General features: G+C 38.2%; 88 protein-coding genes, 8 tRNA genes, 2 rRNA genes and 2 riboswitches. Of the genes, 85 read left to right on the plus strand and 13 right to left on the minus strand.

The genetic code is table 11. From position 1 onward, the window contains the following. Nucleotides 1–7: 7 nt before the first annotated feature. The 11 genes from rrf (at nt 8) to glmM (ending at nt 5,352) form a co-directional block, all read left to right on the plus strand. Nucleotides 8–122: ribosomal RNA gene (gene rrf, locus NXS11_RS08730) — 5S ribosomal RNA — on the plus strand. A gap of 11 nt (nt 123–133) precedes the next feature. After that, nucleotides 134–208: transfer RNA gene (locus NXS11_RS08735), tRNA-Asn, on the plus strand. A gap of 4 nt (nt 209–212) precedes the next feature. Then, nucleotides 213–284 (plus strand) — tRNA-Glu (locus NXS11_RS08740). Between the two features lie 5 nt (nt 285–289). Beyond that, nucleotides 290–365, plus strand: a tRNA-Val gene (locus tag NXS11_RS08745). A gap of 21 nt (nt 366–386) precedes the next feature. Next, a tRNA-Tyr gene (locus NXS11_RS08750) sits at nt 387–470 on the plus strand. A 4-nt stretch (nt 471–474) separates the two neighbouring features. After that, nucleotides 475–549, plus strand: a tRNA-Gln gene (locus NXS11_RS08755). Between the two features lie 3 nt (nt 550–552). Beyond that, a tRNA-Lys gene (locus tag NXS11_RS08760) sits at nt 553–625 on the plus strand. 628 nt (nt 626–1,253) lie between these two features. Next, nucleotides 1,254–2,159, plus strand: coding sequence for an arginase (gene rocF, locus NXS11_RS08765; protein ID WP_259200607.1), 906 nt, complete (start codon nt 1,254–1,256; stop codon nt 2,157–2,159). Between the two features lie 81 nt (nt 2,160–2,240). Further along, nucleotides 2,241–3,047, plus strand: a complete 807-nt coding sequence (cdaA, locus tag NXS11_RS08770) for a diadenylate cyclase CdaA (RefSeq protein WP_259200608.1) — start codon at nt 2,241–2,243, stop codon at nt 3,045–3,047. Beyond that, a complete protein-coding gene (locus NXS11_RS08775) occupies nt 3,048–3,980 on the plus strand; it encodes a CdaR family protein (RefSeq protein ID WP_259200609.1) in 933 nt (310 codons plus the stop codon). A gap of 22 nt (nt 3,981–4,002) precedes the next feature. Continuing rightward, on the plus strand, nt 4,003–5,352 hold the full coding sequence (glmM, locus tag NXS11_RS08780; protein ID WP_259200610.1) for a phosphoglucosamine mutase: 1,350 nt from the start codon (nt 4,003–4,005) through the stop codon (nt 5,350–5,352). 293 nt (nt 5,353–5,645) lie between these two features. Here glmM and NXS11_RS08785 read toward each other — a convergent pair whose 3' ends face one another. From NXS11_RS08785 to NXS11_RS08800, 4 genes are all read right to left on the minus strand, one after another. After that, nucleotides 5,646–6,749, minus strand: a complete 1,104-nt coding sequence (locus tag NXS11_RS08785; protein ID WP_259200611.1) for a mannitol-1-phosphate 5-dehydrogenase — start codon at nt 6,747–6,749, stop codon at nt 5,646–5,648. Beyond that, complete coding sequence (locus tag NXS11_RS08790; RefSeq protein WP_259200612.1) at nt 6,749–7,183, minus strand: PTS mannitol transporter subunit IIA; 435 nt, start codon at nt 7,181–7,183, stop codon at nt 6,749–6,751. Before NXS11_RS08790 ends, NXS11_RS08785 begins: the two co-directional genes overlap by 1 nt. 13 nt (nt 7,184–7,196) lie before the next feature. Further along, complete coding sequence (locus NXS11_RS08795; protein ID WP_259200613.1) at nt 7,197–9,236, minus strand: BglG family transcription antiterminator; 2,040 nt, start codon at nt 9,234–9,236, stop codon at nt 7,197–7,199. A 369-nt stretch (nt 9,237–9,605) separates the two neighbouring features. Further along, nucleotides 9,606–11,123 (minus strand): PTS mannitol transporter subunit IIBC, encoded by a 1,518-nt coding sequence (locus NXS11_RS08800; RefSeq protein WP_259200614.1) that lies wholly within the window; start codon nt 11,121–11,123, stop codon nt 9,606–9,608. 595 nt (nt 11,124–11,718) lie between these two features. Here NXS11_RS08800 and glmS point away from each other — a divergent pair. From glmS to NXS11_RS08815, 3 genes are all read left to right on the plus strand, one after another. Beyond that, nucleotides 11,719–13,521, plus strand: coding sequence for a glutamine--fructose-6-phosphate transaminase (isomerizing) (gene glmS / locus NXS11_RS08805; RefSeq protein WP_259200615.1), 1,803 nt, complete (start codon nt 11,719–11,721; stop codon nt 13,519–13,521). An 89-nt stretch (nt 13,522–13,610) separates the two neighbouring features. Further along, nucleotides 13,611–14,399 (plus strand): ABC transporter ATP-binding protein, encoded by a 789-nt coding sequence (locus tag NXS11_RS08810; RefSeq protein WP_259200616.1) that lies wholly within the window; start codon nt 13,611–13,613, stop codon nt 14,397–14,399. A 68-nt stretch (nt 14,400–14,467) separates the two neighbouring features. After that, nucleotides 14,468–15,331 (plus strand): HAD family hydrolase, encoded by an 864-nt coding sequence (locus NXS11_RS08815; RefSeq protein ID WP_259200617.1) that lies wholly within the window; start codon nt 14,468–14,470, stop codon nt 15,329–15,331. 62 nt (nt 15,332–15,393) lie between these two features. Here the strand turns inward: NXS11_RS08815 and NXS11_RS08820 are convergent, their stop codons facing one another. Further along, a complete protein-coding gene (locus NXS11_RS08820; protein ID WP_259200618.1) occupies nt 15,394–16,260 on the minus strand; it encodes a hypothetical protein in 867 nt (288 codons plus the stop codon). A gap of 298 nt (nt 16,261–16,558) precedes the next feature. Here NXS11_RS08820 and NXS11_RS08825 point away from each other — a divergent pair, with 298 nt between their 5' ends. The 6 genes from NXS11_RS08825 to rbsK all read left to right on the plus strand — a co-directional run bounded on the left by NXS11_RS08825 (nt 16,559) and on the right by rbsK (nt 22,563). Then, entirely contained in the window at nt 16,559–17,257 is a 699-nt protein-coding gene (locus tag NXS11_RS08825; RefSeq protein ID WP_259200619.1) for a FadR/GntR family transcriptional regulator, read from the plus strand. A gap of 58 nt (nt 17,258–17,315) precedes the next feature. Then, a complete protein-coding gene (locus NXS11_RS08830; protein WP_259200620.1) occupies nt 17,316–17,549 on the plus strand; it encodes a hypothetical protein in 234 nt (77 codons plus the stop codon). A gap of 98 nt (nt 17,550–17,647) precedes the next feature. Further along, nucleotides 17,648–19,012 carry an EVE domain-containing protein gene (locus NXS11_RS08835; protein ID WP_259200621.1) on the plus strand — a complete coding sequence of 455 codons (1,365 nt, stop codon included), beginning with the start codon at nt 17,648–17,650 and terminating at the stop codon, nt 19,010–19,012. A 686-nt stretch (nt 19,013–19,698) separates the two neighbouring features. Further along, on the plus strand, nt 19,699–21,072 hold the full coding sequence (gene nhaC, locus NXS11_RS08840; RefSeq protein WP_373319403.1) for a Na+/H+ antiporter NhaC: 1,374 nt from the start codon (nt 19,699–19,701) through the stop codon (nt 21,070–21,072). Between the two features lie 202 nt (nt 21,073–21,274). Next, nucleotides 21,275–21,658: a thiol-disulfide oxidoreductase DCC family protein gene (locus NXS11_RS08845; RefSeq protein ID WP_259200623.1), complete on the plus strand. Its 384-nt coding sequence runs from the start codon at nt 21,275–21,277 to the stop codon at nt 21,656–21,658. A 14-nt stretch (nt 21,659–21,672) separates the two neighbouring features. Next, nucleotides 21,673–22,563: a ribokinase gene (gene rbsK / locus NXS11_RS08850; RefSeq protein WP_259200624.1), complete on the plus strand. Its 891-nt coding sequence runs from the start codon at nt 21,673–21,675 to the stop codon at nt 22,561–22,563. Nucleotides 22,564–22,634: 71 nt separating this feature from the next. Here rbsK and deoD read toward each other — a convergent pair whose 3' ends face one another. After that, nucleotides 22,635–23,345 (minus strand): purine-nucleoside phosphorylase, encoded by a 711-nt coding sequence (gene deoD, locus NXS11_RS08855; RefSeq protein ID WP_259200625.1) that lies wholly within the window; start codon nt 23,343–23,345, stop codon nt 22,635–22,637. A gap of 355 nt (nt 23,346–23,700) precedes the next feature. On the opposite strand from deoD, the gene NXS11_RS08860 reads away from it, so the two are divergent. Beyond that, the gene (locus NXS11_RS08860; protein WP_259200626.1) at nt 23,701–25,002 is read left to right on the plus strand and encodes a pyrimidine-nucleoside phosphorylase; all 1,302 of its coding nucleotides are present in this window, start codon (nt 23,701–23,703) and stop codon (nt 25,000–25,002) included. Nucleotides 25,003–25,015: 13 nt separating this feature from the next. Next, nucleotides 25,016–25,369, plus strand: a complete 354-nt coding sequence (locus NXS11_RS08865) for a DoxX family protein (protein ID WP_259200627.1) — start codon at nt 25,016–25,018, stop codon at nt 25,367–25,369. Nucleotides 25,370–25,482: 113 nt separating this feature from the next. On the opposite strand, the gene NXS11_RS08870 is transcribed toward NXS11_RS08865, so the two are convergent. Then, nucleotides 25,483–25,950 (minus strand): S-ribosylhomocysteine lyase, encoded by a 468-nt coding sequence (locus tag NXS11_RS08870; RefSeq protein ID WP_259200628.1) that lies wholly within the window; start codon nt 25,948–25,950, stop codon nt 25,483–25,485. 180 nt (nt 25,951–26,130) lie between these two features. Then, nucleotides 26,131–26,235: riboswitch (SAM riboswitch) on the plus strand. A 101-nt stretch (nt 26,236–26,336) separates the two neighbouring features. On the opposite strand from NXS11_RS08870, the gene NXS11_RS08875 reads away from it, so the two are divergent. The 3 genes from NXS11_RS08875 (at nt 26,337) to NXS11_RS08885 (ending at nt 29,516) form a co-directional block, all read left to right on the plus strand. Next, nucleotides 26,337–27,518 (plus strand): M20 family metallopeptidase, encoded by a 1,182-nt coding sequence (locus tag NXS11_RS08875; protein WP_259200713.1) that lies wholly within the window; start codon nt 26,337–26,339, stop codon nt 27,516–27,518. Continuing rightward, nucleotides 27,515–28,714, plus strand: coding sequence for an L-aspartate--L-methionine ligase LdmS (gene ldmS / locus NXS11_RS08880; RefSeq protein ID WP_259200629.1), 1,200 nt, complete (start codon nt 27,515–27,517; stop codon nt 28,712–28,714). The genes NXS11_RS08875 and ldmS overlap by 4 nt, the downstream gene beginning before the upstream one ends. 130 nt (nt 28,715–28,844) lie before the next feature. After that, complete coding sequence (locus tag NXS11_RS08885; RefSeq protein ID WP_259200631.1) at nt 28,845–29,516, plus strand: DUF2750 domain-containing protein; 672 nt, start codon at nt 28,845–28,847, stop codon at nt 29,514–29,516. 53 nt (nt 29,517–29,569) lie between these two features. Here NXS11_RS08885 and coaW read toward each other — a convergent pair whose 3' ends face one another. After that, nucleotides 29,570–30,367, minus strand: a complete 798-nt coding sequence (gene coaW / locus NXS11_RS08890) for a type II pantothenate kinase (RefSeq protein WP_259200632.1) — start codon at nt 30,365–30,367, stop codon at nt 29,570–29,572. 627 nt (nt 30,368–30,994) lie between these two features. Here coaW and NXS11_RS08895 point away from each other — a divergent pair. The 4 genes from NXS11_RS08895 to glpT all read left to right on the plus strand — a co-directional run bounded on the left by NXS11_RS08895 (nt 30,995) and on the right by glpT (nt 36,043). Next, entirely contained in the window at nt 30,995–31,855 is an 861-nt protein-coding gene (locus NXS11_RS08895; protein ID WP_259200633.1) for a GNAT family N-acetyltransferase, read from the plus strand. Between the two features lie 147 nt (nt 31,856–32,002). Beyond that, nucleotides 32,003–32,539, plus strand: coding sequence for a DNA-directed RNA polymerase subunit delta (rpoE, locus tag NXS11_RS08900; protein ID WP_259200634.1), 537 nt, complete (start codon nt 32,003–32,005; stop codon nt 32,537–32,539). Nucleotides 32,540–32,865: 326 nt separating this feature from the next. Further along, nucleotides 32,866–34,473: a CTP synthase gene (gene pyrG, locus NXS11_RS08905; protein WP_259200635.1), complete on the plus strand. Its 1,608-nt coding sequence runs from the start codon at nt 32,866–32,868 to the stop codon at nt 34,471–34,473. Between the two features lie 211 nt (nt 34,474–34,684). Continuing rightward, nucleotides 34,685–36,043 carry a glycerol-3-phosphate transporter gene (glpT, locus tag NXS11_RS08910; RefSeq protein ID WP_259200636.1) on the plus strand — a complete coding sequence of 453 codons (1,359 nt, stop codon included), beginning with the start codon at nt 34,685–34,687 and terminating at the stop codon, nt 36,041–36,043. A gap of 148 nt (nt 36,044–36,191) precedes the next feature. Here glpT and NXS11_RS08915 read toward each other — a convergent pair whose 3' ends face one another. Continuing rightward, entirely contained in the window at nt 36,192–36,713 is a 522-nt protein-coding gene (locus NXS11_RS08915; protein ID WP_259200638.1) for a DUF2529 family protein, read from the minus strand. A gap of 230 nt (nt 36,714–36,943) precedes the next feature. On the opposite strand from NXS11_RS08915, the gene fdaB reads away from it, so the two are divergent. The 27 genes from fdaB (at nt 36,944) to fabZ (ending at nt 61,142) form a co-directional block, all read left to right on the plus strand. After that, nucleotides 36,944–37,816 (plus strand): class IIb fructose-bisphosphate aldolase FdaB, encoded by an 873-nt coding sequence (gene fdaB / locus NXS11_RS08920; protein WP_259200639.1) that lies wholly within the window; start codon nt 36,944–36,946, stop codon nt 37,814–37,816. Between the two features lie 496 nt (nt 37,817–38,312). Continuing rightward, on the plus strand, nt 38,313–39,575 hold the full coding sequence (gene murA, locus NXS11_RS08925) for a UDP-N-acetylglucosamine 1-carboxyvinyltransferase (RefSeq protein ID WP_259200640.1): 1,263 nt from the start codon (nt 38,313–38,315) through the stop codon (nt 39,573–39,575). A gap of 34 nt (nt 39,576–39,609) precedes the next feature. Beyond that, complete coding sequence (locus tag NXS11_RS08930) at nt 39,610–39,939, plus strand: winged helix-turn-helix transcriptional regulator (protein WP_259200641.1); 330 nt, start codon at nt 39,610–39,612, stop codon at nt 39,937–39,939. A gap of 200 nt (nt 39,940–40,139) precedes the next feature. After that, complete coding sequence (locus NXS11_RS08935) at nt 40,140–41,567, plus strand: aldehyde dehydrogenase family protein (protein WP_259200643.1); 1,428 nt, start codon at nt 40,140–40,142, stop codon at nt 41,565–41,567. Nucleotides 41,568–41,833: 266 nt separating this feature from the next. After that, nucleotides 41,834–43,159 (plus strand): transcription termination factor Rho, encoded by a 1,326-nt coding sequence (gene rho / locus NXS11_RS08940; protein ID WP_259200644.1) that lies wholly within the window; start codon nt 41,834–41,836, stop codon nt 43,157–43,159. Nucleotides 43,160–43,280: 121 nt separating this feature from the next. Next, the gene (locus NXS11_RS08945; RefSeq protein ID WP_044359146.1) at nt 43,281–43,535 is read left to right on the plus strand and encodes a type B 50S ribosomal protein L31; all 255 of its coding nucleotides are present in this window, start codon (nt 43,281–43,283) and stop codon (nt 43,533–43,535) included. 168 nt (nt 43,536–43,703) lie between these two features. After that, a complete protein-coding gene (locus NXS11_RS08950; RefSeq protein WP_259200646.1) occupies nt 43,704–44,306 on the plus strand; it encodes a thymidine kinase in 603 nt (200 codons plus the stop codon). Next, nucleotides 44,306–45,382 carry a peptide chain release factor 1 gene (prfA, locus tag NXS11_RS08955; RefSeq protein WP_259200648.1) on the plus strand — a complete coding sequence of 359 codons (1,077 nt, stop codon included), beginning with the start codon at nt 44,306–44,308 and terminating at the stop codon, nt 45,380–45,382. Before NXS11_RS08950 ends, prfA begins: the two co-directional genes overlap by 1 nt. After that, the gene (prmC, locus tag NXS11_RS08960; protein WP_259200651.1) at nt 45,372–46,217 is read left to right on the plus strand and encodes a peptide chain release factor N(5)-glutamine methyltransferase; all 846 of its coding nucleotides are present in this window, start codon (nt 45,372–45,374) and stop codon (nt 46,215–46,217) included. The genes prfA and prmC overlap by 11 nt, the downstream gene beginning before the upstream one ends. Before the next feature lie 88 nt (nt 46,218–46,305). Next, nucleotides 46,306–47,349 (plus strand): L-threonylcarbamoyladenylate synthase, encoded by a 1,044-nt coding sequence (locus NXS11_RS08965; RefSeq protein ID WP_259200653.1) that lies wholly within the window; start codon nt 46,306–46,308, stop codon nt 47,347–47,349. Then, on the plus strand, nt 47,349–47,774 hold the full coding sequence (locus tag NXS11_RS08970; RefSeq protein WP_259200655.1) for a low molecular weight protein arginine phosphatase: 426 nt from the start codon (nt 47,349–47,351) through the stop codon (nt 47,772–47,774). The genes NXS11_RS08965 and NXS11_RS08970 overlap by 1 nt, the downstream gene beginning before the upstream one ends. A gap of 108 nt (nt 47,775–47,882) precedes the next feature. After that, nucleotides 47,883–48,413 (plus strand): TIGR01440 family protein, encoded by a 531-nt coding sequence (locus NXS11_RS08975; RefSeq protein ID WP_259200656.1) that lies wholly within the window; start codon nt 47,883–47,885, stop codon nt 48,411–48,413. 17 nt (nt 48,414–48,430) lie between these two features. Then, nucleotides 48,431–49,672, plus strand: coding sequence for a serine hydroxymethyltransferase (gene glyA, locus NXS11_RS08980; protein ID WP_259200657.1), 1,242 nt, complete (start codon nt 48,431–48,433; stop codon nt 49,670–49,672). Between the two features lie 18 nt (nt 49,673–49,690). Beyond that, entirely contained in the window at nt 49,691–50,320 is a 630-nt protein-coding gene (upp, locus tag NXS11_RS08985) for a uracil phosphoribosyltransferase (RefSeq protein ID WP_259200658.1), read from the plus strand. A 23-nt stretch (nt 50,321–50,343) separates the two neighbouring features. Then, on the plus strand, nt 50,344–51,483 hold the full coding sequence (gene wecB, locus NXS11_RS08990) for a non-hydrolyzing UDP-N-acetylglucosamine 2-epimerase (protein ID WP_259200659.1): 1,140 nt from the start codon (nt 50,344–50,346) through the stop codon (nt 51,481–51,483). A gap of 156 nt (nt 51,484–51,639) precedes the next feature. Further along, nucleotides 51,640–51,990, plus strand: coding sequence for an ATP synthase subunit I (locus tag NXS11_RS08995; protein ID WP_259200660.1), 351 nt, complete (start codon nt 51,640–51,642; stop codon nt 51,988–51,990). Nucleotides 51,991–52,027: 37 nt separating this feature from the next. Then, on the plus strand, nt 52,028–52,747 hold the full coding sequence (gene atpB, locus NXS11_RS09000; RefSeq protein WP_259200661.1) for a F0F1 ATP synthase subunit A: 720 nt from the start codon (nt 52,028–52,030) through the stop codon (nt 52,745–52,747). 44 nt (nt 52,748–52,791) lie between these two features. Beyond that, entirely contained in the window at nt 52,792–53,004 is a 213-nt protein-coding gene (atpE, locus tag NXS11_RS09005) for a F0F1 ATP synthase subunit C (RefSeq protein ID WP_044359165.1), read from the plus strand. Nucleotides 53,005–53,156: 152 nt separating this feature from the next. Further along, nucleotides 53,157–53,672 carry a F0F1 ATP synthase subunit B gene (locus NXS11_RS09010; RefSeq protein WP_259200663.1) on the plus strand — a complete coding sequence of 172 codons (516 nt, stop codon included), beginning with the start codon at nt 53,157–53,159 and terminating at the stop codon, nt 53,670–53,672. Next, complete coding sequence (locus NXS11_RS09015; RefSeq protein ID WP_259200665.1) at nt 53,672–54,211, plus strand: F0F1 ATP synthase subunit delta; 540 nt, start codon at nt 53,672–53,674, stop codon at nt 54,209–54,211. The genes NXS11_RS09010 and NXS11_RS09015 overlap by 1 nt, the downstream gene beginning before the upstream one ends. 26 nt (nt 54,212–54,237) lie before the next feature. Continuing rightward, nucleotides 54,238–55,749 carry a F0F1 ATP synthase subunit alpha gene (gene atpA / locus NXS11_RS09020; protein ID WP_259200666.1) on the plus strand — a complete coding sequence of 504 codons (1,512 nt, stop codon included), beginning with the start codon at nt 54,238–54,240 and terminating at the stop codon, nt 55,747–55,749. Nucleotides 55,750–55,780: 31 nt separating this feature from the next. Then, on the plus strand, nt 55,781–56,647 hold the full coding sequence (gene atpG / locus NXS11_RS09025; protein ID WP_259200667.1) for an ATP synthase F1 subunit gamma: 867 nt from the start codon (nt 55,781–55,783) through the stop codon (nt 56,645–56,647). 23 nt (nt 56,648–56,670) lie between these two features. Beyond that, a complete protein-coding gene (gene atpD, locus NXS11_RS09030; RefSeq protein WP_259200668.1) occupies nt 56,671–58,083 on the plus strand; it encodes a F0F1 ATP synthase subunit beta in 1,413 nt (470 codons plus the stop codon). A 22-nt stretch (nt 58,084–58,105) separates the two neighbouring features. Further along, entirely contained in the window at nt 58,106–58,510 is a 405-nt protein-coding gene (locus tag NXS11_RS09035) for a F0F1 ATP synthase subunit epsilon (protein ID WP_259200669.1), read from the plus strand. Between the two features lie 140 nt (nt 58,511–58,650). Continuing rightward, nucleotides 58,651–58,881, plus strand: coding sequence for a DUF1146 family protein (locus NXS11_RS09040; protein WP_259200670.1), 231 nt, complete (start codon nt 58,651–58,653; stop codon nt 58,879–58,881). A 459-nt stretch (nt 58,882–59,340) separates the two neighbouring features. Next, the gene (murA, locus tag NXS11_RS09045) at nt 59,341–60,606 is read left to right on the plus strand and encodes a UDP-N-acetylglucosamine 1-carboxyvinyltransferase (RefSeq protein ID WP_259200671.1); all 1,266 of its coding nucleotides are present in this window, start codon (nt 59,341–59,343) and stop codon (nt 60,604–60,606) included. Nucleotides 60,607–60,701: 95 nt separating this feature from the next. Continuing rightward, nucleotides 60,702–61,142 carry a 3-hydroxyacyl-ACP dehydratase FabZ gene (gene fabZ, locus NXS11_RS09050; RefSeq protein WP_259200672.1) on the plus strand — a complete coding sequence of 147 codons (441 nt, stop codon included), beginning with the start codon at nt 60,702–60,704 and terminating at the stop codon, nt 61,140–61,142. 73 nt (nt 61,143–61,215) lie between these two features. Here the strand turns inward: fabZ and NXS11_RS09055 are convergent, their stop codons facing one another. Then, nucleotides 61,216–61,650: a YwpF family protein gene (locus NXS11_RS09055; RefSeq protein WP_259200673.1), complete on the minus strand. Its 435-nt coding sequence runs from the start codon at nt 61,648–61,650 to the stop codon at nt 61,216–61,218. 189 nt (nt 61,651–61,839) lie between these two features. On the opposite strand from NXS11_RS09055, the gene NXS11_RS09060 reads away from it, so the two are divergent. The 5 genes from NXS11_RS09060 to yidC all read left to right on the plus strand — a co-directional run bounded on the left by NXS11_RS09060 (nt 61,840) and on the right by yidC (nt 65,882). Beyond that, nucleotides 61,840–62,193: a single-stranded DNA-binding protein gene (locus tag NXS11_RS09060; RefSeq protein ID WP_259200675.1), complete on the plus strand. Its 354-nt coding sequence runs from the start codon at nt 61,840–61,842 to the stop codon at nt 62,191–62,193. A gap of 318 nt (nt 62,194–62,511) precedes the next feature. Then, nucleotides 62,512–62,611: riboswitch (TPP riboswitch) on the plus strand. Nucleotides 62,612–62,686: 75 nt separating this feature from the next. Continuing rightward, a complete protein-coding gene (gene thiD / locus NXS11_RS09065) occupies nt 62,687–63,493 on the plus strand; it encodes a bifunctional hydroxymethylpyrimidine kinase/phosphomethylpyrimidine kinase (RefSeq protein ID WP_259200677.1) in 807 nt (268 codons plus the stop codon). Between the two features lie 2 nt (nt 63,494–63,495). Beyond that, the gene (gene thiM, locus NXS11_RS09070; protein ID WP_259200680.1) at nt 63,496–64,299 is read left to right on the plus strand and encodes a hydroxyethylthiazole kinase; all 804 of its coding nucleotides are present in this window, start codon (nt 63,496–63,498) and stop codon (nt 64,297–64,299) included. Then, nucleotides 64,289–64,927, plus strand: a complete 639-nt coding sequence (thiE, locus tag NXS11_RS09075) for a thiamine phosphate synthase (protein WP_259200682.1) — start codon at nt 64,289–64,291, stop codon at nt 64,925–64,927. Before thiM ends, thiE begins: the two co-directional genes overlap by 11 nt. An 88-nt stretch (nt 64,928–65,015) precedes the next feature. After that, nucleotides 65,016–65,882: a membrane protein insertase YidC gene (gene yidC, locus NXS11_RS09080; RefSeq protein ID WP_259200684.1), complete on the plus strand. Its 867-nt coding sequence runs from the start codon at nt 65,016–65,018 to the stop codon at nt 65,880–65,882. 57 nt (nt 65,883–65,939) lie between these two features. Here yidC and NXS11_RS09085 read toward each other — a convergent pair whose 3' ends face one another. Both NXS11_RS09085 and cls read right to left on the minus strand, forming a co-directional pair. Continuing rightward, entirely contained in the window at nt 65,940–66,590 is a 651-nt protein-coding gene (locus tag NXS11_RS09085) for an HD domain-containing protein (RefSeq protein ID WP_259200686.1), read from the minus strand. Nucleotides 66,591–66,610: 20 nt separating this feature from the next. Continuing rightward, nucleotides 66,611–68,101 carry a cardiolipin synthase gene (gene cls / locus NXS11_RS09090; protein ID WP_259200687.1) on the minus strand — a complete coding sequence of 497 codons (1,491 nt, stop codon included), beginning with the start codon at nt 68,099–68,101 and terminating at the stop codon, nt 66,611–66,613. Between the two features lie 141 nt (nt 68,102–68,242). Here cls and csoR point away from each other — a divergent pair, with 141 nt between their 5' ends. From csoR to NXS11_RS09115, 5 genes are all read left to right on the plus strand, one after another. After that, the gene (csoR, locus tag NXS11_RS09095) at nt 68,243–68,530 is read left to right on the plus strand and encodes a copper-sensing transcriptional repressor CsoR (protein ID WP_259200688.1); all 288 of its coding nucleotides are present in this window, start codon (nt 68,243–68,245) and stop codon (nt 68,528–68,530) included. Between the two features lie 12 nt (nt 68,531–68,542). Next, nucleotides 68,543–68,764 (plus strand): putative copper chaperone CsoZ, encoded by a 222-nt coding sequence (gene csoZ / locus NXS11_RS09100; protein WP_259200689.1) that lies wholly within the window; start codon nt 68,543–68,545, stop codon nt 68,762–68,764. A 1-nt stretch (nt 68,765) separates the two neighbouring features. Then, complete coding sequence (locus NXS11_RS09105; RefSeq protein WP_259200690.1) at nt 68,766–68,972, plus strand: cation transporter; 207 nt, start codon at nt 68,766–68,768, stop codon at nt 68,970–68,972. A gap of 119 nt (nt 68,973–69,091) precedes the next feature. Next, nucleotides 69,092–71,269 carry a heavy metal translocating P-type ATPase gene (locus tag NXS11_RS09110; RefSeq protein ID WP_259200691.1) on the plus strand — a complete coding sequence of 726 codons (2,178 nt, stop codon included), beginning with the start codon at nt 69,092–69,094 and terminating at the stop codon, nt 71,267–71,269. Between the two features lie 85 nt (nt 71,270–71,354). Continuing rightward, nucleotides 71,355–71,495: an Lmo0850 family protein gene (locus tag NXS11_RS09115; RefSeq protein ID WP_259200692.1), complete on the plus strand. Its 141-nt coding sequence runs from the start codon at nt 71,355–71,357 to the stop codon at nt 71,493–71,495. Nucleotides 71,496–71,566: 71 nt separating this feature from the next. On the opposite strand, the gene NXS11_RS09120 is transcribed toward NXS11_RS09115, so the two are convergent. Further along, the gene (locus NXS11_RS09120) at nt 71,567–72,772 is read right to left on the minus strand and encodes an FtsW/RodA/SpoVE family cell cycle protein (RefSeq protein ID WP_259200693.1); all 1,206 of its coding nucleotides are present in this window, start codon (nt 72,770–72,772) and stop codon (nt 71,567–71,569) included. Nucleotides 72,773–72,928: 156 nt separating this feature from the next. Here NXS11_RS09120 and NXS11_RS09125 point away from each other — a divergent pair, with 156 nt between their 5' ends. The 19 genes from NXS11_RS09125 to NXS11_RS09215 all read left to right on the plus strand — a co-directional run. Beyond that, entirely contained in the window at nt 72,929–74,002 is a 1,074-nt protein-coding gene (locus tag NXS11_RS09125; RefSeq protein ID WP_259200694.1) for a D-alanine--D-alanine ligase, read from the plus strand. A gap of 10 nt (nt 74,003–74,012) precedes the next feature. Then, nucleotides 74,013–75,374, plus strand: coding sequence for a UDP-N-acetylmuramoyl-tripeptide--D-alanyl-D-alanine ligase (locus tag NXS11_RS09130; protein ID WP_259200695.1), 1,362 nt, complete (start codon nt 74,013–74,015; stop codon nt 75,372–75,374). A 262-nt stretch (nt 75,375–75,636) separates the two neighbouring features. Beyond that, nucleotides 75,637–77,124, plus strand: coding sequence for a degradosome RNA helicase CshA (gene cshA / locus NXS11_RS09135; RefSeq protein ID WP_259200697.1), 1,488 nt, complete (start codon nt 75,637–75,639; stop codon nt 77,122–77,124). 395 nt (nt 77,125–77,519) lie between these two features. Then, nucleotides 77,520–77,987 carry a PH domain-containing protein gene (locus NXS11_RS09140; RefSeq protein WP_259200699.1) on the plus strand — a complete coding sequence of 156 codons (468 nt, stop codon included), beginning with the start codon at nt 77,520–77,522 and terminating at the stop codon, nt 77,985–77,987. Beyond that, complete coding sequence (locus NXS11_RS09145; protein WP_259200700.1) at nt 77,980–79,476, plus strand: PH domain-containing protein; 1,497 nt, start codon at nt 77,980–77,982, stop codon at nt 79,474–79,476. Before NXS11_RS09140 ends, NXS11_RS09145 begins: the two co-directional genes overlap by 8 nt. Then, entirely contained in the window at nt 79,466–80,038 is a 573-nt protein-coding gene (locus tag NXS11_RS09150) for a PH domain-containing protein (RefSeq protein ID WP_259200701.1), read from the plus strand. Before NXS11_RS09145 ends, NXS11_RS09150 begins: the two co-directional genes overlap by 11 nt. 5 nt (nt 80,039–80,043) lie before the next feature. After that, nucleotides 80,044–80,397, plus strand: a complete 354-nt coding sequence (acpS, locus tag NXS11_RS09155) for a holo-ACP synthase (protein WP_259200702.1) — start codon at nt 80,044–80,046, stop codon at nt 80,395–80,397. Nucleotides 80,398–80,461: 64 nt separating this feature from the next. Further along, the gene (gene alr, locus NXS11_RS09160) at nt 80,462–81,610 is read left to right on the plus strand and encodes an alanine racemase (protein ID WP_259200703.1); all 1,149 of its coding nucleotides are present in this window, start codon (nt 80,462–80,464) and stop codon (nt 81,608–81,610) included. 89 nt (nt 81,611–81,699) lie between these two features. After that, complete coding sequence (gene mazE, locus NXS11_RS09165) at nt 81,700–81,870, plus strand: type II toxin-antitoxin system antitoxin MazE (RefSeq protein ID WP_259200704.1); 171 nt, start codon at nt 81,700–81,702, stop codon at nt 81,868–81,870. Continuing rightward, a complete protein-coding gene (locus NXS11_RS09170; RefSeq protein ID WP_259200705.1) occupies nt 81,871–82,224 on the plus strand; it encodes a type II toxin-antitoxin system PemK/MazF family toxin in 354 nt (117 codons plus the stop codon). It begins immediately after the preceding gene. A 390-nt stretch (nt 82,225–82,614) separates the two neighbouring features. Beyond that, nucleotides 82,615–83,619, plus strand: a complete 1,005-nt coding sequence (locus tag NXS11_RS09175) for a SpoIIE family protein phosphatase (RefSeq protein WP_259200706.1) — start codon at nt 82,615–82,617, stop codon at nt 83,617–83,619. A gap of 78 nt (nt 83,620–83,697) precedes the next feature. Beyond that, nucleotides 83,698–84,024, plus strand: coding sequence for an anti-sigma factor antagonist (locus NXS11_RS09180; protein ID WP_259200708.1), 327 nt, complete (start codon nt 83,698–83,700; stop codon nt 84,022–84,024). Nucleotide 84,025: 1 nt separating this feature from the next. Continuing rightward, complete coding sequence (gene rsbW, locus NXS11_RS09185; RefSeq protein ID WP_259200709.1) at nt 84,026–84,508, plus strand: anti-sigma B factor RsbW; 483 nt, start codon at nt 84,026–84,028, stop codon at nt 84,506–84,508. Further along, complete coding sequence (sigB, locus tag NXS11_RS09190) at nt 84,480–85,250, plus strand: RNA polymerase sigma factor SigB (protein WP_259200710.1); 771 nt, start codon at nt 84,480–84,482, stop codon at nt 85,248–85,250. The genes rsbW and sigB overlap by 29 nt, the downstream gene beginning before the upstream one ends. 183 nt (nt 85,251–85,433) lie before the next feature. Further along, on the plus strand, nt 85,434–87,587 hold the full coding sequence (locus NXS11_RS09195) for a Tex family protein (RefSeq protein WP_259200711.1): 2,154 nt from the start codon (nt 85,434–85,436) through the stop codon (nt 87,585–87,587). After that, complete coding sequence (locus tag NXS11_RS09200; RefSeq protein ID WP_259200712.1) at nt 87,580–88,035, plus strand: SprT family protein; 456 nt, start codon at nt 87,580–87,582, stop codon at nt 88,033–88,035. Before NXS11_RS09195 ends, NXS11_RS09200 begins: the two co-directional genes overlap by 8 nt. A gap of 320 nt (nt 88,036–88,355) precedes the next feature. Beyond that, nucleotides 88,356–88,438, plus strand: a tRNA-Leu gene (locus NXS11_RS09205). 33 nt (nt 88,439–88,471) lie between these two features. Next, nucleotides 88,472–88,545, plus strand: a tRNA-Gly gene (locus NXS11_RS09210). A gap of 135 nt (nt 88,546–88,680) precedes the next feature. Beyond that, nucleotides 88,681–88,751: ribosomal RNA gene (locus tag NXS11_RS09215) — 16S ribosomal RNA — on the plus strand; the annotation flags it as partial.

Here is an 88,751-nt window from a genome sequence, read left to right on the forward strand (position 1 = left end):
AACTTTATCTGGTGCCTATGGCAAAGAGGTCACACCTGTTCCCATGCCGAACACAGAAGTTAAGCTCTTTAGCGCCGATGGTAGTCGGACTTACGTTCCGCAAGAGTAGGACGGTGCCAGGTAATTTTATTATTCCACAGTAGCTCAGTGGTAGAGCTATCGGCTGTTAACCGATCGGTCGTAGGTTCGAGTCCTACCTGTGGAGCCATTAAGGCCCCTTGGTCAAGCGGTTAAGACACCGCCCTTTCACGGCGGTAACACGGGTTCGAGTCCCGTAGGGGTCACTTTTGGAGAATTAGCTCAGCTGGGAGAGCATCTGCCTTACAAGCAGAGGGTCGGCGGTTCGAACCCGTCATTCTCCACCATTTCTTTTCAAACACATATTTGGAGGGGTAGCGAAGTGGCTAAACGCGGCGGACTGTAAATCCGCTCCTTCGGGTTCGGCAGTTCGAATCTGCCCCCCTCCACCATCATTGGGCTATAGCCAAGCGGTAAGGCAACGGACTTTGACTCCGTCACTCGCTGGTTCGAATCCAGCTAGCCCAGCCATATGAGCCATTAGCTCAGTTGGTAGAGCATCTGACTTTTAATCAGAGGGTCAGAGGTTCGAATCCTCTATGGCTCACTTGTTAACCCTATCTCAATCGAGGTAGGGTTTATTTTATATGCTGTTCAGCTTCTAAGGACCTCGTTTTATTTATAATATCATTCCAGCTAAGTTGAAAAAGCTGTCTTCATTTAGCGTACAGTCCATTGCGATTGTGCGCTTTTTGAATAGTATCGCGTTTCTTGATTGTTTCCTAATGAATAAATAGAAATGCAAGGTAAGACTGAGAAAGATTTAGCAGCCTTATCATACATTTATTAACCTAGAAAGCTGACCACGAGCTTCCACATCTTCAGCAATATGATCTATTTGAATATTCATCTTTAATTTTGAGACATTTTAAGATACCATTACATATAGGCGCATCATATCTCTTTTAATTTGGGTTTCGGCACTTAAAATGATAGAGGCATGAGCGCTTTTTGCATACTTGAAAGAAAAGGGAAGAATGATTCATTCATGCTATTCCACCATAAAAGATGTAGAATCTAAAACTTAGATTTTAGCGATTTAGATAAATCCTGATGGCTCATCATATGTATAGTGCTTGATTTTATATTGTAAAATGATTATTCTGACAATAATATGGTTGATTGTTTTGAAGGGGACTTTACAACCATAATATATAGATAAAGGGGATAAAAAAATGAAGAAAAAGATAGAATTAATAGGGGCACCGGTTGCCTTTGGACAACAAAAGTTAGGTGTAGATTTTGGCCCGGACGCCATACGTTACGCTGGGGTCGTGGAACGGCTAAAACGAATTGGTCATGAAGTGATTGATAGTGGGAATATTGCATTACCACGCTTAGATATAGAACGTTTTCAAAGTGATCAATCAGGCTTGAGAAATTATGAAGAGATTTTAGCTTACAATGAAGAATTAAGGCGTCGTGTTTCAAAAAGTATTGAGGCCGGTCATTTTCCAGTGGTGCTTGGAGGCGATCATTCTTTAGCGATAGGCTCGATATCAGCTGTAAGTCAATACTATCAATCATTGGGTGTGATTTGGTATGATGCACATGGTGATTTGAATATTCCTGAAGAGTCGCCATCAGGCAATGTGCACGGTATGTCATTAAGAGTGCTTGCAGGTGAAGGGAATCAACAATTAGTTGAATTAGGCGGGTTTACACCCAAAGTTACCCCTGATCGAATAGTATTGATAGGTATGCGTGACTTGGATTATGGAGAGCGAGCATATATCAAGAAACATCACATCAAAACATATACGATGGCGGATGTGGATGCATTAGGTATTCATCAAGTAATACAAGAAAGTATTGCATATTTAAAAGATCGAACAGATGGCGTACATTTGTCATTGGATGTAGATGCGTTAGATCCGCATGAAACACCTGGAACAGGGACGAAAGTATCGGGTGGTCTCACCTATCGCGAGAGTCATTTTGCTTTGGAGCTTTTACAACAATCTGGATTGATTACTTCTATGGACTTAGTTGAGGTGAACCCATTGTTAGATCAAGGTAACCATACAGCTGAACAAGCGGTAGCATTATTGGGATCTTTTTTCGGTGAAACATTATTATAATCTGGACAATTGATATATGACAAAATACAATAATACTTGTTATAATAGATTTTATGGGAATAGATTACCGGAGGAGATGCTATGCATATTTCAAATCTCTTTGCAAACTTAAGTACGCTTGAAGTTGTCACTGGTATTCTAGATTTATTAATTGTTTGGTATGTCATTTACTTATTGATTGTGGTCTTTAAGGGGACAAAAGCGATTCAGTTATTAAAGGGAATTGTATTCATTCTAATCGGTAAAGCCGCTAGTGAATTCTTACAGTTAACAACAACTTCAAGATTATTTGATTTAGTCATGCAATGGGGCTTTTTAGCAATCATTGTTATCTTCCAACCTGAGATTAGGAGAGCGTTAGAGCAATTAGGGCGTGGAAGTTTCTTTAAACGTTATACACTGACATCTTCTGAGGAGGTACCTAAGCTCGTTGAAGCTGTATCTAAGGCAGTTCAATATATGGCGAAACGACGCATTGGGGCATTGATCGTTTTTGAAAAGGAAACAGGCTTACAAGATTATATCGAAACAGGGATTCCAATGCATTCTGATATCTCACAAGAGTTATTGACGAATGTGTTTATTCCGAATACACCACTTCATGATGGTGCGATGATTATTCAAGGAGATAAGATTGCGACAGCAGCAAGTTATTTGCCGTTATCTGATAGTCCTAAAATTGCTAAAAGTTTAGGGACACGTCATCGCGCAGCTGTAGGTATTTCAGAGGTATCTGATGCGTTTACGGTGATTGTCTCAGAAGAAACGGGTTCTATTTCGGTAACTTTTGATGGTAAGTTGCGCAAAGATATTTCAGTGGAAGTATTTGAAGAGTTATTGTCTGAACATTGGTTTGGAACACACTTTGTGAAGAAGGGTGTGAATTAAATGTTTGAATCAAAATGGGGCTTGCGTTTTTTTGCCTTGATATTAGCAGTGTTACTCTTTTTATCGGTTAACAATGTACTTGGTGATTCATTTTCATCAGACAGTATTGCTAAAGATGGTCATAAAACGATAAAAAATGTACCTGTAGAAGTTATCAACAATAATAAGGATTTGTATGTGACGGGTGCACCTGATACGGTAGATGTTGAATTGAGCGGACCGCAATCTAAGGTGGTACAAGCACAGAAGGTAGAAGACTATAAGGTCACGTTAGATGTGACTGATGCAAATATAGGTGAACAAACAGTTGCATTTCAGGTGCGTGGTTTAGACAAAGATATTAATTATCGTGTCTATCCAAAAGAAGCCACGTTATCGATTGAGAAAAAAGAAACACGTGAGGTTGTTGTAGAACCGAATATTAGTCGATATGCGATTGACCCAAACTACCAGATTTCCAATGCGGAAGTAGGCGTTCATACAGTTAAGGTCATAGGTGGCAAAGAACAATTAGACCGCATCGCTTTTGCGAAGGCAAGTCTTAGAGAAGACTTACAAATTACTCAAAAAACTACTGCTAAAGCAAATGTTGCTGTTTTTGATAAAAATATGAATAAGCTTGATGTGGAAGTAGATCCATCTACTGTCGATGTAACGGTAGATGTCGAACCATATCATAAAAAAGTAAAGGTTAACTTAACGAAAAAGGGGACACCTGCTGATGGCTACCAAATCAGCAATGTCACTCTAGATAAATCTCAAGTAGAAATTTATGGTAATCGAGAAGCGTTAGAAGATATTGATGAAATAACTGGAGAAGTTGATGTCAATGGTGTGGCGGCTCATACGACAAAGACGGTAAAATTGAACTTACCGAACCAAGTGTCGTACGCTAAACCAGCAGAGTTAACAGCTACTATTTCAGTTGAATGATGATATAAAGGAGATATGAATTATGGGTAAATATTTTGGGACAGACGGTGTCAGAGGCGTTGCCAACCAAGAATTAACACCTGAGTTAGCTTTTAAATTAGGGAGATATGGTGGTTATGTTTTAGCACATAATGCACATACAGAACATCCGCGTGTTTTAGTGGGGAAAGACACACGTGTTTCTGGTGAAATGTTAGAAAATGCCTTAATTGCCGGTCTTGTGTCAATCGGTGCGGAAGTAATGCGATTAGGCGTTATTTCTACGCCAGGTGTTGCCTATTTAACGCGTGAGATGGAAGCTGAGTTAGGTATAATGATATCTGCATCGCACAATCCGGTGGCAGATAATGGTATTAAGTTCTTTGGTTCTGACGGTTTTAAGTTGTCAGATGAACAAGAACAAGAAATCGAAGCGTTATTGGACGATACGGAAACAGAACTCCCTCGTCCAACAGGTACGGCAATTGTTCATACTTCAGATTACTTTGAAGGTGCACAAAAATATTTGAGTTATTTGAAGTCAACAGTAGATGTGAATTTAGAAGGCTTAAAGATTGGATTAGACGGTGCACACGGTTCAACAGCTGCACTTGCACCATTCTTATTCGGTGACCTTGAAGCAGATACAGTAACGATTGGTTGTAGCCCAGATGGTTATAACATCAATGAAGGTGTAGGTTCGACACATCCTGAGCCATTAGCTCAAAAAGTTGTAGAAGCAGGTTGTGACTTTGGTTTAGCCTTTGATGGTGATGGTGACCGCTTAATTGCTGTTGATGAAGCGGGTAATATTGTTGATGGTGACCAGATTATGTTTATTATTGGACAAGAAATGGCGAAAAACCATGAGTTGAATGAAAATATGATCGTATCTACTGTTATGAGTAACTTAGGCTTTTACAAAGCATTAGAAGTAGAAGGTATTCAGTCGAATAAAACAAAAGTTGGCGACCGCTATGTGGTTGAAGAAATGCGCCGTGGTAACTACAACTTAGGTGGCGAACAATCGGGACATATCGTATTGATGGACTATAATACGACGGGTGATGGTTTGCTAACAGGTGTACAATTGGCAGCGGTTGTGAAACGTTCAGGTAAGAAGTTAAGTGAATTAGCCGCACAAATGAAGAAATATCCGCAATCACTTGTAAATGTAAGGGTTACTGATAAATATGGTGTAGAAGACAATGATGCTGTCAAAGAAGTGATGGCACGTGTTGAAGCGGAAATGAATGGTGAAGGACGCATTTTAGTACGTCCATCTGGTACAGAGCCACTTGTACGTGTCATGGTTGAAGCGAAAACAGATGAAGATGCATTACGTTTTGCCCAAACGATTGCAGACGTTGTAGAAGAAAAAATGGGCTTATAGAAGTGATGGTATAGAAGAAAGAACCCGTGATCTGATAAAAGGTCACGGGTTTTTGAGTGCGCCCGTCATAGGCAATGGTGAAAGTCCATGTTACGGGCTTGGTAGTAGGAACTGTTAGAGATTGATCAAATACTGCTTTTAGGTTGAAACATTAATAAAAATATTATCTAACATAAGAAAAATAGTGTAAGTAGCAGTAGCTGACTGGAGTAGGGAACACGGAATCTTTTTTGAAAAATGAGATGCTTGTCCTACTCCCAGTACATCAATTATGTTACATTCCTTTCTGATTGTTATAAAGCTTGGTATATACGATTGATAGCTTCAGCAGTGGTTTTGTCAACATGTGAATGATTTTGTAGAAATACTGTAGCACCTTGGTCAGCGAGTTGCTTATCTTTTTCTATTGTTTCAGCGTCATGTTCATCTTGATAGGCAAGCGCAAATGCAGCTAATTTTTTCAATTCGTCATGTGGCTGTCCTGTTTGTACAAGTACATTTAACGGTTTCATAATTCGATCTTCTGGACCGAGTTTACGCAATACGCCACGTCCTACACGTACAATATCATCTGATAAGTTTGGATTATAGAAACGTTCAATGATTTTTTTGCGATATTGTGCTTGTGTATTAATGTCAATATCAAATTGAGAAGTGATATAATGACTTGTCTCACTTAGTACACGAACTAAGCCTTCCGTAACACGTGTATCTTGGGTTGCTTCTAGAATCGTTTGATGATTGTAATATTGTCCGGCATAAGCGAGATAGGCGTGTCCAGTGTTGACAGTTAACAATTTACGTTCGATATAAGGTGCTAAATCATCAACATAGGTAACATCTGCAAGTTGTTTGCCATACCAAGTAGGTGCTTCAATGGCCCATTCAAAAAATGGCTCAACTGTAACGTCTAGTATATTGTCATGGGTTTGTGCAGGCACGATTCGATCTACAGCGGCATTGGAGAAGTGTATATTTTCTGGAAGATCCCCTACAAGGTCACGTATTGCTGCTGCGAGTCTATCTGTAGCATTAATGGCATTTTCACAGGCAACAACATTGACGTGTGTTGTACGTTTTTTTAGGATAGGTGCCAAAGTTTTAGCAACAATTGGTAAGATATTTACGCCAACAGCCGTTGTAATCAAGTCGGCAGATTCAATTGCTTTTTCAAGGTCTTGTTGATCTTGAATAGAATGTAAACCTGTAACATTCGTAACAGTTGTCGTTGTCTGTTCAGGGTTGGCAAGGGTAACATTGAATTGTTGTTGTGTTTTTAAAGCATCAACAACTGCTTCGTTAACGTCAGCAAAGGTAATGTGATAGTTGTTGTTTGAGAGAATTAAACCGATAAAACCACGACCGATATTACCGGCACCAAAATGAAGTGCTTTCATTATACATCTGCCTCCTCAAGTATACGTCTAATCTCTTCAGCTGTTTGTGCATTGACAATTTGTTCGACATTGTCTTCATCACTAAATGCAATGGCAATTTGAGATAATAGCTCTAGATGTGTACCATCTTTTCCAGCAATACCAATAACGACTTTGACTTCTTCGCCATTCCAATCTAGACCATCAGGAATTTGAAGGAGAGATAAGCTTGAATCAAGAACGGCAGATTTCGCTTCATCTGTACCATGTGGGATTGCTAAGAAGTTCCCCATATAAGTTGATACGATAGCTTCACGATTTAACATGGCTTGAATATAGTCTTCTGTAACAGCACCACTTTGAACGAGTAATTGTCCTGCTTGTTTAATCGCTTCTTCTTGTGTCTGAAATGATTGATTCAGTAAAATATTTTCTTGGCGTAATAAGTTTTCCAATATAATTCAACTCCTATATTATTTGTTTAATGAATGTTAAAATTTGTTGTTTCAGTGTGTTTTCGACATCTAATGGCTGTTCAAGCCATGTGGCAATAGCATCTAAATGTTCTGTAACAATGCTATATAATTGACTAATTAATGGCTTGAGTTGGCTATTTTGAGGTAACATTGCACAAATGACATAACGAATCTCGGACTGATCACGTGTTGTGATAGGATGTTGTAATATTCCGATGCTAAAATGTGGCTTGATAATGTGCTCATTTGTCAGATGTGGAATAGCCACGGGAAAAGGTGATAATGAAAAACTTTGTGTATGGTCTTGCTTTATTAAGAGTGTTCCGAATCTTGTAACATCTTCAATGACGCCTTGTTCACTTAAATACTGCGCAAGTGAGTTTCCCAAATCATAATAATTTACAGATGAGACAGTTAAGTTATCGCACAGTGTAAGACATTCATTGATCAGACAAAATTTTTGACTGACATCATCGATTTGTGATGGCTCATTACTATGTGAGGTTGACTGCTGCTTGTTTTGTGTAAACAATTGTTGGCGTTTGTTAGATAATTGTTCTTGTAAAAAAGTCGATGTCTGAGTCAATTCATGTTCAGGAAGCAGTGGACTAACAGTTAAGTAGGGTGCTGATATATCTAGCTCAATTGTTGAAATAATGGCATCATATTGTGTTAAGTCTTCTGCTTTTAATGTACTTACAGAAGCTTGAACAATCTCATCTATCATTGGAAAAGATTCATGGAGACGATTGGCTAAGATACGGCTGGTACCAATACCACTGCTACATACGACGAGAATCTTTACGGCTTGCTTATTTCGGGGAAGTGCTCCGCCAAAATGCAAGACGAGAAAGGCAATCTCATAATCCGGAAATATTAAGTCAGGTAATTCACGTTCAAGGCTTTGTGCAATTGCTGTGTATAGTGTTGGATAAGAGTCACGAATACGTTGCGTCATTGGATTATGTGTTTTAATATTGGCGCGGATACGGTTGATGGCAGGTGGTAAATGTAACAATAAGCCCTCTTCTAGTTCTGAACGTGCATCAAATTGATAGGATGTTTGTGCGATAACGGCATCTATCAAGCGATTAACGAGTACACTATTGGCTTCTTGTGTTGGAAGATTTTTGTCATCACGACGTTTTGCCCCGCGCAAATGAATCGTCATAAACGTCACTTCTGACTGATCGAAAGTTACGCGATATTGCTGACTAAGCCGCTCTGCAATGTTACTTGCAATTTGAAATTCAAGTGTGTCTTGAACTTCAGCAACAATATTGGCTTCAACTGAAACGTATTGCTGGTGTTTCATGCGTTCGATGCTGAGTACGATATGAACGATAAGTGCCAAATAACTGGATTCTGTTAAGGTATAGGGTAGTTGTTCTAAGTCATCCATTAAGAGGCGTTCAACTTGGAATATGTCTTTCATGTCTACCATTGGTAATCTTTCTTGATTTAATGTTTGAAAGACAAAATGGTTCTCAATGACAGAATAAACACTAGTACTGTTAAGCCTCTCCATCATTAATTGGCTTAATAAGGTGCGTTTTTGCATTTCACTACCAATAATTGATATCCCTTCGCCTCGTTTACGTATAAGTTTGAGATGAAATTGATGCAGGTCTACGGCTAAGTCATCAAGAACTTTAGAGAGTTGTAAACGTGAAGCGCCAATTTCTGAAGCTAGACTAATCTGTTTGACAGGTTCGTTACTTTGGATTAAGGCATATAATACAATGACTTTTTGTTCCTCATGTGTCAGATCAACAACTTCTAAAGCATTTAAAGATTCTATGAGTTTTTGAAATGAAGCCTCATTTCCTTCGAGCAACATGCCTTTGTTTTTGATACGTTTTAATGTGATTTGAAACGAATGAAGTGTTGTATCGACATTTTTAAGCTCTCGATGGACGGTGCGTGAAGAGACAGCTAATTGTTGGGCGATATCGAATATGTTGACAGGATAGCCTCTGTTTTTAAGTAAAATTGTTAAAATTTGTCGTTCTCTCATCCCCATGTAAACCATTGTGATCCCCCCTTAGTTGTTATAGGTGAAATATGAGATTGAGCACACTGCGTCCTAGATATGACGCATCAGTATCATATGTTACTTCATGATGTTGGTCGGTAGGATCCGGAACAGGGTAAACCGATGTTAGTGTTTGAGAAGCAAGGCACTCGATAGAGCTTAGCGCTACAGAAATCGCATGTTAGTAAAGTGTGACCTAGAAGTGTGAAATAATTGTATAAGTACATTCATACTTCAGTCTGTTAACAACAGTGTTTCGTGTTTTAGTTGTTTCTTTCATAACTTCGATACAATGGTGCGCCAATCTTTTTTCTGGTTCGTTCTCGTCGGTAAATCAGATAGTGCCTCAGCTTCAGAACTATTTGCTTAGAGTTGTTGATCCGTTTTGATTTGTTCGATTAATGCTTCATAACGTGGTGAATTCAAAAAGTTGTCAACGGATAAATGAATGGCATGTGGAACTTGTTTAATTGCACGATCAGTTAATTTTTTCTGTGTAATAATGAGTTGTGCATCGTCAGTCAGTTGATTAATCGCTTTATTAATAACTGTGACGTTTTTAATACCTGCTTTTTCAAACTTTTTGCGCAACATGCTGGCACCCATTGCACTTGAACCCATTCCTGCATCACACGCAAAAATTACTTCTGTAACATGATGATATTTATGTGCACTGACATTTTCCGTGTCGTAGCGATTTAATAATGTTTCTGCGTCAGTTTCATCAGTTGATGGTGTGTTATCTTTGTCTTTTAATGCACCGCTAACAGTTGATTTTTTGCCTTTTGTTGCTTCCATTTGTGCAGTTGCATCTGAAAGACTCTTCGTTGGATTTTTAGTGAATTTTAAGATGATACTAGCAATGATGAATGTTACAAGTGTGGATAAGAACACGCCGAGTAACATGATGAGATAGCTACCTTTAGGTGTAACAGCAAGATAAGCAAAAATGGAACCAGGTGATGCTGGGCTTGTTAATCCAAAATTAAATAAGCTAAATGTTGTAACACCTGTCATACCTCCTGCAATTGCAGCTAAGATAAGTAACGGACGTGCTAATACATATGGAAAGTAAATTTCGTGAATACCACCCACAAAATGAATAAAGGCAGCACCATATGACGTAGCTTTTTCAGTTCCTTTACCAAAAACCATGTAAGCAAGTAGAATGCCGAGACCTGGACCAGGGTTAGATTCTAAAGTGTATAGAATTGATTTACCGGCTTCACTGACTTGATTGGCCGCTAATGGCGTTAATACACCATGGTTAATGGCATTATTTAAAAAGACGATTTTGGCAGGTTCAATCAATATGCTGACTAATGGCAATAAGTGCTTCCCAATCAAGAAATCAACGCCCATGCCTAAGATATGCATAAGCCCAGAAACAACTGGTGCGAGTGCTTTGAATCCAAGAATTGTCATGAAAAATGCTAAGAATCCTGCTGAGAAGTTGTTGACGAGCATTTCTAAGCCATTAGGTGTACGTGGTTGTAAATATGCATCGACTTGCTTCATGAGCCAACCGACAAGTGGTCCCATAAGCATTGCGCCGATAAGCATAGGTGTGTCTGGAAATGCGGCGATGACCCCCATAGTTGCTGTTGCCCCAACGATACCGCCACGAATATCATGTACAAGTCGACCACCACTAAAAGCAATGAGTAATGGAATCAAAAACTTGATCATTGGATCGACCATTGTAGCAAGCGCTTCATTTGGGTACCATCCATCAGGGATAAACAACGCTGTAATGAGTCCCCATGCAATAAAAGCCCCAATGTTAGGCATAATCATACTGGACAGAAAAGAGCCAAATGCTTGGATATTACGCTGAATACGTGCTTTCATTGGCTGGTGTGTCGTTGTATTATTTTGCGACATAGTAGTTATCATCCTTTCATATTTATAATATGTCGTTCTAACTTCATCATAAGTTCTGGATATGGAAGTCTACAATGAATAGAAAGTACTGAATTGGCAGGAAGAAAGTGACAAAATATAGTTTGCGCATAGCAACGGGAGTTCATGACGAAAATATGGACATTTTTATTGTGTTTTATGCTGAAAATAATAGTTTTATTTGCATTGATTGTTTTTATCGGTGTACAATGAGATAGATTCTAAATAAGGAGGATTGTGAGGTAGAAGTTAAAGCGCCAGTACAAGCTAGAGAAGTTGATTGTGGACATATGCATTAGAGCAGAATGTGTATCGAAATGGACTTTGGAGGTTTGTAGACGAGGAGGATAGTGATCGAATTAGATCGGCGGATGCTATCCCGGATGTGGCTCATTCGTTAGCTTATTGATTAAAACAGAAGGGCAACCTTTTGGACAAAGTTAATAAGATCGCCAATCAATTAAAAAATAAGAAAAGCGATGCACAAAGTGTGTTTAAGCGAGACATATTGTAATAGAATGTACGCATGAAAAATACAGTTTGAGGTACCGTTATTTTGTAATGGAGGAAAAGACTTATGTGTGGAATTGTAGGTTATATTGGTCATGAAAAAGCGAAAGAGATTTTATTACGCGGATTAGAAAAACTAGAATATCGTGGTTATGATTCGGCGGGTATTGCGACACGTGAAGATAAGGATGTTACAGTGACTAAAGCAAAAGGACGTATCGCAGAATTGCGCAAGGCTGCTGACAATGATATTGATGGTTCAGCAGGTATCGGACATACGCGTTGGGCAACGCATGGTGTGCCAAGTTATGAAAATTCTCACCCGCATCAATCATCAAGCGAACGTTATACACTTGTACACAATGGTGTGATTGAGAACTATGAGGAATTAAGAGACACGTATATTCCAGATGTGGCATTCGTGTCAGAAACAGATACAGAAGTAATTGTACAATTAGTGGAATACTTTGCGAACCAAGGTATGACAACGGAAGCTGCATTTACAAAAGTGGTTTCATTATTACATGGTTCATATGCACTTGGATTGTTAGATCGTGAAGATAAGGACACTATCTATGTAGCGAAAAATAAATCACCATTGCTTGTAGGTATCGGCGACAATTTTAATGTTATTGCATCAGATGCGTTGGCGATGATTCAAGTAACAAGTGAATACAAAGAACTAAAAGACCAAGAAGTGGTGTTAGTACAACGAGACCAAGTGGTTATTAAAGACTTAGCAGGCAACGTGGTTGAAAGAGATAGTTATACAGCTGAAATTGATGCTTCAGACGCTGAAAAAGGGGTTTATGCCCACTATATGTTAAAAGAAATTCACGAACAACCAGCTGCAATGCGCCGTATCATTCAATCATACCAAGACGAACAAGGTAACTTGAACATCGATCCAGAGATTGTTAAAGATGTACAAAGCGCTGACCGTATCTATATTATTGCAGCAGGGACAAGCTATCATGCAGGATTAGTTGGTAAAGAATATTTAGAAAAATGGGCAGGCGTACCGACAGAAGTGCACGTATCATCAGAGTTTGTATACAACATGCCATTGTTATCAGAACGTCCATTGTTCATTTACATCTCTCAATCAGGTGAAACAGCGGATAGCCGTGCCGTGTTAGTAGAAACAACAAAGTTAGGACATCGTTCATTAACAATCACAAATGTAGCGGGTTCAACGTTATCACGTGAAGCAGATCACACGCTATTATTACATGCTGGACCTGAGATTGCAGTAGCTTCAACAAAAGCTTATACAGCACAGATTGCGGTATTATCTATTTTGGCACAAGTAGTTGCGGCAGAACGTGGTCGTGAAACAAATGTTGATTTGTTACCTGAGCTGGCAAAAGTTACAGCAGCCATTGAAACCATTGTTGATGACGCACCAAAAATGGAACAGATTGCAACAGACTTCTTAGAAACGACACGCAACGCATTCTTTATTGGTCGTGCAGCTGATTATAATGTCAGCTTAGAAGGTGCTTTGAAGTTGAAAGAGATTTCATACATTCAAGCAGAAGGTTTTGCAGGCGGTGAGCTGAAACACGGAACGATTGCGCTTATTGAAGAAGGTACACCAGTCGTGGCGTTAGCAACACAAGAACATGTAAACTTGTCTATTCGAGGTAACGTGAAAGAAGTTGTAGCACGTGGTGCGCATCCATGTATTATCTCAATGGAAGGTCTTGAAAAAGATGGTGACACGTATGTGATTCCGCATGTACATGAATTATTGACACCATTAGTATCAGTTGTGGCATTACAATTAATTTCATACTATGCGGCACTTCACCGTGACTTAGATGTGGACAAGCCACGTAACTTAGCCAAGTCTGTAACAGTTGAATAACTTGCAGAACCAATAAAATAACAACGTTTAGCTGATTTCATTGTACAATGAAATCAGCTTTTTAATAGCAGGATAAGGGGAGACAATAAATGATTTATTTAACAGAAATGGTAAAGCAAAAAGGGGGAAAGCCGTTACTTCATGGAATTACATGGCATATTCAATCTGGGGAAAAGTGGTTAGTTTACGGCATGAATGGTGCTGGTAAGAGTACACTATTGAATATTATCACTGCATATGATTTTGCTACACAAGGCGATATATGTTTGTTTGGCATGACACCCGGGCAGGAAGGTTATTCTGCGCAGTGTGTACGAGAACAGATTGGGTATGTATCCGGAAGTTTGCGCGATCGTTTCGCAGAGGGAGAGATTGTTCGTGATGTTGTGTTGAGTGGAATCTATAAGTCGATTGGCGTGTATCAAACACCGTCTGATGAGGATATTAAGCTTGCTAAAGACATACTTGAGCGTTTTGGTATGTCGCATTTTGAAGATATGTACTTTGGTCACTTATCTACTGGAGAACAACAGCGTGTGTTGCTAGCACGTGCATTGGTGACTCGTCCGCGCTTATTGATATTAGATGAGCCGTGTAATGGTTTGGATTACGTTGGACGTGAACAGTTGCTAGATATGTTGATGAATATGCATGATGATTACCAAGACATGGCGGTTATCTATGTGACGCACTTTGTTGAAGAAGTGACAGCAGACTTCACACATGCACTCATCTTGAAGCAAGGGGCAGTTCATGCGATAGGAGCTATAGAAGACACGTTGACCAGTGCACAGCTGACAGAGCTATTCAGTATGCCGGTACAGCTACAATATCAGCAAGGAAGATATCAACTGATTCGTCGCTCAAAAGGGTTTTGATTGCTTTTATCAAGAGAAAATGACACACTTTAGAAGATAGGACTTCTGATAGAAAGGAACAGTCGCATATGCAACATGTTAAAGCAATATTTTTAGATATGGATGGTACGATACTGCGTGAAAATAATCGTTCTTCTGATTATACAGCAGAGATTATTGCGCAATTAAGAAAGACTGGTTATAAAGTCTTTTTAGCAACAGGGCGTGCAAAAGAAGAAATTTCCTTGTTAGTCCCTAAAACAATGATTTTTGACGGTATCATTTCCTCAAATGGTACAATTGGACATGTTGGAGAAGAGGTGTTATTTCAGCATGGTTTAGCTGAAGCGAGTGTACGTTCAATAGTTAAAAAGGCACAGCAAGAAGGTATTTACTATGAAATCTTCCCATTTAATCAGTCACGTTTTTCTTGCAAGGCAGATCAATCATGGATGTTAGAACTAATAGCAGGAGATAAGCCGCAATCGGTTGGTGCAAGTGAATGGCTGTCAAGGCATGAAGCGGTTGAGGGGAAACTTACGTGGTATGATGCCATTCCAGCAGGTTTGAAGTATTCTAAAATATATATGTTTCATCCTGATTTAGACAAAATAGCTGCATTTCGTCAAATGATTAAAGAACAAATGGAAACTTTGAGAATCGAAGTATCACAGTCCACACCAAATAATGTTGAGACGATGGCATATCAAGTGAATAAAGGGACGGGCATTGAAGAGATGTGTCGTCACTTTAATATTGATATTGCTGATACACTGGTTATTGGTGACAGTGACAATGATCGTTCGATGTTTAAAGTAGGTGGTGTAACTGTAGCGATGCGCAATGCAAATGACAGTATTAAAGCATTGACAGCTTATGAAACACGTGTGGACAATAATCATGATGGTGCAGCACGTTTTCTCGCAGAAGCACTATTAAAACATCAACTATAAGAATAGAAAAACATACTAAGGTTATGCTTCATCACTAATCTTAGTATGTTTATATTAAGCAATTATGCGTTTTTACGACCTTGTTGATGATAGTACGTTGTGATTGTACCAATCATCAAGAAGTAAACAGTATAGCGGATAATAAAGAATATCACATTAACCACCCACAAAATAATCTGCGCTGCATTCTGTGACATATGGGCAAGGTTCATTTGCACAAGATTAAGCACAGGACCAGCAACGATCAATAATACAAGGTTAATCAACAAGATACCGATGTAGAATGTAAAAAATGTTTTTTGTCCATTTCTGATTGTACGCCATGAAGTTTTTAGGTATGTGCGTATTTTGTCTTCGGGATGCTTGATAAATGTAATAATCATATTAATCAAGAATACAGCCATAAGCCAAATATAAAGGCTGGATATAACAGAAATGACAAATGATAGCATTATCATGGCGGTGTCATTTGTCGCTAATGACATGAAAGCATTACGTAAGCCCATTGTTATAAAGTAATCAACAATGAACAATAAGAACATGAATAAAACAGTCGTCAATCCAACGAGTAGACTTTTACGCCAAATCTTGCCTTTAAATGTAGAAAATAGATCTTTCCAATTAACTGGCTCATGTTTCGACACTGCATGGTATATCGAACGCACACTTCCTGTAAAGAGTGGGAACGTAATCATCAAGAAAATCAATGCAATGAATAACAGTGAACCAATCGTCATCAGAATAAGCGCAGTTGAATTTCCTTGACCTGTAAAAAATGCCATTGCCCACAAATTAAAAACGAGCCCGATAGGCAAAACAGATACGCTAAGCAGTAGTAACATTAAGACAAAATTGACTAAGTTCATACTGTATAACTTTTTACGTTGTGATTTTGTACTGTGTAAAAACTTGCTTGTAAAATTAAACAATCGAGAGCACTCCTTTCGATATATACTCCACCTTAACAAAAACGAACAGATTTGGAAATCAATATGATATAAAATGACAGATGATTTATCACTGCATGTCTATATTGTACGCAATAGATATTTGGATAGTATAGCATTATTTTATGATTTATATCTGTGTTAAATAGAATAGGAACCCATTATAAAAGAAATCGATGGATATAACATATATTGCGATTATATTACATAATAGAAAATCCATTCAATCAGTGCTACATAATTTGATACAATAATAGAGATTGTGACAAGGAGGGACAAGATGAAGATATCAAGCCCAAAAATTTATGAGCAAATTGCAAATAGATTAATTGAACAAATAGAAAATGGTGTGTTACAAGAAGGAGAACGCCTGCCTTCAATTCAAAATTTGGCAAAAGAATATGGCGTGAGTAATGCTTCGGTCAGAGAGGCATTGAACGCTTTACGCATTATTGGACTTGTAGAAATCAAACATGGCTATGGAACATTTGTTAAACAGAAAACACCACAATTGTTTGACTTTATCTCACAAACTCTAACACCGAAACGCGTCAAAGAAATTTTAGAATTGCGTGAAGTTGTTGAACTCTCTACAGTACGCTTTGCAGCAGAACGTCGAACGGATGAATTGCTGAATGAGATGCGCTTAGCATTGGACGAAATGACGCAGGCGATGCGTAAACATAAGTCTGGAGAAGAAGCGGACTTGCGTTTTCATCTGGCAATAGCTAAAGCTTCAGACAATGAACTATTGTATGAACTGCTTCACAATATTTCTGATTTGGTTCAACAGACTATGAAAGGCACGCGCCACATTTATTTGTACAATCGTGAAAAGACAATGGAGCGCTTGCTGGATGAGCATATTGCCATTTTGAATGCTGTTGAGCAGCAAGATTCAGCCTTAGCGGAGCACAGAATGACTTGTCACTTGGCAGAGGTTCGTCAAACTTTAGTTGAACATTACATTGTGGAGTGATTCAAGTAAGCGCATTCAAAAAACAATAAGAAATATTCAACAAAGAAAGGGACAATAGATGAAAATAGGTTTATATATTGCATTATTATGTGGCATCATATCAGGTGCATGTATCTTTTTTAATGTTACAGTGTTTCCATCACTTGTTGTCCCAGTCATCATCGGGGTGATTGGGATAATTGCTACATTGTGGACACTGCCAAATTCAAACATTAGCACCATGCTGAAACTTGGCGGTATTTTGGTGAATGTTTTTCCAGTGATAGCTGGTTTGATGCAAATTTTGGGATAAAGTTGTGTGACAAGAACCTCATGAAAAGCTATTGTTGTTCACGACATAAACATTTATAATGAACAAGATAAATATATGACGAAGGAGATTCATATACCATGGCAGCAGAAACAAATTACTTTTGGCTAAATTGTGGTTATAATAGATGGAATCACAATGAACCGTTAGTAGGACAAACCACTGTCTTTGAATCAGGCGCACAATTTAATCCTACACAAGGGTTTCGTGCGTTTAAGCAAGCACAAGTAGGAGATAAGGTCATTTTCTACCAAGTTCAAACTGATGCTGGATTACTTGGTTGGGGTGAGATTACAAGTGTGATGACAGGCGCACAGAATAAGATTCATGTGCAATTCAAGTTTAATGAAACGTTTAAACCATTGACAACAGAGTATTTAAAGCGCAGCGAAGCACTCGAATTCCGCATGAACAATATGAAAGAAACGTTGTTCAATAAAATATCATATGACGAGTTTGAGTTAATCAAAGGGCTTGGTACAGGAGATGTAACCATTCCACGTTACTTCTTTATGTCAGAAACAGACACATATGAACCGAATGAGACGTACACGATATATACACATACACGAAATGGTATTAAGCGTAACGGTTATCATCACTATACACAGCTGGAAATTGGTGACCAAATTATTGTATATAATAAGCATATGAACCAGTCTATTGTGGGTCGTGCAGAAGTGGCACATCATATACATACGCGACCACCTGAAGCGGGAAGAACGAATAGTACCGCTATCGAGATTCGATACTTAGAAGACATTCATCCCATTAGCTTAATGACTTTGAATAAGCATCCAAAACTTAAAAATCTGTATTTCTTGCAAGAAAATGCGAAACAAGCAATTGCGAGCTTAACACCGACACAATATCATGCCATGATGGAAATGAGTGAAAATGATGGTTTGAAAGGACAATTTGAAACGGTTAAATCTGATTATGAATTGCCCAAAGAAGAAGATGTAAAGCCATTTATTTTATTGTTGGCAGATGATAAGGCGGAGGGGCTTAAAGCAGCAACATCACTGGTTGAAAAAGCCAATGCCACGCCTGTAATGACAGTGGGTCACCCAGATTTTATGGAAGAAATGTTATACGGCAGATATTTACCAAACGAAGCGGGTGCATTATACTATCGTGAAGGATTTATTACAGATTTGATGCCAAAAACAGATCGACAATATTTAGTGATCGATCAATTTGAACGTATTGATCCAGATATTTTTCAAACATTTATCAATGTGTTAGAAGGTTATGAGATGACATTACCTCGTTACAATAAAGATGGCAGTATGATTAAATGGAGTCGTAATAAAGATTCATTTTATCGCTTCAATCCAAACTGGCATATCGTAGGGGTGACTTATCTAACACCGCAAGAAGTGAAAGAAACTTACTCAACGCAGATGTTAAAATATACGCGTATTATCCAAGTGAAGAAATAAAATATAGCTATTAAAAAATGGAAGGGGTACGAATCTTATTTTTCTAAAAAGATTCTGTACCCCATGCTCTGGCAAGGCTGTTATGAGGATGTAAAAGGGACCCGGATACTGCGCAACAAAATCGCTTTTTGATTTTGCCAAATCTAGACAGTAGCTGATTGATATATGACGGCATGTTCGGCTCACTACATAGTTCATCACCCTTGCAGGGGCATTGCTATGAAATACTTACAAATTTTTCTGTTGTGTTCACTAGGCTTACACCCCCTCTTGCTTCTTGAACGTTAATAGTAGGAGTAAAAACATTAAAAGTATATTTATGCGCTCTCCCAGTCATTGTCTTCTACATTTTTTTATTTTAGGAAGTATTTTTTATTAATTATTCCAACCGCATGTTTTGATGCATATTGGGTTGTGATAATGTTATAAAATTTGTGAAGATCTTGTGATGTGATTACTTTTATCGGATATTTAACTTGTCGCATGGCATAGGTATTATTCAATGTATAAAGGGATAGCAAAACAAAATAGTATACGCGAAAAATATTCTGAAAATTCTTGCGGGTTATTTTCAGAAATAGTATGATGTTTTTAACCGCTTATGTTTAAGTGAAGGGGAGGGGTTAAATTTGAACATTAAAAAACGAGAAAAGAAAGAAATCAATATTTGGTATGCGCTTTTGACGATGGTCATTATGATTTCTGCTATGTTATTCACGGTTGTAAAATTAGATCAAGCGCCACATATTCCATTACTTATCGGAACGACTGTGGCAATTATTGTAACATTGTGCCATGGTTATGAATGGGATGAAGTGGAAGAAATGATGTACAAGGGAATTAAGCATGCTTTGCCAGCAGTTGTCATCATTATGCTTGTCGGCTTGATTATTGGTGCGTGGATAGGCAGTGGCGTTGTAGCAGCAATGATTTACTATGGTCTGAAGCTGATTTCACCAACTTTCTTTTTAGCAGTAGTTGTTGTCATATGTGGTATTGTTTCGTTAGCGATTGGAAGCTCATGGTCAACGATGGCAACAGTTGGTGTGGCATCGATGGGGATTGGTATTAGCATGGGGCTATCACCTGGTATGGTTGCAGGGGCAGTTATTTCTGGGTCATATTTTGGAGATAAAATGAGCCCACTTTCTGATACAACGAACTTGGCATCAGGTCTTACTAATGTTGATTTATTTGATCATATCAAGCATATGTTCTATACAACAATTCCAGGTTTAATCATTAGCTTGGTTGCTTTTTTTGTTCTTGGTCAGATGTATGGAAGTAATCACTTGAACCAACAACGCATTAACAATATTATGAATGCGATTAATGAGTCGTTCTTTATTACACCGTGGCTACTTATTATACCGCTTATCGTTATTATCGCTGTTGCATTAAAAGTACCAGCTATCCCATCAATAGTGCTCGGTATTGTTTTAGGCTTTTTTGCACAAATCTTTGTACAAGGAGACTCTTTAGCAACAGCAGTGCAGTCATTGCAAACAGGTTATGTATTAGAATCAGGAAATGAGACGATTGATAAATTATTCAACCGTGGTGGTCTCGAATCAATGTTTTACACGATATCACTAACACTCGTAGCAATGACGTTTGGTGGTTTGCTTGAATATTCAGGTATGTTAAAAGCATTGATTTCTGTCGTATTAAAATTTGCGAAAAATACAGGTAGTCTGATTGCATCTGTCATTATCTCGTGTTTTGGTACAAATTTATCATGTTCAGAACAATATATTTCTATTATTGTACCGTCACGTATGTATGTATCGACTTTTATCGATAAAGGATTACATCCGAAAAACTTATCGCGTGCACTTGAAGATGGTGGGACATTAACTTCGGTGTTTGTGCCATGGAATACGTGTGGGGTGTTTATTTTAACGACCTTGAATGTACACGTATCTGAATATGCGCCATTTGCGATATTGAATTACATAGTACCGATTATTTCGATTATTTATGGTTTTACCGGTTTTAAAATTATAAAGTTAACGCAAGAAGAAAAAGTTTATTTCAAAGAACAAAATGCGATGCAGTAAATATAGCTGTATAGGCAGCAATTTCCTTTGTAACAAGGGTTGCTGCTTTTTTAGGTGTTTGACAATAAATAGGTATTAACACATTGTGAAAAATACGCGTAAATGTTTTCAATAACTGTATGCTTTTTGTAAAATAACGGTGAGTTATTTTATTTAAGTACATTGATTTTTTAGTCCTATTCAGAAAGATGAGGTGAGGATAATGCCGATCATTTATTACGATCACAAATGTGTGTATTGTTATAATTATGCGATATGGTTGATTCGTCATGGCTTGCCACGTAACTATCAATTTGTACCGTTGAAAAGCGACGCAGGACGTTTATTAGCAATGAAGCATCCGGAAGTCGCATCGAAAAATAGTGTTATCTTACAATATGGTGAACGGTTAATGTTTGAATCAACAGCAATCGTTCATATGTTGTGCGCATTAAGACACCATAGATGGTTAGGCGTGCTGTTATGGAGCGTGCCTAAACCATTGCGAGATGTGGGATATCGTTGTTTTGCGAATAATCGTGATAAGCTATGGTCAACGACGTGGGCAATACCTACTGCGCAAGAACAATCATTTTTTATAGAATAGAGAGGTGTTTAGTTATGACACACAAAATTATTGTAATCGGTAGTGCGTCTATGGATTTGACGGTGCAGACGAAAGTGATTCCTGAACAGGGAGAAACTGTACTAGGTGATACGCTGTTGATGGCACCGGGTGGAAAAGGCGCAAACCAAGCAGTGGCTGCTGCACGTTTAAAACGCAATCAAGCCGTTTATATGATTGGTGCAGTCGGTGATGATGCATTTGGGAAAACAATTATGGATAATATGAGGCAGTATGGTGTGAATACGACATATATGCAGACGATTACAGGTGAGCATTCAGGGACAGCACATATTACGTTATATGACAAAGATAATCGGATTATCGTTGTACCCGCAGCTAACAATTACATTTCACCTGAAGTGGTATTACCGATATTACAGAAGTTTGAGCGTGGCGATATTATTATAATGCAACAAGAAATTCCTGCTGAGACAGTTGAAGCAGTGATTGAGGAAGCGACACAGCTTGGTTTACAAGTCATATTAAATCCTGCACCATATCGCTTAATTGACAACAAGTTGCTCGAACAAGTTACTTATTTAACACCGAATGAGAGTGAGTGTCGACAACTATTTGATGGTGAGATAAGTGATGTGATAGCACGGTACCCTAGGAAGTTGATTGTGACGCTTGGTGCAGAAGGTGCGATGTATTTTGATCAGACACAACGCATCGTACCTGCATATCCATGTGAGGTTGTAGACACAACAGGCGCAGGCGATACATTTAACGGTGCGTTAGCTGTGGCACTAAGTGAAGGGCAATCACTTGAGTCAGCGTTAGAGTTTGCGAACATGGCGTCTAGCTTTGCTGTAAGAAAGATGGGCGCACAAGGTGGAATTCCGACACGCGAAGCAGTTGATCAAGCACTTATGGAAAATTAGCGACAAAAAATCCCCATAACTGTTGGCAGCGTACGCCTAATGATTATGGGGATTGTAACTATAACGAATGATTATTCTGCAATTTCAAGTGCAACTTCCATCATTTGTGTAAATGAGTTTTGACGTTCTTCTGCTGTTGTTGCTTCATCACGTAATAAGTGGTCTGATACTGTAAAGATACCGAGCGCTTTTTTGCCTGCTTTCGTAGCATTCAAATAAAGACCAGCTGACTCCATTTCTACACCTAAGATTCCCATATCCGTCCATTTTTGATTGAAGTTTGGGTTGGCATTGTAGAAAGTGTCTGAAGATAAGACATTACCAACATGTGCGCGGGCACCGATTGCATCAGCTTTTTCTTTTGCTTTAACGATTAAATCAAAATCACCTAGTGGCGCAAAATTACCAGGAATTTGGTATTGATCTACAAAGTTTGAGTTAGTAGAAGCACCTTGTGCAATGATGATATCGTATAGTTGAATATCTTCTTGCATGGCACCACAAGAACCGATTCGGATAATTGTATCTACATCAAAAAAGTTGTATAACTCGTATGAATAAATACCGATGCTTGGAATCCCCATACCAGAACCCATCACAGAGATTTCTTTCCCTTTATATGTGCCTGTGTAACCAAACATATTACGCACTTCATTGAACTGTTCTACATTTTCTAAAAAGTTATCTGCAATATATTTTGCACGTAATGGATCGCCTGGCATTAATACCGTTTTAGCAATTTTTGTTCCGTTCGGTTGAATATGTGGTGTACCTTGTGTCATAACAAACAGCTCCTTAATTTTATATTTATGTATTACCTTAAAGATAACAGACCGACACGCAAATGTCGATGAGATACACTAGCACAGTTTCATAGTTTAGTCATACATTTATAGATGGTTCAAAAGATAAAGTGAACTTTTACGATTTATCACTCATAATATTTATCAAATAGTATAGAATGATTTATAATGTAAGAGAAAAGGCTTACAAATGAAACTGGGGAATGATTAAAAATCCCCTATCCTTGAGAAATGATGTGAACGGTAGTAGGTAATCGGAGAAAAGGTCTTTTTCAAGCTTTTTTATTTCTACTGCCAAGATTCGACAATGCGACGAGAGAAGAGGAGAAAAATCATGAGAATGGTAGACATTATCGCAAAAAAAAGAGACGGACATGCACTGACAACGGAAGAAATTAAGTTTTTTGTGAATGGATATACGAAAGGGGATATTCCAGATTATCAAATGTCGAGCTTAGCAATGGCGATTTTCTTCCAAGATATGACAGATGAAGAACGTGCAGATTTAACGATGGCGATGGTTGAATCAGGTGACCAAATTGATCTTTCGGGTATTAAAGGGGTCAAAGTTGATAAACACTCAACAGGTGGTGTGGGCGATACAACAACACTTGTATTGGCGCCATTAGTAGCAGCACTGGACATTCCAGTTGCGAAGATGAGTGGGCGTGGCTTAGGTCATACAGGTGGTACAATCGATAAATTAGAAGCGGTTGAAGGGTTCCATGTTGAAATTCCAGAAGATGACTTTATCAAATTAGTGAATAAAGATCATTTGGCAGTTATTGGACAAACAGGGAATTTAACACCTGCTGATAAGAAAATTTATGCCTTACGTGATGTAACAGGCACAGTTAACTCTATTCCATTAATTGCTTCATCTATTATGAGTAAAAAGATTGCTGCGGGTGCAGATGCAATTGTCCTTGATGTGAAGACAGGTAATGGTGCGTTTATGAAGACTGTTGAAGAGGCTGAACAATTAGCACATGCAATGGTAAAAATTGGTAATCAAGTTGGTCGTAATACGATGGCAATCATCTCGGATATGAGTCAGCCACTTGGCCGTGCAATAGGTAATGCACTGGAGTTGAAAGAAGCTATCGATACGTTAAAAGGTGAAGGACCAGAAGATTTAACGGAACTGGTTTTAACACTTGGTTCACAAATGGTCGTATTAGCGCAAAAAGCTGAGAGTTTAGAGGAAGCGCGTAAAATGTTACAAGGCGTGATTGAGAATGGTCAAGCACTTGAGAAATTTAAAGTATTTTTAAGTAATCAAGGTGGGGATGCATCTGTTGTGGATGATCCATCTAAGTTACCAACTGCCAAATACACGTTTGAACTACCAGCGAAACAATCAGGTGTAGTGTCTGAAATGATTGCTAACGAAATTGGAATTGCTTCTATGATGTTGGGAGCAGGACGTCAAACGAAGGAAGATACGATTGATTTAGCGGTCGGACTGGTATTAAATAAAAAAGTTGGCGACTCTGTTGAAGAAGGTGAATCATTGTTAACAATCTACGCGAACCAAGAAGATGTTGAACAAGTGAAAGCGAAATTATATGACAATATCACGATTAGTAATCACGGAGAAGTCCCAACATTAATTCATGAAATTATTGCAAAATAAAGGATGTTATAGTATGAAATGGATTAGTCGACAATTATTAGCAATCTTGTTTACAGGTGCGGGTTATTTACATTTTAAGCGCGAGCGTAATTTCCGCAATATCGTCCCGCATTATTTGCCATTTAAAAGGGAAATTGTATGGATGACAGGTGTGATGGAGTTAATATTTGGTATCGGTTTAGCATTGAAACGTCCAGGCTATTGGTTTAAACATGTAATAATCGCTTTTTTATGGGCAGTTTTTCCAGCAAATATTTATATGGCACGCCACCAGCTGCCACTTGGTGATAAAACGCTCTCTAAGTCAGTACTGTACGGTCGATTGCCTTTACAGTTTGTCTTAATGGCTTGGGTGCGCAAATTATAAAGTGCTCACAAAAACACGGATGCTTCACTTGCATCCGTGTTTTTGTGATAATGGGCGTTAAGACTGAAAAGCGGTTTTGCTTCAATTCAAAAGGAGCTTTTCACAACCTTTATTTAACCCTCACCAAAGACATCATGCCATTGCGCGCGTTTATCTAAAAATGCTTGTGCAATCACTTTTGCGCCTTCTAACGAGTGAGAAGCAGCCCAACCACATTGTACTTCATTACATGCAGGCACTTCTGTTGCATGAAGTACATCATGGATTGTTTTTTCTACGATGTCTAATACTTCTTCATAGTTATCGTGATTGATGAATGACACATAAAAGCCAGTTTGACATCCCATTGGACTTAAATCAACAACCTTATCTGAATGGTTACGAATATTTTCTGCCATTAAATGCTCCAAAGAGTGCAAACCAGGCATATCCATATGCTCCTTATTAGGCTGCTTAAAGCGGATATCGTATTTATGAATTTCATCTCCATTTGTACCTGTCATCTTTCCAGCTAAGCGAATATATGGTGCAACCACCTTTGTATGATCTAAGTTAAAACTTTCGACATTCATTTTTGGCATAATCATCAGCGCCTCCTTTGTTATTTAACGCTATTTTATCATATTCAATAAAAAGTAAAAGACACGTGTTTAATTGAATTACGTAGATAAATAATAGTTGCTTAATAAAATTTTGAAAATATAGACAAAATCACATGACAAATCATCATAAATCCGATAGAATGAGTAATAATTGAATACAATTTATCAAGAGCGGTGGAGGGACTTGGCCCTGTGAAACCCTGCAACCTCATCGGAGACGATAAAGGTGCTAAATCCAACAGCGAGAAAGCTGACAGATAAATGACATGGACAGGATGTTATCAACTTTGAACATACCGCACTTGATATAAATGTTGCGTTGAGTCAAAGTTGATAATTTTTTTATGAAAGGAGTTTTTTTCTTGATTTCGGTAAAACAACAAATATTAGACTACATTGATAATCATCGGCTTGATTATTTAGATATGAGCCATCAAATACATGAACGTCCTGAATTGGGGAATGAAGAACTATTTGCTTCAAGACTGTTGATTGATCATTTGAAACGCAATGATTTTGAAGTGAAACGTGATATTGCAGGTCATGCGACAGGCTTTATTGCAACATATCAATCAGAAAAACCAGGCCCTAAAATTGGATTTTTAGCAGAATATGATGCGTTGCCAGGTTTGGGGCATGCATGTGGTCACAATATTATAGGAACATCGAGTGTACTTGCAGGTGTGGCATTGAAGCAAGTCGTCGATGATATCGGTGGGACTGTTGTTGTATATGGCTGTCCAGCAGAAGAAGGGGGAGAAAATGGTTCGGCTAAAGCATCATATGTAAAAGAAGGACTTATCGATGTGGATGTTGCTCTGATGATTCACCCTGGCAATGAGACATATCCAACGATTCATACATTAGCAGTGGATGTATTGGATATTAAATTTTTCGGACGGAGTGCACACGCATCTGAAAATGCTTATGAAGCACGCAATGCATTGGACGCAATGCTTAGCTTTTTCAACGGGGTAGCACAACTACGTCAACATATTCAGACATCTGAACGCGTCCATGGTGTGATATTGGATGGTGGAAAAGCAGCCAATATTATTCCGGATTTTACACATGCCCGCTTCTATACAAGAGGTACAACGCGTAAATCTTTAGATATTCTTACGCAGCGTGTTCATAATATTGCCAAAGGTGCAGCATTACAAGCAGGGTGCAATTATGAGTTTGGTCCCATTCAAAATGGGGTTAATGAGTTTATTAAAGCACCATTATTAGATAAATTGTTTGAAGCATATGCAGAAGAACTTGGGGAAGAAGTCAGTCACGATGACTTTGGATTTGGTTCTACAGACACTGGCAATGTAAGTCATGTCGTACCTACCATTCATCCACATATCAAAATTGGCCCGCGTAGTTTAGTTGGACACACGCATCGATTTAGAGAAGCGGCAGTGAGTCCAATGGGAGACAAAGCACTTATAAAAGGTGCAAAGATTATTGCTTTAATGGGAGCTAGATTAATTGAAGATAAGGCGCAACTTGAGAAGATTCAACATGAGCATCAAATTTTAAGGGAGCAATTATTATGACCGATGTAAAAACGGATTATCCAGATGTCACAATGGCGCAGTTGTATGAAGAAGATGTGGTGTATTCTTCTCGCCCTTCTTATATCTCAAACCCATGGTTAGAACCGGATGAACACCAATCTAACTTCCTATCAGCAAGAGAGCTATTAATCGCAGATATGCCTGTCATTGTACATGAAGCAAGCGTTACGGATAAACTACGAGAACTCTTTGCACTTGTAAACCGTACCATTCCAGATAATTTGTATTATTTCAAAGACCAAGACTCATACGAACAACTGTTACAGCGCTTGTCGAAAGAAGAAGGATACAAAATTTATTTTCAATATGTTCATGGAGATAATCTTGTACCACCACAACAATATGCGATGGATAAACAGCTATTCGTGGATTTGAATAACAAATCTAAAATTCCAGAGTGGACAGATGGCAAATACTTGCCACGTCGAGAAGTGGTTGCTTTTGATAACTTTGAGCAAGCTGTACGTCAATGGACTTTACCAATTGTAATTAAGCCTGGTGATGAGTTACCGACAGCAGGTGGTTATGGCGTGATGATTTGTTATACACAAGAGGAATTGGAACAAGCAATTCAACGTGTGCAAAAAGCTTCGGAAGCGACAGAAACATTGATTATCGAACAATGTGTTGAGGCAGTTAGTAACTATTGTGTTCAATTTGCGAAACATCCTGATAAAGGGATTATTTATCTCGGCGCTGCGAAACAATTAACGAATGAATATGGTTTCTATCAAGGCAATGTGAATGCCCAACATGTACCACAGAAAGTAATTGATGCAGGTTATGCGTTGATGGAGAAAGCGGTTCAACTTGGTTTTATTGGTATTGCAGGATTTGATATTTTAGAAGATGCCGATGGTGAAGTGTACGCGATTGATTTGAACTATCGTCAAAACGGTTCGACGAGTATGTTGTTACTCGCTTCAGAATTGGCAGCATCGCATCATAAATTTTATAGTTACGTTGCCAAAGGAGATAATGAACGCTTTTATGAAGCTATCAAAACTTTTATCCAAAAGGGTGTTCTGTATCCATTGTCATATTACGATGGCGATTGGTATCAAACAGTACATGTTGATTCGAGGTTCGGTTGTATTTGGTCTGCAGAAAGCGATGAGGCAATCGCAAAGTATGAGCGAGAATTTCTAGAATTAGCAGGTCTTATGACTGAGTAATGGTAGTATAGGATTATCTTTAGCAGTACATGTGGGTTATTGTGCTTCTCTTATGCAAGATGCTTAAAGTATGTTATAGTCTAACTAACTAGACTTAATCAAGAGAATGAACAAGTGAAGGAGCTATAGCATGTCTTATAAAAGTGAACGTTTTTATAAAGATATATTAACGAACGAGCAGTTTTTTATTGCGGTTAAAGATAAAAAGATTATTAAACATACCTATCAAAATCGCGCATACTTCTGTTTTTGGACACGTGAATCTCTAGCAGAAGAATATTTGCAGAAGTTTGAAGTGCCGTACGACAAGCTTGTAACGATGGATATCGATCGTTTTGCGACATATGAACTTGATGATATGTTTGATGATAAAGACGAGGCACTCGTAAATGTAACTCAGAATGCTGCTGGTCACGAGATTAATATTGTTAAGGCAATGAATGAGATTATGACCGACTTGGATAATATTCGTATTCGTGAGTTTGTACAAGATGTTGCAAAGTCTGACACGGTATACGGTCTTACACAAAAAGGACTCAAGCAGTTTGCGGTAGTCTATGATGAAAATGATAACTTTGAACAATCGCACTTTATGCCGGTATGGAGCTTGAACAAGCGTGCTGAAAAAGTAGCAGAAGAGGATTTCGAATCATTCGAGCTGATTGATGTAGAAGGAGAAGTGTTTGCAGAGTGGTTAGATGAACTCCGAGATGACAATCGTTATGTTGCTATCGATGTCAAACCAGGTGTAGTAGGAACAATCGTTTCAGCACAGAAATTGGCGAATGAATTAACATTTTAAATATATCAAAAATGGGAAAGCCCTTGTGTGTCAAGGAATGCTTTCCCATTTTTTTAGAGGTAGAGTGTACCTAAAGCACCTGAAAAGGCACCGTTATCTAGATAATGTGGTTTGAAGCCACGCAAGATTGTATAATCTGTCACGACTTGTTGAAGTAATGGGTTGTTATGGAATGATGAACCGATGTAGACAACATCTTCAGCCTGATGTTCGCGTGCAACATGGATGGAGACAGTTGTAATACTTTCACCTACAACGCCCATCACAGAAGCAAGTTTATCGGCATCTGTAAAAGTTTGGTCTAAGTTGTGTAGGACATTCCCAAAGTTTGCCGCTGTTAACTCGCCAGAAATGGGTGGTGTGTCATTTTTATAGATATGCTTGACTTTTAAATCAATAATATCACGATTACCTTTCTGTGCTAGATTGGTTAAGGTTTCATAATCGTTAATTTCTGTTAATAAATAACCAAGTCCACGAATCATACCACCGCCTGTACCAATGCCACCTACACGCTGTTGTCCAGTTGGATCAGATAAATGGATAGATGTACCTGTTCCAACATTCGAAAAAATATAGCGTTCTATGTTAGTCCCTTGTTCTTTGAGTAAAATTTGAACACCTTTTGCTGCAGCATCAAATTCAATATAGGTCTGAGCTTCACAGTTGAGTAAATCATTAAGCATTTTAGCTTTACCACCTGTAATGTGAATATCTTGGCACGGCTGACGATTGAGCCAAGCCGCCACTTCCTCTAGTTGTGTAGACAAATACGTTTGATATGTACGCTGCTCATCTTGTTCGATAACTATTTTAATCAATGTCCCACCGGCATCAATACCGATTCGCATGACACGTCACCTCTTCATATATATTTACAATGTATATCATAAATGAAAATGTAACAAATGAATAGCGTGGAAGTTTGGAAATTTGTTTTTGTATGTAGATTACAAAACTTGAAAAATGCGGATAGACTATCAGCAGTAGTAAATCTGCGCAATTAAGTTAAAAATAACAGTCATTTAATAAAAGTGATAGCTGAACATCATTAACCGAAGAATGGTTTACTAGTAAAATTACGCACAACGTATTTTCCTTTGCATTGAGTTTGGATACGTAAGACTATCTTCAACGAGTATAGAGGTATTTTTGTGCTTGAACTCAATTTATAGAGAATGTTTTAGGGTAATAAAAAGTTAAAAAATTTAACGTGACACTCGTGATTTTTTAATCGTTTAGGGAGTGTGACAGTAATATCGTTTTCTAAAAAAGTTTCTGTTGCCCACACCGGTAAAGCTGAGCAGGGATAAAAAACTTGTAAAAGCGTATTTTAACGCTAGTCAGCTATTGCCTACTACATGAAATATCAAAATTAAATTAATATCCCAGCTTCTTATGTTCATTGTGTTTGAAACAGACTGAAATAGTGTATGATAACAATAAAGTAAATTAAAAATAAGGGATGGATGTTTCCAATGACTAAAAGTAAACACTTTGATGATATAACGATACAACCATATGACACGCAATACCGAGAGGCGCTTGCACAATTTGCATTAAGTGAAAGACAACGTATCTATTCTTCTCTGCCATTAGAAGTACTGGATGATGCTATAGAAGATGAAAATCGTGTGCCGAATGTAGTACTGAATACGCAACAAGAAGTGATTGGTTTTTTTGTCTTGCATAAACATTATCAGCATGAAGGTTATGATACGCCAAACGAGGTCGTTTACGTGCGATCGCTATCTGTCAATGAACGCTATCAAGGTCATGGCTATGGTACGAAGATGATGATGGTGTTACCGCAATACGTTCAAGAAGTGTTCCCAGATTTTAATCATTTATATTTAGTTGTGGATGCGGAAAATGCAGCAGCTTGGAATGTTTATGAGCGTGCAGGATTTATGCATGCAGCGACGAAAGAAGAAGGACCTATTGGCAAAGAACGTCTTTATTATTTGGATTTAGATGCCAAGTATGTTTCTTCTCTTAAACTTCAGTACAATGATGATTCAACAGTGGGTACAATTGATATTGTTGATTTAATGTTGAATGGCACAAAAGCAGGTTTTATTGCGCTTGAACAATTTGACGAGCGTCTCATTATACGTTCGGTATATGTTTTTGAAGCGTATCAAGCGGCGGGGGTAGCACAGAATGCTTTGAGGCAGCTTGCTACTTATGTGCGCAAACAATTTCAAGGCGTTAAAGTCATCGAAGTAACATTATTTGGACAAAATCATCAGTTGAAACCATTATTTGAAAAAAGTAACTTCGTTGAGACCTTAACGACAGAGGATTATTGTACATTTGAGAAGTACATCAATTACTAACAAAAGAAAAGTAAAAAGAACTTTGTAAAACATTGCGAAATGCGCTACAGTCATTTATAATCTAATTTTGTTATGGTTATTAGCAGCCTTATTGTAGGTAGTAGATGGAATAGAATAAATGCGAATCTTTGAAAGGAAGATATGCTGATGAAATTACAAGATTATACACAAGAAATGATGGACGAAAAGTCATTTATTGATATGGCTTATACATTGCTTAGTGAACAGAATGAAACAATGAATTTGTACGATATTATCGATTCATTCAAACGCATCGGACATTATGAAGATGAAGATATTGAAAATCGTGTCGTCCAATTTTACACAGATTTAAACACAGACGGTCGTTTTTTAAGTGTAGGAGATAATGTTTGGGGATTACGCGATTGGTATTCAGTAGATGATATTGAAGAAAAAATTGCGCCGACGATTCAAAAATTTGATATTTTGGATGAAGAAGACGAAGAAGACCAAAACTTAACATTGCTAGGTGAAGATGATTCAGAAGGTGATGTTAACATTCCAAACCGCACAGATGATCAAGAAGAGTTAGATGATCCAGAAGATGAACATGTTGAAGATGAGATTGAAGAGTCTGATCTTGTCGTTGAAGAAGATGAAGCGGACATTGACGAATCATATGATGATGACGAACTTGAAGAAGATGACTTAGAAGAACTATAGTCAAGTGAAGCAATAGAGAGACACAATCCTTTAAGACAAATTTCACTTTAAATCATATCGGAAGTTTATTGACTTTTCGTTTCAAAGTGATAAAATTTTATTCGGGCTCCTTTAATTAGGACGATTGAATAAACGGATACGTCAGAAGTTGAATAAAATTAACTTCTACATAAATATAACTGTGTACAGCGCAGTCGACGTGATGTTCCCCCTTGCAAATTAATCATTGTGAGAGGGAACTTTTTTATTTTAACTGTTGTTGAATGAACCGATTACTTTGATAAAGCGTATTGTAAGTACTGAAAATTGTTGAGGAGGATTTTTTCATGACTAAATTTATATTTGTAACGGGTGGCGTTGTGTCTTCACTCGGAAAAGGGATTACTGCTGCGTCACTTGGACGTTTGTTAAAAGATAGAGGGCTTGAAGTAACGATTCAAAAGTTCGATCCATACTTGAATGTTGACCCAGGTACGATGAGTCCATATCAACACGGTGAAGTATTCGTAACAGATGATGGTGCGGAGACAGATTTAGACTTAGGGCACTATGAGCGTTTTATTGATATTAATTTGAATAAGTATTCGAATGTCACAGCTGGTAAAGTTTATTCACATGTTCTACAAAAAGAACGTCGCGGTGATTACTTAGGTGGTACAGTACAAGTCATTCCTCATATTACGAATGAAATCAAGTCACGCTTATTGCTAGCGGGTGAAAGTACGAATGCAGATGTTGTTATTACCGAAATTGGTGGTACAACAGGAGATATCGAATCATTGCCATTCATCGAAGCAATTCGTCAAATTCGTAGCGACTTAGGTCGTGAGAACGTCATGTATGTGCACTGTACACTGCTACCATACATTAAAGCTGCCGGTGAAATGAAAACAAAACCAACACAACATAGCGTGAAAGAATTGCGTGGTTTAGGAATTCAACCAGACCTGATTGTCGTGCGTACAGAATATGAAATGACACAAGATTTGAAAGATAAAATTGCGCTATTCTGTGATATCGATAAGAAAAGTGTGATTGAATGTCGTGATGCAGAATCATTATATGAAATCCCATTACAACTTAGTCGTCAAGATATGGATGATATCGTAATTGAGCGTTTAGGATTAGAAGTTGAGCGCGATACACAATTAGATGAGTGGAAACATTTGCTTGATGTTGTGAATAACTTAGAAGGCAAAGTGACAATTGCATTAGTTGGTAAATACGTTGCGTTACAAGATGCATATTTATCCGTTGCTGAAGCGTTAAAACATGCGGGATATCAATTTATGAAAGACATTGAAATTCGCTGGATCGATTCAAGTGATGTGACAGATGACAATGCTGCTTCTTACTTCCATGATGTAGATGGTATTCTTGTACCAGGCGGTTTTGGTTTCCGTGCAAGTGAAGGTAAGATTTCTGCTATTAAATATGCACGTGAAAATAAACTACCATTCTTCGGTATTTGTTTAGGTATGCAACTTGCAACAGTAGAGTATGCACGTCACGTCATTGGCTTAGCAGATGCACATTCTGCAGAGTTAGATCCGAATACGCCACATCCAGTAATCGACTTATTACCTGAACAAAAAGACATTGAAGATCTTGGTGGTACGTTGCGTTTAGGTTTATATCCATGTGAGATTAAGGCAGGTACATTGGCTGAAAAAATTTATGGTCAAACTAAAATTGAAGAGCGTCACCGTCATCGCTATGAATTCAATAACGAATACCGTGAGCGTTTAGAGGAAGCAGGTATGATTTTCTCAGGAACGAGTCCGGATGGGCGTTTAGTAGAAATGGTAGAATTAGCAGATCATCCATTTTTTATCGCATGTCAATTCCATCCAGAGTTCTTATCACGTCCAAACCGCCCACAAGCTATTTTCAAACACTTTATTGAAGCGTGTGTGACATTGCAAAATAAATAAATTGCTTCCAAGCTGGGAATGCCCGATTCATGTAGGGGTATTTCCAGTTTTTTACTTTGGCAGAAAACTTTAATTTGAAATCAAAATTAAATTTCCAAAATGTGTAATCGTTTACAAAAATGGTCCAATTAATATTGACAAACATTTTAGCAATATTTAAAATCTATATGAATTATTGTTTACAATATTTATAATCGGAGGGCTTTTGTACATGTTCAATTTTTTGAAACCACCAAAACCTGCTCAACCAGTAGCAGATCAACATGTAGACGAAACGTATAAAAAATTACGTTTTCAAGTATTTATGGGAATTTTTATTGGTTATGCAGGTTATTATTTATTGCGTAAAAACTTTTCAATTGCGATGCCTTATTTAACAGAAGAAGGTTTTTCGACAACAGGTTTAGGTTTTGCGTTATCAGCAATTTCCATTGCTTATGGAATAAGTAAGTTTGTAATGGGAACAGTGAGTGATAGAAGTAACGCACGTATGTTTTTATTTTTAGGGTTGATATTGACTGCAATTGTTAATTTATTGATGGGATTTGTACCGGCATTTACGTCAAGTATTACGATTATGTTTATTATGCTATTTTTAAATGGCTGGTTCCAAGGAATGGGGTGGCCTCCTTCAGGTCGTGTGCTTGTCCATTGGTTTAGCGTGAGCGAACGTGGTAGTAAGACTGCAATTTGGAATGTTGCACATAACGTTGGTGGCGGTTTAATGGCACCATTTGCAATGTTCGGTGTGTATTTGATGACAGTGCTTGGTTTTGATTATATGAGAGGATATGAAGGGATCTTTATTTTTCCTGCAATTGTAGCAATTGTTGTAGCAATTATTTCATATTTACTTGTTCGAGATACACCACAATCTGTAGGTTTACCTCCGATTGAAGTGTATCGCAACGACTATCCAACAAAAGATAAAACAACATTTGAAACGGAATTAACAACTAAAGAGATACTGTTCAAATATGTATTAAATAATAAATGGGTTTGGGCAATTGCCATTGCGAACATCTTTGTTTACTTTGTACGATACGGTGTGCTTGATTGGGCGCCACTTTATTTAAGCGATGTGAAACATTTTGATGTGAAAGACTCAAGTTGGGCTTACTTCCTTTACGAATGGGCGGGTATTCCTGGTACACTCCTTTGCGGTTGGTTGTCTGATAAAGTATTTAAAGGACGTCGTGGACCAGCAGGTGTTATCTTTATGATTGGTGTAACCATTGCGGTGGCGGTGTATTGGTTAAATCCAGCAGGCCATCCACTTGTTGATAATCTGGCTTTAGTTACAATCGGCTTTTTAATTTATGGACCAGTTATGTTGATTGGTTTGCAAGCTTTGGACTATGTGCCGAAAAAAGCTGCCGGAACAGCGGCTGGGTTAACTGGTTTATTCGGATATTTAGGTGGCGCAGTCATGGCGAATATTATCATGGGTATTGTTGTAGATACCATGGGCTGGGATGCTGGTTTTATCTTGTTAATGGTTGTGAGTATCTTAGCGACATTAAGCTTTATTTTTACATGGAATAAACGCGGACAAGAAGTTGTACATTAAATAAGCGAGACAAACATATAGCTGGCTTTTTGATATATTCAACGTGTGAGGAGTATCAGACATTGAATTATCATGATATAGCCACTGACAGAAATAGACAAAAAAGTAACGTATCACGTTTGTAAATGTGGATACGTTATTTTTTGCTTTATAATCCCAAGTCGCGAATCATTTCAATCATTTGGGTATAGATTTCGTAATAGACGTAGTTCAATGCGATAAGATGGGGGACAACGACCTTATCATAATCTTCCGTAAATACTAAAGCACGTGGGGTGGACAGGTCAATAAAATGGACAAGATGGTCTGGAATGTCCGATGATGTAGGTTTATTCGTCACAACGACAACATCACGATGGTTACGGATCAGTTGCGATACATCTTCTGCCATCTTCTCAGTATAATACTCACCAAATAATAAGACACGGTCTGTTGAATCTAATGTGTCAAGAGAAGGCAAGGTGTCCAATGAGCGGCTAGATTGCAATTTTTCAGCACTATGTAAGGCAAAAGATTCAAAGCACTTCAAATCTCCATAGCCTCTCACATAGATATGCCCTTCGCCGCCAATTGCCTGTATCAAACTTTGGGCTGCCATCTGAATATCAAGTGACTGTGCATCCAAACGATTAAAAACGCCTGTTAGTTGAGTCGTCAACATTTTTGACACGTAAAGTCAGCTCCTTAAAATTGTAATTTTCTAGTGCAATACTTGCGTTAATTCTATAAAAATTGTGGTTGATTCGCAATAACAAAAAATGATGACGCTTACATCTTTAATTTGAGATTTTTTTCACAAAAACGCCTATTTTCAAGCCGAATTCTTGTGCATTCGTATATATATTTTGCTATACTGTACTTATAAAAATCAGTGCAAAAAGCACTCAAGGAGGAACTTACATGCCTTTAGTTTCAATGAAAGAAATGTTAATCGACGCCAAAGAAAATGGCTATGCAGTTGGTCAATATAACTTAAACAACTTAGAATTTACGCAAGCTATTTTACAAGCATCTCAAGAAGAAAATGCGCCAGTGATTTTAGGTGTTTCTGAAGGTGCAGGTCGTTACATGGGAGGCTTCTACACAGTTGTTAAAATGGTAGAAGGTTTAATGCACGATTACAATATTACAGTACCAGTGGCTATCCACTTAGATCACGGTTCAAGCTTTGAAAAATGTAAAGAGGCGATTGATGCTGGTTTCACATCAGTAATGATTGATGCATCACACGAACCATATGAAGACAACGTGAAAATCACTAAAAAAGTTGTGGAATATGCACATGAGCGTGGTGTGTCAGTAGAGGCAGAATTAGGAACTGTTGGTGGTCAAGAAGACGACGTAGTTGCTGACGGCGTTATCTATGCAGATCCAATCGAATGCCAAAACTTAGTTAAAGAAACAGGTATTGACACATTAGCACCAGCATTAGGTTCAGTACACGGACCTTACAAAGGTGAACCAAACTTAGGCTTCAAAGAAATGGAAGAGATTGGTTTATCAACTGGCTTACCATTAGTATTACACGGTGGTACTGGTATCCCAACACATGATATTAAAAAATCAATTTCATTAGGTACTGCTAAAATCAATGTAAACACTGAAAACCAAATTGCTTCAGCGAAACGTGTTCGTGAAGTATTAGCTGCAGATACAGAAGTATACGATCCACGTAAATACTTAGGACCTGCACGTGAAGCAATTAAAGAAACAGTTGTTGGTAAAATCCGTGAATTCGGTACTTCTAATAAAGCAGATAACCTTAAAGCTTAATAAAGAACGACAAAAAAACAATATATAGTTTAAAATATATGAAGGCTGGGAATCATTATCTTTGGATATGGTTTTCCGGCCTTTATTAGGTTCTTAGACATGGTGTATGATTTTTCAAATGCAATTTAGAATAAAATAGTGCGAGTTGAAAAGCTAGGGAGATATTATTGATAAGTGGCTGTGGCATTAATAGGAATGTCATCAAAATAATAGAAACGGTGTAGAAGATAATAGTTTTGAATAAAATCGTTCGTTTTTTGATTAGATACCCATCACATTTTTTACAATGCTGTCCTCAAATTGTATAAAAATTAGCATTTCGACAGTTCTAGGCAATTATCTACAACAGTGTTCGCTGCTGTTTGATTTTATTCTCGTGTATTCAATGTTTTTGATTGTAAATAATACATTTTGCAATTTGAAAATTTTTGCATTATAATGCCGGTAAATATGGTATTCTATGGTTATATAAGAGATGGAAAAGGAGTTCTGAAGCATGGCACAAGAAGTGATTAAAATAAGAGGTGGCCAAAAGTTAAAGGGTAAGGTTGAAATCAGTGGTGCCAAAAATAGTTCCGTAGCTATTATACCAGCTGCATTGATGGCTGAATCTCCAGTGATATTAGATGGATTACCAGAAATATCTGACGTTGTAACATTGGTGAGTTTACTTGAAAGTTTGAATATTAAAACGCAGTTAGCAGAACGCACTTTAAGTATTGATCCAAGTGAGATAGAAAATGCACCTCTCCCGAATAATAAGGTAGAATCGTTACGAGCGTCATATTACATGATGGGTGCGATGCTTGGACGCTTTAACAAATGTGTCATTGGTTTGCCAGGAGGTTGTCCATTAGGGCCACGTCCGATTGACCAGCACATCAAAGGATTTAAAGCATTGGGAGCAAAAATTGATGAATCTAATCCAACGTCAATGAAGTTAGAAGCAGAACGTTTAGTAGGAGCAAATATTTATTTAGATATTGTAAGTGTAGGGGCAACAATTAATATCATGTTAGCTGCTACGCGTGCAGAAGGGCAAACAATTATTGAAAATGCAGCGAAAGAGCCGGAAGTAGTGGATGTTGCAAACTTTTTGAATAGCATGGGTGCTAAGGTTTCTGGTGCAGGTACGAGCACGATTAAGATTCAAGGTGTAACGCAATTGTTGGGGAGTAGACATGCCATCATTCCGGATCGTATTGAAGCGGGGACATATATGTGTATTGCAGCAGCGAGTGGTGATGAGATGATCATTGATAACATCATTCCTGAACATGTTGAGCCGTTGACTGTTAAGTTGAAAGAACTCGGTGTTAAAATTGACACTCACGATGATTACATGGTTGTCCAAGCGGCAGCCCCTTATAAAAATGTAGATATTAAAACTCTCGTATATCCAGGATTTGCGACAGACTTGCAACAACCAATTACCCCATTACTGTTCTTAGCAGATGGACCAAGTTTTGTTACAGAGACAATATATCCTGAGCGTTTTAAGCATGTAGATGAGCTACAACGCATGAATGCAGCAATTACGGCAGATACAGGAACAGCAACAATTAAGCCATCTCAATTAAAAGGTGCAGAAGTGTATGCGAGTGACTTACGTGCAGGTGCATGTCTAATTGTTGCTGGTCTCATTGCTGAAGGTGTGACAACTATTTATAACGTACGTCATATTTATCGTGGTTATTCCAATATTGTTGAAACATTAAAATCATTAGGTGCTGATATTTGGACAGAGCAGCAAGCCTAATTGATATGTAAGTTGATTAAGAGGGGCGATAATTATGGAAGTTTGTCCGTATATTGAAGAGACTTTTAAAATTTTAGGACGTAGTTGGAATGGTCTTATTTTACATTATTTAGCGAAATGTCCAGAACAACATGCACATTTTTCGGATATTAAACGCGATTTGAAGCCCATCACGAATCGTGCATTATCGTTAAAGCTCTCTGAATTAGCAGCAGCCCAATTACTGATAAAGGAAGTTATTTCAGAAAACCCGCCGTCTGTTTGTTATCATCTCACTGAAAAAGGGAGTGCCTTAGCAGAAGCTTTGATACCGTTAGAAGATTGGGCTCATAAGCATATGGAGCTTAAAAGCGAAGCCAAATAATTAACATTTGATATCGATAAAAATTTTGAACTGATCGTTTGCCAAAGAGTGAGGTAATGAATCTAAAGTTAGATTTCATTATTTCACTTTTTTATTGTGCATGCGTACAAATCAAGGGAGAATCTATAAGCAACAGAAGTTTCACCGGGCATTAAAAAGGTTATAATAATACTATGATTTAGAAGAAAGGGTGTTAGTTTATGATGAATCGAACAAAGCAATACATTAATGGTGAATGGATTGATAGCGACAGTGGAGAAACAATTGATGTTATCAATCCTGCAACTGAAGAAGTGTTCGGCAAGATTGCAAAAGGGAATAAGGCAGATGTAGATAAAGCAGTCCAAGCTGCCAAAGATGTTTATCTTAAATTCCGTCATACACCTGTAAAAGAACGCCAAGCTATGTTAGGACGTATTGTTGAAGGATATAAAGCACGTAAACAAGATTTGATAGATGTCATGACATTGGAATTGGGATCACCTGTAACCAAGTCTGATAAAGTACATTACGAGACGGGAGTCACACATTTCCAAGCGGCTTATGATGCTTTGGAGACATTTGAATTTGAAGAGCGTCGTGGAGAAAACTTAGTAGTCAAAGAAGCAATTGGTGTAACGGGCTTAGTTACGCCTTGGAATTTCCCGACAAATCAAACGTCGTTGAAACTTGCAGCGGCATTCGCAGCAGGTGCACCTGTTGTACTGAAGCCTTCAGAGATGACACCATTTGCAGCGGTTATCCTTGCAGAAATTTTTGATGAGGCAGGCGTACCTAAAGGTGTGTTCAATCTTGTAAATGGTGATGGTGAGGGTGTTGGGACACCATTAAGTCAACACCCAGATATCCGTATGATGTCATTTACAGGCTCTGGTGGTACAGGTTCTAAAATTATGGAGCAAGCAAGTAAAGACTTCAAAAAAGTATCACTTGAGTTAGGTGGTAAATCACCTTTTATTATTTTAGATGATGCAGATTTAGATGAAGCAGCGCAGGCAGCAGTAGCCAAAGTTGTTAATAACACGGGGCAAGTATGTACAGCAGGGACACGTACACTTGTACCAGAAAGCTTAAAAGATGCCTTTCTAAAAAAAGCTGTAGAAGCAATGACGCGCGTTAAAGTAGGGGATCCACAATCACCTGAGACAGAGGTTGGACCGATTGTTAGTGAAAAGCAATATAAGCAGGTACAAACATATATCCAAAAAGGGATTGATGAGGGTGCGACGCTTATTCATGGTGGCTTAGGTAAACCAGATGGATTAGATAAAGGTTATTTTGTCAAACCGACAATATTTGCGGATGTTGATAATCATATGACGATTGCACAAGAAGAAATATTCGGACCAGTTATGTCGGTTATTACGTATAAAGATCTTGATGAAGCGATTCAAATTGCCAATGATACTAAGTATGGTTTGGCAGGTTATGTTTATGGTAAAGATCAAGATGTTTTGAAGCGACTTGCCCGAGAAATTGAAGCAGGCACGATTGTTATTAACGAAGCACCACGCACACCTGATTTGCCGTTTGGTGGTTACAAACAATCGGGTCTTGGTCGTGAATGGGGCGACTATGGTATTGAAGAATTTTTAGAAGTAAAAGCAATTGCAGGATTTTATCGATAATTCTAAACGCGTACATTGTAAAATATGAGCGTTAATAAGGCAGGACAATCATGGCTTAAAGTGCAGTGGTTGTGCCTGCTTTTTTAATAGATAGAAGAAACAATAACAAATATCTTGAAAAAGTGTGCTTGGAAAAGCGATACAAAAAGTCATATTTGAAAGATTTATAACAGAGATTTCCAAAATTTTGTTTGCTATATGACGTCAGCTATTGTATGTTATTTTACATAGTTGAATTAAAATTATAAACGAAATGAGTGTGTTACATGTCTACAAGGGACACTAGGGAGAGAACATCACCGCAGTATGAATCATTCCATGAGTTATACAAGAACAATACGACAAAAGCCCTGACAGAGAAAGCCAAGGCATTGAAGTTGGTCAACTATAGCAAGTTGAACAAAAAGGAACTTGTTTTAGCAATTATGGAAGCACAAATGGAAAAAGATGGCAACTATTATATGGAGGGTATCTTAGATGATATCCAACCAGATGGATATGGTTTTTTAAGAACAGTTAACTATTCGAAAGGCGAAAAAGATATTTATATTTCGGCGAGTCAAATTCGACGTTTTGAAATTAAGCTTGGAGATAAAGTAACTGGAAAAGTACGTAAGCCTAAAGAAAACGAAAAATATTATGGTCTATTACAAGTAGATTTTGTGAATGATCATAATGCAGAGGAAGTTAAGAAACGACCACACTTTCAAGCTTTAACACCCCTTTATCCAGATGAACGAATCAAATTGGAAACAACCCCTCATAGTTATTCAACGCGTGTTATGGACTTAGTTACACCAATAGGTTTTGGGCAACGTGGTTTAATTGTTGCACCACCAAAAGCGGGTAAGACTTCATTATTGAAAGAGATTGCAAATGCGATTGTAACCAACAAACCGAATGCGAAGTTATTTATTCTTCTTGTAGGTGAACGACCTGAAGAGGTAACGGATATAGAGAGATCAGTTGATGAAGCGGAAGTCGTACATTCAACCTTTGATGAACATCCGAAACATCATGTCAAAGTTGCCGAATTGCTTTTAGAACGTGCAAAACGGCTGGTTGAAATTGGTGAAGATGTCATTATTTTAATGGATTCGATTACCCGATTGGCTCGCGCATATAATCTTGTTGTACCGCCAAGTGGTAGAACTTTATCAGGTGGTTTGGATCCAGCATCGTTACATGGGCCTAAAGCATTTTTTGGTGCAGCGCGTAACATTGAGGCTGGAGGTAGTTTGACAATCCTTGCAACGGCACTTGTTGATACAGGTTCTAGAATGGATGACATGATCTATGAAGAGTTTAAAGGAACAGGAAATATGGAACTACATTTAGATCGACGTCTGTCCGAACGAAGAATTTTTCCTGCAATCGATATTGTCCGCAGTTCAACGCGCAAAGAAGAGTTATTGATTCCAAAGAATGAACTTGAGAGCTTATGGCAATTGCGCAATATGTTTTCTAATGCGCCTGACTTTACAGAGCGTTTTATACGTAAGCTAAAACGTACTAAGTCGAACGAAGAATTTTTTGAAGAGCTGCAAAAGAGTGCGATAGAGAGTACGAAAACAGGACGGCCAATTATTTAAATGAAATAAATTGGCTATAGGGTTGCTTTTTGAATAGTCACCCTTTATAATAACTAAGTATTGGGTAAAAACTCACAAATAACTCTGTTCCAGATGGTTCAGGGCAAAGGAGCTGAAAAGAATGAAACAAGGAATTCATCCAGAATATCGTAAAGTTATCTTTTTAGATACAACTACTAACTTTAAGTTTTTAAGTGGATCAACAAAAACGACAAGCGAAACAATGGAATGGGAAGATGGTAACGAATATCCAGTTATTCGTTTAGATATTTCTTCTGATTCACATCCATTCTACACAGGACGTCAAAAGTTCGCTGCAGCAGACGGTCGTGTGGAACGTTTCAACAAAAAATTTGGTCTCAAATCAAACAACTAATGAACGTTCAAGCATTCTCATATCACTTGAGGATGCTTTTTTATTACCAAAGAATTAATCATTGCAGACAGGGTGCATGATATTTTAGTATTACCAAAAGTTAAATTATAATACGCAAAAAGTTATGATATAATAAAGTGATTTGTTTGAAAAAGGTGGATAAAAGTCATGTATGAAGCATATCATTCAGGATGGATAGAATGTATTACTGGCAGTATGTTTAGTGGTAAGTCTGAAGAACTCATACGCCGTTTACGTCGCGGTGTCTATGCTAAACAAAAGGTGGTTGTCTTTAAACCGGTCATTGACGATCGTTATCACAAAGAGAAGATTGTATCACATAATGGTAACGCAATTGAGGCGATCAATATTACATGTGCCAAAGAAATCACAGAGTATGACTTAAAAGGCGTAGATATTATAGGGATAGATGAAATTCAATTTTTTGACCGTGACATTGTAGATGTTGCTACGTCACTTGCTGAACAAGGTTATCGTGTGATTACTGCTGGGCTAGATATGGACTTCAAAGGAGAACCTTTTGATCCAGTGCCAGAAATGCTTGCAGTAAGCGAACATATCACGAAGTTACAGGCTGTATGTGCAGTTTGTGGTGCATCATCAAGCCGTACGCAACGCTTAATCAACGGTAAACCAGCAAAAATAGACGATCCGATTATTTTAGTCGGAGCAAGTGAAAGTTATGAACCAAGATGTCGTGCACACCATGTTGTGATGCCGAGTGACAAGCCAGAGGAGGAGAATCAATAATGTTTGATCAACTAGATATTGTAGAAGAAAGATACGAACAGTTAAATGAATTGTTAAGTGATCCAGATGTCGTTAGTGATTCGAATAAATTACGTCAGTATTCTAAAGAACAATCAGATCTTCAGAAAACAGTAGATGTTTATCGTCAATATAAGCAGGTGAAAGAAGACAGCGAAGAAATTGAATTGATGATGGCAGAAACAGATGACCAAGATGAGATTGATATGTTAAAACAAGATGCAGATGAGTTGAAAGGTCGTATGCCTGAACTAGAAGAACAACTAAAAATATTGCTCATTCCGAAAGATCCTAACGATGAAAAAGATGTTATTGTTGAGATTCGGGCAGCAGCAGGTGGCGATGAAGCGGCGATTTTTGCGGGTGATTTATTCCGTATGTATTCAAAATTTGCCGAATCACACAGCTTAAAAACTGAAATTGTGGAAGCGACAGAAAGTGATCACGGTGGCTATAAAGAAATCAGTTTTTCAGTATCTGGACAAGATGCTTATAGTAAGTTGAAATTTGAAAATGGTGCACATCGTGTACAACGTGTGCCAGAAACAGAATCTAGCGGCCGTATCCATACGTCAACAGCAACCGTTGCTGTGTTACCAGAAGTAGAAGATGTAGAAATTGAGATCCGTAAAGAGGACTTACAAATAGATACGTATCGTTCAAGTGGTGCGGGTGGACAGCACGTCAATACAACAGACTCTGCTGTACGTATTACTCACTTACCAACAGGGGTGATTGCGACGTCATCTGAGAAATCTCAAATTCAAAACCGAGAAAAGGCAATGAAAGTTTTAAAAGCACGCTTGTATGATATGAAAGTGCAAGAAGAACAACAAAAATACGCAGCGCAACGTAAATCAGCGGTTGGTACAGGAGATCGTTCTGAACGTATTCGTACGTATAACTATCCACAAAGCCGTGTAACGGATCATCGCATTGGTTTAACGTTACAAAAATTGGATCAAATTATGGAAGGTAAGTTGGATGAAGTGATTGATGCTTTAACAATGCACGAACAAACTGAAAAGTTGAAAGAGCTTAATAGTGGTGAGTTATAGACAATGGCTGGCACAAGCAAAGATACGTGCTACAGCATTAGAGCTTGAAGCAACGGCTGTAGAATGGTTGTTACTAGACCTGTTAGGTTGGACACGTGTCAAGTTATTGAGTGATGGCAACCAAGTGATGATTGAGGCAGATGCAAAGCGTTTGGATGAAGGGTTAGCACGTTTTTTAGCAGGAGAACCTGTGCAATACATTACACAACAAGCGACATTTTATGGTCGTGACTATTATGTTGATCATCGCGTGTTGATTCCGAGACCTGAGACGGAAGAGGTAGTCTTACAGTTTTTAAAGCTATGCCCGTCAACAGGTGTTATTGCAGATGTTGGTACAGGTTCAGGTGTGATTGCATTGACGATAAAACAAGAGTGTCCAGCATTAGAGGTATGGGCGTCTGATATATCACTTGATGCACTTGCTGTCTCACGCCGAAATGCTCAGCAACTCAATGTGTCAATCAATCTAATACAAGGAGATGTTTTAGCACCATTTATTGAGCGTGGTATCCAATTAGATGGGCTTATCAGTAATCCGCCTTATATTGCACAGACGGAAATGTCTGAGATGGGATCAGATGTTATTGCGCATGAACCACATCTTGCGTTATTTGCAGATCAGGCAGGATATGGTATATACGATCAATTGCTGAAAGGATTGCCGAAAGTGATGAAACAAGGTGCACCCGTTGTGTTTGAAATCGGCTATCAGCAAGGAGAAGCGTTGATTAATATGACGAAAGCATGCTATCCACATTTACATCCGCAAGTTCTAAAAGATATCAATGGACAGCCGAGAGTCTTTTATATGATATGGAACGAAGCATCATAAGTCAGTAAGGTTATGTAGCAGTCGATTCGGCTATGCATAACCTTTTATTTTGCAGTAAAATAGAGATGAGGAGAGGTGTTGAAAATTGGTGAAAACAACGATATGGGATGTGCGAGATTATACGAATAACCTAGCAGACTATCCTAAATTATCAGAGATTGTAGACATTTATCGACAGGGCGGGCTTATCTCGTTACCAACTGAAACAGTCTATGGTCTTGGCGCAGATGCTACAAATGAACAAGCGGTGCAAGGAATCTACCAAGCAAAGGGGCGCCCATCTGACAACCCGTTGATTGTACATATTTATGATGCAGAGCAGATGGATGACTTTGTGGCACATGTCTCTGAGGCAACACAAAAATTAATGGACGCCTTTTGGCCAGGCCCTATAACCTTTATTTTACCACTTAAAAGGGGATATCTTTGCGAAAGTGTTAGCGGTGGTCTGGACTCTATTGCAGTAAGAATGCCGAGTCACCCGGTTGCTCGTGCTTTACTTAAAGAGGTTGCATTGCCTATTGCAGCACCGAGCGCTAACCTCAGCGGAAGACCTTCACCGACAACGTTTGAGCATGTCTATCATGACTTGAATGGGCGGATTAATGGCATCATTCATTCAACACAAAGTGAAGCAGGATTAGAAAGTACAGTGCTGGATTGTACCACTTTTCCATTTAGAATTGCCCGACCGGGAACAATTACGCGAAGTATGTTGGATGACATTTTGCCAAACGCAATTGATAATATGCATTTTGACAATGATGAGAAACCGATTGCACCGGGAATGAAATATAAACATTATGCACCTGAAACGCCGTTGAAGATTTTTCATACACTCAGTTATCAGATTAATGTGACACAACGAGATTGGTCACGCATTGCTTTTATCTTACCTTCATCAATGACATCATTAGTACCTGAGAATGCGCATATCATTGAACTAAGTGAATCAGAAGGAGATATTGAAGCAGCCAATCATAATTTATATGCTGCATTGCATCAATTAGACCAAATAGCACAAATAGACTGTGCGTATATTTACGGATATCCTGATAATGCTGAGGCAGAGGCCTTACACAATCGTATGGTTAAAGCGGCAAATCATCAATACGTTAAGGAGGTTTGGTGATGAAAATCATTTTTGTATGTACAGGGAATACGTGTCGTAGCCCAATGGCAGAAGGGATTGCTCGACATTTTTTATCCCAGCATGAAATAGTCTCTCGAGGTGTTATGGCACAAATAGGCGCACCCATTGCTGAACATACTCGTCATTTGTTAGAACAGCATCACTATCCAGTACCAACAGCTGCAACGCTGTTTACGAATGAAGATGTACATGCGGATTTGATTTTGACGATGACATCAGCACATGCACAACATATCCGAATGTTGTATGGAGATGAAGTACCTGTTGTGACATTAAATGACTATGTTGGTGAAGATGAAGAAGTATCTGATCCATTCGGTGGGACGTATGAAGTCTATGAAGCGACATTCCAACAATTGACAAGATTAGTACGTCAGTTAGAAAAAAACTTGGCACAGAATTAGTATGAGACATACGAAAAATAAGTTATAATAGTAAACATACAGCATGTATAGAGTTCTACTAATTGTCTGTATGTTTTAAGTCATACATAACTTAGGGAGGTAATGATGATGGAAGACTTCAAGCAGTTATTACAAGAACTCAAGTCACAATCTTTTTTTGTTGATGGAGAACTGTGTGTGATTGGTTGTTCCACTTCAGAAGTACAAGGGGATAGAATTGGAACAGCAGGTTCATTGGATGTTGCGCAAGCACTGTATGAAGCACTAGTTAAGGTGCAGGAAGAAACAGGTGTGTCGTTTGCATTTCAAGGTTGTGAACATATCAATCGTGCGCTAACGATTGAACGAAAGGCTTTCAACCCTAATACGATGGAAATAGTATCGGTGGTACCTGATGCACATGCCGGTGGTTCATTAGCTACTTATGCATACCGTCATATGAAAGATCCGGTAGTCGTTGAATTTATCCGTGCTGATAAAGGAATCGATATCGGTCAAACATTAATCGGAATGCATCTGAAACATGTCGCAGTACCGGTGCGTTGTTCAATCAAACAAATAGGAGATGCTATTGTGACTGTTGCAACATCGCGTCCAAAAAAGATTGGTGGCGAACGTGCCAAATATCAACTTGATTAGAAAAGAGGGATTGGTCTATGTCATTTATTGCAAAGCAAGATAAGGCTGTTTTTGATGCGATTCAAAAGGAATTTAATCGTCAAAACAATAACATTGAATTGATTGCATCTGAAAACTTTGTGTCTGAAGCTGTTATGGAAGCACAAGGCTCTGTCATGACGAACAAATACGCAGAGGGTTACCCAGGTCGTCGATACTACGGTGGCTGTGTCTTTGTTGATGAAACAGAGACCCTTGCAATTGAACGTGCGAAGAAATTATTTAATGCGGAACACGTCAATGTACAACCGCATTCAGGTTCTCAAGCCAATATGGCTGTATACCTTGTTGCATTGGAACATGGAGATACAGTTTTAGGTATGAACTTAAGTCATGGTGGTCATTTAACGCACGGTTCACCTGTTAACTTTAGTGGTAAAACGTATAACTTTGTAGAGTACGGTGTGACAAAAGAAGATGAGCGTATTGACTATGATGAGGTACGTCAGCTAGCGAAGAAACATCAACCCAAGTTAATCGTTGCAGGTGCATCAGCTTATTCTCGTGAAATTGACTTTAAGAAGTTCAAAGAGATTGCAGATGAAGTCGGTGCCAAACTGATGGTGGATATGGCACATATCGCTGGTTTAGTTGCGACGGGGCTTCATCAAAATCCGGTTGAATATGCGGATTTCGTGACAACAACAACGCATAAAACCCTACGTGGTCCTCGTGGTGGTATGATTTTATGTAAAGCCGAATATCAAAAAGAAATTGATAAAACGATTTTCCCTGGTATTCAAGGTGGGCCATTAGAACATGTAATTGCTGCCAAGGCTGTTGCGTTTGGTGAGGCATTAGAGCCTACGTTCAAGTCATATCAAACACAAGTGATTAAAAATGCTAAAACGTTAGCAGAAACACTTAAAAAGAATGGCTTCCGTATCGTGTCAGGTGGGACAGATAACCATCTTGTGGCTGTAGATGTAAAAGGTTCAGTCGGCATTACTGGCAAGATTGCTGAAAAAGTCCTTGATGAAGTAGGGATTACATGCAACAAGAACACAATTCCATTTGATGAAGAAAAACCATTTGTGACAAGTGGTATTCGTCTTGGCACGCCTGCTGCAACATCACGTGGCTTTGATGAACAAGCATTTGAAGAAGTAGCACATATTATGAGCGACGTTCTTAAAAATCACGAAGATCAAAAAGTGTTAGAGGATGCAAAAGAACGCGTTAAAAAATTAACAGAGCAATTCCCTTTATACAACAAATAACAAACTGGAGGCTTGACCATGGGAAACGTACATGTACTTGATCACCCTTTAATTCAACATAAGTTAAGTTATATTCGAGATGTTAATACAGGAACGAAAGCATTTCGTGAGCTCGTTGACGAAGTAGGTATGTTAATGGCTTATGAGGTAACGCGTAACTTAGAATTAGAGGATGTAGAAATCGAAACGCCTGTCACGAAGGCAACAGTAAAACGCTTATCTGGTAAAAAATTAGCGTTTATTCCAATCTTACGTGCAGGTTTGGGGATGACAACAGGTATTTTGAACTTAGTTCCTGCTGCGCGTATTGGTCATGTTGGGCTATACCGCGATCCAGAGACATTAGAAGCAGTAGAGTATTTTGTAAAGCTACCTCAAGATATTGAAGAGCGAGAAATCATTGTTGTGGATCCTATGTTAGCAACGGGTGCATCAGCGATTGAAGCGATTACTTCATTGAAAAAACGCGGTGCGAAACACATCCGTTTTATGTGTTTAATTGCAGCGCCAGAGGGTGTTGAGAAGTTACAGGCAGCACATCCAGACGTTGATATTTATATCGCAGCATTGGATGAAAAACTTGATGATCACGCATACATTATTCCGGGACTAGGTGATGCCGGAGATCGCTTGTTCGGTACGAAATAGTCTCTGCAAGGAGCATAACGCAAATGAAAAAAATCATGACCATTTTTGGGACAAGACCAGAGGCGATTAAGATGGCACCGCTCGTCATACAATTGAACAAAGACCCGCAATTGCAACCAGTTGTTGTAGTGACGGCTCAGCACCGTGAAATGCTTGATACGGTGTTGGAAACATTTGGAATTGAACCAGATTATGATTTGAACATTATGAAGCAAGGGCAAACACTATCGGAAGTGACCTCTCGTGTGTTGATGGGTTTAGAACGTGTCATACAAGAAGAAGCGCCTGATATGATTTTAGTGCATGGAGATACAACAACGACGTTTGCCGGAAGCTTAGCTGCGTTTTATAACGAAGTATGTATTGGTCACGTTGAGGCGGGACTGCGCACATACAATAAATATGCGCCGTTTCCTGAAGAACTCAATCGACAAATGACAAGTAATATGGCGGATTTGCATTTCGCGCCGACAATGCAAGCGAAACAGAACTTGTTGGATGAGAATAAGCCAGACCATGCGGTTGTTGTAACAGGTAATACGGCGATTGATGCGATGCGTACGACCATTGATGCACACTATCAATCCGCTATTCTAGCTAAGCATCAAACGAAACGTATTATTTTGTTGACTGCACATCGTCGTGAAAATATAGGTGCACCTATGCATCAAATATTCAAAGCGGCAAGGCGTGTAGTAGATGAAATGGATGACGTTGTTTTAGTGTATCCCATGCATAAAAATCCTAAGGTGCGTGAAATTGCATATCATCATCTAGATAATCATCCACGCATTGAGTTGATCGAACCATTAGGAGTTGTTGATTTTCATAACTTTGCACACCATGCACATCTGATTTTGACAGATTCTGGTGGTGTTCAAGAAGAAGCGCCTTCACTTGGCAAACCAGTTCTTGTATTACGTGATACAACTGAACGTCCAGAAGGTGTGGAAGCGGGTACTTTGAAGGTTATTGGCACAGAGGAGGCATCAGTATATCACCATATGATGCAGTTGCTAACAGATGATGAATGCTACCATATGATGCAGAGTGCCGACAATCCATATGGCGATGGCAAAGCTTCAGAACGAATATGTGCACATATCAAATACTTTTTTAATCTGACAGACGTCAAACCCCCACCTTTTAAAAGGGGAAAGTAATCGGTTTCAATATGTGGCAAAATTATGACAAAAATTGTGCGAATGAAAGTCTTTTCATTGCATAATTGACACGCTTTTGCCCCTATATTATTATGAAAGTTGTATGTGTGGAACGGCTTTATCATTTGCGTCTTGTGGCAGAAAAGGGGCTCAAAAATGAAACGTTTCTATAATGAATCACAACCATTTTTAAATATTTACATGGCTATTATTGTAATACTTACGATGTTAAATATTGTGTATCATAACACTGTTGTTGTAGGATTACTCATAGGGACACTAGCTTCGATTGTGAATACAGCAATATTTGAGTACTACCTTTGGCGTGCACAACGTCAAACAACGGGTTCAGTATCAACTGGGAATGGTTGGCGATATTTAATCGCATTAGTCACTTGTATTGTGTGGGTACTATACCAATCACAAATACATATTATCGGTGTACTCATTGGACTAATGATTTCATACGCATTGATTGTTTTTCGTCCCTTAATTAAAAGGGGATAGGGGCTATTTTATAACTGAAAAGAGGTGAAATCCAAAAATGAAACATGAAAGTCCTATTGTAACTTGGCACTTTCTAGGCGTAGATATTAACTTCAACTTATCTACAATTATGATGCTCGTGATTACTGCGGTCATTGTTTTTATCATTGCTATTGCATGTACACGCAATCTTCAAAAACGACCAAAAGGTGCACAAAACTTCATTGAATGGGTATTCGACTTTGTGCGGGGGGTTATTGAGAGTAATATGGCATGGAAGACAGGAGGTCAGTTCCACTTCTTAGCCGTCACATTGATTTTATTCATCTTTGTTGGAAACATGCTCGGGTTGCCAATGTCACTGGTGATCGATCATACGTTGTGGTGGAAGTCACCCACAGCCGATGCACATGTTACGTTAACACTTGCAACAATGATGGTGTTATTAACACATTATTATGGTGTGAAGATGCGTGGTGCGAAAGCATACGCTAAAGGTTATGCAACGCCATATGTGGCATTGCTACCGATTAATGTCTTTGAAGAATTTGCATCAACATTAACACTTGGTTTACGTCTTTACGGTAATATCTATGCCGGTGAGATTTTATTAGCTCTTTTGGCAGGTGTTACGACTACAGCATTTGGCTGGATTATCGGTATCCCTGGTCTGATTATTTGGCAAGGGTTCTCAATCTTTATCGGTACAATCCAAGCGTATATCTTTATCATGTTATCGATGGTATATATGTCACACAAAGTGGCTGACAGCCATTAAATAAAAAAACAATCTAATTTTTCATATTTAGGAGGAAATATATAATGAATTTAATCGCAGCAGCAATCGCAATCGGTTTATCAGCATTAGGTGCAGGTATTGGTAACGGTCTTATCGTATCTAGAACAGTAGAAGGTGTTGCACGTCAACCAGAAGCGCGTACACAATTAATGTCTATCATGTTTATCGGTATCGGTTTAGTTGAAGCACTTCCAATCATCGGTGTAGTTATCACATTCATCGTATTATTCCAATAATAGCGAGTAAATGTAACCTAGTTCAGGACGATATCGAGATAATGCCTTGTATCTAAACAAGTGCTATTGTCTGCGGCGAAGTCTAACAATCATAGATCTTCGCCATTCGTTTTATGTAATGAATGAAATGATTGAAAGGAGTGTACAGCATAGTGACTGCCAACTTATTTACCTTTGCAGCAGGAAGTGGCGTTAACATTGGGGACATTGCAGTAACATTAGTGACATTCACCATTTTGTTAGTGCTACTTAAAAAATACGCATGGGGACCATTAAAACAAGTGATGGACGACCGTGAGCGTTCTATTAATCAAGATATTGATGATGCAGAGCGTGCAAAATTAAATGCGCAGCGTTTTGAAGAAGAAAATCAAAAAATCTTAAAAGAAACACAAGATGAAGTTCATAAAATTATTGAAGATGCGAAGTTGCAAGCACGTCGTCAGCAAGAAGAAATTATCCACGAAGCGAATAAACGTGCGAATGGTATGATTGAAACAGCACAAAGTGAAATCAACAGCGAGAAAGAACGTGCATTAGCTGAAATCAACAACCAAGTTTCTGAGCTTTCAGTCTTAATCGCATCAAAGGTTTTACGCAAAGAAATTTCTGAACAAGATCAGAAGGCACTTGTAGAAAAGTACATTAAAGAGGTAGGGGATAAGTAATGGCTAATGTAGCTCAAAAATATGCCCAAGCACTTTTCGATGTTGCTTTGAAAGCAGAAGTGTTATCGCAAGTCTATGACGAATTGACAGAGATCCATACAGCTGTTCAAAACGAAAAAAATCTTTTGGCAACTGTGGATTATGAACCAAAAATTACAGCGAATGAACGCCGTGATATGGTTGCCCAAGTATTTCAAGGTGTACATCCGTACTTATTGAATACGTTAAAGGTGATTGCGACGCAACGTAATTTTCGTTTGTTGCCAGAGATTTATCGTGCGTTTGAAGAGAGTTATTATGCATTTCATGGACTGGCTGATGCCTACGTTGAATCTGCAACATCACTTTCTGACAATGAATTAGAACAAGTGAAGCACGCGTTACTTGATCGTACGGGGCTTAAAGATTTGAATCTACACACGTCAGTGAATAAAGAACTGATCGGTGGTGTGCGTGTCAAAATCGGAACGAAAGTATACGATGGCAGCGTCCAAAATGATTTGAATCAGCTTGTGAAACAATTTAGCAGAGTTTATTAATTATGATATAAAGAGGAGTGACATAGATGGCCATAAAAGCTGAAGAAATTAGTGCATTACTTCGCTCACAAATTGAAAACTATGAGTCTGAGATGTCAGTAACAGATGTAGGTACGGTTATTCAAATTGGTGACGGTATTGCATTAGTTCACGGATTAAATGACGTTATGGCTGGGGAATTGTTAGAGTTCCACAACGGCGTTCTTGGATTGGCTCAAAACTTAGAAGAGACAAATGTCGGGGTCGTAATTTTAGGACCTTTCGATGAGATAAAAGAAGGCGACGAAGTGAAACGAACAGGTCGTATCATGGAAGTACCTGTTGGTGAAGAACTTATTGGTCGTGTTGTGAACCCATTAGGTCAACCAATTGATGGTCAAGGGCCACTGAACACAACGAAGACACGTCCTATTGAGAAAAAAGCAACAGGTGTTATGGCGCGTAAATCTGTAGATGAACCTTTACAAACAGGTATCAAAGCGATTGACGCACTTGTACCAATTGGTCGTGGTCAACGTGAGTTAATCATCGGTGACCGTCAAACAGGTAAAACAACAGTTGCAATCGATACAATTTTAAACCAAAAAGATCAAGACATGATTTGTGTTTATGTAGCAATCGGTCAAAAAGAATCAACAGTTCGTGCATCAGTTGAAAAGTTACGTCAAGCGGGTGCATTAGATTATACAATCGTTGTATCAGCATCAGCTGCACAACCAGCACCAATGTTATATATCGCACCATACGCGGGTGTTTCTATCGCTGAAGAATTTATGTTCAATGGTAAACACGTATTAATCGTATATGATGATTTAACAAAACAAGCAGCAGCTTATCGTGAGTTATCATTATTATTACGTCGTCCACCAGGTCGTGAAGCATATCCAGGTGATGTTTTCTACTTACACAGTCGTTTATTAGAGCGTGCTGCGAAACTTAACGATGATTTAGGTGGCGGTTCAATCACTGCCTTACCATTCGTTGAAACACAAGCAGGGGACATTTCTGCATATGTACCAACGAACGTAATCTCAATTACAGACGGACAAATTTTCTTACAATCTGACTTGTTCTTCTCTGGTATTCGTCCTGCTATCAACGCAGGCTTATCAGTATCACGTGTAGGTGGTTCTGCACAGATTAAAGCAATGAAAAAAGTAGCGGGTACACTACGTCTTGATTTGGCGTCATACCGTGAGCTTGAATCATTCGCACAATTCGGTTCAGATTTGGATGAAGCGACATCTCGTAAACTTGAACGTGGTAAGAGAACAGTGGAAGTACTGAAACAAGATCAAAACAAACCACTACCAGTTGAACATCAAGTATTGATTATCTATGCTTTAACACGTGGTTATCTTGATGATATTCCAGTTGAAGACATTACGCGCTTTGAAGACGAAATCATCGAATGGACAAAAGTGAATGCTAACGATATTTTCACTGAAATTCGTGAAACAGGCGGTTTACCTGCAGATGATAAATTTGAAGTTGCTATTAACGAATTCAAAAAAGGCTTCAAAAGAACAGAGCAATAATTGATATTTAATTGATGAAGGTGGTGAGATAGTGGCTTCTTTAAAAGAAATAGATTCTCGTATAAAATCAACCAAAAAGATGAAACAAATCACGAGTGCTATGAACATGGTATCCAACTCTAAATTGCGTAAAGCAGAGCGTAATGCCAAGACATTTAGACCTTATATGGAAAAAATGCAAGATGCGATTACAGCAATAGCTGGTACCAATACATCATCGACACATCCAATGCTTGTCAAAAGACCTACAAAGCGTGTGGGTTATATGGTCATCACGAGTGATCGTGGCTTAGCCGGTGCTTATAATGCGAATGTATTAAAGCAGATGATGCGTGACATTGCAGTACGTCATCAGAGCCCAGAGGAATATAGCATTATCGTTCTTGGACAGATTGGTGTATCATTCCTTCAAAACCGCGGTTATCAAGTGGCGAATGCTTTAACAGATATCCCAGACCAACCATCGTTTAAGGCTGTACAAGCCATTGCAAAACGTGCGGTTGATTTATATGTCAGCGAACAAATAGACGAATTGCACGTATACTATAGCCATTATATTAGCGTTATTGAAAACAAACCAACAAGTAAACAGTTGTTACCATTATCTTCTGAGGATTCAAGTGTTGGTCATGGCAACATGTCATCATACGAATTTGAGCCGGACAAAGAATCGATATTAGAGGTTTTATTACCACAATATATTGAAAGTTTGATTTACGGTACGATTCTAGATGCCAAGGCAAGTGAACATGCATCACGTATGAATGCAATGAAGAATGCCTCTGATAATGCAACTGAAATGATTGATGATTTATCATTAGAATTTAACCGTGCGCGTCAAGCAGCCATCACGCAACAAATTACTGAAATTGTTGGTGGTTCAGCAGCATTGGAATAATTTGATTATAAGGAGGAACAAACATGGGATTAGGCCGTGTAACTCAGGTCATGGGTCCAGTTATCGATGTGCGTTTTGAGCATGACGAAATGCCAAACATTAACAATGCACTTGTGATTGAAGTACCTAGAGATGGCGAATCTGAGAGTTTAACTTTAGAAGTTGCGCTACACTTAGGTGATGACGTTGTGCGTACAATTGCAATGGACTCTACTGACGGTGTGCAACGTGGTGCAGAAGTCAAAGACACAGGAGCACCAATTAGCGTACCAGTAGGTGATGCGACATTAGGTCGTGTATTTAACGTATTAGGTGATCACATTGATTTAGATGGTGAAATTGATGCGTCAGTACGTCGTGATCCAATTCATCGTCAAGCACCAACATTTGATGAACTCTCTACAGAAGTAGAAATTTTAGAAACAGGTATTAAGGTTGTTGACTTATTAGCACCTTACATTAAAGGTGGTAAAATCGGATTATTCGGTGGTGCCGGTGTAGGTAAAACAGTATTAATTCAAGAGTTAATTAACAACATCGCTCAAGAACACGGTGGTATCTCTGTATTTGCTGGTGTAGGTGAGCGTACACGTGAAGGGAACGACCTTTACTATGAAATGAAAGATAGTGGCGTTATTGCGAAAACAGCCATGGTATTCGGTCAAATGAATGAGCCACCTGGTGCACGTATGCGTGTAGCGTTATCAGGCTTAACAATGGCAGAATACTTCCGTGATGAACAAGGTCAAGACGTACTATTGTTCATCGACAATATCTTCCGTTTCACACAAGCAGGTTCAGAAGTATCAGCGTTACTAGGACGCATGCCTTCTGCGGTAGGTTATCAACCAACACTTGCAACAGAGATGGGGCAATTACAAGAACGTATCACATCTACAACGAAAGGTTCTGTAACGTCTATCCAAGCGGTATTCGTACCAGCCGATGACTATACTGACCCAGCGCCAGCAACAGCTTTCGCACACTTAGATGCAACAACAAACTTAGAGCGTAAATTGAGTGAGATGGGTATCTATCCAGCGGTAGACCCATTGGCTTCTACATCACGTGCTTTAGAACCAACAATTGTAGGTCAAGAGCACTATGAAGTTGCGCGTCAAGTACAATCAACACTTCAAAAATACCGTGAATTGCAAGATATCATCGCAATTCTTGGTATGGATGAGTTATCTGACGAAGATAAGAAAACAGTTGAACGTGCACGTCGTATTCAATTCTTCTTATCACAAAACTTCCACGTAGCAGAACAATTTACAGGTCAACCAGGTTCATATGTACCAGTTAAACAAACAGTTCAAGACTTTAAAGCAATCTTGGAAGGTAAATATGACCATATCCCTGAAGATGCTTTCCGTTTAGTAGGTGGCATAGAGGATGTACTTGCCAAAGCAAAAGATATGGGTGTTGAAGTATAATTCAAATTAGGAGGCTTGGATAATGAATACATTAACCTTAGATATCGTCACTCCTAATGGTTCTGTTTATAACGAAGACAATGCAGAAATCGTTGTCTTACAAACAACAGCAGGCGAAATGGGTGTGATGCATGGTCACATTCCGACGGTTGCGCCATTAAAAATCGGTCATATCAAAGTGACAAAAGACGGCAAATCCGACTATATAGCTGTAACTGAAGGATTTGCAGAGATTCGACGTGAAAAAATCAATATTTTAGTCCAATCAGCTGAATCAGCAGAGGACATTGATTTAGAACGTGCGAAGTCCGCAAAACAGCGTGCAACATTTTATCTTGAAGGCGACAAAGAAGATACGGATAAGAAGCGAGCAGAACGTGCTTTGAAACGAGCAGAAAACCGTATTGAAGTAGCCAAATTTAAATAATTATGTCATTTAAAAGAAGGTTTAGCGCATCGTGCGTTAAACCTTCTTTTAAATTGTAAACAATCTAAGTACTTATAGGTATGATTTGATGAAAAAATCATGTAGAATTAATATAGGTTTGTGCGTAAAGGAGCAACTATATGGAATATTTAGGACAGTTTGCGATTGCACACATTATCATGCATGTGCTATGCATTTGTATCGCTTATTGGTCATTAAATGCATTGAGATTAGACCAGTTTTTTAAAAAGGGATATCCTGTTCAAGTGCAAGTTGTAATGATTTTTTTAGCTATTGTAATTGGAACAGGCGTTAGTAACTTTGTAATAGATTTACTAAAATTTTCAACACAAATTAAATATTTGTTTTAGTGTTTGTAAAAAGTTGGGTAGACATAAGGTACAAATGAAAAATATTTGGCAACACGAGGCTGGGACAAAAGTACCTAGGATTTGACTAGAACTGAACGATGAAGTGAATGCTATTAGTAATAGTTGAGTGAAGTGTGTGATCGAAAAGCTTTCCATACTTCTAGTCAGCCATGGGCATTACAATGAAACCTTTGCCGATGTATAAGATTTCTGTAGTGTTTCCCACATTTTGCAGAAATCGTGGCAGTTCAGTCGAAAATATTGCTTTTGTGATACCATTTATTGATTTTTCTAGCGTACAAAGTTATCATGTCCCAACCTCATGGAAGGAATCTGAGACGAAAATATCGAATTCTCATCTTGCTATAGTGTGGCAATACAGTATCATTCTTGAAAGATGAGGTTCAGTATTTAACAATGAAGAAAAGTGTGTAGAGAGATAGTGGAGGATTTTTGAAGATGGATAAAATTATAGTTCGAGGCGGTCAAACTTTAAAAGGAAGTGTAACAGTTGAGGGGGCAAAAAATGCTGTTTTGCCTATTATTACGGCATCGTTACTGGCAAGTGAGGGGAAAAGTGAACTACAAAATGTCCCACCATTAAGTGATGTGGAAACAATCAATAATGTATTGAGTGTGCTTAATGCAGATGTAGCATATGACGAAACAGCTCAAGTTGTAACTGTTGATGCAACTAAACAATTAAGCGAAGAAGCACCTTATGAATATGTAAGTAAAATGCGTGCAAGTATCCTTGTAATGGGGCCTTTACTCGCACGTTTAGGTGTTGCAAAAGTTGCGTTACCTGGTGGCTGTGCAATTGGTTCACGTCCTATTGAGCAACACTTAAAGGGCTTTGAAGCTTTAGGTGCGGAGATTCATCAAGAAGCTGGGTTTATACATGCGGTAGCACCCAATGGTCTTGTAGGATGTGACATTCATTTGGATTTCCCTAGTGTAGGTGCCACGCAAAATATTATAATGGCAGCTTCTTTAGCCCAAGGACGCACAGTGATTGAGAATGTTGCACGTGAGCCGGAAATTGTAGATTTAGCGAATTATATCAATGAGATGGGCGGCGATGTAAAAGGTGCAGGTACGGATACAATTATCATCAATGGAGTTAAGACATTGACAGGTGCGGCACATGCTATTATTCCTGACCGAATTGTTGCAGGCACTTTGATGATTGCGGCAGCGATTACGCGTGGAGATGTATTTGTTAAAGGTGCTATTAAAGAACATATGATAAGCCTTGTATATAAGCTTGAAGAGATGGGAGTCGAACTTGACTATCATGAAGATGGTATTCGTGTGACAGCCCCTCAACAATTACAAGCTGTGGACATAAAAACATTGCCACATCCAGGATTCCCAACAGATATGCAGTCTCAAATGATGGCGTTACTTTTAACAGCAGAAGGTCATAAGATTGTAACTGAAACGGTATTTGAGAATCGCTTTATGCATGTAGCAGAATTTAAGCGTATGAATGCGAATATTTCTGTGGAAGGGCGTAATGCCAAGATTCAAGGCAAGAGTCAATTACAAGGTGCACAAGTGAAAGCGACGGACTTACGTGCGGCAGCTGCGCTTATCTTAGCTGGACTTGTAGCTGAAGGTGAAACGACTGTGACAGAATTAAAACATCTTGATCGTGGTTACGTTGATTTTCATGGCAAGTTAAAAGCACTAGGTGCAGATATTGAACGTATCAATGCGTAATGATGAATCATTAATAGTCAAGTGAGTGATATATAATGCTGTATCGTATTGTTAATCAGTCATATAATTGAGGTATTATTAGGAGGCAAAGCATTATGGAAACGATTTTTGATTACAATGAAATTAAAAAAATTATCCCTCATCGTCAACCATTTTTGTTGATTGATAAGGTTGTTGAATATGAGCCAGGACAACGATGTGTAGGTATTAAACAAGTGTCGGGGAACGAACCATTTTTCCAAGGGCATTTTCCTGACTATGCTGTGATGCCAGGAGTGCTCATTACAGAAGCACTTGCACAAACAGGTGCTGTTGCAATGTTGAACAGTGAAGCGCATAAAGGTAAGTTAGCGTTATTTGCTGGTATTGATAAGTGTCGATTCAAAAGACAAGTTGTACCTGGAGATACATTGATACTTGAGGTTGAAATCACTAAAATCAAAGGGCCTATCGGCAAAGGAACAGCGAAAGCAACGGTAGACGGGCAACTGGCATGTAGCTGTGAGTTGACGTTTGCAATACAAGATCCAAAATAAACAATATGTCTTTTATCAGTTGTACAAAGCAAGTCTATAAACAACTGAAAAACGCCAGAAGTGTTATATGCACTTACTGGCGTTCGTCTTTTAATCGAGGCTTTGATTGCATCATGCGATTGAAAGTTTTAGTGAGGGCTTCACCTTCTAAACCTTCTGCTACAAGTTGTTCTAATAAGTTTTCAGCATAGACTTGTCGCAATGTATAGATATGACATTCAAAAATGACCGAAATTTTGTCTTGAAGTTGCGTGATATGTTTAATTGTCGCATCAAATAGAGCAGGGTCATTGGAGGGACGTGTAATTACTACACGTATATTCAATAACGCATTGTTCATCATATATTCAGTCATTTCTTCTTTATGAATATCAGAAATAACAATTTCAAGGAGCCAGCCAGTTCCGCGGTCTTCTTTGTTAATAATGACACCATCTAACAATTCATACTCCGTTACGCTACTGTTTTCAGAAACAATTTGAAATCGTACAGCTTTAAAAGTTTTCATGTAACAATCATCCCCTTAAGTTTTTAAATTATACGATTTTTCAATATACTACTTTTATTATAGCCTAAATAGCCTAGTTGTTCGTCGTTAAGTGAGAAAAAATTCAATTTATTGTTGATTGAACAGCTAAAAGTTGATGAAGCTCGAATTGCTTTTTAACTAGCAAAGGGATTATGATACTGTCAGGAGGTGATAATAATCAATCATATTAAAGCAATTGGTACTGTCACTAAAGCACCCAAGTACTATGAAAAGCCAGGAAGTCAGTTTATTTCATTTTTCCTGGCAGTCGAGCGTAGCTTTAAAGGGAAAGACGATCGTCCGATTTTTGACTACTTGAATTGTAAAGCATTTGGCCCTGTTGCAATACAAATTGATCAAGAAGTCGCTCAAGGCGATATGATTTCAATTGAAGGCTATCTCACCACACGTCGTTACCAATTTAATGACGAAAAACGCTTTTCTACAGAGATTGTTGTTGAATCTGTCGAAAAGATTGAAGTTCCACCTAGTCTCCAACTCATCGATATGACCCTTGCCTAGTTTGCTCATACCCTAACTATAGACCTTCCACCACATATTCATTTATTAAAACCACTTAAAAATTAAATTCCTTTAACTCTCTTAATTGCTAATTTGAACAGTTTCTGTTTATTTCTTGGGTGGGTTGCACAATGCGTAAGGCGTGGACCCACCTTATACATAAAGTACAGTTATTATATACTTTCATAGCTTTCCAAAAAAATCTTCAGAATGATAGAATGCTTACTGTTAATAACATGTTATTACGCTGATATACACTATTCTATTCATTTGAAAAAAAGGGGGTTATTTGCTACATTTAATTTAATTGAATTAATATGTGACTACTAGGGGCGCCAATGGCTGAGATGAATTAAGATTCAAACCCTTAGAACCTGATTTGGTTGATACCAACGTAGGGAAGTAGATAATGTACGTAATAGTAAGCATGCAACTTATGATGCCTCTGAGTAGTCAATAGATATTAATCATATATCTAGGAGGTAATAAAATCATGCAGAAACCTAAAATTGCTTTAACAATAGCTGGAACGGATCCGTCTGGTGGCGCGGGTGCCATGGCTGATTTGAAATCCTTTCACGCTTGTGGTGTATACGGAATGAGTGCTATTACAAGTATCGTGGCACAAAATTCATTAGGCGTTCAACACATTCATAACTTGGAACCTAGTTGGTTGGAAGAACAATTGGAGAGTGTTTTTAATGATGAGTCACCACATGCATTGAAAACAGGCATGATTCCAACACCGGAAATGATGGCAATTATTGAAAAATACCTTAAAAAGATTAATATTCCGTATGTTATAGATCCTGTCATGGTCGCTAAAAGTGGTGATTCATTGATGGCAGATGCAGTACGCCAACAACTTAAAGAAACATTATTACCATATGCAGATGTTGCAACACCTAACGTACCAGAAGCGGAAGAGATTTCAGGTATTAAGTTAGAGAGCGTCGACCAAATTCATCAGGCCGGTCACTTTTTCATTCATGAAGTCGGTGCCAAAGGTGTGGTTATTAAAGGTGGACACCTGAAAGGCAATGCGACAGACTATCTATTTACACGTGAAGGATGTTATACATTTAGTCATGAACGTTATGCTACTGAACATACACATGGCACAGGTTGTACCTTTTCAGCAGTGATTACAGCAGAACTTGCGAAAGGGCGTTCGGTATATGAAGCTGTCGCGAAAGCAAAAGCATTCATATCTTTAGCCATTCAATACACACCAAAGATTGGGCGTGGCAGAGGCCCGGTGAATCACTTTGCCTATCAAGCAGCTAAGGGATGGGATTAACAATGGATTATTTAGCAACAGTACGAGAGTTACAACCACTTGTTATATGTTATACGAATGATGTTGTGAAGAATTTTACGGCGAATGGTTTGCTCAGTTTAGGGGCAAGTCCTGCAATGAGTGAAGCACCTGAAGAGGCGGCTGACTTCTTTAAAGTGGCACAAGCATTGCTCATTAATATTGGTACATTAACCAATCAACGTGGCGAAGATATGTTAAAAATTGCTGCTGAAGCCAATAAGCAAGGCGTACCTATTGTTTTTGATCCAGTTGCAGTTGGTGCTTCGCAGTATCGAAAAGATTTTTGTCGTCGCTTTTTAGAGGAGATTCAAGTAACGGTTATAAAAGGTAATGCTTCAGAAATATTAGCATTAGTTGATGACGCGGCAACAATGAAAGGAACTGACAGCTCAGTAGAAGGAATACCAATTGATATAGCTACACGTGCGCATCACAAATACAATGCAGCTGTTGTGATGACAGGTAAGACGGATATCATCGTTCAAGATGGGAAAGGTGTGGCGTTGGACAATGGCACACCGATACTCACAAAAGTTACTGGGACTGGTTGTTTACTTGGTGCTGTTGTTGCAAGCTTTTTATTAAAAGATACACATCCAACTGTGAATAAGTTAGCGGCAGCGGTCTCCTATTATACTATCTCGGCTGAACGAGCAACGTCTAGTGCGAGTGGTGATTTACCTGGTACTTTTGCGACAGTCTTTTTAGACGAATTAAATCAAACAACTACAACTTGTTATCAACAAGAGATAAAAAAGAGAGAAGTGAAAACACATGATATTTGATCGCAAACAGTTACGTGTATATTTTATTGCTGGTACGCAAGATGTAAAAAGTGGCTCATTAGACCAAATATTAGAAGAAGCATTAAAAGCTGGTATTACAATGTTTCAGTTTCGTGAAAAAGGTCCTTCAGCATTAACAGGAGAAGCAAAAAAAGAGAAAGCTTTGGCATTACAGCGTTTATGTCAGGCTTATCAAGTTCCTTTTATTGTGAATGATGATGTTGCGCTAGCTCTTGAAATAAATGCAGATGGTATACATGTTGGACAAGGGGACGCTAAAGTTCAAAGTTTTTATGCGCAAGCGACAGATAAGATAATTGGTTTGAGTGTGGGTAACTTTGCTGAATATGACCAATCCGACTTAACACACGTAGACTATATTGGTGTGGGTCCAGTGTATAAAACGCAATCCAAGCATGATGCTAAACAAGCTGGAGGGATAGAGATGATACGTCGCATGCGTCGTTATGATGAAGAGATTCCAATTGTGGCAATAGGTGGAATAACAGAAGAGAATGTTGCTTCAATTGTGAAAAATGGTGCAGATGGCATTGCTACAATATCATCGATTACACAAAGTGATAATATTGAAAACTCTGTGTCACGTTATTTACAGTATTTTAAATAAATCCAGTTAATTATCTTGAAATGTTTCCACCTAAATACGTTATATGATAAAATGACATTTATGTGAATAATACTTTTGAGGTGGAAAAATGAAGAATAAAGCGCTATTAACGATGCTTTTGGGTATCACTGTGTTTTTAGCTGGTTGTGACTATAGTAAACCTGAAAATCGAGATGGTTTCTTTTACAATACGTTTGTACAACCGATGGATCGTTTAATTCATTGGATGGGTCATCAACTAGATAATAACTATGGACTTGCGATTATTATTATTGTATTAGTTGTACGTATTGTGTTGTTACCATTGATGTTATCAAACTACAAAAACATGCACATGATGCGTGAAAAAATGCAAATTGCAAAGCCTGATATTTCAGCTGCACAAGAGAAGGTAAAGCGTGCGCGTACACAAGAAGACAAAATGGCAGCTAACCAAGAATTGATGACAGTCTATAAAAAATACAATATGAACCCTATGTCAAGCATGTTTGGCTGTTTACCATTGATCATTCAAATGCCAATCATCATGGGACTATATTTTGTATTAAGATATCCGACAGGTGGCGGTATTACAAAATACTCTGACTTCTTATGGTTCCATTTAGATAAGCCAGATATTTGGATTACATTGATTGCCGGCGTTCTGTATTTCTTACAAGCATATGTATCACTATCTAATATGCCACAAGAACAACGTCAAATGGGCTATATGATGATGTTTATCTCACCAATTATGATCATCTGGATTTCATATACTTCAGCCGCTGCATTGGGTCTTTACTGGTCTGTATCAGCCGCATTTCTTGTGGTTCAAACATACTTTGCTAATATGATTTATAGTAAAAAAGCAAAAGAAGAAGTGGCACCATTGATTAAAAAGATGGAAGCTGAGAAAAAACAAGCAGGTAGAGCTGGGAAAAACACACAAGTTGTTTCTAAGAAGAAAAAGAAATAAAGTATAAAAAACGCTCGTTTGAGTAGGTCCTTAACTAGGCTACTTAAACGAGCATTTTTATATATGATGGCTATCCCATTCGTCAAAAAACTGCTTAAGAAATTGTTCGAGATATTCATGACGTTGCTGGGCTAATTTTTTAGCTTCTGGCGTATTCATCAAATCTTTCAATAATAACAGTTTTTCATAGAAATGTTTAATAGCGGATGGCGCCAATGTATCGAGGTTGACCGCATGATGACGTAAATCATCATACGTTGTTTCACCTGTCCACATCGGTTCTTTGAAATGACCTGCGAATTGAAAAGTACGTGCTATGCCAATCGCGCCTATTGCATCAAGGCGATCAGCATCTTGAACGATACGCGCTTCAATCGTCTGCAACTGACCGACTGCTTTGCTTTGGCGAAAACTCATATGCTTGATAATGTATAAAATGGCGTTTTTATCATTCTCTAATACTTCTAAGTCATCCAAAAAATGGTTGAGTGCTTGGTAAGCTTGACCTGAATGGACAAGTTTATCGTCTACCGTATCATGTAATAAAGCAGCCATTTCAATAACATAGTGGTTGGACTGTGGATATGACTTGGCAAGTGTTTGCGCCAGTTTATGAACACGGCGTACATGTGCAATATCATGACCTGTCGTATCCTGTTCGTGAATTTTGACCATATAGTTATAAGCAGCTTCGATATGTTCTCGCATGATTTTTACACCTCAAAACTTTATAGAATAGGTGATAGTAGTTGGCTGATCGCCTCTTTGAACTTAATCCATAAGCCGCGTTGTTCATAGCGTTCGGGCGTTAATTCTGAACAGACTTTCAAATCTTTTTCAAAACTTTGACGAACTAACTGAGCAAAGTCTTCATTATAAATAAAGGCGTTTACTTCAAAGTTTAATGAGAAACTCCGGTTATCCATATTCGTTGTACCAACACTTGTGATTTCATCATCAATTGTCATTGTTTTGGCATGTAAAAAGCCATTGTCATATAGATAAACCCGTGCACCAGCTTCTAACAAACTCGCAACATTTTTATACGTCGCCCAATATACGAATGGATGGTCAGGCTTATTTGGAATCATAATATTAACATCAACACCACCGAGTGCGGCGATTTTGAGTGCATCCATAAATGCACCGTCTGGTATGAAGTAAGGTGTCTGAATATATATGGCTTTCTGTGCCATAGAAATCATCTTCAAATAGCCATATTTAATTTGTTCCCAAGATTCATCTGGTCCGCTTGAGGCGATTTGTACACCGGTATTATACGCTGTATTAATATGAATTTCTGGGAAGTATTTGGAATCATACTCAATATTGTAGCGGTGTGCTTGAGAGTTCCAATCAAGTATAAAGCGTAATTGCAAGGCATTAACAGCTTTTCCTTGAATGCGTAAGTGTGTATCACGCCAATATCCAAACTTTTTGGATAGACCTAAGTATTCTTTACCTACATTGAAGCCACCAACGTATCCAATAGTGCCATCAATTACAACGATTTTACGATGGTTACGGTTGTTCATACGTAAATTGATAAGTGGTAACTTGGAAGGAAAGAATGATTCCACTTGTCCGCCTTTTTCACGAAATGCTTTAAAATCTCGAAGTTTCAATGTACGGGAGCCCATATCATCATATAACATTTTGACTTCTAGACCTTCATCTAATTTCTGTTCTAACAATGCAAGTATTTCACTACCAAGCATATCATTACGGAAAATGTAATATTGAATATGGATATAGCTTTTAGCTTGTCGTATATCTTCTTTAAGACGATCAAACTTATCATGACCATCTGTGATTAACTCGATTTCATTATGGTTTGTATAGAAAGCGGCATTGTTATAGAGCAACATTTGAATCATGTGATTGTATGACTGTAGATGTGGATTATCAGGCTCAAAAGTACCTTTTTTCAGCTCTTCCAGTTGCTCATTGACGATACGTTCTAAGCCAATACGATCGGATTCATCAAGTTTAAACAAGGATTTTCGTTGTATTTGACGACCGAATAGCAAGTACAAAATAAAACCTAAGATAGGCAAAAGACCTAGGACAAGAATCCATGCCCAGATGGACTCAGCGCTGCGTCTCTCCATGAAGATAATTGTGAATACAAATGATAAGTTCAGAAGAAACAGACTGATGAAAATATAGTTAGCAATAACATTGCCTTCTGTTAAAAATGATAAGAGTATTTCACTCATTAGGTTGTCTCCTTTATCTTTTATCTTTTTCACATTGTATCATTTTTGTTTCGTAATATGAATCAGTTTTCACATTTGACATATACCTATATGGTGTATATATTATATATAAATACTTTTGTTGCAAAATGAGGTGATAGAATGGTCGAGCAAGCACACCATACGAAAGTAATCAAACATAACTTGCAATCTCGTTTGAATCGTATTGAAGGTCAAGTACGTGGGCTTAATCGCATGATAGATGAAGATGTGTATTGTGATGATGTGTTGACACAGATTCGTGCGACACGTTCCGCACTCAATAGTGTTGCATTGAAGTTATTAGAGCATCATATGAACGGATGTATTATGAATAAAATTGATGAGGGTAATGAACAGCAAGCGATGGATGAATTGCTAGTAACATTTCAGAAGTTAATGAAAGATTAGGGGGCATATGTGATGATAAGTCAAGTATTGCTGTCTGGACTTGAATCGGCTGAGCAACAGCGTCAACTTGAGATAAGATTAAGAGACATGATTGGTGTGGAAAGTGTTGATATTGATATTGCAACACAGACTGTGACTTTGACGTATGAAACACCAGCAAATCTTAACACTCTGGAAAAAGAAATTTATGATGCGGGCTATACAGTAATTAATTCACATAAAGGAGCGTATTAAGATGGCAAAACATGTAATAATGGTTGAAGGTATGAGTTGTGATCATTGCAAGCACGCTGTGGAAACAGCAGTACAAGAGAACAAAGATGTCGTGAAAGTTGAAGCTTTTCCAGCTGAAGATAAAGTAGATGTTGAAGTGTTAAATGATGCCGCACTAGAAGATGTGAAACAACGCATTTATGATGCGGGTTACGATGTGAAGTCATAGAATATATGAATAAGTGCTAGGTTTTGAGCATAATTTAAGGATTCTCAAAGCCTATCCACTTTTATAGTATTATTTTTTTATCAATAATATACCCTATATAGGTATTGGAGTGGATATTTATGACAAAAGAGACATTTAAAATTTCGGGTATGCATTGCGCGGCATGTGCGACGCGAATTGAACGTACATTGAATCGAGAAGTAGGGATTGAATCGGCGAATGTGAATCTTGTAATGGAAAAAGGGACCGTAAGTTACGATCCTTCGCAGATTAGTTCAGCACAAATATTTGAAAAGATTGAAAAAATTGGATTTCAGGCACATGCAATTGAAACACAGCAACAGACACGGGAACGCAAACAACGTGAGCTGAAACAACAAAAATATAAGTTTCTTGCTGCACTTATTTTATCATTACCACTGTTATATACGATGTTTGGTCACTTTTCATTCTTAAGTTTTGTGCCTGTGCCAGAGCTGTTTATGAATCGCTGGTTTCAGTTAACCTTGGCAACACCAGTACAGTTTATTCTTGGCTGGCAATTTTATGTTGGTGCTTATCAATCTCTATCAAACAAAAGTGCAAATATGGATGTTCTTGTGGCGATGGGGACATCTGCGGCTTATTTTTATAGTATTTATCTTATGTTTACGCATGAAATAGGGCATCATGTGTCACTATATTTTGAAACAAGTGCTGTTTTAATTACACTCATTTTACTTGGAAAGTACTTGGAAAAACGTGCTAAAGGTCATGCGAGTGATGCAATTGAAAAATTAGCATCGCTACAAGTTCGCAATGCAGAAGTTGAACGTGATGGACAGATACAATATATGTCAATTGATGATGTGAAAGTAGGGGATATTGTTCGTGTACGAAGTGGTGAACAAATACCGCTTGATGGCGTACTTGTTGAAGGGTGGTCAACAGTTGATGAGTCAATGTTAACGGGTGAAAGTATACCAGTTGATAAGACTGTTGGTGATACAGTAATAGGGAGTACATTGAATCAACAGAACTTTATAAAAGTACGTGTAACACATACAGGAGACGACCTGGTGTTGAATCAAATCATTCAAGTAGTTGAGGCAGCACAAGGAGACAAACCACAAATTCAACGTTTGGCAGACCAAGTATCAAATGTTTTTGTGCCAGTTGTTGTTAGCATTGCATTGTTGGCCTTTGTTGTATGGTACTTTTTGATTGCACCATTTGAGTTGTCCCAAGCTTTAGAAATATTTATTGCAGTTATCGTTATTGCTTGTCCATGTGCTTTAGGTTTAGCAACACCTACATCTATTATGGTGGGTTCTGGACGCGCAGCAGAAGCGGGCATTTTGTTTAAAACAGCAGAGGCACTAGAACAAACGCATCGTATGGATACACTTGTGTTTGATAAAACGGGTACTTTGACTGTAGGAAAACCACAAGTAATGACAGAATATCGCTTAATATCAAATGAAGCGATTGGTAGTTATATGAGAAGTCTAGAGCAACAATCAGAACACCCATTGTCAAAAGCAATCGTGAAATATTTTGAGCAGGAAACGGTCTTGCCAGTAGAGGATTATGAGACGCACACAGGTAATGGTATATCTGGTACGGTAAATGGTCAGCATGTTGTTATCGGTGCGGTGGATTATATCGAGCAGCATGCATTACTGGATCAATCAACACGACAAAAAGTAACAGAGCTACAACAAACAGGTGCAACAGTGATTGCCATGACGATAGATGCAGAAGTGGCGATGGTGTTAGGTATTCGAGACGAACCAAAAGAAGAAGCACGACACGTATTAGCACAATTACAATCAAACTATGAATTAATTATGTTAAGTGGTGATAGTGAGACAACAGCACGTGCAATTGGTCGTGAACTCGGTATTTCAAATGTGATTGCTGGGGTCAAACCAGATGAAAAAGCACAAGTCATAGCAGATTTACAACAGCAAGGCAAAAAAGTAATGATGATTGGAGACGGACTCAATGATGCCCCAGCGTTAGTAAAAAGTGATATTGGTGTCGCGATGGGCTCAGGGTCAGACTTTGCTTTAGAGTCAGCAGATATTGCACTTATAAAAGGAAATTTGCAACATATAGCTGAAAGTTTAAAACTTAGTCATTTGACCATTCGTAATATTAAACAAAATCTCTTTTTTGCATTTTGCTATAATATGATTGGTATTCCTTTTGCAGCGATGGGCTTTTTAGCACCATGGCTTGCAGGAACAGCGATGGCATTTAGTTCAGTATCTGTCGTATTAAATGCTTTGAGATTGAAACATATTGCTAAATAATGACAATTAATTTTGATTTTATATAGTAATGATAACGATTTTACTGTATGATGACAGTAATAGGTTAACAAGCTGGGGTGATAATATGGCAAAACCGAATGATAAGTTTTATAATGTGGTGAAATTGTTATCATCAATTGGGGTTACGGTTAAAAAGACAAAATCACGATTTGATATTATGAGATCACTGCCAAGCACAACTGCTACACCAGAAAAGCTTAAGTAACAATTTATATTTATGTGAGTACATGATAAAACCACTTCTGAAAATCAAATCAGAAGTGGTTTTTTAGGAAGTTAAGATTTTGTACGTGATTGAAGCATTGATGCATCGTATTTTTTAGGGGCATGATAATAAATGCTGAGCAATACACCGATACCCGCCATCAGACTCCATAAAGAGCTTCCGCCATAGCTGATAAAAGGAAGCGGAATCCCTGTGATTGGGAGCAATTGAATCGTCATACCAATATTTTGAACGATATGGAATAACAAAAGACTTGTATAACCAATGATGAATGACTTGCTAAATAAATCATCTGATATGCTAGCAAGACGAATCAAGTGTATTAAGAGTAATAAGAAGATGCCTAAGACAATAACAGCACCTACGAAACCAAACTCTTCACCGATAACAGAAAAGATAAAGTCTGTGTGGTTTTCAGGAATGTATACTTCACCATTGTTTAACCCTTTTCCAATCAATTGACCTGAACCAATAGCTTTCATAGACTCTGTTAAGTGAAAGCCATCACCGGTACTATATGCGTATGGGTCTAGCCATGAGTTAATACGACCGAGTTGATATGTTTTAATACCTGAAATATTTTCAATCAGACTAGGATTATAGATAATCGATAGGATGAGACTACCACCAAGTACAATGGCTGAACCGAACAGTGGCGCTAGGATTTTCCATGTCACGCCGCTTACTACAACAATTCCGGCAATAATTGCTAATAAAACAAGTGTTGTTCCCAAGTCGTTTTGTAACAAGATGAGTCCCATTGGAATAATCGTCACGCCAAATATTTTGACGAGTAGCATAAAGTCAGTTTCCAGTGATTTGTTAAAAGTGAAGCGGTTATGTTGCGCGACAACTTTAGATACTGCTAATATCAAGACGATTTTCATAAACTCAGACGGTTGAATACTAATTGGCCCTATACGATACCAACTCTTAGCACCATTGATAATAGGTGTAAAGCTAGATTCTGGTAAAATAATCAAACCGATCAGCAAAATGATAAAAATAACATAAATGCCATTCACATATTTGCGGATTTTTTTAGGTGAGACTAGCATGATGATAAAAGCAATGATAGCACCTAAAATATAGTAAAAAATCTGTCTCACACCGAAGTCCATACTATATTGACCACCGCCCATAGCGGAATGGATTGTTGTGACACTGATGATGCAGAGAAGTAATATTAAACTAATCAATTTCCAATCTAAACGCTGAAAAAAAGATTTTTGCGTTTGTTGACGTGAAGAAGCCATTGCAATCTCCTTTGTACTAAAAATTTCTTTAAGGTACATTATATAACGATTTTACATAACATGTAATAAAATTGCTAATATTGTCTAAAAATAAATGCATAATAAATAGACGACATGGTAATATAGGTTTGTAGAAAAATTTTTGGAGGCGAAACTATGTCAAAAGAAGCTTTGTGTATCATATATGGTGGGAAGAGCGCCGAGCATGATGTTTCGATCTTAACAGCACAGAATGTATTAAATGCAATCGATAAATCACAATATCAAATCGACATTATTTATATTACCAACGATGGACGATGGAAAAAACAAGAAAATATAACTGAAGAAATAACAGACATTGAAACGTTACGTATAGAGGAAGCAGCTGAAGGTCAAATCTCGGAAATGCTTACAACATCAAGTCAAGGTGGTTCATACAATGTGGTATTCCCGCTGTTACACGGCCCGAATGGTGAAGATGGAACGATTCAAGGGTTATTTGAAGTACTTGATATTCCATATGTAGGAAACGGTGTACTCGCAGCCGCAAGTTCAATGGATAAGCTTGTGATGAAACAATTATTTGCACATAGAGGCTTACCACAATTACCTTATGTGAGCTTTTTACGTAGCGAATATGAAAAATATCAACATAATATTTTAAAATTGGTTCAAGATAAATTAGAATTCCCAGTATTTGTTAAGCCAGCAAACTTAGGCTCAAGTGTCGGCATTAGTAAATGTGAAGATGAAGCGGCATTAATCCGTGGTATTGAAGAAGCGTTCCAATTCGACCGTAAGTTGGTTATTGAACAAGGTGTTAATGCACGTGAAATAGAAGTAGCAGTATTAGGTAATGACTACCCTGAAACAACATGGCCAGGTGAAGTAATCAAGGACGTTTCTTTCTATGATTACAAAGCAAAATATAAAGATGGTAAGGTGCAGTTAAGCATTCCAGCTGAACTTGATCAAGAAGTCCAATTGACGCTTCGTGATATGGCAATTGAAGCATTCAAAGCAACGGATTGTTCGGGGCTCTTACGTGCTGACTTCTTTGTAACAGAAGACAACCAAATCTATATTAATGAAACAAACGCAATGCCTGGCTTTACAGCATATAGTATGTATCCAAAGCTATGGGAAAATATGGGGATTTCTTATGCCGAGCTGATTACAAAACTGATCGAATTAGCTAAAGAGCGCCATGCAGATAAACACTTAAATAAATATCGTATTGATAACTAGAGGGAGACAGATGATACAAATCAGCTTAAGACAGTTAGCACAATGGATTACATGTGACATAGACAGTCGCTACTTAGATGTGGTGATTCAAGGTGTAACGATTGATTCACGTCATGTTGAATCCGGACAATTGTTCGTTCCTTTCAAAGGGGAGCATGTAGATGGACATCGTTTTAGTGCACAAGCCTTAGAAGATGGTGCAGCTGCGACTTTTTTTCAAACGAATAGTGATATCATGCCGCCAACAGAAGGACCTGTTATTTATGTAGAAGATACGTTACAAGCTTTACAGCAACTCGCAGCAGCTTATATGCGTGAAGTAGCGCCAGTGGTGATTGCAGTAACCGGCTCCAATGGTAAAACGACAACCAAAGATATGCTGGAAAACACTTTGGCAGCAGACTTCAAAGTACAGAAAACACAAGGTAACTACAATAATGAAATCGGGATGCCATTGACGATTTTGGCGTTAGAACCGGATACACAAGTTTCTATTTTAGAAATGGGGATGTCGGGATTTGGCGAAATTGAGTTATTGTCAAAGATTGCGCAACCGAATTTTGCGATTATCACAAATATTGGTGAATCACATATGCAAGATTTAGGTTCAAGAGCAGGGATTGCAAAGGCGAAGTTTGAGGTGATTGCTGGATTAAAAGAACAGGGTCATTTGTTGTATGACGGTGATGAACCATTATTGACTGAATTGGTAGAGGAGAATGCGAGCGTACATGCTACTTCTATCGGTACAGCGTCAACAAATGATGTATGTTGTGAAGTTATTGCACATGATGAGACAGGAATTACGTTTGTGTTAAATAACAAAGAAACGTATCGTATTCCTGTTTTAGGCGCACACAATATGAAAAATGCCACTTATGCTATTGCCGTTGCACGAGAATTAGGAGTAGATCCAGAAACAATTCAACAGCAACTGCAACAACTTGAACTAACAGGCATGCGCATGCAGAAGTTTACCGCACAAAATGGTGCAGTAGTTATTAATGATGCGTATAATGCAAGTCCAACAAGCATGAAGGCTGCTATTGATACAATTGCGCAAATGACAGGACGTAAAATACTTGTCTTTGGTGATGTGTTAGAACTAGGACCTCAGTCAGCAGCGCTACATGCAGAGGTAGGTCGTTATTTGCGAGATAAAGAGATAGAAGTTCTATTTACATTTGGTGATGCATCGAAAGCACTTTGCGAAGCGGGCGCACTCTATGTAGACCGAGCGACACACTTTGCTTCAAAAGCAGAATTGACAGAGGTGTTATCAGCTATGCTCAAATCGGATGACATAGTGCTTGTGAAAGGCTCACGTGGTATGAAGTTAGAAGAAGTGGTTGATGCATTGATTACCATATAAAAATAAATATTTATGTAAAATGATCTTAACAGATGAGCTAAGTCATGTGTTAGGGTCATTTTTTCTGCATAGGTATTGAGTTTGGGGTTAAAGTAAGCTTTCAAAATAACGAGTGGTGAGTTGTTGTTTTTCACTATATCTATTCGAGATAGTGACTTCCATTTATTGCGATATTGGTTCTTAGGTGGTAATATGTAGAAGTTAGATTAAAATTATTTGACAAACTTACTAAGAGAATTTCGAAATAAAAAGGAGAATTACTTTGCAAAAATTTACAGAATTAGGTGTTTCAGAACGTACAGCTGAGACCCTCGAGGCAATGGGATTTACTGAGCCAACCCCCATCCAAAAAGACAGTATCCCATACGCACTCGAAAATATTGACATATTGGGACAAGCGCAAACAGGGACAGGAAAAACAGGCGCATTTGGTATCCCACTTATTGAAAAAGTTGTTGGCAAAGAAGGCGTACGTGCATTAATATTGGCGCCAACACGTGAGCTTGCAATGCAGGTTGCTGAACAATTACGCGAATTCAGTCGTGGACAAAAAGTTCAAGTTGTTACAGTATTTGGCGGTATGCCAATCGATAGACAAATCAAATCATTAAAACGCGGTCCACAAATCGTTGTTGGAACACCAGGACGTGTCATCGACCATTTAAATCGTCGCACGTTAAAACCTCAACAGATTGAAACATTAATTTTGGATGAAGCAGACGAAATGATGAACATGGGCTTCATTGATGATATGCGTTATATCATGGATAAATTACCATCTGAAAATCGCCAAACGATGCTATTCTCAGCAACGATGCCAAAAGCGATTCAAGAACTTGTACAGAAGTTTATGAAGTCGCCTAAGATTATTAAAACGATGAATAATGAAATTTCAGACCCACAAATTGATGAGTACTATACAATTGTGAAAGAACTAGAGAAGTTCGATACTTTTACTAACTTTTTAGATGTACATCAACCAGAATTAGCGATTGTCTTTGGTCGTACGAAACGTCGTGTAGATGAGTTAACAAGCGCTTTGTTATCAAAAGGCTACAAAGCAGAGGGACTTCACGGTGACATTACACAAGCGAAACGTTTGGAAGTATTGAAGAAGTTCAAAAATGATCAAATCGATATCTTAGTTGCGACAGATGTTGCCGCACGTGGTTTAGACATTTCAGGCGTCAGCCATGTTTATAACTTTGATATTCCTCAAGATACAGAAAGTTATACACACCGCATCGGTCGAACAGGTCGCGCAGGTAAACATGGTATTGCGGTGACATTTGTGAACCCAATTGAAATGGACTATATTCGTCAGATCGAACAAACGAATCGTCGTCAAATGCGTGCGTTACGTCCGCCACACCGTAAAGAAGTATTACAGGCACGTGAGGATGAGATTAAAAACAAGGTAGAGAAGTGGATGGCTGCCGATAAAGAACCACGTGTTGAGAAGATTGCGAAACAATTGCTTGAAACGTATGAAGCGTCAGATCTTGTCACAGCACTTTTACAAGAACTTGTTGAATCAAATGATGAAGTTGAAGTACAGTTGACATTCGAAAAACCACTTGCACGTAAAACACGTGGACCTAAAGGTGGAAGTCGTAAAGGGTCAAATAACAAGCGACATGGTAAAAACAATCGCAACTATAAACAAAGCTACAATAAAAAAGGAAACTACAAAAATAAACGTGACGGTAAAGTGAAAAAAGGACGTACATTTGCTGATCACCAAAAATAATGATGATGTAATGAACAGGTGAGACAATAAAGAGATTGTCTTGCCTTTTTTGTTGTTCTTGTACCATATCATATGATTTAGCAGGAAAGCCTTTCACTAGAATAATTATTATTTATCCCTAATCAAGAGAAAGCAGTACAAACAACTATCAATTGAATTCCCCAGTACTTCTCCATTTTATAATACGAATATCAGCCAAAATAAAAGAGACAGCAAATCGGAAGCCGTATCAGTAAATAGGCTATTCAAATGAGTTGTGCGTTATAAATATTTTCACTTTGTAATCCATATATGACTGGGAAGACAATCTGTCAATGCATGTGTTTGATTGAAAGTATCATGGCAAATGCTTTATGTTATAATATAAACAAATTTGATGAGAGGGGTCGACATCGATGACATTTCATAAAAGCCCAGAAATCACTAAACGTTATCTAAGGCGCTTATACGCATTGACATATGTAGGGATGATGATATCGCTTATTATAATATTGCTTGTTTTATACTATTTTGATATGTGGCAACCGTTGAGATATATAGTGATTGGACTAATGGTGTTGTCATCCATCTACTGTCTTGTACGACCACACTTTAAATATCATTATACGTCTTATCGGATGAATCAAAATATGATTGAAGTGAAACGACATTTTTGGTTTCAGCGTCACGATATAATCAAGGTAGAGCGTCTTCAATATGTTCAGTGGAGGAATGGCCCTTTAATGCGTCGTTATCAGTTACAGCGTTTGACGCTTACGACAGCAGGTCATGATTTAAAACTACCGCTGTTGGATGCAGAAGATGTATCACGTATTGAAGCTTATTGCTTAGCATATTTGCAGGAGGTCGATAGCGATGTATAGCCCTCAAAAGCTCCACCATATCTCGTATGTTATGAGCATTTTCTCAGCCATTAAGTCAAATATTATTCCGATAATACTTTTTATTTTGTTTACGATGAAAGATTTTGATTTCAAAGACCCGTCCAATTATGTTTTTCCAGGACTTGTTGTGTTGTTTTTTATGATTACATTTATCAATGATGTCATTAAAACGTACCGCACACGTTATTGGATTGAAGGGAGACATTTTATTGTGACATCAGGGTTGTTGAACCTAGAACGCAAAGAGTTGAACATCTCACGTATACAATCTATGGATACATCTCAAAATCTGATCCATCAGATTGTTGGAGGTGTACGTTTACAGATTCAAACGCCCAGTGATGGCATTGTACTTGAAACAATCACTCAAGCGCAAAGTGATTGGATTCAAGCGGAACTTGAAAAAGTAAAAGCAGATTTGAATGCCATTGAAGATGAAGCGAATGATAATCAGGGAATACCAGAAGCGTCAAAGGGCACGACTATAAAACAAGAAAAATTGTTATATCATCTTTCAAAGAAGAATTTATTGTTCATGGCGATGACAAGTGGTGCTATATTTGTTGCATTGGCTACACTGAGTCCAATACTTATAACGGTGCTTGATTATGTCAACTGGGATTGGGTATATGATGAGTTGTCATTTTTAGTAAACAAAGCATTTCTAGTCACATTGATTATTATCAGTATTATTGTCCTACTATCTTATTTGTTTGGTATTATCATTACCATTGTGCGCTACTACAATTATACGTTGAAGAGACAAGGAGACTACTTAACCATCCGTTACGGCTTGTTAAACGTTAAAAAAGTGACAGTGCCTTTGAAGCGTATTCAAGCAGTTATAGAAACTAAAAGCTTTCTGCGCACATTGTTTGGCTTTACTTCATATGACTTTATTATTACGAGTGATATGGAAATAGATTTGGATAATGACTTTGCTGATGGTCGTGTCATGGTGTTACCTTTTATACGTCATAGAGAAGCACAGCATTTATTAAAATCATTAGTGCCACACATGTCATTTCACAAAGTTCAACCAGATTTACCGTGGCGTGGTTTTCATAGAAGATTTTGGATTGAGTCCGTCATATTGATTATCATTGCATCAGTTGTCCAATATTTCTATTGGCCTTGGTTGTGGATTCCAGCTGGTGTGCTTATGATTTATATGATTATTAGAAGCTATTTACAGATTATAAAAGCAGGATGGTCGGTGATTGATGATGAAATATCCATTCGAAATGTCACATTATTTGGCTTTAAAACAACTTACTTTAAGCGTGACAGAATATTAGGTTTTCAACGGCGAACACATCCTATTATGGCTAGAGCGCAACTGTCACATTTTTATTATACGCTGGCCCAAGGGGCGCTTTATATGAACGTTGGGTTAGAATTTGTTGACGTGAACGATGTTGAAGCATTACAGGTGTGGTATACAGAAGGGGCTGAACATGATGATTGATAATACTTTTTTTAAAATGGCACCAGAAGCACCTAGAGTTATGAGGATAGCGGGCTGGATTGTAGTTGTTGTTCTAAGCATTCTGGCAATCGCTTCTTACATTGTTGGCTTTTTTGTATCATTTAAAACCCTTATGTGGTGGATTGCAGCGGTTTTTGCAGGTCTTGCGATTTTATATGCTATCGTGTTTGTTTGGTTGAAACCTATATATGCCTATCATATTTTTGGTTATCAGTATTCTGAACAAGGCATTGTCGTGCGTGAAGGCTTTATTTTTAATCAGCAAACAAAAATACCGTTATTTCGTATCCAAAACATTGATATTGATGAAGGATTTATTATGAGAAAATATCGGCTTGCAACGTTAACTTTCTCTACTGCAGGTGGTAATACGAAGATTAAATTGATTAAGAAGCAGCAAGCATTAAAAGTAAAGCGACTGATTCAAGGTATTGTGGTGGAAGATGAAGATGTCACAAAAAATGCCGATGATGAACAAGCTGAAATCATCGATGAAAATTATGATAAAATGATAGATATGCAATCCAATGAGAAGGAGTAGATGTGATGATATATGGTTTAGGTGTCGACTTAGTAGAAATCACACGTATTAAAGAGCTCGTTGACAAACAGCCTAAGTTTATTACGCGTATTTTAAGTCAGGGTGAATATGAACGCTATCAACAATTCACACATCCGCAGAGACGCCTAGAATTCTTAGCAGGGCGGTTTGCTGTAAAAGAAGCTTTTAGCAAAGCGCTTGGAACAGGTATTGGCAAAGAGATTGCATTTAAAGAGATACACTGTGACAATGACGAATATGGCAAGCCGTTTATTGTATTCGATGGATTTAAAGTACATGTGTCGATCACACATACTGCTCATTATGCCATGAGCCAAGTTATTCTAGAGCAATGTTGAAACTATTAACTAAATCAATCAAGTATAAGGAATAAGTGATAGAGAATAGGAAGGTGACAGTAATTTGTCCGAGAAATATTACCGAAATACAACATTAAATGTCAATTTAGATGCAATTACATCTAATTATCACGCAATATCCAAATGTCAACCAAATAAAATAATGATGCCTGTTGTTAAAGCGAATGCATATGGCTTAGGGAGTGTTGCAATAGCGAATCACCTGACAAAACTTGGTGTAACGTTCGTGTGTGTAGCAACGCTGGATGAAGCAATTGAATTGCGAATGCATGGCTTCAAAGAGAAGATTTTAATTCTCTCCAGTATGCCACCAGAGAATATTAATAAAGCTATTCAACATCGTGTTGCCGTAGCTGTACCATCAAAAGAATGGTTAGTTGAAGCAATTACATATATGGATGAGACAAATCAAAAATCACTATGGTTACACATCAAAATAGATACGGGAATGAACCGTCTAGGTATTAAAGATAGTGCATCGTATCATGAAATCATTGCGATGATTGAACAATATGAACAGCTAATCTTTGAAGGTGTCTTTTCTCACTTTGCTTCTGCAGACGAAGAAAATGATTCAGCTCAGCAGCAGTACCAACGCTTTGAGGAGATTGTCACAAGTATAGATCAACCTGCTTATGTACATATTCAAAACTCTGCAGGTGCTTTACGTTTTAACCCTGAAATATGTAATGCATATCGTCCGGGTATCGCGCTGTATGGATATTATCCGAGTCCGTTTATTGAGTCAAAAGAGACTGTTCGTTTGACGCCTTCAGCATCGATTGAAACAACGGTGACACAAGTTAAAATGTTGGAACCAGGGGAATCAATTGGCTATGGAGAGACCTTTACAGCTAACGAGCGCATGCACATTGCGTTGTTGCCGATTGGTTATGCAGATGGATACTTACGTAGCATGCAAGGCGCAACAGTGCACATCGATGGTAATCAATGTGAAGTTGTTGGGCGTGTGAGCATGGACCAAACTGCAATACGTGTGCCAGCACATATCAAACAAGGAGATCGTGTAACTGTATTGGAAGCGCGCGCGCATATGGCTCAATCGCTTGAAGCACTAGCAGAGCAACAAGGTACAATTAATTATGAAGTGCTTTGTAACTTTGGACGACGACTTCCACGTGTTTATAAGACTAAGGGCGAACTTGAGGTGTCCAATGAATTGCTAAAATAATATGGTGGTTTGTGTCGATTTTTGTTATCATTGTGAGTGATAAACATAGATTTTTAGATGAGTTGAATTGATATGGAGGGCCTTTGATTATGTCAGTATTCAATCAAGAAAGATTTAAAAATTTAGAACAATCGTTAAAAGAAGGTTATGCTCAAATGGCAGATTTGAATCTCTCCCTAGCCACAGAAGCATATTCAGTGGAGTGCGAGGCATGTGACTGTAATGAATCACACTTGCTCTCGAAGCATCAGGACGACTAGATGAAGCGCGGTGATGTATATTTAGCAGATTTATCACCAGTACGCGGCTCTGAACAAGGGGGAGTTAGACCTGTCGTTATCATTCAAAATGATACTGGTAACAAATATAGTCCGACTGTAATCGTAGCAGCAATTACAGGGCGCATTAATAAGGCAAAGATACCGACACATGTCGAAATAGAGAAGCAAAAGTACAAGTTGGATAAAGACTCAGTTATTCTGCTGGAACAAATTCGCACAGTAGACAAAAAGCGGTTAAAAGAAAAGTTAACGTTTTTATCGGATGAGAAGATGAAAGAAGTAAATAATGCATTAGGCATTAGCTTAGGATTGCACGTCAATCAATCGAGATAAGTTAGTTTGTCATAACGAGCATTGTACATCTTGTGTGTGACTGATGAATATTTTAGATATAGAATTTCTACAGATGAGAGTGGGAAACTTATTTACGAAAGATTAAAGCGAGCAGCATATCATTTAACTTCAGCCAAATTTTGACAGTATCTCAAAGTAATTTGGATCACCATTTGTTTTTTTTATTTGAAATCTGAGCCTTTTTTCGATTTATTTAAGAGATATGCTGTTCTAGAGTAGGAATAGATAGCTGTGACAATGGATTGAACAGTTGTTTATTTCAAATAATCATTGATAAAGGGGGATGTTGAGATCTATGTACGAGAAAAGATTTCACGTCCACTTTTTACGTGTTAAGCAGAAATAAGATTGAATAAAGGAGTACTGACATTGGCGCAATCAAAGACAGACTACTATTACAAATTAATAGATCGTTATTTGAAGAATAGTAACAAGGAAAAAATATTAGAAGAAGCACGTACATTTGCCAGTAATTTGCCCGAAGAAAGTATTACACCAGAAGCGATTGTTAATATTCATAAAACTTATTTTGAGCAGCGTACATTTGAACAATGTGATGTTATAGAGAGTTTAAATGTCCTTGAAGTTGTTATTCAAAGTTTTGGTTATAACTATTCCGATTACAAGCGTCTCGTTGATCGGATGGAAGTACATGATAAAGAGATGGGACTTGCAGCGAGCTTACAACAGACAATGTTGAAGACAGATATCCCGCAGTTTGACAGTATTCAAATTGGTGTCATATCCGTTGCTGCACAGCGTGTGAGTGGAGACTACTTTAACTTAATCGACCATAAAGATGGCACAATGAGTTTTGCTGTAGCGGATGTCATTGGTAAAGGCATACCAGCAGCTCTTGCGATGAGTATGATTAAGTTTGGAATGGACTCATACGGTCATTCTCAACTACCAAATGATGGCTTGAAACGTCTTAATCGTGTTGTTGAAAAAAACGTAAATCAAAATATGTTTGTCACGATGTTTTATGGTTTGTATGAAGACTTGAATCATGTTTTGTACTGTAGCTCAGCCGGTCATGAACCCGGATATATTTTCAGAGCGGAGTCAGATATGTTTGAAGAGATTACAGTGCGTGGCAGGGTATTAGGTGTTAGTCCAAATATTCGTTATGATCAACAAGAAATTAAAATTAACTTGAACGATATGATTATTATTTTTACAGATGGCGTGACAGAGATACGAGACGAATCGGGTCATTTCATTGATAAAAATTACTTATTGAACTTTATACTCAAATATAAGGATATGCATCCGCAAGACATTGTGCAATTATTATACGAACAATTATTGCGTTTACAAGAAAAGAGCAAACGTGATGACTTGACGATATTGATCATTAAGCGAGCGCAATAATGACGAAAGATAGATTATAATGTGAAATAATAGGGTAGAAGAGAACTAATAGAGACTGATTGAGGAGTGTATGAAACAATGAACCTTAATATAGAAACGGAAACACATGATGCTTATTATGAAGTAACTGTTGCAGGTGAACTAGACGTGGCGACAGTACCACAACTTGAAGCGGTATTAATGCCTATTCGTCAAGAGGGAACACATGATATTCACGTGAATTTAACGGATTTAACATATATGGATTCAACAGGTTTAGGTTTGTTTGTTGGCACTCTCAAAGCACTGAATCAACATGACAGAGCGCTTTATATCTTGGGTGTCAGTGATCGTATTAAGCGATTATTTGATATTACAGGATTGAATGACTTGATGCATGTGAATCAAGGAACGGAGGTCGAATAACATGTCAAATGCACATGACGTTATCGAGATGAGGTTACCTGCAGCGCCCGAGTATGTCAGTTTAATACGCTTGACTTTATCCGGTGTGTTTAATCGAGCAAATGCATCTTACAATGACATAGAAGATGCTAAGATTGCCGTGAGTGAAGCAGTGACGAATGCTGTAAAACATGCATATAAAAATCAAGATGAGCAAGGTTATATTACGATTGTTTTTGAAGTTGATGAAACACAGGTTAAAATTATCGTATCCGATCAAGGGGATAGCTTTAATTATCAAGAAACTAAAAAACAATTGGGGCCGTACCAAAACGATGAAAATATTGATTTTCTACGTGAAGGTGGACTAGGGCTGTTTTTGATTGAAGCATTGATGGACGAAGTAACAGTCAGCAGAGAGATAGGCGTTACAATCAGTATGACGAAGTATATCAAAAAAGAGCAGGTGCAAAACCATGACGAAAGCATCGAACTCAGTGAATAATGTTTCACCTGAACAAATCAATGAATGGATTTTAGCGCACCAACAGAATGATGATGCTGAAGCTCAAGAGAAACTCGTCAAATATTATGAAAATTTAATTGAGTCACTTGCTTATAAATATTCTAAAGGACAATCTCATCATGAAGATCTTGTGCAAGTAGGGATGGTAGGGCTAATAGGTGCAATCAACCGATTCGACTTATCATTCGACCGCAAGTTTGAAGCCTTTTTAGTACCGACTGTAATCGGGGAGATTAAACGTTATTTACGTGACAAAACATGGAGTGTCCATGTACCACGACGCATTAAAGAGATAGGACCACGCATAAAAAAAACGATTGACGAACTAACGAATGAGTTGGAGCGCTCGCCCTCTATCCAAGAAATTGCTCATCGCCTTGAAGTTTCAGATGAGGAGGTTTTGGAAGCGATGGAAATGGGACAAAGTTACCATGCCCTGAGTGTTGATCATTCGATTGAAGCGGATAAAGATGGTTCGACTGTAACATTGTTAGATGTGGTGGGAAGTCAAGATGAAAACTTTGATTTAACAGAGCAGCGTATTATTTTAGAACGCATCTTACCTATTTTATCTGAACGTGAACGCGAGATTATCCAATGTACTTTTATTGAAGGCTTGAGTCAAAAAGAAACTGGAGAGCGTGTAGGACTTAGTCAGATGCATGTTTCACGCTTGCAACGAACAGCGATTAAGAAGCTTCAACAAGCCGCCAAGCAATAAAATATTTATGTAAAAAATTGATTTTAAACCAACAATAGCACAATGTCTTTCTTTATCTTACATGACGTAAGGATGTTGAAAGAGTTGTGCTTGTTTAGTTGATGCAAGGTGCATGTTTGACGTTTCGAATGCATCTATGGAATGAATTAGTAGTGACACATAATACAGAAAGCAGTGATTTGAATGACAACGGATACACTTGTTCAAGCAATAAAAGAAGAATATCAGTACTCAGTAAAGCAGATAGAAGCAGTATTAACTTTGTTGAGAGAGAAAAATACAGTTCCGTTTATAGCACGTTATCGTAAGGAAGCAACAGGCGGATTAGATGAAGTTGCGATTAAACAAATTGAAGATCGTTATCAATATATGGAGAATCTTCAAAAACGTAAACAAGAAATTATACATGCAATTGAACAACAAGGCTTCTTAACGGATGAGTTGAAGCATGATATTTTAGCGCAAACTAAGTTACAACGTGTAGAAGACTTGTATCGCCCGTATAAACAAAAGAAAAAGACACGTGCTACAGAAGCGAAGAGAAAAGGATTAGAGCCATTCGCCCAGTGGATAATAGCTCAAAAGTCACCGAATGAATTAGAAAAACAAGCACAAAGCTATTTGTCGGATGAAGTGTTGACAATTGAAGAGGCGATTGCAGGTGCCCAAGATATAATTGCTGAAATCATCGCAGAAAATCCGCAATACCGCAAACAAATTTTGCGAGAAGTTTGGCGCACCGGCACTTTTGTGACACAGAAAAAGAAAAAGGCAGAAGATGAAAAAGCAGTTTTTGCGATGTACTATGATTACAGTGAACCCATCAAAAGAGTAGCTAACCACCGAATTCTTGCGATGAATCGTGGTGAAAAAGAGAAAGTATTATCGGTGAAAGTTGAAGTGGATAAAACCAAATTATCGCAAATTGTGCAACGTGTTGAGGTAAAAGGAACACATGCATTATCCCAAATAGTTATTGCAGCGATAGAAGATGCCATGAAACGCCTTATTTTTCCGTCTGTTGAACGTGAAATACGTGGAGACCTCACTGAGCGTGCAGAAACACAGGCAATCGATGTTTTTAGCGAAAATTTGAAGAGCTTACTGTTACAACAGCCTTTAAAAGGGAAGCAAATTCTAGGCGTGGATCCGGCTTTTCGTACGGGGTGTAAACTTGCAGTCATCAATCCTTATGGGACATTTGTGGCGAAGTCAGTCATGTATCCCCATCCTCCTGTATCTAAGGTGAAAGCGGCAGAAGAGATATTTTTAGCAATGGTGAAAGATTATAATGTTGACTTAGTAGCAATTGGTAATGGTACGGCGAGTCGTGAAACCGAACAGTTCGTTGCAAACATGATTCAAACACATCATTTGAATGTACAATATGTCATAGTCAATGAAGCAGGTGCCTCTGTGTATTCGGCATCAGATATTGCGCGTCAGGAATTTCCAGATTTTCAAGTAGAAGAGCGCAGCGCAGTTTCGATTGGACGTCGTATTCAAGACCCATTGAGCGAGCTAGTAAAAATTGACCCGAAATCTATTGGTGTCGGTCAGTATCAACATGATGTTAACCAAAAAGCACTATCAGAGGCTTTAGATTTTGTGGTGGAAACAGCTGTAAACCAAGTAGGTGTTGACATCAATACAGCATCTCGCACATTGTTACAACACGTAGCTGGTTTGTCTAAGCAGATTGCTGACAATGTTGTTGCATACCGAGAAGAGAATGGTCCTTTTACGAAACATCAACAGATTAAAAAAGTAAAAAGACTGGGTGATAAAACATTTGAACAATGTATTGGTTTCCTGCGCATTGTCGATGGTGTAGATCCATTAGATAATACAGCCATTCATCCAGAAAGTTATCCAGTTACGCATGAATTATTAGAAGAGGTAGGGATGACAGTAGCTGATCTTGGGACAATTTCACTTAAAAATGCACTAGAAATATTAGACATTCCAGGCTATGCGAAAAAATTAAATGTTGGTGTTCCTACATTAGAAGACATCATCAAGTCTTTAATTGCGCCGAACAGAGATCCACGTGATGATTATGAAACGCCACAACTTAAATCTGATGTGCTTTCACTTGAAGACTTGCGTGAAGGCATGAAATTGACAGGAACTGTGCGCAACGTTGTAGATTTCGGTGTTTTTGTAGATATTGGTGTTAAGCAAGATGGTTTAGTGCATATCTCAAAAATATCTAAGCAATTCGTCAAACACCCAATGGATAAAGTGAATGTTGGGGACATTGTCGATGTGTGGATTGATGGTATTGATGCACAGAAACAAAAAGTAGCACTAACGATGGTTAATCCACATGAATAATGCAGCATTACAAGCATTGACGGAATCTATTGCCTGCGATTATTTTAACAGATCTTTTGAACATCGGGCTTACTTTAACCGGTATTTGCGTACAACAGGTGGACGCTATTTGTTGGAATCGCATGATATCGAAGTGAATCCTAAGCAATATGAAAAGTTTGGCGAAGAGGCACTGGTTGATATTATCAAACATGAGCTCTGCCATTACTTTTTGCATCTTGATAAAAAAGGCTATCAACATAGGGATAAAGATTTTAAAATATTGAGTAAGCACGTTGACGCACCACGATTTTGTGCACCATTAGAAAGTTATGAATCACGCGCGAACTATGTCTATCAATGTACAAAATGCGCTACAGAATATTTACGTATAAGAAGAGTGAATACATTGCGCCTGCGTTGTGGTAAATGTGGTGGGAAACTGATGGATGTCATTGACAATAAGTAGTAATAGTAGAGCGACTTATAGCTGTTGAAATAATAGTTGATGAGTTGCTCTATTCATTTGTTTCAAAAAATATAGGTTTATTGTTGACTTTAAAATAGAGATTCTATATACTTACAAAAGTCGACTTAACAAGTTATAAAACTTTAAAAGATAATGGTTGACTTTGATACTTTAACATGATATAGTTAAGTACGTTGCGAAAATACAATGTTAACAACAGATTACAAACGTTAAATTAATGTTAAAAAAGTGTTGACATCAAATATCGCGCCTGATATAATAAATATCGTTCTGAAAATGATGATGTTTTAAATTACCAAGCGGTCGTGGCGGAATGGCAGACGCGCTAGGTTGAGGGCCTAGTGGGAGAAATCCCGTGGAGGTTCAAGTCCTCTCGGCCGCATCAACAAGTTTAAAGCAAATCAAATAATTTTATGCGGGTGTAGTTTAATGGGAAAACCTCAGCCTTCCAAGCTGATGTTGTGGGTTCGATTCCCATCACCCGCTCCATAAAAATTTTAAAATATGAACATTGAAAACTGAATGACAATATGTCAACGTTAATTCCGATAATTTGAGTACTCAGAGTAGTACTTCAAGAGTGATTGACTTAAACAATCAAACGAGCTAATCAAGCTTACTTCTTTTATGGAGAGTTTGATCCTGGCTCAGGATGAACGCTGGCGGCGTGCCTAATACATGCAAGTCGAGCGAAC

This window comes from Staphylococcus americanisciuri, from assembly GCF_024814435.1.
In the GTDB taxonomy this organism is placed as follows: Bacteria; Bacillota; Bacilli; order Staphylococcales; family Staphylococcaceae; genus Staphylococcus; species Staphylococcus americanisciuri.

Bases quoted from the DNA above. Each gene is read 5' to 3' on its own strand.
- rocF (WP_259200607.1), top strand. From the start codon at position 1,254: ATGAAGAAAAAGATAGAATTAATAGGGGCACCGGTTGCCTTTGGACAA.
- cdaA (WP_259200608.1), top strand. From the start codon at position 2,241: ATGCATATTTCAAATCTCTTTGCAAACTTAAGTACGCTTGAAGTTGTC.
- NXS11_RS08775 (WP_259200609.1), top strand. From the start codon at position 3,048: ATGTTTGAATCAAAATGGGGCTTGCGTTTTTTTGCCTTGATATTAGCA.
- glmM (WP_259200610.1), top strand. From the start codon at position 4,003: ATGGGTAAATATTTTGGGACAGACGGTGTCAGAGGCGTTGCCAACCAA.
- NXS11_RS08785 (WP_259200611.1), bottom strand. From the start codon at position 6,749: ATGAAAGCACTTCATTTTGGTGCCGGTAATATCGGTCGTGGTTTTATC.
- NXS11_RS08795 (WP_259200613.1), bottom strand. From the start codon at position 9,236: ATGGTTTACATGGGGATGAGAGAACGACAAATTTTAACAATTTTACTT.
- NXS11_RS08800 (WP_259200614.1), bottom strand. From the start codon at position 11,123: ATGTCGCAAAATAATACAACGACACACCAGCCAATGAAAGCACGTATT.
- glmS (WP_259200615.1), top strand. From the start codon at position 11,719: ATGTGTGGAATTGTAGGTTATATTGGTCATGAAAAAGCGAAAGAGATT.
- NXS11_RS08810 (WP_259200616.1), top strand. From the start codon at position 13,611: ATGATTTATTTAACAGAAATGGTAAAGCAAAAAGGGGGAAAGCCGTTA.
- NXS11_RS08815 (WP_259200617.1), top strand. From the start codon at position 14,468: ATGCAACATGTTAAAGCAATATTTTTAGATATGGATGGTACGATACTG.
- NXS11_RS08825 (WP_259200619.1), top strand. From the start codon at position 16,559: ATGAAGATATCAAGCCCAAAAATTTATGAGCAAATTGCAAATAGATTA.
- NXS11_RS08830 (WP_259200620.1), top strand. From the start codon at position 17,316: ATGAAAATAGGTTTATATATTGCATTATTATGTGGCATCATATCAGGT.
- NXS11_RS08835 (WP_259200621.1), top strand. From the start codon at position 17,648: ATGGCAGCAGAAACAAATTACTTTTGGCTAAATTGTGGTTATAATAGA.
- nhaC (WP_373319403.1), top strand. From the start codon at position 19,699: ATGGTCATTATGATTTCTGCTATGTTATTCACGGTTGTAAAATTAGAT.
- NXS11_RS08845 (WP_259200623.1), top strand. From the start codon at position 21,275: ATGCCGATCATTTATTACGATCACAAATGTGTGTATTGTTATAATTAT.
- rbsK (WP_259200624.1), top strand. From the start codon at position 21,673: ATGACACACAAAATTATTGTAATCGGTAGTGCGTCTATGGATTTGACG.
- deoD (WP_259200625.1), bottom strand. From the start codon at position 23,345: ATGACACAAGGTACACCACATATTCAACCGAACGGAACAAAAATTGCT.
- NXS11_RS08860 (WP_259200626.1), top strand. From the start codon at position 23,701: ATGAGAATGGTAGACATTATCGCAAAAAAAAGAGACGGACATGCACTG.
- NXS11_RS08865 (WP_259200627.1), top strand. From the start codon at position 25,016: ATGAAATGGATTAGTCGACAATTATTAGCAATCTTGTTTACAGGTGCG.
- NXS11_RS08870 (WP_259200628.1), bottom strand. From the start codon at position 25,950: ATGCCAAAAATGAATGTCGAAAGTTTTAACTTAGATCATACAAAGGTG.
- ldmS (WP_259200629.1), top strand. From the start codon at position 27,515: ATGACCGATGTAAAAACGGATTATCCAGATGTCACAATGGCGCAGTTG.
- NXS11_RS08885 (WP_259200631.1), top strand. From the start codon at position 28,845: ATGTCTTATAAAAGTGAACGTTTTTATAAAGATATATTAACGAACGAG.
- coaW (WP_259200632.1), bottom strand. From the start codon at position 30,367: ATGCGAATCGGTATTGATGCCGGTGGGACATTGATTAAAATAGTTATC.
- NXS11_RS08895 (WP_259200633.1), top strand. From the start codon at position 30,995: ATGACTAAAAGTAAACACTTTGATGATATAACGATACAACCATATGAC.
- rpoE (WP_259200634.1), top strand. From the start codon at position 32,003: ATGAAATTACAAGATTATACACAAGAAATGATGGACGAAAAGTCATTT.
- pyrG (WP_259200635.1), top strand. From the start codon at position 32,866: ATGACTAAATTTATATTTGTAACGGGTGGCGTTGTGTCTTCACTCGGA.
- glpT (WP_259200636.1), top strand. From the start codon at position 34,685: ATGTTCAATTTTTTGAAACCACCAAAACCTGCTCAACCAGTAGCAGAT.
- fdaB (WP_259200639.1), top strand. From the start codon at position 36,944: ATGCCTTTAGTTTCAATGAAAGAAATGTTAATCGACGCCAAAGAAAAT.
- murA (WP_259200640.1), top strand. From the start codon at position 38,313: ATGGCACAAGAAGTGATTAAAATAAGAGGTGGCCAAAAGTTAAAGGGT.
- NXS11_RS08930 (WP_259200641.1), top strand. From the start codon at position 39,610: ATGGAAGTTTGTCCGTATATTGAAGAGACTTTTAAAATTTTAGGACGT.
- NXS11_RS08935 (WP_259200643.1), top strand. From the start codon at position 40,140: ATGATGAATCGAACAAAGCAATACATTAATGGTGAATGGATTGATAGC.
- rho (WP_259200644.1), top strand. From the start codon at position 41,834: ATGTCTACAAGGGACACTAGGGAGAGAACATCACCGCAGTATGAATCA.
- NXS11_RS08945 (WP_044359146.1), top strand. From the start codon at position 43,281: ATGAAACAAGGAATTCATCCAGAATATCGTAAAGTTATCTTTTTAGAT.
- NXS11_RS08950 (WP_259200646.1), top strand. From the start codon at position 43,704: ATGTATGAAGCATATCATTCAGGATGGATAGAATGTATTACTGGCAGT.
- prfA (WP_259200648.1), top strand. From the start codon at position 44,306: ATGTTTGATCAACTAGATATTGTAGAAGAAAGATACGAACAGTTAAAT.
- NXS11_RS08970 (WP_259200655.1), top strand. From the start codon at position 47,349: ATGAAAATCATTTTTGTATGTACAGGGAATACGTGTCGTAGCCCAATG.
- NXS11_RS08975 (WP_259200656.1), top strand. From the start codon at position 47,883: ATGGAAGACTTCAAGCAGTTATTACAAGAACTCAAGTCACAATCTTTT.
- glyA (WP_259200657.1), top strand. From the start codon at position 48,431: ATGTCATTTATTGCAAAGCAAGATAAGGCTGTTTTTGATGCGATTCAA.
- upp (WP_259200658.1), top strand. From the start codon at position 49,691: ATGGGAAACGTACATGTACTTGATCACCCTTTAATTCAACATAAGTTA.
- wecB (WP_259200659.1), top strand. From the start codon at position 50,344: ATGAAAAAAATCATGACCATTTTTGGGACAAGACCAGAGGCGATTAAG.
- NXS11_RS08995 (WP_259200660.1), top strand. From the start codon at position 51,640: ATGAAACGTTTCTATAATGAATCACAACCATTTTTAAATATTTACATG.
- atpB (WP_259200661.1), top strand. From the start codon at position 52,028: ATGAAACATGAAAGTCCTATTGTAACTTGGCACTTTCTAGGCGTAGAT.
- atpE (WP_044359165.1), top strand. From the start codon at position 52,792: ATGAATTTAATCGCAGCAGCAATCGCAATCGGTTTATCAGCATTAGGT.
- NXS11_RS09015 (WP_259200665.1), top strand. From the start codon at position 53,672: ATGGCTAATGTAGCTCAAAAATATGCCCAAGCACTTTTCGATGTTGCT.
- atpA (WP_259200666.1), top strand. From the start codon at position 54,238: ATGGCCATAAAAGCTGAAGAAATTAGTGCATTACTTCGCTCACAAATT.
- atpD (WP_259200668.1), top strand. From the start codon at position 56,671: ATGGGATTAGGCCGTGTAACTCAGGTCATGGGTCCAGTTATCGATGTG.
- NXS11_RS09035 (WP_259200669.1), top strand. From the start codon at position 58,106: ATGAATACATTAACCTTAGATATCGTCACTCCTAATGGTTCTGTTTAT.
- NXS11_RS09040 (WP_259200670.1), top strand. From the start codon at position 58,651: ATGGAATATTTAGGACAGTTTGCGATTGCACACATTATCATGCATGTG.
- murA (WP_259200671.1), top strand. From the start codon at position 59,341: ATGGATAAAATTATAGTTCGAGGCGGTCAAACTTTAAAAGGAAGTGTA.
- fabZ (WP_259200672.1), top strand. From the start codon at position 60,702: ATGGAAACGATTTTTGATTACAATGAAATTAAAAAAATTATCCCTCAT.
- NXS11_RS09055 (WP_259200673.1), bottom strand. From the start codon at position 61,650: ATGAAAACTTTTAAAGCTGTACGATTTCAAATTGTTTCTGAAAACAGT.
- thiD (WP_259200677.1), top strand. From the start codon at position 62,687: ATGCAGAAACCTAAAATTGCTTTAACAATAGCTGGAACGGATCCGTCT.
- thiM (WP_259200680.1), top strand. From the start codon at position 63,496: ATGGATTATTTAGCAACAGTACGAGAGTTACAACCACTTGTTATATGT.
- thiE (WP_259200682.1), top strand. From the start codon at position 64,289: ATGATATTTGATCGCAAACAGTTACGTGTATATTTTATTGCTGGTACG.
- yidC (WP_259200684.1), top strand. From the start codon at position 65,016: ATGAAGAATAAAGCGCTATTAACGATGCTTTTGGGTATCACTGTGTTT.
- NXS11_RS09085 (WP_259200686.1), bottom strand. From the start codon at position 66,590: ATGCGAGAACATATCGAAGCTGCTTATAACTATATGGTCAAAATTCAC.
- cls (WP_259200687.1), bottom strand. From the start codon at position 68,101: ATGAGTGAAATACTCTTATCATTTTTAACAGAAGGCAATGTTATTGCT.
- csoR (WP_259200688.1), top strand. From the start codon at position 68,243: ATGGTCGAGCAAGCACACCATACGAAAGTAATCAAACATAACTTGCAA.
- csoZ (WP_259200689.1), top strand. From the start codon at position 68,543: ATGATAAGTCAAGTATTGCTGTCTGGACTTGAATCGGCTGAGCAACAG.
- NXS11_RS09105 (WP_259200690.1), top strand. From the start codon at position 68,766: ATGGCAAAACATGTAATAATGGTTGAAGGTATGAGTTGTGATCATTGC.
- NXS11_RS09110 (WP_259200691.1), top strand. From the start codon at position 69,092: ATGACAAAAGAGACATTTAAAATTTCGGGTATGCATTGCGCGGCATGT.
- NXS11_RS09115 (WP_259200692.1), top strand. From the start codon at position 71,355: ATGGCAAAACCGAATGATAAGTTTTATAATGTGGTGAAATTGTTATCA.
- NXS11_RS09120 (WP_259200693.1), bottom strand. From the start codon at position 72,772: ATGGCTTCTTCACGTCAACAAACGCAAAAATCTTTTTTTCAGCGTTTA.
- NXS11_RS09125 (WP_259200694.1), top strand. From the start codon at position 72,929: ATGTCAAAAGAAGCTTTGTGTATCATATATGGTGGGAAGAGCGCCGAG.
- NXS11_RS09130 (WP_259200695.1), top strand. From the start codon at position 74,013: ATGATACAAATCAGCTTAAGACAGTTAGCACAATGGATTACATGTGAC.
- NXS11_RS09140 (WP_259200699.1), top strand. From the start codon at position 77,520: ATGACATTTCATAAAAGCCCAGAAATCACTAAACGTTATCTAAGGCGC.
- NXS11_RS09145 (WP_259200700.1), top strand. From the start codon at position 77,980: ATGTATAGCCCTCAAAAGCTCCACCATATCTCGTATGTTATGAGCATT.
- NXS11_RS09150 (WP_259200701.1), top strand. From the start codon at position 79,466: ATGATGATTGATAATACTTTTTTTAAAATGGCACCAGAAGCACCTAGA.
- acpS (WP_259200702.1), top strand. From the start codon at position 80,044: ATGATATATGGTTTAGGTGTCGACTTAGTAGAAATCACACGTATTAAA.
- mazE (WP_259200704.1), top strand. From the start codon at position 81,700: ATGTCAGTATTCAATCAAGAAAGATTTAAAAATTTAGAACAATCGTTA.
- NXS11_RS09170 (WP_259200705.1), top strand. From the start codon at position 81,871: ATGAAGCGCGGTGATGTATATTTAGCAGATTTATCACCAGTACGCGGC.
- NXS11_RS09180 (WP_259200708.1), top strand. From the start codon at position 83,698: ATGAACCTTAATATAGAAACGGAAACACATGATGCTTATTATGAAGTA.
- rsbW (WP_259200709.1), top strand. From the start codon at position 84,026: ATGTCAAATGCACATGACGTTATCGAGATGAGGTTACCTGCAGCGCCC.
- sigB (WP_259200710.1), top strand. From the start codon at position 84,480: ATGACGAAAGCATCGAACTCAGTGAATAATGTTTCACCTGAACAAATC.
- NXS11_RS09195 (WP_259200711.1), top strand. From the start codon at position 85,434: ATGACAACGGATACACTTGTTCAAGCAATAAAAGAAGAATATCAGTAC.
- NXS11_RS09200 (WP_259200712.1), top strand. From the start codon at position 87,580: ATGAATAATGCAGCATTACAAGCATTGACGGAATCTATTGCCTGCGAT.